98 protein-coding genes, 1 tRNA gene and 2 pseudogenes (2 of these 101 only partly in view) are annotated in these 114,146 nt (G+C 66.8%); 50 read left to right on the top strand and 51 right to left on the bottom strand.

The window, feature by feature from the left end:
* Positions 1-245, bottom strand: partial view of a hypothetical protein gene (locus ACZ1I5_RS01850; RefSeq protein ID WP_465172048.1) — the beginning only. Its footprint begins 967 nt before the window's first position; the window shows 245 of its 1,212 coding nt (coding positions 1-245); it begins with the start codon at positions 243-245; its stop codon lies off the left edge, out of view.
* Positions 246-348: 103 nt separating this feature from the next.
* Here ACZ1I5_RS01850 and ACZ1I5_RS01845 point away from each other — a divergent pair, with 103 nt between their 5' ends.
* Entirely contained in the window at positions 349-939 is a 591-nt protein-coding gene (locus tag ACZ1I5_RS01845) for an aspartyl/asparaginyl beta-hydroxylase domain-containing protein (RefSeq protein ID WP_465172047.1), read from the top strand.
* An 11-nt stretch (positions 940-950) separates the two neighbouring features.
* Here ACZ1I5_RS01845 and ACZ1I5_RS01840 read toward each other — a convergent pair whose 3' ends face one another.
* From ACZ1I5_RS01840 to ACZ1I5_RS01825, 4 genes and pseudogenes are all read right to left on the bottom strand, one after another.
* Complete coding sequence (locus tag ACZ1I5_RS01840) at positions 951-3,008, bottom strand: MGH1-like glycoside hydrolase domain-containing protein (protein WP_465172046.1); 2,058 nt, start codon at positions 3,006-3,008, stop codon at positions 951-953.
* A gap of 5 nt (positions 3,009-3,013) precedes the next feature.
* A pseudogene (locus ACZ1I5_RS01835) lies at positions 3,014-4,042 on the bottom strand (glycoside hydrolase family 43 protein); the annotation flags it as partial.
* Between the two features lie 19 nt (positions 4,043-4,061).
* A complete protein-coding gene (locus ACZ1I5_RS01830) occupies positions 4,062-5,069 on the bottom strand; it encodes an arabinan endo-1,5-alpha-L-arabinosidase (protein ID WP_465172045.1) in 1,008 nt (335 codons plus the stop codon).
* Positions 5,070-5,071: 2 nt separating this feature from the next.
* Positions 5,072-7,600 (bottom strand): TonB-dependent receptor, encoded by a 2,529-nt coding sequence (locus tag ACZ1I5_RS01825; RefSeq protein WP_465172044.1) that lies wholly within the window; start codon positions 7,598-7,600, stop codon positions 5,072-5,074.
* Between ACZ1I5_RS01825 and ACZ1I5_RS01820 the strand changes: the two genes are divergently transcribed.
* Positions 7,587-7,901 carry a hypothetical protein gene (locus tag ACZ1I5_RS01820; RefSeq protein ID WP_465172043.1) on the top strand — a complete coding sequence of 105 codons (315 nt, stop codon included), beginning with the start codon at positions 7,587-7,589 and terminating at the stop codon, positions 7,899-7,901. The two genes, ACZ1I5_RS01825 and ACZ1I5_RS01820, sit on opposite strands and share 14 nt — an antisense overlap.
* Positions 7,902-8,350: 449 nt before the next feature.
* Here ACZ1I5_RS01820 and ACZ1I5_RS01815 read toward each other — a convergent pair.
* Positions 8,351-8,436, bottom strand: a tRNA-Tyr gene (locus tag ACZ1I5_RS01815).
* Between the two features lie 144 nt (positions 8,437-8,580).
* On the opposite strand from ACZ1I5_RS01815, the gene ACZ1I5_RS01810 reads away from it, so the two are divergent.
* The 3 genes from ACZ1I5_RS01810 to ACZ1I5_RS01800 are packed head-to-tail and all read left to right on the top strand — an operon-like array spanning position 8,581 to position 11,746.
* Positions 8,581-10,191 carry a M20/M25/M40 family metallo-hydrolase gene (locus ACZ1I5_RS01810; protein WP_465172042.1) on the top strand — a complete coding sequence of 537 codons (1,611 nt, stop codon included), beginning with the start codon at positions 8,581-8,583 and terminating at the stop codon, positions 10,189-10,191.
* Entirely contained in the window at positions 10,191-10,937 is a 747-nt protein-coding gene (gene rlmB / locus ACZ1I5_RS01805) for a 23S rRNA (guanosine(2251)-2'-O)-methyltransferase RlmB (protein ID WP_465172041.1), read from the top strand. Before ACZ1I5_RS01810 ends, rlmB begins: the two co-directional genes overlap by 1 nt.
* 32 nt (positions 10,938-10,969) lie before the next feature.
* Entirely contained in the window at positions 10,970-11,746 is a 777-nt protein-coding gene (locus tag ACZ1I5_RS01800; RefSeq protein WP_465172040.1) for a hypothetical protein, read from the top strand.
* Between the two features lie 120 nt (positions 11,747-11,866).
* On the opposite strand, the gene ACZ1I5_RS01795 is transcribed toward ACZ1I5_RS01800, so the two are convergent.
* Positions 11,867-12,184, bottom strand: coding sequence for a 2Fe-2S iron-sulfur cluster-binding protein (locus ACZ1I5_RS01795; RefSeq protein ID WP_465172039.1), 318 nt, complete (start codon positions 12,182-12,184; stop codon positions 11,867-11,869).
* A gap of 66 nt (positions 12,185-12,250) precedes the next feature.
* On the opposite strand from ACZ1I5_RS01795, the gene ACZ1I5_RS01790 reads away from it, so the two are divergent.
* Entirely contained in the window at positions 12,251-12,874 is a 624-nt protein-coding gene (locus tag ACZ1I5_RS01790) for a DNA-3-methyladenine glycosylase family protein (RefSeq protein ID WP_465172038.1), read from the top strand.
* A gap of 293 nt (positions 12,875-13,167) precedes the next feature.
* Here the strand turns inward: ACZ1I5_RS01790 and ACZ1I5_RS01785 are convergent, their stop codons facing one another.
* On the bottom strand, positions 13,168-13,584 hold the full coding sequence (locus tag ACZ1I5_RS01785; RefSeq protein WP_465172037.1) for a DUF2147 domain-containing protein: 417 nt from the start codon (positions 13,582-13,584) through the stop codon (positions 13,168-13,170).
* Between the two features lie 131 nt (positions 13,585-13,715).
* On the opposite strand from ACZ1I5_RS01785, the gene ACZ1I5_RS01780 reads away from it, so the two are divergent.
* From ACZ1I5_RS01780 to ACZ1I5_RS01770, 3 genes are read left to right on the top strand one after another with little or no spacing between them, the layout of a single operon-like run.
* Positions 13,716-14,066, top strand: a complete 351-nt coding sequence (locus ACZ1I5_RS01780) for a hypothetical protein (protein WP_465172036.1) — start codon at positions 13,716-13,718, stop codon at positions 14,064-14,066.
* Positions 14,063-14,932, top strand: a complete 870-nt coding sequence (locus ACZ1I5_RS01775) for an S-methyl-5'-thioadenosine phosphorylase (protein ID WP_465172035.1) — start codon at positions 14,063-14,065, stop codon at positions 14,930-14,932. The genes ACZ1I5_RS01780 and ACZ1I5_RS01775 overlap by 4 nt, the downstream gene beginning before the upstream one ends.
* A gap of 60 nt (positions 14,933-14,992) precedes the next feature.
* Complete coding sequence (locus ACZ1I5_RS01770; protein WP_465172034.1) at positions 14,993-16,348, top strand: Nramp family divalent metal transporter; 1,356 nt, start codon at positions 14,993-14,995, stop codon at positions 16,346-16,348.
* A gap of 118 nt (positions 16,349-16,466) precedes the next feature.
* Here ACZ1I5_RS01770 and ACZ1I5_RS01765 read toward each other — a convergent pair whose 3' ends face one another.
* Entirely contained in the window at positions 16,467-17,306 is an 840-nt protein-coding gene (locus ACZ1I5_RS01765; RefSeq protein ID WP_465172033.1) for an HpcH/HpaI aldolase/citrate lyase family protein, read from the bottom strand.
* Positions 17,307-17,445: 139 nt separating this feature from the next.
* Between ACZ1I5_RS01765 and ACZ1I5_RS01760 the strand changes: the two genes are divergently transcribed.
* Positions 17,446-19,140 (top strand): ABC transporter ATP-binding protein, encoded by a 1,695-nt coding sequence (locus ACZ1I5_RS01760; protein ID WP_465172032.1) that lies wholly within the window; start codon positions 17,446-17,448, stop codon positions 19,138-19,140.
* On the opposite strand, the gene ACZ1I5_RS01755 is transcribed toward ACZ1I5_RS01760, so the two are convergent.
* Positions 19,137-19,964 (bottom strand): arylamine N-acetyltransferase family protein, encoded by an 828-nt coding sequence (locus ACZ1I5_RS01755; protein ID WP_465173873.1) that lies wholly within the window; start codon positions 19,962-19,964, stop codon positions 19,137-19,139. The genes ACZ1I5_RS01760 and ACZ1I5_RS01755 overlap by 4 nt on opposite strands.
* Positions 19,965-20,013: 49 nt before the next feature.
* Positions 20,014-22,350: a GH92 family glycosyl hydrolase gene (locus ACZ1I5_RS01750; RefSeq protein WP_465172031.1), complete on the bottom strand. Its 2,337-nt coding sequence runs from the start codon at positions 22,348-22,350 to the stop codon at positions 20,014-20,016.
* Between the two features lie 201 nt (positions 22,351-22,551).
* On the opposite strand from ACZ1I5_RS01750, the gene ACZ1I5_RS01745 reads away from it, so the two are divergent.
* The 4 genes from ACZ1I5_RS01745 (at position 22,552) to ACZ1I5_RS01730 (ending at position 28,982) form a co-directional block, all read left to right on the top strand.
* Positions 22,552-23,574, top strand: a complete 1,023-nt coding sequence (locus ACZ1I5_RS01745) for a LacI family DNA-binding transcriptional regulator (RefSeq protein WP_465172030.1) — start codon at positions 22,552-22,554, stop codon at positions 23,572-23,574.
* A gap of 129 nt (positions 23,575-23,703) precedes the next feature.
* Positions 23,704-26,220 (top strand): glycoside hydrolase family 3 protein, encoded by a 2,517-nt coding sequence (locus ACZ1I5_RS01740; protein ID WP_465172029.1) that lies wholly within the window; start codon positions 23,704-23,706, stop codon positions 26,218-26,220.
* Positions 26,217-27,509 carry an MFS transporter gene (locus ACZ1I5_RS01735; protein ID WP_465172028.1) on the top strand — a complete coding sequence of 431 codons (1,293 nt, stop codon included), beginning with the start codon at positions 26,217-26,219 and terminating at the stop codon, positions 27,507-27,509. Before ACZ1I5_RS01740 ends, ACZ1I5_RS01735 begins: the two co-directional genes overlap by 4 nt.
* Before the next feature lie 63 nt (positions 27,510-27,572).
* Positions 27,573-28,982 carry a pyridoxal phosphate-dependent decarboxylase family protein gene (locus ACZ1I5_RS01730; protein WP_465172027.1) on the top strand — a complete coding sequence of 470 codons (1,410 nt, stop codon included), beginning with the start codon at positions 27,573-27,575 and terminating at the stop codon, positions 28,980-28,982.
* A gap of 133 nt (positions 28,983-29,115) precedes the next feature.
* Here the strand turns inward: ACZ1I5_RS01730 and ACZ1I5_RS01725 are convergent, their stop codons facing one another.
* Positions 29,116-31,305, bottom strand: coding sequence for a penicillin acylase family protein (locus tag ACZ1I5_RS01725; protein WP_465172026.1), 2,190 nt, complete (start codon positions 31,303-31,305; stop codon positions 29,116-29,118).
* A 48-nt stretch (positions 31,306-31,353) separates the two neighbouring features.
* Here ACZ1I5_RS01725 and ACZ1I5_RS01720 point away from each other — a divergent pair, with 48 nt between their 5' ends.
* Positions 31,354-32,610, top strand: coding sequence for a metal-dependent hydrolase family protein (locus ACZ1I5_RS01720; RefSeq protein ID WP_465172025.1), 1,257 nt, complete (start codon positions 31,354-31,356; stop codon positions 32,608-32,610).
* Between the two features lie 509 nt (positions 32,611-33,119).
* Here the strand turns inward: ACZ1I5_RS01720 and ACZ1I5_RS01715 are convergent.
* The 3 genes from ACZ1I5_RS01715 to ACZ1I5_RS01705 all read right to left on the bottom strand — a co-directional run bounded on the left by ACZ1I5_RS01715 (position 33,120) and on the right by ACZ1I5_RS01705 (position 35,264).
* Complete coding sequence (locus ACZ1I5_RS01715; protein WP_465172024.1) at positions 33,120-33,935, bottom strand: alpha/beta hydrolase family protein; 816 nt, start codon at positions 33,933-33,935, stop codon at positions 33,120-33,122.
* A gap of 101 nt (positions 33,936-34,036) precedes the next feature.
* On the bottom strand, positions 34,037-34,465 hold the full coding sequence (locus ACZ1I5_RS01710; protein WP_465172023.1) for a GlcG/HbpS family heme-binding protein: 429 nt from the start codon (positions 34,463-34,465) through the stop codon (positions 34,037-34,039).
* 55 nt (positions 34,466-34,520) lie between these two features.
* Positions 34,521-35,264: a glycine zipper domain-containing protein gene (locus ACZ1I5_RS01705; protein ID WP_465172022.1), complete on the bottom strand. Its 744-nt coding sequence runs from the start codon at positions 35,262-35,264 to the stop codon at positions 34,521-34,523.
* A 337-nt stretch (positions 35,265-35,601) separates the two neighbouring features.
* On the opposite strand from ACZ1I5_RS01705, the gene ACZ1I5_RS01700 reads away from it, so the two are divergent.
* The 5 genes from ACZ1I5_RS01700 to ACZ1I5_RS01680 all read left to right on the top strand — a co-directional run bounded on the left by ACZ1I5_RS01700 (position 35,602) and on the right by ACZ1I5_RS01680 (position 39,668).
* Positions 35,602-36,762 carry a pyridoxal phosphate-dependent aminotransferase gene (locus tag ACZ1I5_RS01700; RefSeq protein ID WP_465172021.1) on the top strand — a complete coding sequence of 387 codons (1,161 nt, stop codon included), beginning with the start codon at positions 35,602-35,604 and terminating at the stop codon, positions 36,760-36,762.
* 5 nt (positions 36,763-36,767) lie between these two features.
* Positions 36,768-36,872: a tail fiber protein gene (locus tag ACZ1I5_RS01695; RefSeq protein ID WP_465172020.1), complete on the top strand. Its 105-nt coding sequence runs from the start codon at positions 36,768-36,770 to the stop codon at positions 36,870-36,872.
* Positions 36,873-36,887: 15 nt separating this feature from the next.
* Positions 36,888-37,289 (top strand): GFA family protein, encoded by a 402-nt coding sequence (locus tag ACZ1I5_RS01690; RefSeq protein ID WP_465172019.1) that lies wholly within the window; start codon positions 36,888-36,890, stop codon positions 37,287-37,289.
* 195 nt (positions 37,290-37,484) lie between these two features.
* A complete protein-coding gene (locus ACZ1I5_RS01685) occupies positions 37,485-37,931 on the top strand; it encodes a hypothetical protein (protein ID WP_465172018.1) in 447 nt (148 codons plus the stop codon).
* A gap of 153 nt (positions 37,932-38,084) precedes the next feature.
* Positions 38,085-39,668, top strand: a complete 1,584-nt coding sequence (locus tag ACZ1I5_RS01680) for an ABC-F family ATP-binding cassette domain-containing protein (protein WP_465172017.1) — start codon at positions 38,085-38,087, stop codon at positions 39,666-39,668.
* A 15-nt stretch (positions 39,669-39,683) separates the two neighbouring features.
* Here the strand turns inward: ACZ1I5_RS01680 and galE are convergent, their stop codons facing one another.
* From galE to ACZ1I5_RS01635, 9 genes are all read right to left on the bottom strand, one after another.
* The gene (gene galE, locus ACZ1I5_RS01675; protein ID WP_465172016.1) at positions 39,684-40,685 is read right to left on the bottom strand and encodes a UDP-glucose 4-epimerase GalE; all 1,002 of its coding nucleotides are present in this window, start codon (positions 40,683-40,685) and stop codon (positions 39,684-39,686) included.
* A 108-nt stretch (positions 40,686-40,793) separates the two neighbouring features.
* A complete protein-coding gene (locus ACZ1I5_RS01670) occupies positions 40,794-41,171 on the bottom strand; it encodes a hypothetical protein (protein WP_465172015.1) in 378 nt (125 codons plus the stop codon).
* A 398-nt stretch (positions 41,172-41,569) separates the two neighbouring features.
* The gene (locus ACZ1I5_RS01665) at positions 41,570-42,811 is read right to left on the bottom strand and encodes an NHL repeat-containing protein (protein WP_465172014.1); all 1,242 of its coding nucleotides are present in this window, start codon (positions 42,809-42,811) and stop codon (positions 41,570-41,572) included.
* 38 nt (positions 42,812-42,849) lie between these two features.
* Positions 42,850-44,031 (bottom strand): YncE family protein, encoded by a 1,182-nt coding sequence (locus ACZ1I5_RS01660; RefSeq protein WP_465172013.1) that lies wholly within the window; start codon positions 44,029-44,031, stop codon positions 42,850-42,852.
* 13 nt (positions 44,032-44,044) lie between these two features.
* The gene (locus ACZ1I5_RS01655) at positions 44,045-44,914 is read right to left on the bottom strand and encodes a cupin domain-containing protein (protein WP_465172012.1); all 870 of its coding nucleotides are present in this window, start codon (positions 44,912-44,914) and stop codon (positions 44,045-44,047) included.
* Positions 44,915-44,980: 66 nt separating this feature from the next.
* Positions 44,981-47,911: a TonB-dependent receptor domain-containing protein gene (locus tag ACZ1I5_RS01650; RefSeq protein ID WP_465172011.1), complete on the bottom strand. Its 2,931-nt coding sequence runs from the start codon at positions 47,909-47,911 to the stop codon at positions 44,981-44,983.
* A gap of 602 nt (positions 47,912-48,513) precedes the next feature.
* Positions 48,514-49,623: a hypothetical protein gene (locus tag ACZ1I5_RS01645; protein WP_465172010.1), complete on the bottom strand. Its 1,110-nt coding sequence runs from the start codon at positions 49,621-49,623 to the stop codon at positions 48,514-48,516.
* An 83-nt stretch (positions 49,624-49,706) separates the two neighbouring features.
* On the bottom strand, positions 49,707-50,885 hold the full coding sequence (locus ACZ1I5_RS01640) for a YncE family protein (RefSeq protein ID WP_465172009.1): 1,179 nt from the start codon (positions 50,883-50,885) through the stop codon (positions 49,707-49,709).
* 36 nt (positions 50,886-50,921) lie between these two features.
* Complete coding sequence (locus tag ACZ1I5_RS01635; protein ID WP_465172008.1) at positions 50,922-53,927, bottom strand: TonB-dependent receptor domain-containing protein; 3,006 nt, start codon at positions 53,925-53,927, stop codon at positions 50,922-50,924.
* An 807-nt stretch (positions 53,928-54,734) separates the two neighbouring features.
* Between ACZ1I5_RS01635 and ACZ1I5_RS01630 the strand changes: the two genes are divergently transcribed.
* Positions 54,735-55,664 (top strand): RraA family protein, encoded by a 930-nt coding sequence (locus ACZ1I5_RS01630; protein WP_465172007.1) that lies wholly within the window; start codon positions 54,735-54,737, stop codon positions 55,662-55,664.
* Between the two features lie 231 nt (positions 55,665-55,895).
* On the opposite strand, the gene ACZ1I5_RS01625 is transcribed toward ACZ1I5_RS01630, so the two are convergent.
* Entirely contained in the window at positions 55,896-56,771 is an 876-nt protein-coding gene (locus tag ACZ1I5_RS01625) for a YncE family protein (protein WP_465172006.1), read from the bottom strand.
* Between the two features lie 325 nt (positions 56,772-57,096).
* On the opposite strand from ACZ1I5_RS01625, the gene ACZ1I5_RS01620 reads away from it, so the two are divergent.
* The 8 genes from ACZ1I5_RS01620 to ACZ1I5_RS01585 all read left to right on the top strand — a co-directional run bounded on the left by ACZ1I5_RS01620 (position 57,097) and on the right by ACZ1I5_RS01585 (position 65,287).
* Positions 57,097-57,867, top strand: coding sequence for a GntR family transcriptional regulator (locus tag ACZ1I5_RS01620; RefSeq protein WP_465172005.1), 771 nt, complete (start codon positions 57,097-57,099; stop codon positions 57,865-57,867).
* Positions 57,868-58,181: 314 nt separating this feature from the next.
* Positions 58,182-59,324, top strand: coding sequence for a fumarylacetoacetate hydrolase family protein (locus ACZ1I5_RS01615; protein WP_465172004.1), 1,143 nt, complete (start codon positions 58,182-58,184; stop codon positions 59,322-59,324).
* Between the two features lie 68 nt (positions 59,325-59,392).
* Positions 59,393-60,778, top strand: a complete 1,386-nt coding sequence (locus tag ACZ1I5_RS01610; RefSeq protein WP_465172003.1) for an amidohydrolase family protein — start codon at positions 59,393-59,395, stop codon at positions 60,776-60,778.
* On the top strand, positions 60,775-62,085 hold the full coding sequence (locus ACZ1I5_RS01605) for an MFS transporter (RefSeq protein ID WP_465172002.1): 1,311 nt from the start codon (positions 60,775-60,777) through the stop codon (positions 62,083-62,085). Before ACZ1I5_RS01610 ends, ACZ1I5_RS01605 begins: the two co-directional genes overlap by 4 nt.
* A 185-nt stretch (positions 62,086-62,270) precedes the next feature.
* Positions 62,271-63,125: a 4Fe-4S dicluster domain-containing protein gene (locus tag ACZ1I5_RS01600; RefSeq protein WP_465172001.1), complete on the top strand. Its 855-nt coding sequence runs from the start codon at positions 62,271-62,273 to the stop codon at positions 63,123-63,125.
* Entirely contained in the window at positions 63,122-63,805 is a 684-nt protein-coding gene (locus ACZ1I5_RS01595; RefSeq protein WP_465172000.1) for a hypothetical protein, read from the top strand. The genes ACZ1I5_RS01600 and ACZ1I5_RS01595 overlap by 4 nt, the downstream gene beginning before the upstream one ends.
* Positions 63,806-63,822: 17 nt before the next feature.
* Positions 63,823-64,095 (top strand): hypothetical protein, encoded by a 273-nt coding sequence (locus ACZ1I5_RS01590; RefSeq protein ID WP_465171999.1) that lies wholly within the window; start codon positions 63,823-63,825, stop codon positions 64,093-64,095.
* A 16-nt stretch (positions 64,096-64,111) separates the two neighbouring features.
* Positions 64,112-65,287 carry a cupin domain-containing protein gene (locus ACZ1I5_RS01585; RefSeq protein WP_465171998.1) on the top strand — a complete coding sequence of 392 codons (1,176 nt, stop codon included), beginning with the start codon at positions 64,112-64,114 and terminating at the stop codon, positions 65,285-65,287.
* A gap of 78 nt (positions 65,288-65,365) precedes the next feature.
* On the opposite strand, the gene ACZ1I5_RS01580 is transcribed toward ACZ1I5_RS01585, so the two are convergent.
* Positions 65,366-66,703, bottom strand: coding sequence for an FG-GAP repeat domain-containing protein (locus tag ACZ1I5_RS01580; RefSeq protein ID WP_465171997.1), 1,338 nt, complete (start codon positions 66,701-66,703; stop codon positions 65,366-65,368).
* 255 nt (positions 66,704-66,958) lie between these two features.
* Here ACZ1I5_RS01580 and ACZ1I5_RS01575 point away from each other — a divergent pair, with 255 nt between their 5' ends.
* The gene (locus ACZ1I5_RS01575; RefSeq protein ID WP_465171996.1) at positions 66,959-67,453 is read left to right on the top strand and encodes a cupin domain-containing protein; all 495 of its coding nucleotides are present in this window, start codon (positions 66,959-66,961) and stop codon (positions 67,451-67,453) included.
* Here ACZ1I5_RS01575 and ACZ1I5_RS01570 read toward each other — a convergent pair.
* Positions 67,447-68,622 carry an acyl-CoA dehydrogenase family protein gene (locus ACZ1I5_RS01570; protein WP_465171995.1) on the bottom strand — a complete coding sequence of 392 codons (1,176 nt, stop codon included), beginning with the start codon at positions 68,620-68,622 and terminating at the stop codon, positions 67,447-67,449. The genes ACZ1I5_RS01575 and ACZ1I5_RS01570 overlap by 7 nt on opposite strands.
* 226 nt (positions 68,623-68,848) lie before the next feature.
* Here ACZ1I5_RS01570 and ACZ1I5_RS01565 point away from each other — a divergent pair, with 226 nt between their 5' ends.
* From ACZ1I5_RS01565 to ACZ1I5_RS01550, 4 genes are all read left to right on the top strand, one after another.
* Complete coding sequence (locus ACZ1I5_RS01565; RefSeq protein ID WP_465171994.1) at positions 68,849-71,047, top strand: M10 family metallopeptidase C-terminal domain-containing protein; 2,199 nt, start codon at positions 68,849-68,851, stop codon at positions 71,045-71,047.
* Between the two features lie 178 nt (positions 71,048-71,225).
* Complete coding sequence (locus tag ACZ1I5_RS01560; RefSeq protein ID WP_465171993.1) at positions 71,226-71,447, top strand: hypothetical protein; 222 nt, start codon at positions 71,226-71,228, stop codon at positions 71,445-71,447.
* Positions 71,448-71,487: 40 nt separating this feature from the next.
* Complete coding sequence (locus tag ACZ1I5_RS01555) at positions 71,488-71,754, top strand: hypothetical protein (RefSeq protein ID WP_465171992.1); 267 nt, start codon at positions 71,488-71,490, stop codon at positions 71,752-71,754.
* 45 nt (positions 71,755-71,799) lie between these two features.
* Positions 71,800-72,051, top strand: a complete 252-nt coding sequence (locus ACZ1I5_RS01550) for a hypothetical protein (protein ID WP_465171991.1) — start codon at positions 71,800-71,802, stop codon at positions 72,049-72,051.
* 18 nt (positions 72,052-72,069) lie between these two features.
* Here the strand turns inward: ACZ1I5_RS01550 and ACZ1I5_RS01545 are convergent, their stop codons facing one another.
* The 3 genes from ACZ1I5_RS01545 to ACZ1I5_RS01535 form a co-directional block, all read right to left on the bottom strand.
* A complete protein-coding gene (locus ACZ1I5_RS01545) occupies positions 72,070-73,227 on the bottom strand; it encodes a tetratricopeptide repeat protein (protein ID WP_465171990.1) in 1,158 nt (385 codons plus the stop codon).
* A gap of 168 nt (positions 73,228-73,395) precedes the next feature.
* Positions 73,396-75,153, bottom strand: a complete 1,758-nt coding sequence (locus ACZ1I5_RS01540; RefSeq protein WP_465171989.1) for a vWA domain-containing protein — start codon at positions 75,151-75,153, stop codon at positions 73,396-73,398.
* Between the two features lie 103 nt (positions 75,154-75,256).
* Positions 75,257-75,802, bottom strand: coding sequence for an RNA polymerase sigma factor (locus ACZ1I5_RS01535; protein ID WP_465171988.1), 546 nt, complete (start codon positions 75,800-75,802; stop codon positions 75,257-75,259).
* A gap of 226 nt (positions 75,803-76,028) precedes the next feature.
* On the opposite strand from ACZ1I5_RS01535, the gene ACZ1I5_RS01530 reads away from it, so the two are divergent.
* Entirely contained in the window at positions 76,029-76,865 is an 837-nt protein-coding gene (locus ACZ1I5_RS01530) for an HpcH/HpaI aldolase/citrate lyase family protein (protein WP_465171987.1), read from the top strand.
* Positions 76,866-76,917: 52 nt separating this feature from the next.
* Here the strand turns inward: ACZ1I5_RS01530 and ACZ1I5_RS01525 are convergent, their stop codons facing one another.
* Positions 76,918-77,313: a DUF3597 domain-containing protein gene (locus tag ACZ1I5_RS01525; RefSeq protein WP_465171986.1), complete on the bottom strand. Its 396-nt coding sequence runs from the start codon at positions 77,311-77,313 to the stop codon at positions 76,918-76,920.
* A gap of 176 nt (positions 77,314-77,489) precedes the next feature.
* Here ACZ1I5_RS01525 and ACZ1I5_RS01520 point away from each other — a divergent pair, with 176 nt between their 5' ends.
* Entirely contained in the window at positions 77,490-78,053 is a 564-nt protein-coding gene (locus ACZ1I5_RS01520) for a DUF4142 domain-containing protein (protein WP_465171985.1), read from the top strand.
* 43 nt (positions 78,054-78,096) lie between these two features.
* On the opposite strand, the gene ACZ1I5_RS01515 is transcribed toward ACZ1I5_RS01520, so the two are convergent.
* Positions 78,097-79,038, bottom strand: a complete 942-nt coding sequence (locus tag ACZ1I5_RS01515; protein WP_465171984.1) for an alpha/beta hydrolase — start codon at positions 79,036-79,038, stop codon at positions 78,097-78,099.
* Between the two features lie 130 nt (positions 79,039-79,168).
* Here ACZ1I5_RS01515 and aac(3) point away from each other — a divergent pair, with 130 nt between their 5' ends.
* The gene (aac(3), locus tag ACZ1I5_RS01510) at positions 79,169-79,981 is read left to right on the top strand and encodes an aminoglycoside 3-N-acetyltransferase (RefSeq protein ID WP_465171983.1); all 813 of its coding nucleotides are present in this window, start codon (positions 79,169-79,171) and stop codon (positions 79,979-79,981) included.
* On the top strand, positions 79,978-80,745 hold the full coding sequence (locus ACZ1I5_RS01505) for a hypothetical protein (RefSeq protein WP_465171982.1): 768 nt from the start codon (positions 79,978-79,980) through the stop codon (positions 80,743-80,745). The genes aac(3) and ACZ1I5_RS01505 overlap by 4 nt, the downstream gene beginning before the upstream one ends.
* Positions 80,746-80,761: 16 nt before the next feature.
* On the opposite strand, the gene ACZ1I5_RS01500 is transcribed toward ACZ1I5_RS01505, so the two are convergent.
* Together ACZ1I5_RS01500 and ACZ1I5_RS01495 are read right to left on the bottom strand one after the other, a co-directional pair.
* Positions 80,762-82,513, bottom strand: coding sequence for a DUF885 domain-containing protein (locus ACZ1I5_RS01500; protein ID WP_465171981.1), 1,752 nt, complete (start codon positions 82,511-82,513; stop codon positions 80,762-80,764).
* A 90-nt stretch (positions 82,514-82,603) separates the two neighbouring features.
* A complete protein-coding gene (locus tag ACZ1I5_RS01495; protein WP_465171980.1) occupies positions 82,604-83,152 on the bottom strand; it encodes a YybH family protein in 549 nt (182 codons plus the stop codon).
* Between the two features lie 74 nt (positions 83,153-83,226).
* Here ACZ1I5_RS01495 and ACZ1I5_RS01490 point away from each other — a divergent pair, with 74 nt between their 5' ends.
* Entirely contained in the window at positions 83,227-84,174 is a 948-nt protein-coding gene (locus ACZ1I5_RS01490; protein ID WP_465171979.1) for a LysR family transcriptional regulator, read from the top strand.
* A gap of 33 nt (positions 84,175-84,207) precedes the next feature.
* On the opposite strand, the gene ACZ1I5_RS01485 is transcribed toward ACZ1I5_RS01490, so the two are convergent.
* Positions 84,208-85,074 (bottom strand): aldo/keto reductase family oxidoreductase, encoded by an 867-nt coding sequence (locus tag ACZ1I5_RS01485; RefSeq protein WP_465171978.1) that lies wholly within the window; start codon positions 85,072-85,074, stop codon positions 84,208-84,210.
* A gap of 96 nt (positions 85,075-85,170) precedes the next feature.
* Here ACZ1I5_RS01485 and ACZ1I5_RS01480 point away from each other — a divergent pair, with 96 nt between their 5' ends.
* From ACZ1I5_RS01480 to ACZ1I5_RS01470, 3 genes and pseudogenes are all read left to right on the top strand, one after another.
* On the top strand, positions 85,171-86,073 hold the full coding sequence (locus ACZ1I5_RS01480; protein WP_465171977.1) for a LysR family transcriptional regulator: 903 nt from the start codon (positions 85,171-85,173) through the stop codon (positions 86,071-86,073).
* 125 nt (positions 86,074-86,198) lie between these two features.
* Positions 86,199-87,620 (top strand): annotated as a pseudogene (gene astD / locus ACZ1I5_RS01475) (succinylglutamate-semialdehyde dehydrogenase); the annotation flags it as partial.
* Positions 87,621-87,635: 15 nt separating this feature from the next.
* On the top strand, positions 87,636-88,736 hold the full coding sequence (locus ACZ1I5_RS01470) for a pyridoxal phosphate-dependent aminotransferase (protein ID WP_465171976.1): 1,101 nt from the start codon (positions 87,636-87,638) through the stop codon (positions 88,734-88,736).
* A gap of 203 nt (positions 88,737-88,939) precedes the next feature.
* Here ACZ1I5_RS01470 and ACZ1I5_RS01465 read toward each other — a convergent pair whose 3' ends face one another.
* A complete protein-coding gene (locus ACZ1I5_RS01465; protein WP_465171975.1) occupies positions 88,940-89,488 on the bottom strand; it encodes a hypothetical protein in 549 nt (182 codons plus the stop codon).
* Between the two features lie 117 nt (positions 89,489-89,605).
* The gene (locus tag ACZ1I5_RS01460; protein ID WP_465171974.1) at positions 89,606-90,907 is read right to left on the bottom strand and encodes an Hsp70 family protein; all 1,302 of its coding nucleotides are present in this window, start codon (positions 90,905-90,907) and stop codon (positions 89,606-89,608) included.
* A gap of 212 nt (positions 90,908-91,119) precedes the next feature.
* On the opposite strand from ACZ1I5_RS01460, the gene ACZ1I5_RS01455 reads away from it, so the two are divergent.
* The 4 genes from ACZ1I5_RS01455 (at position 91,120) to ACZ1I5_RS01440 (ending at position 94,119) form a co-directional block, all read left to right on the top strand.
* On the top strand, positions 91,120-91,755 hold the full coding sequence (locus ACZ1I5_RS01455; RefSeq protein WP_465171973.1) for a PepSY-associated TM helix domain-containing protein: 636 nt from the start codon (positions 91,120-91,122) through the stop codon (positions 91,753-91,755).
* Positions 91,756-91,772: 17 nt separating this feature from the next.
* Complete coding sequence (locus ACZ1I5_RS01450) at positions 91,773-92,291, top strand: DUF2271 domain-containing protein (RefSeq protein WP_465171972.1); 519 nt, start codon at positions 91,773-91,775, stop codon at positions 92,289-92,291.
* Positions 92,292-92,317: 26 nt separating this feature from the next.
* A complete protein-coding gene (locus ACZ1I5_RS01445) occupies positions 92,318-93,130 on the top strand; it encodes a DUF4198 domain-containing protein (protein ID WP_465171971.1) in 813 nt (270 codons plus the stop codon).
* Positions 93,131-93,231: 101 nt separating this feature from the next.
* Positions 93,232-94,119: an FAD:protein FMN transferase gene (locus tag ACZ1I5_RS01440; protein WP_465173872.1), complete on the top strand. Its 888-nt coding sequence runs from the start codon at positions 93,232-93,234 to the stop codon at positions 94,117-94,119.
* A 307-nt stretch (positions 94,120-94,426) separates the two neighbouring features.
* Here the strand turns inward: ACZ1I5_RS01440 and hutU are convergent, their stop codons facing one another.
* The 4 genes from hutU to hutI form a co-directional block, all read right to left on the bottom strand.
* The gene (gene hutU / locus ACZ1I5_RS01435; protein WP_465171970.1) at positions 94,427-96,091 is read right to left on the bottom strand and encodes a urocanate hydratase; all 1,665 of its coding nucleotides are present in this window, start codon (positions 96,089-96,091) and stop codon (positions 94,427-94,429) included.
* Positions 96,092-96,279: 188 nt separating this feature from the next.
* Positions 96,280-97,083, bottom strand: coding sequence for an N-formylglutamate deformylase (hutG, locus tag ACZ1I5_RS01430; protein WP_465171969.1), 804 nt, complete (start codon positions 97,081-97,083; stop codon positions 96,280-96,282).
* A gap of 127 nt (positions 97,084-97,210) precedes the next feature.
* Positions 97,211-98,758, bottom strand: coding sequence for a histidine ammonia-lyase (gene hutH / locus ACZ1I5_RS01425; RefSeq protein ID WP_465171968.1), 1,548 nt, complete (start codon positions 98,756-98,758; stop codon positions 97,211-97,213).
* Entirely contained in the window at positions 98,755-99,966 is a 1,212-nt protein-coding gene (hutI, locus tag ACZ1I5_RS01420) for an imidazolonepropionase (protein ID WP_465171967.1), read from the bottom strand. The genes hutH and hutI overlap by 4 nt, the downstream gene beginning before the upstream one ends.
* A 58-nt stretch (positions 99,967-100,024) precedes the next feature.
* Here hutI and ACZ1I5_RS01415 point away from each other — a divergent pair, with 58 nt between their 5' ends.
* From ACZ1I5_RS01415 to ACZ1I5_RS01405, 3 genes are read left to right on the top strand one after another with little or no spacing between them, the layout of a single operon-like run.
* The gene (locus ACZ1I5_RS01415) at positions 100,025-101,368 is read left to right on the top strand and encodes a formimidoylglutamate deiminase (protein ID WP_465171966.1); all 1,344 of its coding nucleotides are present in this window, start codon (positions 100,025-100,027) and stop codon (positions 101,366-101,368) included.
* Positions 101,365-102,054, top strand: coding sequence for a UTRA domain-containing protein (locus ACZ1I5_RS01410; RefSeq protein WP_465171965.1), 690 nt, complete (start codon positions 101,365-101,367; stop codon positions 102,052-102,054). The genes ACZ1I5_RS01415 and ACZ1I5_RS01410 overlap by 4 nt, the downstream gene beginning before the upstream one ends.
* 31 nt (positions 102,055-102,085) lie before the next feature.
* Positions 102,086-102,559, top strand: coding sequence for a low molecular weight protein-tyrosine-phosphatase (locus ACZ1I5_RS01405; RefSeq protein ID WP_465171964.1), 474 nt, complete (start codon positions 102,086-102,088; stop codon positions 102,557-102,559).
* A gap of 60 nt (positions 102,560-102,619) precedes the next feature.
* Here ACZ1I5_RS01405 and ACZ1I5_RS01400 read toward each other — a convergent pair whose 3' ends face one another.
* Positions 102,620-102,892 (bottom strand): hypothetical protein, encoded by a 273-nt coding sequence (locus tag ACZ1I5_RS01400; protein WP_465171963.1) that lies wholly within the window; start codon positions 102,890-102,892, stop codon positions 102,620-102,622.
* A gap of 87 nt (positions 102,893-102,979) precedes the next feature.
* Complete coding sequence (putA, locus tag ACZ1I5_RS01395; protein WP_465171962.1) at positions 102,980-106,081, bottom strand: bifunctional proline dehydrogenase/L-glutamate gamma-semialdehyde dehydrogenase PutA; 3,102 nt, start codon at positions 106,079-106,081, stop codon at positions 102,980-102,982.
* A gap of 108 nt (positions 106,082-106,189) precedes the next feature.
* On the opposite strand from putA, the gene ACZ1I5_RS01390 reads away from it, so the two are divergent.
* The gene (locus ACZ1I5_RS01390) at positions 106,190-106,669 is read left to right on the top strand and encodes an Lrp/AsnC ligand binding domain-containing protein (protein WP_465171961.1); all 480 of its coding nucleotides are present in this window, start codon (positions 106,190-106,192) and stop codon (positions 106,667-106,669) included.
* A gap of 61 nt (positions 106,670-106,730) precedes the next feature.
* Here the strand turns inward: ACZ1I5_RS01390 and ACZ1I5_RS01385 are convergent, their stop codons facing one another.
* The 8 genes from ACZ1I5_RS01385 to ACZ1I5_RS01350 all read right to left on the bottom strand — a co-directional run.
* Positions 106,731-107,183: a hypothetical protein gene (locus ACZ1I5_RS01385; protein WP_465171960.1), complete on the bottom strand. Its 453-nt coding sequence runs from the start codon at positions 107,181-107,183 to the stop codon at positions 106,731-106,733.
* A 63-nt stretch (positions 107,184-107,246) separates the two neighbouring features.
* Entirely contained in the window at positions 107,247-107,888 is a 642-nt protein-coding gene (locus ACZ1I5_RS01380) for a hypothetical protein (RefSeq protein WP_465171959.1), read from the bottom strand.
* A 7-nt stretch (positions 107,889-107,895) separates the two neighbouring features.
* Positions 107,896-108,096, bottom strand: coding sequence for a hypothetical protein (locus ACZ1I5_RS01375; RefSeq protein WP_465171958.1), 201 nt, complete (start codon positions 108,094-108,096; stop codon positions 107,896-107,898).
* 84 nt (positions 108,097-108,180) lie between these two features.
* Positions 108,181-108,528 (bottom strand): hypothetical protein, encoded by a 348-nt coding sequence (locus tag ACZ1I5_RS01370; RefSeq protein WP_465171957.1) that lies wholly within the window; start codon positions 108,526-108,528, stop codon positions 108,181-108,183.
* A 37-nt stretch (positions 108,529-108,565) separates the two neighbouring features.
* The gene (locus tag ACZ1I5_RS01365) at positions 108,566-108,952 is read right to left on the bottom strand and encodes a GFA family protein (RefSeq protein WP_465171956.1); all 387 of its coding nucleotides are present in this window, start codon (positions 108,950-108,952) and stop codon (positions 108,566-108,568) included.
* 83 nt (positions 108,953-109,035) lie between these two features.
* Positions 109,036-112,113 (bottom strand): efflux RND transporter permease subunit, encoded by a 3,078-nt coding sequence (locus ACZ1I5_RS01360; protein WP_465171955.1) that lies wholly within the window; start codon positions 112,111-112,113, stop codon positions 109,036-109,038.
* A complete protein-coding gene (locus ACZ1I5_RS01355) occupies positions 112,110-113,147 on the bottom strand; it encodes an efflux RND transporter periplasmic adaptor subunit (RefSeq protein WP_465171954.1) in 1,038 nt (345 codons plus the stop codon). Before ACZ1I5_RS01355 ends, ACZ1I5_RS01360 begins: the two co-directional genes overlap by 4 nt.
* Positions 113,144-114,146: the 3' portion of a TolC family protein gene (locus ACZ1I5_RS01350; RefSeq protein WP_465171953.1), read on the bottom strand. The gene runs 344 nt beyond the window's last position; 1,003 of the gene's 1,347 nt are visible here — the last part of the coding sequence; the start codon falls outside the window, past its right edge — the gene reads right to left on this strand; the stop codon is at positions 113,144-113,146. The genes ACZ1I5_RS01355 and ACZ1I5_RS01350 overlap by 4 nt, the downstream gene beginning before the upstream one ends.

Below are 114,146 nucleotides of genomic sequence, written 5' to 3'. Positions count from 1 at the left end.
GTCTGGCTGGTGACCGGCGCGCCGCTGAAGCGCCAGATGCCGAGCGGATCTGGTTTCAGCGCCGCATGGGCCTCGTCCCGTTGGATCGCAATGCCCAGATCCGCAGCGGCGGCGACCAGCGCGTCGACGAACAGATTCTGGTCGCTGATCGCGCTCAGTCGTTGCTGGAGCGCGGGATCGGCCATCAACAGGGCGCGAAAGCGGTCGATCGGTGCGGCCGCGTCGAGAAGGCTGGTGTCTGTCATGAAGGACCGCGAACGACTTCTTTCCAACCGCCCCCGCGGCCGATAGGCTGATCCGGAAACGGGCGTCGCGCCCGCGCTGGATGATTTGCCTATCATGCTAATAATGCAGAGCCAATCGCCCTTGATCTACGCCGATCGGGTGCGCCTGCCCGTCACCTTCGACGGCGATCGGCTGGCCGAGGATTTGCAGCGGATCGCCGGGGCGACCTGGGTCGATCATTTCGTGACGCAGAATTACGAGGGCGACTGGAGCGTGCTGCCGCTGCGCTACTCGGCGAGCGCCACGCATCCGATCCTCCAGGCGTATTCGGACCCCTCCGTCACGGACTATGCCTATAGCCCATTGCTCGATGCGGCACCCGCCATCCGTGCCGCGATCGACTGGTTCCAGTGCGGTCTCCAGACGGTGCGATTGATGCGGCTCACCCCGGGATCGATCATCAAGGAGCATTTCGACTACGACCTGGCCGCCGAATGGGGCACCGCGCGCATCCATGTCCCGATCACCACCAACCCGCAGGTCGAATTCATGGTCAACCGGGTGCCCGTCGTGATGGAGCCGGGCAGCGCCTGGTATCTGCGCCTGTCGGACCCGCACAGCGTCGCCAATCGCGGTACGACCGACCGGGTCCATCTGGTGATCGACTGCATCACCAACGACTGGCTGGAGGAGCAGCTCGGCGCCGGAGCCTGATCCGGGCAGGCCTAGAATATCTTCAGCTCGACCAGCCGCATCGCTTCGTTCCGCGGCACCCGGAAAGAAACCCTGATCCTGTCGGTTGCAACGGACGGCCAGGCGACATGCGTCACGCCGTTCCCGCGCGGCGCCTGCTTGTCTGCGTCCAGGGCCCGCCATCCCGTTCCGGTCCACCGTTCGACGGTGTAATCAAGCGGCGCGACAACGCCATTTCCCGCGGCAAAGGCCAGTTCGGCGCGCGACACCTCCAGCGCCTTCCCGAAGTCGATAGTGAACCACGGCGTTGCGCTGTCTTTCGGCGACGTCCAGCCGTTCGGCATTTCGGGAAAATACCAGATGCGGCCATCGACCGCGTCGTGAAGCGATTCCGCATCCATGTTCCCGGACGCGCCTGGCCTGGGAAACGCACCCCTGACCAGTTGAACCGCCCGGTTGACTGGCCGATCGATCCGCGGCGGCGCCAGCCGCGCCACGGGTAGCGTGATGCGCCCGAGCGTCGGCCGGGCGGCGACCTCCCGGCCGTCGACCGCGACGCGCAAGCCCGGCCCTCTGCCAAAATGCGCGCCGTCCACGTCCCATGTCACCGACACCAGATGGCCATGATAGGGTATCCTCTCCGCGCGAAACCAGTGCAGCGCCTGGGGATCGCCGGTCGCCGGCAGCAGCGGATTGATCTCGAGCATGTCGTCGGCGCGCGGCCTGATGCCCACCACGCCGGTCAGGATCAGATCGTTGAAGCCTGAATGGAAATAATGATGGCTCCGCGCCAGCCCGACGATCGGCTTGCCCGTCGCGGGATCATAATCCTCCTCGAGATCCAGTCTGCCGTCCTGATAGTGAAGCGCGGCATATTGCCTGAGCAGGCGCAGGAAATCGCCCCGCGTCACGACCGACTGGTGATAATGATCGAGCAGATTGATCATGCCCGCGAGCACCTGCGTGGTCTGGAACGGCCAGACCGGCCCGTTCCACTGGCATTCGGGACGCGCGCCCTCGTAGCGATATTGCCGCATATAATAGTCGTAACTGGGTTCTACCGTGCGCAGGCCCGCGGGGCCGCCGAGTTCCTGCGGCGAGAGAAGGTGCCGCCATGCCGCGGCATAAGCGACATCGTCATCGGGCAGGTCGAACGCCCAGGGGACATAGCCGACCAGCTCGCGCCCACGGATGGGCTGCCAATATTTCACATGCTCGTTGTCGACCTTGAAGCGATCGATGAAATGCGTGAGCGCGGGGCTCCACAGATCTTCCTGAACGCGCGTCTTGATCGCCACCGCGCGCGCGGCATAGTCGACCGAGACATCGGGGTCTCCAGCCAGCGCGGTGAGCCGCGAAAGGGCGCGGGCATTGGCGAACATATAGCTGTTGATCGAGGGGCGGAACGCATTGCCCCCGGTAAAGCCGTCCTTGCCGCCTGACGCGTCGATCGAGGCGATGGTGTATTCCGTCGCATCGAGCAGCGGCTCGATCCAGTACAGCCCCTTGCTCCGGTCGAGCCGGTCGCTCCACTGGCCATAGAGCAACCGCATCGCGCCCAGATGGCGGAGTGCCTCGGTCCGATCGCCATCGACGAGATAGCGGCTCCACACGGCGTCCGCCATATAGTCCGAAAAGTGACGGTCGTTGCCGTCCTGATACATGTAATCGATATAGTCCGCGGCAAAGCGCCGGTCGCGCAGCCACCGGCCTTCCGCCAGGTGGAAGCCGGTCGCGTCATTCAGGCTCGCATAGGGCTCGCGCTGCCAGCCGACATCATCCAGGAACTCGGTCGTGATATAGCCCGGTGCGCCGAGATCGCGTTGATGGGCACGAAACACCGACCAGCGATAATAATAGACCGCGTCGAGCATCGGATCGGAGGTTTCGAGAAACGGAATGCGTTCCTCATACCAGGGCGCATCGTTACCGAACCGCTCGACCGCGATGCGGTGCGCGTCAAGGGCCGGGACGGGTCGGGCCGGGGCCTGCATGGGCGCCACGGCGATCGCGACGGCGGCCAGCAGGGCCCATTTCAGGTAGCGGGACGCAACCGGTACGGTTCGGCACCGTGCGGTGCGATCGATCATCGGCGCAACGGCCCGTTCGCGCGCGGCTGGCCGAAATCGGGCGTGCCGTCGGCGCGATAGGCGATCGGCTGGACGCGCGTATGGCGATTGGGGTCGAACAATGGGTCGCCGACGATCTTGTCATAATCGCGCGCATGGTAGACCAGCATGTCGCGCCCCTGCTCATCGACGGTGAAGCTGTTGTGCCCCGGACCGTAAATATGATGTTCGGGCGAGGTGGAGAAGACCGGCACCTGGGATTTGGCCCAGGAGTTTGCGCGCATCAGGTCTGCCCTGGCGTCGGCAGTGAGCATGCCCATGCAATAGCGCGAATCCGTGGCGCTCGCCGAATAGGTCAGGAACACCCGGCCGTTGCGCGCGAGCATCGCCGGCGCTTCATTCACCTTGAACCCCTGGATTTCCCAGTCGAGCGTGGGCACCGACAGCCGCACGGGGGGCGCCGCCAGTGTCAGCGGGGTTTTGAGCGGTGCGAGATAGAGGTTCGAATTGGTCTCGATTCCCGGTTCGCGTTGCGCCCAGCACAGGTAGCGCGTGCCGCGATGGACGAAACTCGTCGAATCGAGATTGAAGCTGTCCCACGGCGTCTGGAGCTGGCCAATCACCGCCCAGCCGCCTGTCATCGGGTCGTTGCCGTCGCAGGCGACCGCATAGGTGCGGATCCGGAACACGTCCTCGCCGCCGCCGCTTGGGCCCGCGGCGAAATACATGATCCATTGCCCCCCGATCAGGTGGAGCTCGGGCGCCCAGATGAAGCCGGACATCGGCCCATTGGCAAGATGCCGCCAGAGCACCCGTTCCGGAGCCGTGGCGAGTCCGGCAAGCGTTCGCGACCGGCGCAGGACGAGGCGGTCATATTCGGGTACGGAGCCGGTCATGTAATAGAAGCCGTCGGTATGGCGGAAAACCTGCGCGTCGGCGCGATTGCGCACCAGCGGGTTGGTGATCACGCTTCGTGCAGGTCGCCGCGCGAACGCTGTACCCGCGATCGGGGCGGCTGCGGCGGCGGCCAGGAGAGTGCGGCGGGTGAGCTTCACGACCGGGTCCTTCCATCAGTCATTGGCGAACGACGGGCCAGCCATCGGCCGTCCAGGCGATCGGCGCGATGCGTAACGTCGGCACGCCCTTCTTCTTCGCATCATAGGCGTGCCATGCGATCAGGTCGCGCCCGCCTTCGCGCAGGATCGAGACGCCACCGGGGCCGCGCCAGCGTTTCGTCGCGTCGAGCTGGCCGTGCAGCACGATCTGCCCGAAGCCCCTGGTCATCGGCTTGCCGTCCGCGTCGAGATAAGGGCCGGTCACGTCCTTCGACCGACCGACAACAGTGTAATAGCTGCTGGCCGCGCCGCGGCAGCAAAAGTCGTAGCTGGCGAAGAGATAATAATAGCCGCCATGGTCGATCAGGAACGGCGCTTCGACCGCACCGGGCGACGGGCGCCGTGCAAGGTCGTGGACGATCCTGTCCTCCGCCGACGGTTTGCCCGTCGCGGAGTCGAGGCGGATCATCTTGAGCCCGGTCCAGAAGCTGCCGAACGCGAGCCACGCCTTGCCGTCGCGATCGACGAACGCGGCGGGATCGATGGCGTTGTAGTCGTCCCGGAGAGTCGAGACGAGCACCGCGCCGCGATCCTTCCAGCCATAGCCCGGCCTGGCCGGATCGAGCGTCGGGCTCGTCGCGAGACCGATCGCCGAATGATTCTCGCCAAAGGACGAGATCGCATAATAGAGCCGGTATTCGCCGTTCGCGAACCGCACGTCGGGCGCCCACACGCCCCTGGCCTTGGGCACCTCTCGCTTCGCCCAGTCCGGGATCGCATCGAACACCGCGCCCGCGCGAGTCCAGGTGACGAGATCCTTCGAGGTGCGGATATGGATCAGCCCGGGCGGCTCGCCTTCCTGGCTGGTGCTGAACACATAGAAGCTGTCCCCGTCGCTGATGATCGCGGGATCGTGGACCGGGGCAAGGTCGCCCTGCATCCGGTCCGCGAACAATGCCGGTTGATGCGCCTGCCCGGCGGCGGACATCAATGCCGCCGCGAGTAGCGACAGGAGCAGGTTGCGCACGATCAGAACTTGAAGCGGACGCCGCCGCCGAAGGTGCGATCATATTGGCGCGTATCGCGCGGTTCGTATGCCGTGGTGCCGAAATTGTCGCGATAGGTGGCGTTGGTCAGGTTGGTGGCGTCCAGGGTCAGCGTTATCGCATCGTTCACGGCATAGCTTGCCGACAGATCGAGGAAGCCGATCGGCTTCACCCTGATCTTGCCGCCCGCGAGAACCTGCGAATAGCTGTCGGTATAGCTGCTGCGCCAATTATAGGCGAGGCGCACCGAAAGCCCGTATTTCTCGTAGATGCCGATCAGATTGTAGGAATATTTGGAAACCGGCGTGATGTCCTGCTTTTGCCCGGGGTTGAACGGATCGTCGACCTTCCCTTCCGACAGGGTCCCGCTGACCTGCGCACCAAAGCCCGACAGCGCGCCCGGCAGGAAATCGGCAAAGGCGGTGGCCGCGACCTCGACCCCCTTCAGATCGCCGTTCGAGGTATTGCGCGGGCGGGTGACGAGGAAATTCTGCAGCGTGCCGTTCGCCGCGGTGAGTTGCTCGATCCCGGCATAGGTCTGAATATAGCCCTCGAGCTTCTTGTAGAAACCCGAGACGGTGATCGATCCGGTGTTGGCGAAATACCATTCGGCGGTCGCGTCGAAATTCCAGGCCCGCACATTCTCCAGATCGGCATTGCCGCCCGATCCCGTTCCGAACGTACTGGAGCCCCCGGTCTGCCCGCTCTGCGTGAGGCTGATCGCGGGATTCAGCGCGGAGAATTGCGGGCGCAGGATTGCGCGGCCCGCGACCAGACGCAGCACGACATCGTCCCTCGGCCGGAATTTCAGCGACAGACTGGGCAGCAAATCGACGACGTTGCGTTTGCCGACGATCGGCGAAAGCACGGTGCCGGTCGGGGTGTTGGTCACCTGAACCGCATTCAGGTCGGTCACGGTGTTGACGATCCGCATGCCGATCAAGCCATCGAACGGCAGCCCGCCGTCGGACCCGAAGGCGACCTGGCCATAGGTGGCATAGACCGCTTCCCTGAGCCGGAAGACCTGCGCCGGATCGAACGCCGGCACGCCTGCCGGACGTCCGGCGAGCCCACGCAGCACATCGATATTGTCGCGGAGCCAGCCGGTGTCGGTAAGCGCGAAATTGTCGACGCCGAGCGCGCCGTCGATGATGCCGTCAGGCGCATTGGTGCCGGCACCCGCATAGCCGTTGATCGACACGAACGGGATCGGATAGCCCTGCGGATTGGTGGCAGCCGATGACCCGGTCCGCCGGGCGTACCGCGCACCGACCTTGAAGTTCTTCAGGAAGCCGCCGTCGAACGTATAAAGAAGGTCGCCATGCGCGGCATATTGGCGGCTCTTCTGGACATTGTAATTGTCGAACAGGGTCAGGAAATTGAGGTTGCTCTGCTTGGTGAAGTCAAACCCGTTGAAGTTCAGATTCGGCGTGCCGCCCTTGTCGAAATCATAATCGATGCGCGGCACGACGAATGCGGTATCGACGACATATTGCCGATTGGTCACGGTGCTGTCGTTGTAGGTGAATTCGCCTGACAAAAGCGCGCGGCCCGCAGTGTAGCGCCCACCGAAATTGGCCTGATAGCCATCGGTCTTCTGGTGAAAGGTCTGCTTGCTGGTGATGGTGAAATTGTCGCGAGTGGTGATCGTCTTGGCGACCGGGCGGTTTCCGGTTTCGGACGACTGGGCGGAGCCCGGCTGTACCGACGTGACCGTTACCGCCCCCGCCTTGGGCAGGCCGACAAAGAAATCGACGTCATAATCCTGGCGATAGCCGGTGAAGATGCCGTCCGCGTAAAACTCGAGATCGGGTGTCGGCTTCCACTGCAGCGAGACGTTGAAGGCCGGGCGGCTGCGGTCGCCATCGGTGACGAGCCCGCCGACCGTGTCCGGGATCTGGGTCGGATCGGTGGCCGATAGCGAATTGAACCCGAAATTGAACGCGGTCTGGTCCTGATATTTGCGCTTGTTGTAGGAGGCGCCGACCAGCAGGCCGATTTCACCAATCCCCGTTTCCCAGCGATTGGTGATCAGGCCGCTGGCGATGTAGCTCGCCTTGTCGCGCTGTTCGGAATAGATGCCCCGCGCACTGCCGGCGATCTGGAAACCGGCGAAATCGAACGGCCGGCGCAAGCGAATGTCGATCGTGCCGGAAACGCTGCCTTCGATCTGTTCGGGCAGGTTGGTCTTGTAGACGTCGACGCCCGCGACGAGCTCGGCCGGGATATCCTGCAGGGCGACACCACGGCCAGTGCCGGTGAACACCTCGCGACCGTTGATCAGCGTCTCGATATCGGGAAGGCCGCGCACCAGCACGGTGCCGACCTCGCCCGCCGAGCGCGACACCTGGATGCCGGTCACGCGCTGCAGCGCGTCGGATACCGTATTGTCGGGAAGCTTGCCGATATCCTCGGCCACGATCGAGTCGACGACCGCGGTGGCGTTGCGCTTGATCGATTGCGCACCCTGGATGCTGGCGCGGACGCCGGTAACGACGATGTCGTCGCTCACCGTCGCGTCGTCCGGTGTGGTCGTCTGGGCCTGCATGCCTTCATCGGTGACGGCCGCTTCAGCCGGCATGGGGACTGGTGCCCGCGGCGCCCCGCGCGCGATCGACGGTGAAGCAAATGAGATGGCCAGAACGCCGGCCGACATCATCAAAGAAGAACGCGCGATTCGCTGGCTCATGGCCCTCTCCCCTTCAAACATGGCCGCACCCATGGTGTCGGCCTTTTGTCGGAGTTATCTATATGTCGGAGTTATTCCGGTGAAAAGAGGTATTTTGACTGTTGCAACCGATTTTGATCGATGAACCCGCATGGCGATGCCGACGTTCGCGTTCCCGTCTCGACGGGTCGCCAGCAACGGCGGCAGATGCGTGATTCAATCTGCCGCCGGATGAGCACACAGATGCGGCGGCTTCCTCCGGTTGTGGCCCGCTCTTTCCTGGCTCCGATAAGGGGAAGGAATTGATGCCCGCCCAGCCTGTGTCTCAGGCTTGCCGCCCGATAACGCCAGCAACGTTCCGGGACAGCATATCCCTTGTCGTCGCACGAAGAGCGAGCGCCATGCCCGCTCCTATGCCGTAAGTGACGACACTCTATTTTCTTTTGTCCTACTTAAAATACCAGGGACATACCCTTTTGGTGCGGCGAATGGCCATGTCTTTCGGCACGCGCAACGCGCCCGGGAAGGCGCAGTGTCTGCGGGATCGGACTCGATTCCGACAATCGACGGTTGGCGGAAACCCCGGGCGGGGAGTGGTGGACAGGGCTGGATTCGAACCAGCGTACGCTTGCACGGGCAGATTTACAGTCTGCTGCCTTTAACCACTCGGCCACCTGTCCACTGGGCCGCTCAAAAGCGAGGCGGTCCCATGCCGACCCAAACCCATGCTGTCAACGCCCGAAAGACCTTTGGGCGGGGCCTTGCGCGGGGCGGCGGCGGCGAATACGCCTCGCAACAATCTTTCAACGTCTCTGGGGGTTCCAATGCGTCGTTCGCTCCTGCTCGCCACCGCCATGCTCGCCATCGCCTCCCCTGCCTTTCCCCAGGCGGTCGATCGTACCCAGGTCAATCGCATCGTCGACGAAGGCACGACTCGCAGCCAGGTGATGCTGACCGCCGAACATCTGTCGGACGTGATCGGCGCGCGCCTGACCAATTCGCCGTCGATGCGCCAGGCCGAGGCCTGGACTCAGGCGAAGTTCAGCGAATGGGGCCTGAAGAACGTCCACAAGGAAGGCTATGAGTTCGGCCGCGGCTGGTGGATCAACAGCTCGAGCGTGCGCATGGTCACGCCGCGCCCGATCGTGCTGACCGCGATCCCGATCGCCTGGACGCCCTCGACCAACGGCACGATCAGCGCGCCGGTATTCGTCGCGCCGATGTCGAAGGAGCGCGATTTCGACAAATGGCGCGGCAAGCTGAAGGGCAAGATCGTCATGGTCACCCTGCCCAACACCGGCAGCGAACCGAGCGAGCCGGCGTTCAAGCGCTACACCGCCGAGGAACTGGCCAAGCTCGATCAATATCAGCAGCCGACCTATGACCCCGATACCGCCGACCGCCGGCTCAAGCGGCTCGATTATGCCAAGAAGCTCGACGCCTTTCTGAAGGCCGAGGGCGCCGTCGCCTATGCCACCATGTCGCGGCTCGACTACAAGCTGGTGCACGGCGAAGGCTATCTGTTCGGCGTCGGCGAGACCCAGGCGGTGCCGGGCGTCGAAATCGCCGCCGAGGATTATCGCCGCCTCGCCCGCCTCGCGAAGCTCGGCACCGCGCCCACCGTCGAGATCAACAGCGATGTCCGCTTCGACGACAGCGACAGCAAGGCCTACAACATCATCGCCGAAATCCCCGGCACTGACCCCAAGGCGGGCTATGTGATGGCCGGCGCGCATCTCGATTCCTGGGTCGCGGGCGACGGCGCCGCCGACAATGGCGCGGGCACGGCGATGATCATGGAGGCCGCGCGCATCCTCTCCGCCAGCGGAATCCGGCCGAAACGCACGATCCGCTTCGCGCTGTGGACGGGCGAGGAGCAGGGCCTGCTGGGCAGCCTTGCCTATATCGAGCAGCACCTCGTCACGCGCGGCAAGCCGAGCGATCCGGTCCAGACGGGCCTTGCCCGCTATTATGGCTGGGACCGCCGCTGGCCGATCACGCCAAAGCCCGGCTGGGGCGATCTCGCCGCCTATTTCAACCTCGACAATGGCTCGGGCAAGGTCCGCGGCATCTATGTCGAGAACAACCAGGCGGTCGCGCCGATCTTCCGGGACTGGCTCGCGCCTTTCTCGGGCATGGGCGCGAAGGACGTGGTGATCCGCAAGACCGGCGGCACCGATCACGTGTTCATGCAAGCGGTCGGCCTGCCCGGCTTCCAGTTCATCCAGGACCCGCTCGATTATGGCAGCCGCGTGCACCACACCAGCATCGACACCTTCGATCATCTGAAGGGCGACGATATGCGCCAGGGCTCGATCGTCCTCGCCTCCTTCCTCGCCAACGCCGCCAATGCCGACAAGGCATTGCCGCGGCCGCCGCTGCCGACCGAACCGGTCGTCACCGATCCCTTCGCTTACACCGTGGACGACGACTGATGGCCCGCAAAGGACACCGCCCCTCCCAGGCCCCTGCCGGCCGCCCCCGTTTCTGGGGGCGGCATGCGGTGACCGCCGCGCTCGCCAATCCCGAGCGGACCGTGCGCAAGCTATGGGCGACGCGCGAGGCGCTCGCCTCGCTCGACATCCCGCCGGTGATCCCGATCGTCTTCGCCGACGTCGCCGATCTGGCGCGGCTGGTGCCGGGCGACGCGCCCCACCAGGGCCTGGTCGCGGAAGTCGATCCGCTGGAGGATATCTGGCTGGGCGACCTGCTTCAGCAGGGTGCCGACGACAAACGGCCTTTGGTCGTGCTCGACCAGGTGACCGATCCGCACAATGTCGGCGCGATCCTGCGCTCGGCGGCGGCGTTCGATGCGCTCGGCATCGTCACGCCCGACCGCCACGCCCCGCCCGAATCGGGGACGATCGCGCGCTCGGCCTCGGGCGCGCTGGAGATCGTGCCCTGGGTGCGCGTGGTGAATCTCGCCCGCGCGCTGGAGGAGATCGCCGAGGCCGGTTTCTGGCGCGTCGGCCTGACCGGCGAAGCGACCCAGACGCTGGCCGAGGCAATGGGCGAAACCCGCGTCGCGCTGGTGCTCGGCGCCGAGGGCGAAGGCATGCGCCAGAACACCGCGGCGCATTGCGACGAGCTTGCGCGCCTGCCGATCTCGCCTAAGGTCGAAAGCCTGAACGTGTCCAACGCCGCGGCGATCGCCCTTTACGCGGTGACGACACGGGGCTGACGTCAGCAGACCAAACCGGGGACGATATCATGATGGCTCGACTTTCACGGCTGATGCTCGTGTTGCTGATGCCCTTCGCGCTGGCGAGCTGCGTGCTGACGCCGGGCAAATTCGTCTCGACCCTGCGCATCGACACCGACCGGCATTTCACCTTCACCTATGTCGGCGAAGTGCTCGCGCTCGATATCGGCGAGGATATGATGAAGGGCCTGGGTGACGGTTCGTCGGAGACGTCGACCGACCCGACCGCCGGAGACGGCGAGGCGGTGCTGCAGAAACTCGCCTTCCAGGACAAGGGCAAGGACGGGGACAAGGACGGGGACGCAAAGGACTCAGCCGCCAAGAAAGCCGCGGCCGACGCCAAGAACCGGACGATCGCGGAGACGCTGTCGAAGGAGGCCGGATACCGCAAGGTGACCTATCTCGGTAACGGCAAGTTCAGCATCGACTATGCCATCTCGGGCACGCTCGATCACGCCTTCATGTGGCCGTACAATGTCGACGCGGAGGTGATGTTCCCCTTCATCGCGATCGAACTGCGCGCCAACGGCACGGTGCGGATGAAAGCGCCCGCCTTCGCCAATGACAGCAGCAAGGCCACCAGCAGCATGGGCGTGCCGGGCATGGACAAGACGTCGAGCCAGCTCGACGGCGTCTTCACGCTCGACACCAATGCCGAGATAGTCAGCCAGAACAACGAGGAAGGCGCCGTCCCGGCCGCGGGCGGGCGCAAGACGGTGACGTGGAAGGCGACCCCGCTGACCAAGGACGCGCCGAGCGCCGTGCTGCGGCTGGCGGCGGCGAAATGACCTTCAATCCCCCTCCCGCTTGCGGGAGGGGTTAGGGGAGGGCCTGTACTGGCCATTTTCGGGACGCTCGGGGAGGACAGGCCCTCCCCCGACCCCTCCCGCAAGCGGGAGGGGAGATACTCAATCCTCCGCCGCGATCGTCACCTTCAGGCCACCCAGCGCATCGGTCAGCTCGATCTGGCACGACAGGCGCGAATTCGCGTCGCGATCCGAGGTGGAATCGAGCAGGTCGTCCTCGTCGGGGCTCATCTTCGGCAGTTTGGCAGCAAATTCCGGGTCGACATGGACATGGCAGGTGGCGCAGCTGCAGCAGCCGCCGCACAGCGCCAGGATCTCGTCGATCCCGGCGTCGCGAATCGCCTCCATCACCGAAAGCCCGGTTTCGCCCATGATCTCGCGTTCTTCCCCCTCACGGGTCACGACGATAAGCTTGGGCATCCATTCCTCCTCAGGGGTTCGGCGCCGCCATGCCGCCCCCGGCGCTGCTAATCAAGGGACGAGACCATGGGCCTGAGCGCCGAACAGCTGCGCGCCGCGCTCGATATCCTGGCCGCGAGCGAGCCCGGCTTCGCCGCCGCGATCGACCGTGCCGGCTATCCCCAACCGCGAATCCGCGCGCGCGGCTATGCCACCTTGCTGCGCACGATCATCGGACAGCAGGTCAGCACCAAGGCGGCCGAATCGGTCTGGCGCAAGCTGGAGGGGATCGTCGGCAGCCTGGACGATCCGGGCAATATCGTGCGCGCGAGCGACGAGCAGCTGCGTGAGGCCGGGCTGTCGCGGCAAAAGGCGAGCTATGCGCGCAGCCTGGCCGACGAAGTGACGAGCGGCCGGCTCGATCTCGACAACCTCCCCGCCGACGATGAGGAAGCGGTCGCCGCGCTCGTCAGCATCAAGGGCATCGGCCGCTGGTCGGCCGAAGTCTATCTGTTGTTCGCCGAAGGGCGTCCCGACATCTGGCCTGCCGGCGACCTGGCGGTGCAGATCGAGATCGGCCGAATCCTCGGCCATGCCGAACGGCCAAGCGAGAAGCTGACCCGTGACGTGGCGGAGGTCTGGCGCCCGCATCGCGGTGCCGCGGCGATCTTCGCCTGGCACCATTATGCCGCCGGCATGAAGGTGATCTGAGCGGTCGATTCAACGAAAGATACAGTTGCGGCACTATGCCGGGGCTTGTGTTCCGCGCTCTTTCTCATGACCGAAGATGATGACGACCGGGTCGCTTGCCTGGCCCTGCCGGTCGCTGTTACGGGGCAGGTCGTTCCCTGTTATGCGATGACCGGTCCCTGTTATTCGATAACAGGGAAACCAGCTTTAACATTCTGATATTGAGCGACGATTCCGAGATAAACGACCCCGAAATCGTCAAAATAAAAAATTTTCCCTGTTTTTCGCTGTTATGGCGCGGGGAACAGCGAAAATCAGTTCGCCGCGGGCCATTTCACGGTGCGGCAGATCACCAGCCAGCAGCCCTGGACCTTCAGGCTCCGGTCGGTATCGCGGCTGATGTACGCGCGGTAGGTCTTGCCCTGGAACGGGTAATAGATCCTGCCCTGCCACTTCCCGTCGCTCTGCGCGGTGAAGTCGAACAGCACCTTCACGCCGACCAGCGAGCGCGTGCGCAGCGCCGGATCGGGATTGTTGCTGTCCGTCGTCGGGCCTTCGACCCGCGCCTTTTCGGTCAGACGGCTGATATGGCCGCACAGCGCCTTGCCGCACGGCGCGATGGTGACGACGCCCTTGCCGTCCTGCGACACCCAGTCGCCCGTGATCTGGTCGGCGGCCTGAGCGGTCGCAGGAAACGCAAAGGCAAGCAGAAGGACTAAGACAAAACGCATGTACGGCTCCCGGGCGGGAACCAATGTCCCACATCGCATCGATAAGGCGTGCATTCCGAAGGGCAAGATGATTCAGCCCGGCGCCCTCTGCGCGGTTGACGCACGCCCGATCCTATCTAGGGGAAGTCGCGATGGCCAAAGCCGACCGCCTTGCCCGCCTCGATGAGCGGCGCACCGAGACCGAAGCGGCGTATCGCGCGGCGCTGATTGCGGCCTTGCGGCTGACCGCCGGCGGGCGCTGGGGGCTGTTCGGCCACACCCAGGACAAGGCGGCCCGCGCCAGGGCAGCGCCGGTGATCGACGAGCTTGTCGAACTGGGCGACGAGATCGACGACCTGCGCGCGCAATTGTCGATCGAGCCCTTCGCCCTCCATCAGGAATTCCTTGGCGCGTGCGGCCCGGTAAAGGCGCATGCGGTCGGCGAACCGAAACAGGCCCAGGCATGGCTCGACCGCCTGGAAAAAGAGGGAAGTACCGCATGAGCGGCAAGTGGAAGATCGGGATCATCGGCGGCTCCGGCCTCTACGCGATCGACGCGCTGCAGAATCCGGAATGGGGCCGGGTCTCCACGCCCTGGGGCGACCCGTCGGACGATCTGCTGTTCGGCACGATCGGCGATGTCGAGCTGGTCTTCCTGCCGCGCCACGGCCGCGGCCACCGCATCCCGCCGTCCGAGCTCAACTTCCGCGCCAACGTGGACGCGCTGAAGCGCTGCGGCTGCACCGACATCCTCGCCATCTCCTCGATCGGGTCGTTGCGCGAGGAATTGCCGCCGGGGCATTTCGTGGTGGTCGACCAGTTCATCGACCGCACCGTCGCGCGCATCTCGAGCTTCTTCGGCACCGGCATGGTCGCCCATGTCTCGATGGCCGAGCCGGTCTGCCCGCGCCTTTCAGCTTTCGCCGCCGAAGCCGTCCATGCGGCCGGCGGATCGATCGCCAAGGGCGCGACCTATCTCGCGATGGAGGGGCCGCAATTCTCCAGCCGCGCCGAAAGCCTGCTCTACCGCCAATGGGGTGCCGACGTGATCGGCATGACCGCGATGCCCGAGGCCAAGCTCGCCCGCGAGGCGGAGCTGCCCTATGCGCTGATCGGCATGGTCACCGATTATGATTGCTGGCGCGAGGAAGCCGCGTTCGTCGAGGTGAGCGAAGTCATCAGGCAGATGTCGGCCAACGGCACGATCGCGCGCAAGGCCGTGCTGGAATTCGTCGCCGCGCTGCCGGCCGAGCGTACGCCCTCCCCGCTCGATACGGTGCTCGACCATGCGCTGATCACGTCGCCCGAAGCGCGCGACCCGGCGATGCTGGCGAAACTCGATGCTGTCGCGGGCCGAGTCCTCCGCTAAGGCTCGATCGAATGCGGCTCCGGCAATTGACGGCATGGCGCGCACAGGAGAGGATATCGCATGTCGCCGCCGCCTTCAGCCACCACTGCGTCCGGATATGACGGCATGAACGACATGCGGCCGCAGCGCCCGTCGCTCTCCGAAAGCTACCGCACCATCGCGGTGCCGCTGGGCAAGGGCGGTTTCTGGCGCAAGACCGCGGCGTTCGCCGGGCCGGGCTATATGGTCGCGGTCGGCTATATGGATCCGGGCAATTGGGCGACCGACCTCGCGGGCGGATCGGCCTTCGGCTATACCCTGCTCTCGGTCATCCTCCTGTCGAACATCATGGCGATGGTGCTCCAGTCGCTGTCGGCCAAGCTCGGCATCGTCACCGGGCATGATCTCGCCCAGGCGTGCCGCGCCAATTACAACCCCGTGGTCAATGTCGGCCTGTGGGTGCTGTGCGAGCTGGCGATCATCGCCTGCGATCTGGCCGAAGTGCTCGGCACCGCCATCGCGCTGCAATTGCTGTTCGGCCTGCCGCTGGTCGCGGGCGTATGCCTGACCGCGTTCGACGTGCTGCTGATCCTGGCGCTGCAGCGCTTCGGCTTCCGCAAGCTCGAGGCGTTCATCGTCGCGCTGCTGGTCGTGATCGCGGGCTGCTTCGCCTATGAGCTGGCAGTGGCGCAGCCGAGCGTCGCGGCGATCATGGGCGGGCTGATCCCTTCGACCCAGATCGTCACCAACCCGGCGATGCTCTATATCGCGATCGGCATCCTCGGCGCGACGGTGATGCCGCACAATCTCTACCTGCACAGCTCGATCGTGCAGACTCGCCGCTTCGGGCAGGACGAAGCCGGCAAGCGCGACGCGGTGAAGCATGCGACGATCGACAGCACGGTCGCGCTGACGCTTGCGCTGTTCATTAACGCCTCGATCCTGATCCTCGCCGCCGCGGCCTTCCACACCGCCGGACGCACTGACGTGGCCGAGATCGGCGAGGCCTATAAGCTGCTCTCACCGATGCTCGGGGCGGGCGCGGCGAGCGTGCTGTTCGCGGTGGCGCTGCTTGCCTCGGGGCAGAATTCGACGGTGACGGGCACGCTTGCCGGGCAGATCGTCGCGGAGGGGTTTCTCGACCTCAAGCTCCCGATCTGGCTGCGGCGCATGGTGACGCGGCTGCTGGCGATCGTGCCGGCGGTGATCGTGGTCGGCATCGCCGGCGATTCGGGCGCGACCAAGCTGCTGGTGCTGAGCCAGGTGGTGCTGAGCCTGCAGCTTCCCTTCGCCATCGTGCCGCTGGTCGCCTTCACCAGCGACAAGCGCCAGATGGGCGCGCTGGCCAATCCGCTCTGGCTGAAGATCGCCGCCTGGGTGATCGCCGCGACGGTGATCGGCCTCAACGTGAAACTGCTGAGCAGCTTTTTCTTTTAACCCCACCGTTCGCCCTGAGCTTGTCGAAGGGCTGCTCTTCTACCTGGGAAGAAAAGAACAAGGCTTCGACAAGCTCAGCCCGAACGGGATGGGGTGATTCCAGCCAATCGAGGTTGCTCTAGCGTCCGGCCATCGCCGCGATGCGCTGCGCCTGTTCGAGGTGCAGCAGCTCGACCATTGCGCCATCGACGCGGATGACGCCCTTGCCGGCATTCTCGGGCAGCGCGAAGGCAGCGATGATGCGATCGGCCCATGTGATAGCCTCCGCCGTCGGGCCATAGGCGCGGTTGGCGGCGGCGATCTGGGCGGGGTGGATCAGCGACTTGCCGTCGAAGCCGAACATCGCCCCCTGCGCGCACTCAGCGGCGAGCACCGGGCCGTCCTCGATCACGTTGCACACCCCGTCCAGCGCGACGAGGCCCGCGGCCCGCGCGGCGGTGACGATCATCGCGAGATGGCCGAGCAGCGGGGTGCGCTCGGGCCCGGGGGTGCAGCGCATCTCCTTGGCGAGATCGTTGGTGCCGACGAGCAGGCCCTCCAGCTTCGTGGCCGATGCCGACGCCACGATCGCATTTAGGTCGAGTATGCCGGCGCAGGTTTCGATCATCGCCCACAGCGGCAGCCCGTCGAGCAGCGCGCTGGCGGCTTCGAGATCGGCCGGACTCGAAACCTTGGGCAGCACCACCGCCTCGAACCCGGCTCCCACCACCGCGCGGCAATCGTCGGCGCCCCAGGGGGTATCGAGCGCATTGACGCGGACGAACAGCGACCGGTCGCCGAACCCGCCCGCCGCCGCCGCGGCAATCGCCTGATTGCGCGCCGCCGCCTTCAGCTCGGGCGCGACCGAATCCTCGAGGTCGAGGATCACCACGTCGCAATCGAGGCTGCGCGCCTTTTCCACCGCGCGCGCATTGGAGGCGGGCATGAACAAGGCGCTGCGGCGCGGGCGGACGATCATTGGCGGCTCCTGCGAACGGGTCGTCCGCTTACAGGAAGTTCGTGCGCGGCGCGCAAGCCCTAACCGCCCGCCAAATGCACGCGCCTTCTCGACGGCGGCGCGCGCGCGTGGGAAAGGGGCCGCGATGACAGTCGCATCAATGACATCCCTCTGGCGGCAGGCCGGCCTTTTCCTCGGCGCCTTTGCGCGTTTCGCCGGCATGCGTGGCTGGATCGCCGCCGGGCTGGTCGGCTTGTCCGCGATCCTCGACGGCATGGGGCTGGTGCTGCTGATCCCGATCGTCGAAGCGGTGGTCAGCCCGGGCGGCGGCTATATGCCGACGCGCGCCGTCTTCGAGACGCTGGGCGTGCAAAGCCCGTTGGGCAGGCTCGCGGTGCTGATCGCGGCCTTTGTCGCGCTGTCCCTGCTGCGCGCGCTGGTGCTCTACGCGCGCGACATGCAGCTCGGTCGGCTGCAGGGCGATTTCGCCCAGCACGAGCGCAATCGCATCATCCGTTCGCTCGCCGCCGCGCCGTGGAGCCGCATCGCGGCGCTCAGCCATGCCCGCGTCACCAGCCTGGTCAGCGTCGAGGTCAACCGGATCGGGGCAGGCGCGCAGTTCCTGATCCAGGGCGGTATCGCAATGGTGATGCTGGTGGTGCAGGGCGCGCTAGCCTTCGCGCTGGCGCCGGGACTCGCGCTTACCATCGGTGCGATCTTTCTGGTCGGCGGCGGTGTGGTCCTGCTGGCGCAGGAGAATATCCGCACGCTGGGGACCGGGCTGGTCGATGCCAATCACCGGATGATGGGCAGCGCGGCGGGTTTTCTCGGCGGGCTCAAGGCAGCGACCGCGCAGAATGCACAGCATGGTTTCGCCGAGGAGTTCGCGACGCTCCAGCACGCGGTCCGGGCGCGGCAACTGGAATTCATCCAGCGCCAGGCGCGCAGCCGCCAGCTCTTTGCGATCGGCTCCGCCCTGATGGGCGCGGTGGTCGTGCTGACCGGCTATGCCGCCGCCATTCCCCCCGCCATCCTGATTACGCTGGTGCTGATCTTCGCGCGGATGAGCGCCCCGGCGATGGTGATCCAGCAATCGGTGCAGAATTTCTTCTTCGGCCTCCCCGCCTTCGAGGCGATCCGCAAGCTCGAGCAGGAACTCGACGCGAGCGTGGCCCCCACGCCTATTCCGGTCATGCCGCCGCCGGGCGCGATCGAGCTTCGGGGCGTCTCCTTCCTCCATCCGGGCGGCGGCGGGCTCCATCCGGCCGACCTCAGGATCGAGCATGGATCGTTCGTCGGGATCAGTGGGCCATCGGGCGCGGGCAAGACCACCCTGGTCGAGCTGCTCACTACCTTGCAGCAACCGCAAACCGGCCAGATGCTGATTGGCGGCGAGCCGCTCGACGCGGCGCGGCAGGCGGGATGGCGCGAGAGCCTTGCCTATGTTCCGCAGGAAGGTTTCCTGTTCAACGACACCGTGCGCCGCAACCTCACCTGGGGCGCGGCGGGGATCGACGATGCCCGGCTATGGGACGCGTTGCGCCTTGCCGGTGCTGCGGAGATCGTCGCGCGGCTGCCGGACGGCCTCGAGTCGATGGTCGGCGAGCGCGGCATCGCGCTGTCGGGCGGCGAGCGCCAGCGGCTGGCGATCGCCCGCGCCCTGTTGCGCGAGCCGCGCCTGCTGGTGCTCGACGAAGCCGCGAACGCGATCGATGCCGCGAGCGAGGCAGCGTTGCTGGAGCGGCTCGCCGCGCTCGATCCACGGCCGACCATCGTGATGATCTCGCATCGCGCCGAGAGCCTGGTGCGATGCGATCGGGTGCTCACGGTCGAGCTGGGGCAGATCTCGGGCTAGGCTGCGCCGAACAGGCCCAGCGCGGCGACTTCCTGCGCCGTGAACTCGATCCCGAACATCAGGCTCAGCCTCGTGCGATAGACGCGCGGATCGACGATTTCCTCGATCGTCTCCTCGTCGCCGGCGCGGCGCCGGTACATACGGTCGGTGAGGCCAGCGAGACCGCGCGGCAGCACGATGCTGACGACGCGGACCTGCATGAAGCGGCTCTCCGGCGCGGCCGAGGTCCAGCGGTTGCTGAGTTCCAGATCGGCATCCCAGACCTGGCCGAGGGTGAAGCTGTATTGCGGCTGGAACCCCTCGCCGGTGCCGCGCCCGTCGGTGCTGCCGGGATGGCCGTCGCGCAGCAGCATCCAGCCGTGGAGCGCGTCGCGTTCGAGCCGGAAGCGTGCGCCGTCCGGGGCATCCGCCGTCGCGCCTTCGACCAGCGGCATGATCGGGGTATAGCTGCCGCCGAAACCGGGATCGGCGATCCAGTCCTGATCGTCGATCGTCACCAGGCTGAAGGTGTGGGTGAGCGGCGGCGTATCGGTCGCGGCGAGCCAGACCCGCGCGAGCAACGGCCGCGCCGCGAAACCAAGCGCTGTCAGCGCGTCGAGGAACAGCCGGTTATGCTCGAAGCAATAGCCGCCGCGCCGGGCGGTCACCAGCTTGGCGAAGACCGACGCGCTGTCGATGCGGATGCCCCGGCCGAGGATGACGTCGAGATTCTCGAACGGAATGGCGAGACGGTGCGCGCGCTGGAGCGCAGCCAGGCCCTGGGCGTCGGCGAGCGGCGCTTCCTTCAGGGCGATGCGGGCGAGATAGGCGTCGAGATCGAACATGGCGCGCCGCTTACTCATTTTCTCCCCTCCCTGAAAGGAGGGGAGAGCGTCACTTCGAATAGCCCGTCATCGAATAGGGCCGGTCCTTTTCCGCTATCGCCCAGGTGGCGTTGGGCGTCGCCTGCATCACGAAATGGAGATCGCCGCCGGCGATGATCTCGCTGTGGCGGATGAAGCCGCGGGGCAGCGCTTTGCCATTGAGCAGGACCTGGCCGACATAGCGGTTCGTATCCGACAATCCGTCGGCGCGGATGGTGAAGCGTTTGCCATTGGGCAGGTTGAGCATCGCGCGGTCCACGAAAGGCCGGCCGATGACATATTCGCCCGTGCCCGGCGCGACCGGATAGAAACCGAGCGACGTGAAGACGAGCCAGGCCGACATCTGGCCGAGATCGTCATTGCCCGACAGTCCGTCCGGGGTCGGCTTGTACTGGCTGTCGACGATCTGCTTCAGCCGCTCCTGGGTGCGCCATGGGCTGCCGGCATAGCTGTAGAGATAGGCGACGTGATGGCTCGGCTCATTGCCATGGATATATTGGCCGATCAGCCCGGCAATGTCCTCGGCATGGCTGTAATCGACCTTCGAATTGTCGAAGTCGAACATCGCGTCGAGCTTCTTCACGGTCGCCGCATCGCCGCCGAGCATGCGGATCAGGCCGCCCTGGTCCTGCGGCGCGAACCATGAATATTGCCAGGCATTCCCTTCGGTATAATCGCTGCCATAGTTGATCGCGGTCGGGTCGAACGGCTCGCGGTAGCTGCCATCGGCCTTGCGGGCACGCAGGAAGCCGGTCTTCGCATCGAAGCTGTTGCGCCAGTTGAGCGCGCGCTTGTCGAAGCGGTCGGCCAGGTCCTTGCGCCCCATCGCCCGCGCCATCCGGGCGATCGTCCAGTCGTCATAGGCATATTCGACCGTCTTGGAGGCGGCCTCGGGCTCGCGATCGATCGGCACGTAACCGAGCTTCATATAGTCGCCGAGGCCGCCATAGGGCGCATAGTCCGCGCTTGCGACCATCGCATCGAGCGCGGCCTTCGCATCGAAACCCCTGATGCCCTTCAGATAGGCATCGGCGATGACCGGCACCGCGTGATAGCCGATCATCGTCCAGGTCTCGCGCCCGTTGAACTGCCAGACGGGGAGGATGCCGAACGGGCTGTCCTGCCGGCTGGCGATCAGCGAATTGACGAAGTCGGCGTTGCGCTTCTCCGGCTGGATCAGCGTCAGCAGCGGATGCTCGGCGCGGAACGTGTCCCAGAGCGAGAAGGTCGAATGATAGGTGAAGCCGGTCGCCTGATGGACCTGATCGTCGGGCCCGCGATAGCGGCCGTCGGCATCGCCATAGACGCTGGGCGCGACCAGCGTGTGGTAGAGTGCGGTGTAGACCGTCTTCCTCATCGGCGCCGGTGCGTCGATGACCACGGCACCGAGCGCCTTTTCCCACGCGACGCGAGTCTGCGCGCGGATCGTATCGAAGCTGCCGGGCTCGCTGGCGAGATTGGCGAGCGCGCCGGCTTCGTCGACGCCGGAGATGGCGACATGGACTTCGAGCGGCCTGGTCAGCGCCCCGAAATCGAGCCGGGCAACGAGCGCGCGTCCAGCCAGTTGCTCGACGGAATCGTCACCGCGACCAGGGCCCTGGAAGCCCTTGTACGGCACCTCCTCCTCGCGGTTGACGAACGCATGCCCGGTCAGCGGCGCGGAGAAGCGCATGGCGAAGAACAGCTTGCGCGCCGGCGCCCAGCCGCGCGTCTCGCGCATGCCGGTGATCGTGCCGTCGGGCCGCACGCGCACCGACGACCAGAGGATCTTGCCGGGATAATTATAGATGCTCGACCGCAGGTCGACGACCAGATGCGCGGGCTTGCCGGCGGGAAAGCCGTAGCGATGCACGCCGACCCTGGTACCGGCGGTCAGTTCGGCGCGGACGCCGGGATCGTCGAGCGTCACCGCATAATAGCCGGGCGTCGCTATCTCGCTCGCATGGCTGAAGCGCGAGCGGTAGCCGGAGCCTGGTTTCGCCGGGTCACCGGGTTCCAGCGACACCGTGTCGCCGACGACTGGGCTGACCAGGATATCGCCGAGATCGCTGTGCCCCGCCCCGGAAAAATGCGTGTGCGAGAAGCCGAGGATCGACGAGTCCTCATGACGATAGCCCGCCGCCCATTTGTAGCTCTGCTTGAACGGCCTGATCTCCGTATCCGGGCTGAGCTGGACCATGCCGAACGGCGCCACCGCACCGGGGAAGGTATGCCCCTCCCCACCGGTCCCGATAAAGGGATCGACCGAATCGACCGGCGCGGGGGACGAAACCGGCGGCGTTTGCGCGGTGGCGAGGCTGGCTGCGGTGCCGAGGCACAGGGCGGCGATGACCGTGAGGCGATTCATCGGGCCGTTAGACCACAGGAGACGGGACCGGTGAAGCATGCCCGGCGCCGGAAATTGATACTAACGTTGTCATAGTTGCTGCATCTCGCAGAAAAACCCTTGTTTCGTTGCCGTTTCGGAAGGCAGTATCACGCCCGCCCGCTGTACTGCGCCTGTGGCGCAGGCTACCGCGGCCGTCATTCCCATGCTAGCGGGGCAGATATGGACCTGGGGCGTCGCGCAACCATTATCGATGTAGCCCGCGAGGCGGACGTATCGATCAAGACCGTTTCGCGCGTGTTCAACGATGCGCCCAATGTGACGCCCAAGACCCGCGACCGCGTGATGAAGGTCGCGACCGCGCTGCATTACCACCCCAATGTCGTCGCCCAGGGCCTGGTCGGACGGCGATCCTATCTGCTCGGCCTGCTCTACGAGAACCCCAGCCCCAACTATGTCGTCGAGCTGCAGCAGGGCGCGCTCGACCGGTTGCAGGGCGAGAAATACCGGCTGGTCGTGCTGCCGGTGGGCACGGTCTCGGCCATTGCCGACAAGATCGTCTCGCTCGTGCGGTCGGCCGCGCTCGACGGCGTCGTGCTGACGCCGCCCGCCTCCGACCATCCCGTGGTGCTGGAGCAACTCAAGGCGGCGCGCTTCCCGTTCGTCCGCATCGCGCCGACCCGCTCGCCCGAGCTCGGTCCCCGCACCCTGACCGACGATGTCGGCGCGGCGCGGATGATGACCGAATATCTCATCTCGCTCGGCCACAAGCGGATCGGCATGATCAAGGGCGACCCGAGCCATCCGGCAAGCGAGGCCCGCCTGCTGGGCTATTCCAATGCGCTCGCCGCAGCCGGACTGAAGATGCGGCTCGACGATATCGAGCAGGGCATGTTCAACTTCGAATCCGGGCTCCAGGCCGGCGCGCGCCTGCTCGGCCGCCGCGACCGACCGACCGCGATCTTCGCGCAGAATGACGACATGGCCGCCGGGGCGATCATGGCGGCGCACGATCTCGGCATCGACGTGCCGCGCGACCTGTCGGTTGCGGGGTTCGACGACAGCGCGATCGCGCAGATCGTCTGGCCGCGCCTGACCACCATTCACCAGCCGGTGTTCGACATGGCGCGCGACGCCACGACGATGCTCGTCGCGATGCTCGAGAAGAAGCCGCATGAGGACCTGATCGAGCATCCGGTCGCTTTGGTTCACCGTCAATCCACCGGGCCAGCGCCGGGCGCCTGACCCGATCCCGGACGATCGCGCTACAATCGCGGCCGATTGGAATTGACAACGTAGGTCATGAAATGATGTAACGGCGTTCATGACCCGATTGATCGGGCGTGTGAACCGATCGGTGGGGAGAGTGGTGTAATGCTCGGCAGGCGCAGGCTGAAGATGGCGTTCGGGGTCGCAAGCCTCGTGGCCATCGCGACAGCAACGGGAATCGGCGCGGCGCAGACGCCGACTGCCGCCTGGCCGCATGTCGGGTCGCCCTTGCCGGCCGATCCCGCGATGGAAAAGCGGATCGATTCGCTGCTCGCCAGAATGAGCGTCGAGGACAAGGTGGCGCAGGTCGTGCAGCCCGACATCGGCAGCCTGACGATGGACGAAATCCGCCAGTATAAATTCGGATCGATCCTGGCCGGCGGCAGTTCCGGCCCGAATCTCGACGACAAGGCTCCCGCCCCTGCCTGGCTGGCTTATGCCGATGCGGCGTGGGAGGCCGTGACCAGGCGCGACGACGGCCGCCCGGTGATCCCGCCGATCTGGGGCATCGACGCGGTGCATGGCCATGCCAACATCATCGGCGCGACGATCTTCCCGCAGAATATCGGCCTGGGCGCGATGCGCGACCGCGACCTGATCCGGAAGATCGGCGAAGTGACCGCAAAGGAGATGGCGGTCACCGGGATCGACTGGGATTTCTCGCCGACGCTGGCGGTGGTGCGCGACGACCGCTGGGGCCGCAGCTATGAGGGCTTTTCCGAAGATCCGTCGGTGGTGCGCGACTATGCCGGCGCGATGATCGAGGGGCTGCAGGGCAAGGCGGGCTCGAAGGAATTTCTGCGCGACGGCAAGGTGATCGCGACCGCCAAGCATTTCGTCGGCGACGGCGGCACCGCCAATGGCATCGACCAGGGCGACAATCCTGGAACCCCCGAGCAGATCCGCGACATCCACGGCGCCGGTTATCCCCCGGCGATTGCGGCGGGCGTGCAGGCGGTGATGGCGAGCTTCTCCAGCGTGCGCGGCACCAAGCTGAGCGCGGACAAGGACTTGCTGACCGGCGCGCTGCGCGACCAGATGGGTTTTGACGGGCTGACCGTCGGCGACTGGAATGCGCATGGCCAGGTGCCGGGCTGCACCAACACGTCCTGCGCCGCCGCGATCAACGCCGGCATGGACATGGTGATGGCGCCGGACAGCTGGAAAGGCTTTTACGCCAGCACGCTCGCGCAGGTGAAATCGGGCGAGATATCGAAGGCGCGGCTCGACGAAGCGGTGCGGCGAATCCTGCGGGTGAAGATCCGCGCCGGCATGTTCGAGAAGGGCAAGCCTTCGTCGCGTCCGTTCGCCGGCAAGTTCGAGCTGCTCGGATCGCCGGAGCATCGCGCTGTCGCGCGGCAGGCGGTGCGGGAGTCGCTCGTGCTGCTCAAGAACCAGGGCCATGTGCTGCCCTTGTCGCCCAGGCTCGACCTGCTGGTGGCGGGCGACGGTGCCGACAATATCCCCAAGCAGAGCGGCGGCTGGACGATCAGCTGGCAGGGCACCGGCATGACCAATGCCGACTTCCCGCATGCCCAGTCGATCTATGCCGGTATCGCCGAGGCAGCCAGGGCGGCAGGCGGCAGCGCGACGTTGAGCGTCGACGGCAGCTTCACCAAGAAGCCGGGCGCGGCGATCGTGGTGTTCGGCGAGGATCCTTACGCCGAGTTCGCGGGCGACCGGCCGACGGTGGAATATCGCCCCGGCGAGAGCCGCGACCTCGACCTGCTGAAGAAGCTGAAGGCGCAAGGCATTCCCGTGGTCGCGGTATTCCTGTCGGGCCGGCCGCTCTGGGTGAACCCGGAGCTCAACGCGGCCGACGCGTTCGTCGCGGCCTTCCTGCCCGGCGGCGAAGGTGGCGGCGTGGCCGATGTGCTGCTGGCGGGTGCGGACGGCAAACCGCGCCACGATTTCCGCGGCACGCTGTCCTTCTCCTGGCCGAAGCGCATCGACCAGACGCCGCTCAACAAGGGCGACGCCGTGTACGACCCGCTCTTCGCGTTCGGCTATGGGCTGACCTACAAGGATAAGGGCGACCTCCCGGCACTGTCCGAGGATCGGCCGGCAGCCGCCACGCGGCCCGACGGCACCGTGTTCGCGCGCGGCACCCTGCCGCCCGGCTGGCGCTTCGATCTGGCCGAGCCAGGTGGGGTCGCCGAGCCGGTGTCCGGCAATGCCGGCGCGACAGGGGCCGGCGGGGTTCGCCTGTCGAGCGTCGACCGGCGCGCGCAGGAGGATGCGCGCAGGATCGTCTGGGGAACCGCCGGGGGTACCGCGCGGATCGCCGCCGACAAGCCGATCGACATCGGCCGAGAATCCAATGCGCAATATAATATGGTCATCGAATATCGCGTGGATGCTGCGCCGACCGGCACCGTCAGGTTGGGCATGCAGTGCGGCGCCAATTGCGCGGGCGCGGTGCCGATCACCGGGGTGCTGCGCGCCGCGCCGGTCGGACAATGGACCACCCTCACCCTGCCGCTCAACTGCTTCGCCACCGCCGGGCTCGACCCGCGGCGAGTGAGCGCGCCGTTGATCCTGGCGAGCGCCGGGGCCGCGACGCTGTCGATCTCCGACATCCGCTTCGTCAGCGCGAACGGTGTCGCCGGGTGCCCGCAATGACCGCAACCGAGGGCGGCAAGGCCGCTGCCGGTGCCGGGGCCGCCTTTGCGGTGGTGACGTGCCTGTTCTTCGCCTGGGGCTTCGTCACGTCGAACACCGATCCGCTGATCGCAGCGATGCGCGGCATCTACACGCTCAACGTGGCGGAAGGCATGCTGACTCAGTTCGCCTTCTTCCTCGCCTATTTCGTGGTGTCGCTGCCGGCTGCCGCCTTGCTCGCGCGGCTCGGGCACAGCCGGACGATCATCACGGCACTGATGGTGATGATCGGCGCGTGCGGGCTGATGCTCGTCGCCTCGCACATGCAGGCCTACACCATGGTGCTGGTCGCATTGTTCGTGATGGCGGGCGGCATCACCGTGCTGCAGGTCGCGGCCAACCCCCTGGCGGCGTCGCTCGGCGCGCCCGAGCGGAGCCATTTCCGCCTCACCTTCGCCCAGGCGTTCAACTCGCTCGGCGTGGTGCTGGGCGTCAGCATCGGATCGAAGCTGATGCTGCGGCCCGACGTATTCGGGAAGGGCGGGCATATCCTGCCGCACATCCCGCGCAGCACGGCGCTGGGCGCGATCGACCATGCCTTTGTGCTGATCGCCATCGCGGTCGCGGCGCTCGCGCTGCTGATCTTCGTCTTCCGCAAGCGCATCAATGCATCGGCTGCCGACATCACCATCCAGGGCGCTTCGCCGCTCAAGGCGCTGCGCTCCGGCTGGGCAGTGTTCGGCGCAATCGCGATCTTCCTCTATGTCGGCGCGGAGGTGACCATCGCCAGCGTGATGATCAACTTCCTCAACCGGCCCGACGTACTCGGCCTGACGCTCGAAGCGGCGGGCGGGGTGCTGGCTTATTATTACTGGGGCGGTGCGCTGGCCGGACGGTTCGTCGGCAGCGTGGTGCTGACCAGGGTACGGGCGAGCTGGTTGCTCACCGGCGCCGCCGCGATCGCGGCGTGCCTGACCGCGGCGGCATTCGTGTTGCACGGCCCCGCGGCGGCGTATGCGGCACTGGGCGTGGGCTTCTTCAATTCGATCATGTTCCCGACGATCTTCAGCATCACCATGGAACGGTCCAGGACGTCGAGCGCCTCGGTGTCGGGCCTGCTCTGCATGGCGATCGTGGGCGGGGCGTTGCTGCCCTTGTTCTCCGGCTGGATCGCGGACGCGACGTCGATCGGCATGACCTTCGTGCTGCCCGCCATCGCCTATGTGGTGATCGCGCTGTTCGGCGGGCTGGGCCCCAAATCTCGGCTTTCCGGCGAGGACGCGGTGGAGGCGGCGCCCGCTTTCCACTGAGGCGACACTTTGAAGGCCAGAAGCGGATGGCGCGTGCCCTGCCCGTTGTGACATGGTCGCGCGATGGAACCGGACGATATCGATAACGGCCATGCCGCCATGGCCGACGCCGCGAAGCACGCCATCGCCTATCGGCGCGACGTCGCGACGGCGGAGAATACGCCTGTCGCGAGCTATGCCGAGATGCTCGCCGCCTTCGCCGCGCCGACGCCCGAACGAGGTGCCGACCCACGGGCGATCATCGAGGAACTCGCGACCCTGGCCACGCCGGGCATCCGCGCCTCGACGGGCCCGCGCTTCTTCGGCTGGGTGATCGGCAATTCGCATCCGACGGGTGTCGCGGCGGATTGGCTGGCTGCCGCCTGGGGGCAGAATGCCGCCAACCTCCATGCCGCGCCCGCTGCCTCGGCGATCGAGGCCGTTACGGCAGGCTGGCTGCTCGATCTGCTTGGGCTGCCGGCGGGCGCTTCGGTCGGTTTCGTCACGGGCGCGACGGTCGCCAATTTCGTGTGTCTCGCCGCCGCGCGGAGCGAGGTGCTGCGGCGCGTCGGCTGGGATGTCGAGGCCGACGGGCTGTGCGGCGCGCCGCCGATCACCGTGCTGATCGGCGACGATGCGCATGCGACGGTCTATTCTGGAATCAAGTATCTCGGACTCGGCGCCCAGCGGGTGCGGCGGATCGCTTGCGATGCGAGCGGGCGGATGCTGGCCGACGAGTTCGCGCGAGCGTTGGGCGAGACCACCGGGCCAGTGATCGCGATCGCTCAGGCGGGGCAGATCAACACCGGCGCGTGCGACCCGTTCGCCGAGATCGCGCCGATGGCGCGGGAGGCCGATGCCTGGCTGCATGTCGATGGCGCGTTCGGGTTGTGGGCGCAGGCGAGCCCGGACCAGGCGCACCTGGCCGCCGGGGTCGAGCTGGCCGACAGCTGGGCGACCGACGGGCACAAATGGCTGCAGACGCCCTATGACAGCGGCTTTGCGATCGTGCGCGATGCGGAGGCGCATCGGCGGGCGATGGCGATCACCGCGAGCTATCTGCCGCCGGCCGAAGGCGCCGAGCGCGACCCTTCCGCCTATGTTCCCGAGCTGTCGCGGCGCGCGCGGGGCTTCGCCGCCTGGGCGATGATCCGGCAGCTCGGGCGCGAGGGGATCGCGGCGATGGTCGCGGAACATTGCGCCATCGCGACGCACATGGCGGAGCGGCTGGCGGCGTTGCCGGGGGTCGATCTGGTCTGCCCGGTCGAGCTCAACCAGTTCATGGTGCGCTTCGGGGGCGATGATGCGCTGACGCTCGCGACCGTCCGGCAGGTGCAGGAGGATGCGGTGGCGTTCATCGGATCGGCGCTGTGGCGCGGGCACTGGGTGATGCGGGTTTCGGTCTCCTCGGTGGCGACGACGATGGCGGAGGCGGATGTCACGGTTGATGCGGTGGTGGATGCGTGGGAGCAGACCAGAGCGGGCGAGGCCTGAAAGGGTCTTCCCCGGCGAAGGCCGGGGTCCAGTTGGAGAGGTTGTAGTAACGAAGGGCACCTTCTCCAATCCAAGTCCCCCAACTGGACCCCGGTCTTCGCCGGGGAAGGAACATAATTGCTGACACCGCGCCTTACTCCCCCGGTTGGTATTTCCGCTCCACATGGCCGGTGAGGTCCTGAGGGTAGAAATAGACCGGTCGGAGATTGCCGTCGGCGTAGCGCTGGGCCTGGTCGTTGAAATGGGGTGAGGCGGGGTTGCCGCTTTCGCCGCCCGCGGTGACCGCCCAGGCCTTGAGACGCGGGCCGAACTCCACGACGGCGACGAAGCTGTTGCCGCTGGTGCCGTAATAATTCTTCGTGTTCGGATACGCCTTCGCCCCATAGCTCGCCAGCGACCCCCATTGGCCGGAGACGAATGGCACGGCGATGCTGGGTTTTGAATCATCGAACCGGGCGTCGATCGAGTCGTCGAGGCGCTGGAAGCGGTTGATCCGGCCCCAGGCCACGCGCCAGTCGCCAAAGTCGCGGGTCAGGCGATCGACCGCCTGGACGAGCGCGTCGAGCTTCGCCTCGGGCGTCACTTTCGCGGCGATATAGTCGGGCACGTTCATGCGCTCGGCGCGGGCAAAGCCGCCGACATCCTTCCACAGCGCATCGCCCCAGAAGATGGCGAGCGAGGTCGGTTCGGACGCGGCGCTCCAGCGATAATCCCAGCCCTTGAGCGCGGCGATCGGCGCGGCAAGCGTCGCGCGGCGGGCGTCGCCTGCGGGAAGCGCCTGCCAGGCGGACACGAGTTGCGGGATCAGCTTGGCGAAGGCCGGGAGATAGGAGTCATAGGCCACCGCGCGCAGGCCTTCGGGGGTGAAGCCGGTCTTGCCGGTCAGCAGCAGATCGGAATGGGTGCCGCGCGCATTCGCCCCGGCCTGATCCATATATTTGGGATAGTCGGCCGCCTTCGGGCTGTCGGGGCCGGCCGACTGCCAGGGCCAGTCGTTCGAGTTCTTTGCCCAGCCGACCGGCGGGTTGATCGCGTTGGGCAAGGTCGCAATCGCGTGCAGCCCCTTCCAGTCGGTCGCGGGATCCGATCCGTCGACCGCGCGGGTATAATCGAAGCTATCGTTGCGGATCGGCACGAATTGCGGGTGGAGATAGGCGATCTCGCCCTTGCTGTCCGCGAACAGCGTGTCGTTCGAACTGTTCGCCTGGCGCTCTGCCACGGCCATGTACGAGGCGAGGTCGGTCGTCTTGGTGCGCAACCAGCTTTGTTCGAGCGCGGGGATCGGTTTCCACATCAACGACATGGCGATCCATTTGCCGTCGCGCTTGGCGACGATCGGGCCATGATGCGTGCGCTGCACGGTGAAGGTGCGGGTGCCCATGGTGCCGTCGGGCTGGCGATAGGAAATCGAGATGCGGCGGCGCTCGACCGGGCGCAGCTTGTCGCCGTAGCGATAGGAGAGCTTGCCCGACTGGAACACGAAGGTCTCGGCGAACTCGTCGACATTGTCGACGCCCGAGGAGGTGTGCATCCACCCGGCGTTCGCGTTGAAGCCCTGATAGATGAAGAACTGCCCCCAGGTGGAGGCGCCATAGGCGTTGAGCCCCTCCCCGCTGGTCATCTGCAGTTCGGAACGGAAATAGAAGCTGGTGTGCGGGTTGATCAGCAGCAGGGCATGGCCGTCGGCGGTGTTCTTCGGCGCGATGGCGATGCCGTTGGAACCGCGCGGCTCGCGGGGGATGCGGCCCAGCTCCTCGTCGGTCATCGCGACCTGGCGCGTGCCGTAGAGGCTCTCCAGTTCCGACAGCGAGATACGCTCGATATCGCCGCCGATGCTGCCTTCGGTGAAGGAGAGCGCCATCCACGGCTCGAAGCGCGTCAGCACCTTGGGGTGGGTGTCAGGGTGCGTGGCGAGATAATAGTTCAAGCCATCGGCCCAGGCCCGCATCAGGGTGCGCAGCCAGGCCGGACTTGCCTTGTACTGCTTCTGGAGGTCGACCGGATCGACATAGAGGCGCTGGCGCAGATCGGCCCAGATCGCCTTCTCACCCTGTGCCTCGGCGGTGCGGCCGAGCGCAGTGAGGTAATTGGCCTCGACCCGGCTGAAATCGTCCTCCGCCTGCGCATAGATCGCGCCGAACACGGCATCGGCGTCGCTCTTGCCGACGACATGGGCGATGCCCCAATCGTCGCGCGTGATGGTGACGCGGGCGGCCTGGGCCTTCCAGCCGGCCTTCTCGTCCGGCGCCGCATGGGCGATGCCGGGGACGAGCAGGACAAGCGCGAGGAGCGGGTTGCGAAGGCGGCGGCTGAGTCTATCCATGCGACAAGGGCTATCCGGCGCATCGTGGCGCGGCAAGGAGAACGGGCGATGAAGTGGTTGCTGGCGCTGACCTTGTCGATCGCCGGGCCCGTGGCGGCGGCCGAGCCACCCATCCTGCTCCGCCCGGCACAGGTTTTCGACGGCGTCGATCCGAAGCCGCATGTCGGCTGGGAAGTGCTGATCGAGGGCGGCAAGATCGTCTCGGTCGGGCCGAAACTGACCGCGCCCGCCGGCGCGCGCACGATCGACCTGCCGGGCCAGACCCTGATGCCGGGCATGATCGAGGGCCACGGTCATCTGTTCCTGCATCCCTATAACGAGACGAGCTGGGACGATCAGGTGCTGCACGAGCCGCTGGCGCTGCGCACCGCGCGGGCGGTGGCGCAGGCGCGCGCGACCCTGATGGCGGGCTTCACCAGCGAGCGCGATCTCGGCACCGAGGGGGCGGGCTATGCCGATGTCGGGCTGCGCCAGGCGATCGACCAGGGTGTGGTGCCGGGGCCGCGCCTGACGGTGGCGACGCGGGCGATCGTCGCGCTGGGGGCTTATGGCCCCAAGGGGTTCGAGCCCGGCGTCGCCATTCCGCAGGGCGCCGAGGAAGTGAGCGGCGTCGACGGCATGGTCCGCGCGGTGCGCAGCCAGATCGCGGCGGGCGCGGATGTGGTGAAGCTGTACGCCGATTACCGCTGGGGGCCGGGCGAGCCGAGCCGCGCTACCCTGTCCCAGGCCGAGATCACCGCCGCGACCGAGGCGGCACATGATGCGGGCCGCACCGTCGCCGTCCATGCGTCGACCGCCGAGGGCATGCGCCGGGCGATCGCGGCAGGGGCCGACACGATCGAGCATGGCTATGGCGGCACGGCGGAGATCTTCAAGGCGATGGCGGCGAAGGGGATCGCGCTGTGCCCGACGCTGGCTGCGTCGGATGCGGTGGCGCGCTATCGCGGGTGGAATGGTGCCGATCCTGCTCCCGCGGGTGTGACGGAGAGTCGCAAGTCCTTCGCGCTTGCCCGAGCGGCTGGCGTGGCGATGTGCATGGGCGGCGATGTCGGCGTGTTCACGCATGGCGAGAATGCGCGCGAGATGGAGCTGATGGCCGCGGGCGGCATGCCGGCGGCGCAGGTGATGATCGCGGCGACTTCGGGCAATGCGCGGGCCTTCCATCTCGACGGCAAGGTCGGTGCGGTGAAGCCGGGCTTGCTCGCCGACCTGATCGCGGTGAGCGGCGACCCGACCCGCGACATAGCGGCGGTGCGCGACGTGCGGCTGGTGATCAAGGGCGGCGTGGTGGTGAAGGGGCCCTGACGCGCGGCGTGGAGGCTTCAAGTAGTGGTGTTGGAGTCGGATCGAAACTGGCCAGTATTCGTCGAATTTTGCGACCCACCTGGGAAGGGGGCGAATCGCGGCGCTATTGCGCGCCTGTAGCGGGTTTAGTTGGAGCGGATGAAACGGTGTTGGAAGCGCAAGAAACGCGTCGCGAAAAATCGCGCGAGCCGCATTTGACGAATAGTTGCCGAATTCCGCGAGGGGTATCGGGAGTTGTTCGCGCTCTTCTTGGGGATAGTTGGGGTCTGGAATCTCTACTGCCACAGGTTGCGTCTCTCTCGGGCTTCGGCGTGGAGCGCCGGGCGTGAGACGATAGCGGGCGGTGCGAGAGATTGAATCGGGGCGCTAGGCGCCCTCACCCTCTTCCCTTCCCCGGCGAAGGCCGGGGCCCAGTTGGGGGACGCACATGGCTGGCGCTGCGCATAGTTACATCAGCCTTCCCGACTGGGCCCCGGCCTCCGCCGGGGAAGAAGATAGGGGGAGTCCCCCTACTGGCCGAACGGGTACAGATGCACGGTTTCCGGCAACGTCACCTTCACCGTCGCGCCATCCCCGTCGAGCTTCGCCACGATCGCCCGGAGGATCATCGCCACAACAGCGCCATCGGGCGCATGGCCCGCATCCTTGATGACGAAGGCAGCGCCGGGCTTGTGCGCCGCGCCGGCCGCCTTGGCGAGTTGTTCCCCCATCTGCCACGGCACGGTGTCGTCGGCGGTGCCCTGGATGAGGTAGAGCGGCTCGTCGAGCTTCGGGATCGCGGCCACATTGTCATACTCTTTGGGCACGGCGGCGCGGAGGAGTTTCGACACCATGTCGCGCAGGCGGGTGAAGGCGCCGATGGTGACCAGCGCATCGACATGCTGGCGCGTGGCGAGCCCGAAGGCGACACCGCCGCCCAGGCTGTGGCCGACAATGATCAGCTTGCCGCTGCCCGCCAGGCTACGGGCGCGGGCGTAAAAGGCATCGGCGTCGGCGGCGAGGCCGGCTTCGCTCGCCTTGCCCGGGTTGCCGCTATATTCGCGGTACTCCGCGGCGACGATGCCATAGCCTTCGGCGATCAGCGGGGCATACCATTCCACCGACCGCATCGCGCTCGAGCCGTTGCCGTGGAAAGCGAGCAGGGTCGGCTTGCCGTCACGCGGGGCGATCTCGATGCCCTTGAGCGACAGGCCATCGGCGGTTTGCACCGTATCGATCGTCGCGGTGGCAGGCAGGCCGGCGGTGCTCAGCGGCGCCTTGGGGGCGGGATAGATGCGGCCATGGACCTGCGCTGTCGCCGGGGTGGCGATGAGAAGGGCGGACAAGATTGCGGGAATCAGCGCGAAAAACAGCCTTTGGCCAGCGAGACGGGTCACTACTAATCCTCCCCAACTGGACCCCGGCCTTCGCCGGGGAAGCAGACTGATTATGATTGCGCGGTCAGCCCCGCGGCGGCGATGCCGGCCAGGGCGCAGGCCTCGTCATTGTCCGAACTGTCGCCCGTGATCCCGACCGCGCCGATCGGCAGGCCTTCCCCGTCCACCACGATCACCCCGCCCGCCGCGGGAATGATGCCGTGCGTCGCCAGCGCGCCGAGCGACGCGACGAAGCTCGGCCGGTCCGCTGCCATCTCGCCGATCTTGCGGCTCGAGACGCCGAGGGCGAGCGCGCCGGCCGCCTTGCCCGAGGCGACCCGCTCGCGCAGGCTCGACGCCCGGTCCTGGCGCTGAAAGGCGATCATGTGGCCGCCCGCATCGAGCACCGACACGCTCAGCGGCTTGAGGCCGAGTTCGGCACCCCGGGCCAACGCCGCCTCGATGATCCTGTTGGCCTGTTGCAGGGTGATCCGGGACATGGGCGTTCCTATTCATTGGCGTTGGGCACGCCTTTAGAGGGGACGGCCCCGGCCGTCACCAGCGGCGATGGCGATAATAGCCCCGGCCATAGCCGCGATACTGATAGGGCCGGGCATAGCCGTAGTGGCGGTAATACCAGGCGTGATAGGGATAGGGCCGATAGCTCCAGCGGCCTTCATAATAGACCCAGGGCCGGTACCAGCCCGGCGCGGCGTAAGTATAAGGGCCGTCATAATAAAAGGCCGGCGCATCGTTGCGCACGACGAATCCCGGCGGGCAGCCGGGGCTGGTGTCGTAGCGGCTCTGGTCGCCGAGCGCGGCACCGCCGGCGGCACCCGCGACGCCGCCGATGATGGCGCCCGCGCCGCGATCGTGCCGGCCGGCGATGCTCGACCCGAGCAGCGCGCCGAACACGCCGCCGATCACTGCGCCGGCAGTGGAGTTGCTGCGGGCCTGGATGCAGTTCCGCGCCGACCAGTCCTCGGCATAGGCCTCGTAGCGGCGGTCCTGGTCGTACTGCGCCGCGTCGGCCTGATCCGCCACATAGCCGGGCGGCGGCGGGGGCGGTTCGGACCCGTCATAGCCGGGCGGCGGCGCGTCATCCTGCTCGTCATAGCCCTGTTCGGGCGGCGGCGGCGGATCCCGATAACCTTGCTGCTGTGGCGGCGGGTCGCGATAGCTCGTCTGGGGCGGTGGCGGCGGATAATCCTGGGCGGAGGCCATCGAGGCCGAGATCGGGGAGATCGCCGTCACCAGAGCGACCAGGGCACAGGCAGTTCGCCGAATCGACCGGGACATCCAACCACATCCTTTTTACCACAGCGCCAGCGCCGATGCGCCTTTTCGGGTGAATGATTGCTGACCGGATGCCCGCATGGCGAGGTTCGGGACGATTGTGCATTTCGCCCTTCTCCCCTCCCGCTTGCGGGAGGGGTCGGGGGAGGGCCTGTAAGAAGGAATGCACCGTTTGCGGACACGCCCTCCCCTAACCCAGCGGGCGGTCTGACGAGGTCAATCATGCCCCCAGCATGATTGGGGATTGCCGGGGGCAATCCCGGCCTCGCCGGACCGCCAGCTCGCAAGCGGGAGGGGAATTGTAGATTGTGCCCGCCCGCCCAGGCGCTAAGCGGGCAGCATGTCAGCCGAGATCGATCCCTTCCACGCCATCGCCGTCAGCCGGCTGGCGCACCGCATGTCGGCCGAGGGCCGGTCGGTGATCCATATGGAGTTCGGCCAGCCCTCGACCGGCGCGCCGGCCGCGGCGATCGCGACGGCGCACCACGTGCTCGCGACCGACGGGATGGGCTATTGGGAGAGCATGCCGCTCAAGGCGCGGATCGCGCGCCATTATGACGAGGCCTATGGCGTCGCCATCGACCCCGAACAGGTGGTGCTGACCTGCGGGGCCTCGCCGGCCTTTGTGCTGGCGCTGTCCTGCCTGTTCGCGCCGGGCGACCGGGTGGCCTTCGCGCGGCCGGGTTATGTCGCCTATCGCAACACGGTGAAGGCACTTCACCTCGTGCCGGTCGAGATCGGCTGCGGCGCGGCGGAACGGTTCCAGATCACCGCGGCGGCGATCGAGCGGCTCGAGCCGGCGCCGCAGGGGCTGATCCTCGCCAGCCCGGCCAACCCGACCGGGACGATCATCGCCGCCGACGAGTTGGCGGCGATCGTCGCGGTGTGCCGCAGGCGGGGCATCCGCATCGTCTCGGACGAGATCTATCACGGGCTGAGCTATGTCGGCCCGGCGCGGTCGGTGCTGCAGGAGGATTCCGACGCGCTGATCGTCAACAGCTTCTCCAAATATTTCAGCATGGCCGGTTGGCGGCTCGGCTGGCTGGTGGTGCCGCCGGCGCTGATCGATGCGGCGCGGGCGCGGATGGGCAATCTGTTCCTGACGCCGCCGTCGCTGGCGCAGCATGCCGGCCTGGTCGCGTTCGATTGCCGCGACGAACTGGAGGGCCATGTCGAGACCTATGCGCGCAACCGCGACCTGCTGCTCGCCGCGTTACCCGCGCTCGGGCTGAAGCGGATCGCGCCGCCGGACGGGGCCTTTTATATCTGGGCCGATATCGGCCACCTGACCGATGACAGCATGGACTTCTGCATGCGCCTGCTGGCCGAGACCGGGGTTGCGACGGCGCCGGGGATCGATTTCGATCCGGTGGAGGGGCGGCGGTTCATGCGGTTCAGCTTCGCGGTGTCGACCGACCGGGTCGAGGAGGCGCTGCGGCGGATCGAGCCGTGGTTCGCGGCGCAGGTGGGCGCCAGCGCTGGTGTGGCCAGCCTGAGCTAACCTATATGGAGTTGTTCGCGATGATCGGGAACGATTATGGCGGAGACGGTGAATCGACCTTCGCCGCGCCCGATCTGCGCGGCAAGGTGATCGTCGGCCCGGCCGGCTGACCATAGGAGCAGAGCATGACCGACGAGAGGATCGCCCAGTGCATGTGCGGTGCCCTGAGCGCGACCTGCCGCGGGGAGCCGGTGCGCGTTTCCATCTGCCATTGCCTTGACTGCAAGCGGCGGAGCGGCAGCGCGTTCGCATATACCGCGACCTATGACGCAGCCCAGGTCTCGACGCGTGGAGAGCATGGCACCTATCGCCGGATCGGCGACGAGGGCCGCTGGGCGGATTTCCATTTCTGCCGCGGGTGCGGGACATCGGTATTCTACGAGATCGAGGTGCGGCCGGGCATGATCTCCGTACCGGCGGGCGGCTTTGCCGACCGGGATTTTCCCGAGCCGTTCGTCGAGGTTTTCGCAGAGCGGCGGCCGGATTGGTGCGTCATCCGCCCGACGGGGTCGCTGGCGGAAGAGTGACCATACCCGAGGGAGCGAAGTGCTGAAATTCGCGGGTCGCCTGGCGATCGACGGGCATGGGAGCTATGCGGAGGGTGTCGCCAATCCTACCGGGGCCCGCGGCGGATAGCGTGCCGCTTCCGCCCTTCCTGCCGGATGCTGTCGCATGGTAGGGAAATCCGCTACCGCGTCGGAACGGAACAGGACCGATCACCGATGCTGAGCCAGCCCGAACAGGCCATACAGAATCTGGAAGAGGCGCGCGGCCTGCGCGCCGCCGGTACGCCTTATCGCGAGATCCGTCGCCGGCTCGGACTCAGCGCCGGCCAGCTCGGCCATATTCGCCGGGCGCTGAAGCGCGAAAAGGGCGCGCGCACCCGGCTGCGTTCGACCAGCCCGGAGTCGACCGACCGCGACCTGCCGGTCAGCCAATCCGTCCTGCCTCCCGGCTTGCGGCAAAGGCTGACCGCATCGGGATACCGAACGCTCGGCGACCTAGCGGACAGGCTGGCCGATCCCGACTTTCCCGGCCTGGAGACGATGCCCGGCATCGGCCCGCACCGGGCGCGGTTGGTGAAGGGGCTGCTGGATCATTTCGGCCTGCTCCCTGGCCCGAGTGACTTAAAGGCCGACATCGAGCGGCTTTTCCCGGAGTTCCGATAGGGCGACCGATACAAGGGGGCTTCTTGCAACGCGCCGCCACCGCCTTTACCTCAAGCCTATCAGGCCGCTGACACCGGCCCTCCGACCGGATGTGCGCCACGACCTTGTCCCCGACCGCAACGCCAGTTCGCCTTGCCCTCGGGGACCTTCATCATGCCTGCCATATCCATTTCCAATCTTTCCTGGTCGACGCCTGACAATCGTCCGGTCCTGACCGATCTCGACCTGAGCTTCGGTGCCGAGCGCGCCGGGCTGGTCGGGCGCAACGGCGTGGGCAAGTCCACGCTGCTCAGGCTGATCGCCGGGCAAATACCGGTCCAGTCGGGCCGCATCTCGGTCAGCGGCACGATCGGTGTGCTGCGCCAGACCGTGCAGCTCTCCGGCGAGACGGTCGCGGACCTGTTCGGTGCGACCGAAGCGCTCGCGCTGCTACGCCGTGCTGAACAGGGAATCGCCCGCATCGACGAACTGGGCGAGGCCGACTGGACGCTGGAGGATCGCATCGCCGCGGCACTCGGCCGGGTCGGACTCGATACCGGGCCGGATACGGCGCTGACCGCGCTGTCCGGCGGGCAGCGCACGCGCGCGAGTCTGGCCGGCGCGATCTTCTCGGAACCGGATTTCCTGCTGCTCGACGAGCCGACCAACAATCTCGACCGGGAGGGGCGCGACGCGGTGATCGGCCTGCTCGCCGGGTGGCGGGCGGGGGCGATCGTCGTCAGCCATGACCGCGCGCTGCTCGAAACGATGGACGCGATCGTCGAGATGACCGGCCTGGGCGCGACGCGCTATGGCGGCAACTGGAGCCGCTATCGCGAACGCAAGGCGATCGAGCTGGCGGCGGCGGAACGCGACCTGGCCGAGGCCGAGCGCCACGTGACCGAAGTGGCGCGGGGCGCGCAGGAGACGGCCGAGCGCAAGGCACGCAAGGACGGTGCGGGCAAACGCAAGGGCGCGAAGGGCGACATGCCGCGCATCCTGATCGGCGCGCGCAAGGACCGGGCCGAGGATAGCGGCGGCGAGAACCGGCGGCTGGCGGCGCGGCAAAGGACCCAGGCCGCCGAGGCCGCGACGGCGGCGCGCGAGCGGGTGGAGGTGCTGCAGCCCTTTTTGGTCACGCTCGCCCCGACCGGGCTGCCGGCGAACCGGATCGTGCTGGAAATCGATCGCGTGACGGCGGGATATGCGCCGGGCAACCCGGTACTGCGCGACCAGTCGCTGACGATCAGCGGGCCGGAGCGGGTCGCGCTGACCGGGCCGAACGGATCGGGCAAGACGACCCTGCTCGCGCTGATCACCGGCACGCTGCAGCCGTGGCGCGGGACGGTGCGGGTGCCGGTCGATCTGGCGATGCTCGACCAGCGGGTGAGCCTGCTCGATCCGGACAGGTCGATCCGCGACAATTATGCGCGGATCAACCGATCGACCGACGAGAATGCGTGCCGGGCGGCGCTTGCCCGGTTCATGTTCCGGGCGGAGGCGGCGTTGCAGATCGTCTCGACGCTCAGCGGCGGACAGATGCTGCGCGCCGGGCTCGCCTGTGTGCTGGGCGGTCCGAAGCCCCCTTCCCTGCTGATCCTGGACGAACCGACCAACCATCTCGACCTGGAGTCGATCGAGGCGGTGGAGGCCGGATTACGCGCTTATGACGGCGCGCTGCTGGTGGTGAGCCATGACGACGCCTTTCTCGAGGCGATCGGCATCACGCGGTGGGTCGAACCGGGCGGACCGTCCTGACGCGCGGCGGCGGCGCTATTGCTGGCCGCGCTGTTCCAGCAAGCGCTCCCAGGCGAGCGCATCCTTCACGATCGTGTCGAGATCGTCGAGCGCCGGCTTCCAGTCGAGCGTGGCGAGGATCGCGCGGTTGTCGGCGACCAGTTCCGCCGGGTCGCCGGGGCGGCGGCCTTCGAGGCGGCGCTCGATCTTCATGTTGGTGACGCGGTCGACCGCATCGAGCACCTGCTGCACCGAGAAGCCGCGGCCATAGCCGGCGTTGAGGAAATGATTGCGCCCCGGCTCGGCGATAAGCAGGTCGAGCGCGGCGACATGCGCCGCCGCAAGATCGCTGACATGGATATAGTCGCGCACGCCAGTCCCATCGGGCGTCGCGAAATCGGTGCCGAAGACCGAGACCCCGTCGCGCTTGCCGGTCGCCGCCTCGACCGCGACCTTGATGAGATGGGTGGCGCCCGCGGTCGACTGGCCGCTGCGGCCCTTCGGGTCCGCGCCGGCGACGTTGAAATAGCGCAGCGCCGCGAAATTGATCGGGTGCGCGGCGGCGACGTCGCGCAACATCGCCTCGGTCATCAGCTTCGACATGCCATAGGGATTGATCGGCGATTGCGGATCGCCCTCGGCGATCGGCACTTTTTCGGGTGTGCCATAGGTCGCTGCGGTCGAGGAGAAGATGAAGTGGCGCACGCCGCACACCACTGCGCTCTCGAGCAGCGCGCGACTGGCCGCGGTGTTGTTGCGGTAATATTTGAGCGGATCGTTGACCGATTCCGGCACCACGACCGAGCCGGCGAAATGCATCACGGCGCGCACGTCATGCGCGCGCATCGCCGCGCGGACCGGGCCGTCCTCCTCGATACCGGCCCGGACCAGCGTGGCGCGGGGATCGACCGCCCAGTCGAAACCGGTGACGAGATTGTCGACGACCACCACGCGGTGTCCGGCGTCGAGCAGGGCGAGGACCGCGTGGCTCCCGATATAGCCTGCTCCACCCGTTACCAGCACCGCACCGTTCAGCATCATGATCTCCCGCAAGGACGGAAAATCGTTAGGGCCTGCCTCCGACCTCCGCAACATCAGGAGGCTGGAGGCAGGCCCTTGGTGCGACCCGACTTTGTTAGTGCGCGCTCAGCAGCGGGCGAGGAAATCCTCCATCGCCTCATAGGCGGTGGTGGTCAGGCGGAGATAGGAGCGTCGGCCGTCATAAGGATCGGCCTCCCGGACGACCAGCGAGCGCTCGATCAGCAGCTTGACCCAGCGCAGGCCGGTCGACATCGGCTTGCCCGAGCCGATCGCGGCGCTCGTCACCGAGACGCGCTTGCCGCTGGCCTGGGCGATGTAGAGATCGAGCATCAGGTCCCAGCCCGGATCGCCGAACAGCTCGTTGCCGAGCACTTCGTCGCGCAGACGGCGCTGGTTGTGAATGTGGCGCGCCTTTTCGATCAGACCGAATTCGGTACGCAGGCCGACCCGCATATGAGCGATCGGCAATTCCTGGATCAGCATATTGTTTTTCCCCGCTCCCCGGCGACCCGTCAACTATAAGGAACAATGCGGGAATACACGTTATGCCAAAGCCGGAACACCGTGTTCCACGGGGACATGTCATTCCCCTGGCGTGCGCCGGGCGTGAGGACGGGAAATCGGGCGCGGAAATAACGAAAATTGGCGGTAATAATCGGTGGAATTCCGCCATTTATTCAATATTGGCGCGGTAAATGCCGATACCGGGATGCGCCATCCCCGATGGTCGGGTGCGGTGGAACACCCAGGATGGAACACCTTCCGGGCAATGTGGAACACCGCGGGAGGCTGTTTGGAACACCTTCCGGCCGGGTGTTCCACGGGCCGGCGGCCTTGCCGGTCCGCCCGCGCCGGGTGCGGACGGACCGGTCCAGCCGCTTTTACTTCGCGATGCGGGTCACGCGGCCGACGCTGGTGTCGCCCGCCCACATGTTGTTCTGCTTGTCGAACACCCAATAGCTCGCCTCGATGAACTGGCCCTTGCCGATGCCCATGCCGTTGCCGGTGGCGCCGACGACCTTGCCGGTCTTGCGATCGAGCTTGAGGAACTGGCCGTCCTGGCCGCTCGCCATCCAGGGTTCGCCATTATGGTCGAACTGGATCGCGCAGACCAGATTCTCGGTCGCGATCTGGCGGAGATACTCGCCTTTGCTATTGAAGATGATGATGCGGTAATCCTCGCGGTCGCCGACCCAGACATCGCCGGTTTTTGGATCGACCCCAAGGCCATGCGCGTTCTGGAACTTGCCGCGGCCGGTGTTGTGGCCGAACCACTGGCCGATATAATTGCCGGCCTTGTCGAGGTGAAGGACGCGGGCCGCGCCGATATTGTTGGTGGGATCGTCCGAATCCACCACGTTCGGGCTTTCGTTGCCATGGCCCTGCGCGATGTACATGTCGCCATTGGGGCCGAAGGCGATCATCACCGGCTCCCACAGCAGCCGCTGGCCCTTGCCTTCGTCCCAGTCACCCGGATGGCCGGAGGTCCCGATCGTCTGGAGCAGCTTGCCGTCCGGGCTGACCTTCTTGACCGTCGCATTGGCGGTATCGATGACATAGACATTGTCCTCGGCATCGATCGCCATGCCATGCGCCTTGTCGGCATGGCCGATCACGTCGTCACCGACCGTCATGGTCAGCTTGCCGGCGGGCGAATAGCGCATCAGCTGCGGGCTGCCGGCGGGCTTGCGCTGGAACACCCAGAGATTGTTCTTCGAATCGAGCGCGACCGCCGGTACGCCGCCAATGCCCGGCGGCAGCTGGATCGGATAGCTGAACTTGTAACCGAGCTTCTGTTCCCACTGGACACGCTGCAGCTGGCCGCGCTGCGGGCCGTTGCGGTTCTGGCACGCGGTCGAGTGCCGGCAGCCCTGGATCGTGTTGGGCCGCGCACCCGCCGCGAAGGGCGCCCCCTCCGGCCGCGGCAGCACCGTCACCACGCCGTTCGCGTCGACCGAGGTGCGGCCGCCCGGATCGGGGGCGGACCCTTGCAGGAACCAGGCCGGCGTCGCGCCGTCGGCCGGGCCCCGGGTCGGCGGCACGGTCTGCGCAAACGCACCCGTGACGAGCAGGATGGCGCCAAGCGTCGCGCTGGCGATCACGGGCAGGGTAGGTCGGATCATGTCACTCTCCTGGGTAGAAACGGGTGTTGACGAAAGATTTAGCGCCTTTGCGCGGTGCTGATCGCGCCGGGGCGGGTATCGAACTTCAGGGTGGCTCCCATATCCCGCTTCAGCGACGTGCCGTCGAAGCGATACACCTCGATCTCGCGTGCGACGGCGCCCTGCAATAGGATTGTTCGGCTATCCTTGCTCCAGGTCGCGCCCTGCCCCCATTGGCCGGTCTGCGCCTGGGCGACGAGCGTCAGCATGGGGCCGTTCAGGCGATAGACCTGCAACAGGCCGAACGGGCTGAACTGCGCCGAGGTCGGGTTGGCGGAGGAGCCGTTGACCACCGTCACCTCGAGATAGCGCCCGTCAGGCGAGATCGCGACATGCTCGGGGGTCGGGCCGACCTCGACCCGGTTGACGACCTTGTCGGTCTTGAGGTCGATCACGCTGACCGTGCCGATCCGCGGTCCGCGCTGCGGCGGCGTGCCCTCGGGCGGGAGCGTGCCGAGCAGGTTGGTGTTATAGGCGTAGCGCCCGTCGCGGCTGAACACCGATGCGTAGGGGTTGCCGCCGGTCGCATACATCGTGCCGGTGTCGGTGACCTTGGTGCCGTCGATCGCGAGGCGCCAGATGCCGTTGCCGCGCCGCTGCGTGACGAGCGCGGTCTTGCCGTCGGGCGAGATCGCGACGTCGACCGGCCCGGCCCTGGCGTCGAGCTGAAGCTTGCCGACGAGCGTCAGCGTCTTGTTCGCGATCGAATAGACCGAGATCGTCCCCTCCCCCGTCGCCGCGACCAGCGCGAGCGTGCCCGCGCGGTTGATCGCCACGCCCGAGGCGCCGTCGCCGGCCTTGATCGTCTGGATCACCCTGGGATTGGTCGGGTCCTTCAGGTCGATGACCGAGACGGTGTCGTCGAGGACAAACTTCGAATTGTCGGCCGGATCGAACTTCTGGCCGTTGGTGACGATCGCGAAGCTCGCATCGCGGGCGACGCCGACGATGGTCGGCGGGCCGATCATGCTCACCGGCACCTCGACCTTGCCGATCACCCTGGGCGGATAGCTGTTCAGGTCGATGACGGTGACATTGTCGGGCTTCACGTCGCCCGGCTTCTGGCCGAGGCGGGGCTGCTTGCCGTCATTGGCGGAGATCGCGAGCTGCGCGCGCGCGCCGCTCGCACCAAGGCCGAGCGCGAGCCCGGCCAGAGTCAGTGCGATGGAAGGTCGTTTCATCATTTCGGCTCCATCACTTGGGCGGGGGCATGTTGGAGCGCACGGCGAGGATGCGCGCCGGTTTCGGGCTGGGCGCCTTGTCGTTGTAGAAACCGACCGTCGTATTCGCCCGGTAGTAATAAGCGTCGCCGGGTTTCGCCGGGAACTTGCCCTCGATCCCGTCCATCCCGCTGCCCGCGACCATCTGCCCCTTGCCGTCGAGCATGAGGTAGATCTCCTCCTGCGTCTCGTGATGGTGCGGGAAGTTGGTGGCGCCGGGCGCGAACTCCATGACGAACAGGCTGATCATGACATGCCCGGTCGAGAGCTTGTCGCGCGTGCTCTTGGTGTCGCCCATCATCAGCCGGTAGAGCGTGTCGAGCGGATGGCCGCCGACATTGACCAGGGGCACATCGGCGATGTTCGCGATCTTCAGCGTGTCGGGGATGGTCAGCGGCATCGCCTCGGGGATCCTGAAGCCCATGAAGGCGGCCTTCACGCCCTTTGGCCCGCCGTTCAGGCCGAACGCGACGGTCGGCGGCAGATAGAGGAAATCCTCCTTCTTCACCGGGAAGGTCTTGCCGCCGTACGAGATGGTGCCCTCGCCATCGAGGATCACGAACATATGCTCCTCGCGCGGATAGCGGACGAGGCTGCTCCTGCCGTTCGGATCGACGCTGAGCTCGCCGAAGCGGCTCATCGCGCGGAGCAGCTTGGCGTTGGCATCGCCCTCCCCGAACAGCGCCTTATAATGCGCGGTGGGGCTGCTGATCGGCACCTGCACCGGCTTCACGTCAGGCACGAAGCGGTGGAGGAAGGTCGGATCGACGGTGCGATGAGGATCGGTCTGCGAGACCGCCGGCGTCGTGCACAACAGCAATAGTGGAACCCAGAGTTTCTTCATGACTGCTTCCCGAGAATTCGGAGAAAACCGGCGCCCTCCCGCGAAGGAGGGCGCCGCGGAGGGGGCTCAATACTTCATGCGAAGGCCGATGCTGATGACCCGGCCGAGCGGGTTGGACCCGAACGGATCATAGCCATTGGCGGTGTTCGTGAAGGGCGGCGCCTTGTCGAAGATGTTGTTGACGTCGACATAGATCTCGCTGTCGCCGAGCATGCCGCCCTTCGAGAATTTATAACCGGCGTGGCCATCGAAGGTGGTCCAGGACTTCACGATATCGCCGCCGCCCGCGACGTTGCCGGCGGCGTCGAGGACCAGCGGGTTGACCGTGCCGCTTGCCCAGTTCTTGTAGGATCCGACATGGTTGGCGAAGAATTCGAGCGACGCGCCCTCATAGTTCCAGCCCATATTGAACCGCGCCTGGCGTGCGATCGACGGGAAGGTCGAATTGACGCCCACGGTGTTCAGGATGTCGAACTTCGCCCCGCCGACATAGCCCTGCTTGAACTTCAGGAACTCGGTCCACGAACCGCCGAGGTCGAACTTGCCGATCCCGGTATTGAACGCGTAGCTCGCCGAGATATCGAGGCCGGTGAGATCGAGATCGAGCGCATTCGATTGCGGACGGCGGAAGACATAATAGGTCGTACTTGGCAGCGCGGTGGTGATCGGCACGTTGTTGAACTGCGCGGCGAGCTGCGCCGGTGTGGCGCCGGTCGGATAGATCGTCAGCAGATAGTTCAGCGCGCCATTGTTCAGGATGCAGCCCGGCGCGCAGGGTGAGGTGATGCCGCCGCGCAACTGGTTGTTGAACAGGGTGACCGACGCCCGGAAGCCAGGCAGGAAGGTCGGTGCGAGATCGATACCGTACGACCAGGTCGTGCCTTTTTGCGGGCCGACATTCGGGTTGCCGGTATCGACCACCACGCCCTGGATGTTGCTGCCGCCGATCGTGCAGAAGCCGTTCGAGCAGGGGATGCCCGGGATATTGGCAATCGTCGGGAAACGGGCGACCGACACCTGGGCGGTCGCGTTGGTCAGCGATACGGTCGAGTTGCTGTAGGTGCCGAACTGGTCGCCGACCGAGCGCATCGACGGCGCCACGAACGAACGGGCCCAGTTGGCGCGCAGCTTGATGCCCTGGACGATCTCCACATTGGCCGCGAATTTCGGGTTAAAGGTGCCACCGAAATCGCTGTAATGATCGTACCGGCCCGATGCGCTGAGGTCGATCCGGTAGACGAAACTGTCCATGTCCGGCGAGACGACCGGGACCAGAAGCTCGCCATAAACCGACTGCACCTGACGATCGAGCGGGAAATAGCGCTGAGTCGATCCCAGGCTGGCCGGTCCCGAATTGAGCGGCCGGACGACGGTCGTGTTCAGCACCCAGTTCTGCAACTCGCCGCCGACCGCGATCTTCACCGCACCGGCGGGCAGATTGAACAGTGACCCATCGATGCCGGCGCGGAATTGCCTGATCGTGCTGACATGGCTGGTCGAGCTGCGGCTGTCGGTAAGCAGGGCGCGCACCGCCGCCGATGTGCGGTTGGTCGCCGCGGGGTTCCACACGTCCAGCGCATTGGCCGTGGTGAGCGGCAGGTTCAGCGGGATCAAATTGGTGCCCGCAACCGGCGTCGTCATGCTGCCGTTGGTCTGCACCGTGCCGTTGAGGGCGAGCGTCGCGCAGCTCGTGCACAGGCTGCCGTCCTGCACCTGCGCCGTGCGATCCTCGCCGAACAGCGCCATGGCGGTGAAGCGGAAATTCTCGGTGAAATTCCATTCCGCATTGGCCGTCGCGATATAGGTCTTGGCGCTGTTGTCGGTATAGGCGCCCGGCCCGAGCAGATCGTCGGCATTCCAGCGGATCGTCTGGGTCGTAGCGGCGCCGGTATAGCCCGTCTGGGGGACGTAGAAGGGATTGGCCTGCGGACCCGTGCTGAACACCGTGGCCTGGATGCCGCCGCGGGCATTGTTGGTGAAAGTATCGCGATCCGAATAGACGAAGTCCCCGGACAGGGTCAGCGTGTCGGTGATGTCCTGCGACACCTTGATCATCGCATTATAGCGCCGTTCCCGGCCAAGGCGGTCGCCATAAGGCTGATTGTCGCACGGCGCATTGGCGGTCGTGTTGGCGACCGACGTCGCCGAGCCCGGCGCGAGGTAGATATTGCCGCTGCCGCCCGGCTGGATGGTCGCGGGCGAGCAGTTGTAGCTCTGAAAATTGGTACCACCCTCATCGATGTGGTTGGGCTGCAGATAGGGGCGGTTGTTATAGTCGTACGGCACCGCGCTCGAGCGCGAGAAGCCGAGCCCCAGCGTGATATATCCGCTGTCCCAGCTCTTCCCGCCCAGCAGGCCGAGGGCCACGGTGCGGTAACTATGGCCGAAGCCGACCTGCGCCGTGCCCATCACGCCGTCATAGCGTTTGCGGGTGATGAAGTTGACCACGCCGGCGACCGCGTCCGACCCGTAGGTCGCGGACGAGCCCTCGGCGAGGACCTCGACGCGTTCGATCATGATCGGCGGGACGATCGACGGATCGGGCAGCGCCAGCGAGGTATGGCCGAGCGGGATGCGATGGCCGTCGATCAGCACCAGCGTCGAGTTCGATGCCGAGGAACCGAGGCTGTGGATGGTCGGCGCATAATAGGAATTGCCGGCATTCTGGCCGACGCCGCCGCTGCCGATGCCGGTGATCGCGGGCACGGTCTTGAGGATCTGCTGCACGTTGATCGCGCCGGTCTGATCGATCGCCTCGCGACCGACCGAGACCAGATTGCCGCCGACCGGGGGCGCGCCGCGGATACTGGTGCCGGTGACGATGATGTCTTCCGGGTTCGAATCCGATGTGGATGGGTCTGCCGCCTGCTCGGTCTGGATGGTTTCCGGCGTGGTCGCCGGTGTCACCTGCGCCCAGGCCGTGGCGGACCACGACGTCGCTGTCAGAAGGATGAGTTTGGATGCGCCAAACAACAGGCCGCTATAGGTTTTCGCCATTTTCAGTCTCCCCTTTTAGATTTTTCCGGGCCATTTTTAGCCTCGGATTCGGTGGTAAATTCTCCGTGTTATCCGCGCCCTACCGTCGCGTATGGATGAATTCTGCCGGCCCTCATCGGCAGCTCTGTCATAATGCATACAGATTGAGTTGCGTGCATGCATCTTCCCATTCGCCAAAGCTGTCAATGGGATTCCTGGGCCCGTTACGAGGTGGGAAGGGGGCGGCTCTCACCATCGGAGCGACGCGCGCTTTGGCGCCGGTAAAAGGCGTTTGTTCGATGTACGGATGCGCCCCTCAGCCTCGGATAACCGCCCTTGCCGCGCTGCCTCCCGGCCCGACGCGTCCCCACAATAATTAGAACTGACCGCCGATCGCGGCGTCATTGTTCCGGCGGTCGCTCCATTTTCGCGAGCCGGGCTTTGGCGTCGGGGTTGGCCGGGTTCAGACGGAGCGCATGGCGATACATTTTGCTGGCAGGTCTGAACACTCATCCGAACGCGCGGGGATTCGGCGCCGGCCGCCCGCGTTCGAATCGATGCAGCCCAAAAAATAGGGCCGCCCGTTACGGGCGGCCCCTTCAGGCACGTTCGAGGCCGATCGCTCAGACCGGCATTTTGCGCTTGGTGAATTCGCGGCCCATGATCGCGACGTCCTCTCCGCCCTGACCCGCCGCCACGACCATGCAGCCGTCCTTGATCTGCTGGATCACATTGTTGTGGCCCGGCTCGGTCTCGGCGGCGTTGAGGAACATGACCTTGTTCTTCTTGCACTCGGCCAGCACCTTGGCGCGGACCGCCTCCATATTGGGGAGCGCCGAGACGTCCTCGACTACCTTGCCGGCGGCGTCGCGGACCACCGGATGGCCCGACAGGCCGCCATCCTCGACACCGTGATAGCCGTTCAGCCAGAGATTATGGTCGCCCGGGCCCCATTCGGCCATCGCCATGCCGGGGATCGCGAGGGTCTGCGCGACGGTCTCGTCGGCATAGGTATCCTCGATCTTCACCCCGAACATGATCTCGCCGCGCGGGTTAAGCGGCCAGAGATCGGCGATATGCTGGTAGGTGCCGCCCGACACGCCCCATATATCCGCGGCATAGCTGGCGCTGTTGCCGCGCAGGCCCCGCATCTTCACCTTGGGTGTGTTGGGAAAATCGGGGAAAGGATAGCGCGCGCCCATATGCATATAGGTCTCGATCGCCTTGGGGTCGCGCGCATGGCAGATGTGGATGCCCATCACGCCGCAGCACAGCAGCTGCTCGATCACCCAAGTGTTGGCGCGGGCATAGGGCTCGTCGAGGCCGATGATCGGCGGCGAGACGAAGACGGTGGGGAGGCGATGGCCGGATTTGGTGCCGCCGCCGTCCTTCAGCCCGCGCATGAATTCGCGCAGTTCCTTCAGGTCGAAACAGCCATGCTCCATCTCATAGCTGATCGCGTCCGCCCAGGTCTTGCACATCTTCTTGCCCTGTTCGTACGGATCGACGTTCGGGCCGACGCCTGAGCCGGTGTAATAGATGGGCTGGCCGTCTTCCCACAGCTCGATGCATTTGTTCAGCCGGCGCGGCTTGTAGTTCATGTCGACCGAGGAGGGCTGCTTGCCGGTGTTGATCGGGCGGGCGGCGCGCGTCTGCGCCACGGCCTGAGTGGCGGCGATGCCGACGCCGACGGCGGCACCGGCCATCAGGAGTTCGCGCTTGTTGATATCCATGAGCTTCCCCTTTGTTGCTGGAGGTGGATCGGAAAGGGCGTGTCCAGCGGCGCCGCCCCCCCGAATCTTCAGTGCATCTCTGGTCAGCGGCTGGTCGCGACCGCGATCGCGCCTGGCCGGGCATCGAACTTCAGGGTCGCGGCGGCATCCTGAGTCAGGCCGGCCTTGCCGTCGAAGCGATAGACCTCGATCGCCCGGGTCATCGCGCATTGCAGCAGCACGGTGCGGTTGTTCGCGCTGAACACCGCGCCCTGGCACCAGGCGCCGCTATGCGCCTCGGCGACCCGGGTCAGGCTGGTGCCCCGCACGCTGTAGATCTGGAGCAGGCCGTAGGGATGATAGCCCGGTGCGGTCGCCTGCGCCGCCGAACCGTTGGCCACGACGACCGCGAGATATTGGCCGTCGGCCGACAGCGCGACATGTTCGGGCGTCTGGCCGACATCGACATTGACGACCGTGCCGGTCTTCAGGTCGACCGCCGCGACGGTGCCAATCCGGGGTGATCCGTCGCGCGCGGGCGGCGCGGCGCCGGGCGCGAGCGGCCGCCCGCCGAGATTGGTGTTGTAGGTGTAACGGCCATCGGGGCTGTAAACGACGCCGTAGGGCTGTTGCCCCGCGTCGATCGTCGCGCCGGCCAGCCCGACCTTTTTGCCGAGGACCGAAAGCAGGATCAGCTTGTTCGCCCCCTGGCCGACGACCATCGCGGTCTTGCCGTCGGGTGCGAAAGCGACATCGGTGGGCCGGGTCTTGGCCTCGAGCTGGAGCTTGCCTTCCGGCGTCAGCCGATTGCCGGCGATCGAGTAGATCGAGATGGTGTCGTCGCCGGTGCTCGCGACCAAAGCGAGCGTGCCGGCATGGTTGATCGCCACCCCGCTCGCGCCCGGCCCCGCCTGCACGGTCTGCACCACGCGCGGCGAGGCCGGTCTGGCGAGATCGATCACCGATACCTGATCGTTCAGCTCGATATCGGCCGCCGCGTTCAGCCGCTGCGCCGCCGTCACCAGCGCGAAGCGGCCACTCCGGGCGACCGCCACCGCCGCCGGCGGGCCGATCATGCTCGCCGGCACGGGGATGGTCGCCAACGTCTTCGGCGCCGCCCCGCGCAGATCGATGATCGACACCGTATCGGGCGTGCGCGTTTCCTTGCCCTCGTTCGGACGGAGTTGCTTGCCGTCATTGGCGGAGACGGCGATCTGGGCGTGAAGTGGAGGGGCGCCCGCCAGCAACAGTGCGGCGACGATCAGGCTGGATGCGGACTTCATTGGCTCCCCTCTTCCTTTCATGACGTGGATGCGTGCTTAGAAGTTCGCGCGGAACCCGACCGAGACGAGGCGGCCGAGCAGGTTCGAGGTGAAGCCGTTGAAGCCCCACGCGCCGACGCCGCCGGCGCCGGTGGTGTTGCCGTTGTAGAAGGGCGGATTCCGGTCGAAGAGGTTCTTCACATCGACATAGATCTGGCTGCCGTTCAGGAAGCTGCCGTTGAAATTATAGGCAGCGTGCAGATCGACCGTGAAGTCGGGCTTCACCCGGTCGCCACCGCCGGTCGGGTTGCCGTTGGAGCCGAGCGTCACCGGCTTGACCGAGGTCTGGATCCAGTTGCGATAGGCGCCGGTGTAATTGCCGAACAGATCGAGCGAGAAAGCGCCCATCTCCCAGCCGAGCTGGCCGCGTCCCTTGGTCTGGATAGACGGGAACTGGGAATTATAGCCCGAGGTATTCAGGATGCTGAACGGCTGATCGCCGAAATCCTGCATGAAGCGGGTGAAATAGGTGATCGACCCGCCGATGCTGAAGGTGCCGGCGCCCGCTGTCGGCAGGCGATAGTTGAACTGCGCGTCGATGCCCTGGACGTTGAGGTTGAGCACGTTGCCGACGTCGCGGTTGATTAGGAAATAGACCGTCGACGGCAAGGTCGCCGCGGTGGTCGCGCCGTTCGCCACATTGGTGAAGGTGCGGATCTGGTCGGCGGTGCAGCTGGTCGGGCAGATCGTCAGCCGGTCGTGCAGCGCAGCCGAGTTGATGATCAGCGGCTGGGCCGGGGATGCGACGCCGCCCTTGAACACGTTCGCCCAATAGGTGACGTTCGCGGTGAAGCCGGGGATGAAATCCGGATTCAGGTCGACGCCCACCGACCAGCTGCTGCCGGTCTGCGGCACGACCCCGGCGAAGCCCGCGCCGAGCGAACGATCGAGACCCTCGCGACCCGTATTGGCGCCGACCCGGCAGGTGACCGTCGCGGTCTCGCAACCCGGCAGCTGCTTGACCTCGGGATAGGCCGCGACGGGCACGTCGAGCACGGCACTGGCGCCGGTGCCGGTCGCCCCGCGCAGATAGCCCTGGCGCGCGTCGCCGATCTGGTTGAGCGGGGGCGCGACGAAGGATTCCGCCCAGTTGCCGCGGATCTTGATCCAGTCGTTGATCTGCCAGTTGGCCGCGACCTTCGGGTTGGTGGTCGATCCGAAATCGCTGTAATGGTCGATACGGCCGGAGATGCTGAGGTCGAACTTCTTGACCAGCGGGACGTCCATGTCCTCGCCGACCAGGGGCACGTACAGCTCGATATAGCCCGACTTCACGTTGCGCGGGCCGAGGTTCATGATGAAATTGGTGTAGCCCGTGCCCGTGCTGTTCGGGTTGAGGCCGTACACGTCCTGCGTGACGTGCATGAATTCGCCGCCGGCCGCCATGCGCAGCGCGCCGCCGGGCAGATCGAACAGCTCACCCTGCGCCTCCAGCTTGAGCTGGTACATGTTGTTCTGGTGTTCGTTGTTGGTGTTGTTCGTATAGAGATATTGCCACACCGCCGCCGAGGTGCGGTTGTTGCCGAGCCCGTTCCAGACGTCGAGCGCGTTGGCGGTGGTCAGCGCCTGGCTGACCGTGGCGGCCTGGCCCGGCTGCGGCAGGACGCTCGATATCGTGCCGTTCAGCGCCGGCGATCCGTTGAGCGCCAGGGTGGCGCAGGTGCTGCAGAAGGTGTTCTTGCCGCGCTGATAGCTGTTGGACCGCGCGAGCGCGCCGCTGGCCGTGATCGACCATTTGTCGGTGACCTTATAATCGACCACGCCCGTCGTGTAGAAAGTGGTGTTCTGGTAATTGTTGGTGCCGTAATTCCCGTCGGGCGTGAGGGCGAGCCAGTTGACCAGTTCCTGGGTGAAGCCCGATCCGGCCGGCGCGCGGAAGAACGGGTTGATCTGCGTGCCCTTGCCCGACCCCGCGCCGAAGGTCTGCGCGTTCGACAGCGTGCCGGGCGTGCCGGTCGAGAAATGCTGCAGATGGTTGAACACGAACTTGCCGGTAAAGGTGATCCGGTCGCCCAGTTCCTGGTTGACCACGACGAGCACGCCCTCGCGCTGCACGCCCGGCACCGCGCTGCCATAGATCGAGGTATTGCACATGCCGTTCGCCGCCTGGTTGTTCGGCAAGGTCGTGGTGGCATCGGCGCTGGGATAGATGACGGTCGCGGCGGAGCTGCCACGGATCGTGGCGGGCGAGCAGTTATAGGTGTTGGTGTTGCTGCCGCCGATGTCGCGATAATCGCCGCGGCTTAGGAACGAGCGTTTGTCGTTGGTGATCTCCTGCTGCTTCAGGAACTGCCCGGCGATATAGACGCCGCCGGTATCCCATTTGGTGCCCCAGATGCCGTTGAGGTCATAGCTGCGATATTCATCCGCGAAGCCGACGCGGCCATTGACCTGAAGGCCCTCGAACGTCTTGCGAGTGATGAAGTTGACCACGCCGGCGACCGCGTCCGAGCCATAGATCGACGACGCACCGTCGGCCAGGACCTCGACCCGCTGCAGCGCCGGAGTCGGGATGATGTTCGGATCGGTCTGGGCATATTGCAGGCCGCCGCCGGGCATGCGCAGCCCGTCGATCAGCGCAAGCGTGGTGTTGCTGCCGGAGCCCGCGAGGCTGTGGATCTGCGGCGCGTAATAGGAATAGGAGCTCTGCGCCTGCGGCGTCGAGCCGGCGGTGGTGATCGCTGGGACCGTGTTGACCAGTTCGGTGGTCGAGGTTGCCGCGGTCTTGGCGAGCGCCTCCTGCCCGACCGAGACGAGGTTCGAGCCGACCGGCGCGACGCCGCGGATCGCCGAGCCGGTGACCACGATGTCGGCGGCCGGATCGGCGGCATCCTCGTCAGGCGTCTCCTGGCCCGAACCGGCCGAGGGCGGCACCGGTGAGTTCTGCGCCACTGCCGCCGCCGAGGCCTGTTCCTGCGCTTCGGCCACCGGACCGAACATGAACATGGCTGCAAGGGCGATCGTCGAACCGCTCAGCTTGAGCGTGGGCAACAATTTGGTCACTGTCTCTTCTCCCCGGTTAATTCTTGTGGGTCGCGATCAGGACGCTCCGGCACAGCGCGGCGCGGCAATGAGGGCGGCATGGGAGGTGTCGTGGCTGAACGGCGCAGCGTCGCGGCCTTCGGATTCCCGGCAAGCGGGCACGAGGCTCCGGCAACGGGTCGCGATGCGACTCCCGGTCAAGGCATTCTCCCCTTTTATGTCGCCGCGGCTTTTGCCGTTGACGTCGCTGGCACGGTCGTCCCGTTACCCGCCTGCCTCCCGAGTCCGGGCGGCAGTACACTTGGATACAATTCTGATCGTTGAATACAAGATGATATTTTGTGCTGCGTTGCGACACGAAAAATACGATTTATTTGGCGGCTATTGGTCTCGGCTAGTTCGACTGCGGTCCATTGCAGCTAGAGGCGCGTGAGCGATCCGACGGCATTCGCGATTTTCGCTTTAACCTTGCGCAACTTACTGGATCAGGTCTTGAGCGCTTCAATCCGCGGGCGCCGCTCGTCGGTGGCGTAGGCGACAGCCCAAATAGCCGATTCATGCGGTGATCGTTCACGCAATAAAGTACAACCGGATTCAACGGCTTATTTCAATCGACATGCTGAGCCTGAACTCGGCCTGATCGCTCACCAAATGTATTGAACTCCTGATAATTGTATGCAAATTTTGCCGGGTGCCCGAGCTGGTACGACCATCGCTCCGGGCCGAGGCAAAGGGGGAATCGAAGCAGCGGAACATGCGTGCCCCGCCGAGCACGGACGAGCACAGCTCCGGCGAATGCGACAATCACAAGAACAAGGGAGAGATGCAGTGAGAAAGCTATTACTGGCCCTCGCGATGGGCGCGTCCGCGCTTGCGATGGCGATGCCGGCCCAGGCCCAGACCCAGGCGACGAAGGAAGAAATCCTGTTCTACACCTCGGACTGGACCGGGGAGCGTTTCCCGGACGGCCGGCCCAGGGTATCCGACGCCATCCTCAAGCGCCTGCTCGACGTGAACACGGAGGAAGCCTGGGGCATCCTGCGCCAGGCCGGGTACAACAACCAGTTCGAGGGCGGCTTCCAGATGGTGCATAACGACCGGCCGTTCGTCGGCCGGGCGCTGACCGTCCAGTATCTGCCGATGCGCCCCGACATGAACAAGGCGATCAGCGCGCTCGGCGTGAAGGAGAAGCGTTCCGGCGGCCATAACAGCTGGCCGATCGACATGCTCCAGGTCGGCGACGTCTATGTCGGTGACGGCTATGGCAAGATCGTCGACGGGACGCTGATCGGCGACAATCTGGGCAATTCGATCTACGCCAAGTCGAAGACCGGCGTAGTGTTCGATGCGGGCGTGCGGGACGTGGCCGGGCTCGCCGCGATCGACGGGTTCAACGCCTTTACCCGCGGCTACGACCCCTCGGCGATCCGCGAGATGGAGATGGTCCGGATCAACGGCCCGATCCGCATCGGCCGCGCCACCGTCCTTCCGGGCGACCTGATCCTCGCCAAGCGCGAAGGCGTGGTGTTCATCCCCGCGATCATGGCCGAGAAGGTCGTGAAGGGCGCCGAATATATCGCGATGCGCGACGGCTTCGGTCACCAGATGTTGCGCGAGCAGCGTTTCACCCCGGGGGAGATCGACCAGAAATGGACGCCGGCGATCAATGCCGCCTTCCTCAAATGGGTCGACGAGCATCCCGACCAGATGAAGATGACCAAGGCCGAACTCGCCGAGATGATGAAGGGGCGCGAATAGCCCGAACGGCATTCTGCGAAAGAAAAGGGGCGGCCTCGCGGCCGCCCCTTTTTCGTTACACTGCCGTTCGTCCTGAGTAGCCGCTGAGCTTGTCGAAGCGGCGTATCGAAGGACACGCGCGCCCGCATTCCAACATGCTTCGATACGGGCCTTCGATACGGCTTCGCCTACTCAGTCCCTACTCAGCACGAACGGACGGGTGTCGGTCCGCCCGACACCCCGCTTGGCGCCTCAGATAAACTCAACCCGGAAGATCTTCCCGCTCGATCTGCTCGCCCGGTCCGGCCAGCCGGGATGGATGCCGGCGTCGCAGCCATACATCACCCCGTCCTTGAAGGTCAGGCCGTGCGGATCGGCGCTGCCGGGCACGAACTCGGCGGTCTCGAGCAGCCGCCCGGTGGCGAGCTCATATTTGGCGAGGCCCGGCTTGAAGTTGGGATCGGTGTTCGAATCGCCGGTGACGATCCAGATCGCGTCGCCGTTCACCGCGAGCCCATGCAGGCGCGGTGCCTGGCAGGGGATGAACAGCTCGGGCGCCCAGCTCTTCGGGTCGACCCTGAGGATGCCGCGCATGCGCAGCGCGGTGATGTAGAGCTTGCCGCCGGCATAAGCGACGCCGTGGCAGCCCCCGCCATTGTCGGCCGGCCCCAGCGGGATCTGGCGATGACTGACGGTGCGCCCGTCCAGATCGGTTTCGTAGATGCCGTTGGGCGCGGCGTTGGCGCCCATCCAGAGATGCCCGCCGCCGAACGCCATGCCGCTGGTGTTCTTTGACTCGGTCTTCACCTTGCGCAGTATCTTGCCGTTCCAGTCGACCAGATAGCAGTCGTTCGACACGCCGACGCCCTCGGCGGTCAGCTGTTCGGCGACCCATAGCCCCTCGGGCTGCGAATCGATCGCATTGGGATAGCCTTCCGGGCTGGAGAACAGGTCGGTGGTGCGGACCTTGCGGTGGGGCACGGTGGGCGCCGGGCGCGTCTCGCGCGCGATGCGGGCGGCGTCCCGTTCCTTCCTCGCCTGATCATTGTCCTGTGCCGAGGCGATCCGGCCCAGCCCCAGGCCGAGCCCGACACCCAGGCCCGCCCGCAGGAATGCGCGTTTGTCCATCAATCCTCTCCCCTTTTTTCGTGTACGCACGGTGCGTACCGATCGTTCACCCCCGACTTTAGTCGTGTCTTTTTTTATCGAATTTGCATGTAAAATATAGCGTTACATACAACTTGCATGCAAGTTGCGTTAGAGCGCTGATCGGGTTAGGTTATTTGTACAACCAGAAAAAGACGAGGGGGAAGGATGACGGGATCGTCCGCAAAATCCGATCGGGAAACCGGGTCCAGGGCCGGGCACATCAGCTTGATAAGTCCGATTCCGGCCTTTAGGTAAACGCTGTCTCACGACGTTACCCCCCAAAAAATCACAATTAGGCGCTGAGATGATGAGCCGACCTGTAAAAACTGGCCCCAAGACCAAAGCCGTTCGAGCCAAGGCTCCGGCAAAGAACGCCGCCAGTGCTGGACCCCGCAAGGGCAGGCTTCGTCTTGATGCGGTGAAGACAATTCGGAAAATGATTCTGCTCGGCGAATTGCCGCCGGGCGAACGCCTGCGCGAAGTCGCGTTGAGCGAGGCGCTGGGCATGTCGCGCACCCCGATCCGTGAGGCATTCCGTACGCTCGCCGCCGAGGGGCTGATCGATCTGCTGCCCAACCGCAGCGTGGTGGTCAGCGTGCCGGACAAGTCGGAAGCCGCCGATGTGTTCACCGTGCTCGGCGTGCTCGAAGGCCTGGCCGGGCAGCTCGCCTGCCGCCGCATGACGCCCGAGCAGATCGAGATCCTCGACGAGCTTCAGGCCGATCTCGCCGCCTATTTCGAGAAGTCGGACCGGCTGAGCTATCTTGAGGCGAATCGCCTGATCCACGAACATATCGTCCAGGCGGCGGAGAGCCCGTCGCTGATGCTCGCCTGGCGCCTGCTGCTGCCCCGCGCGGAGCGCGCGCGCCACGTCACCACGCTCGACCATGACCGCTGGGCCGAGGCGTTCGCCGAGCACCAGGAAATCAACGCGGCGATCCAGGCACGCGACGAGAAGCTGCTCAAGCAGCTGCTCGAAAGCCATTTCGCCAAGGGCGTCGAGAGCATGAAGAAGAACGAGGCCCGCGAACGCGCCAGCCGCCGCGCCGAGATCTATGCGGGCGTGACGAGCTAGGCGGGTCAGGCATCGAACCACCTCCGTTCGTCCTGAGTAGCCATTGAGCCTGTCGAAATGGCGTATCGAAGGACAGGCGTCACGCGCTCCAACTGTCCTTCGATACGGGTCTTCGACAAGCTCAGCCCCTACTCAGGACGAACGGATGGGCAGGCCTCCTCAAGCCATGAGCGGCCTGACACTGGTCGGCTCGCACCGCGAACCCCGACATGCGTATAAAATCCCGCGATACCCGGTTGTCTGTATGCAAGACGCTTGATATGCATACAGGAAATCGGGCGCATTCACGCGATCCGGAGTCGGGAGAATGACGAGTGCGCGACCTGCTTCCAACAGACAGCCAGGACGCGATACTGGTCGGACGATTGGCGACCGATCAGGGCCCGATTCCCATCTCCGTCATCGACGGCCATGTCTTCGACCTGTCGGCTGACGCGAGTACCGTCTCGGGGTTGCTCGAGTCGATCGCGCCCGGCGGCGCACTGCCCGCGGGCCGCGACATGGGCCCGATCGAGGCGCTCGACCTGACAGCGGCCTGGGAAGGCGGCCCCGGCCGCCTGCTCGCACCGATCGACCTGCACTGCGTCAAGGCATCGGGCGTCACCTTCGCCGTCTCCGCGCTGGAGCGGGTGATCGAGGAGCGCGCACGCGGCGACTCGGCCGGCGCGGCGCAGTTCCGCGCGGAGATCCAGGAAAAGATCGGCGGCGACATCCAGTCGGTCCGTCCCGGCTCGCCCGAGGCGATGAACCTCAAGGAAATGCTGATCGCGAGCGGCGCCTGGTCGCAATATCTCGAGGTCGCGATCGGCCCCGATGCGGAGATCTTCACCAAGGCGCCGGTGCTCTCCGCGGTCGGATCGGGCGCCTGGGTCGGCATCCGCAGCGATTCGCACTGGAACAATCCCGAACCCGAAGTGGTGATCATCGTCGATTCGGCCGGCAATGCGCGCGGCGCGGCACTGGGCAACGACGTCAATCTGCGTGACATCGAGGGGCGCAGCGCGCTGCTGCTGGGCAAGGCCAAGGACAATAACGCGTCCTGCGCGCTGGGGCCGTTCATCCGCCTGTTCGACGACAAGTTCACCATGGACGACATCCGCGACGCCGAAGTCTCGCTGCTGATCGAGGGCGAGGACAATTACCGGCTCGAAGGGCGGTCCAATATGCGGCTGATCAGCCGCGATCCGCTCGATCTGGTCGGCCAGACGGTCAACAAGAGCCACCAATATCCCGACGGCTTCGCGCTGTTCCTCGGCACGATGTTCGCGCCGGGCGACGATCGCGGCGAGCCGGGCCGGGGTTTCACCCACAAGATCGGCGATACCGTGAAGGTGTCGACGCCGAAGCTCGGTACGCTGACCAACAAGGTGTGCCACTGCGAGGATGCACCGCCCTGGACCTATGGCATTTCGTCGCTGATGCGCGATCTTGCCCGCCGCGGCGCGATCCGCGCCTGATCGATCGAAGACTGACCGTCAGCACGACGCGCCCGCTTCAGACGGGACGGTCCAACAGGAGAGTGACTATGGGGAACGCCTTCTCGCCGAAAACCGACACCGCCACGCGACGCGGCCGCAAGGCGCGGCTGACCGGCCGCCTGATGGCCGCGACCGCCGGCGCGATCGGCCTGTTCGCCGCCCTGCCCGCCCTGGCCGAAACGCTGGTGGTGAAGAACTTCACCCTGATCGACGGCCGCGGCGGCGGCGCCGAGCCGAATTCCGCGATGGTGGTCGAGGATGGCCGCATCGTCTGGGTCGGCCCGTCCGCCCAGGCGCCCGCCGCCGCCGACGCGGTCGACCTGACCGGCAAATATGTCATCCCCGGCCTGATCGACACCCATATCCATATGGGCAACGTCCACGACCTGACTCAGGACGAGCGTTTCTACACGACCGAGAATGTCGAGGCCGACCTGAAGACCTATGCGTCCTACGGCTTCACCACCGTCGCGGTGATGGGCACCGACAAGGATTCGGTCTTCGCCGTGCGCAATGCCGAGCGGGCCGGGCGCCCGACCATGACCCGGCTGTTCACCGCCGGCCAGGGCATCGTGTTCCGCGGCGGCTATGGCGGCGTACCGGGCATCAATCGCCCCGTCACCAATGCCAAGGAAGCGGCGATCGAGGTCGATGCGCAGGCCGCCAAGGGCGCCGATTACATCAAATTCTGGCTCGACGACGAGCTGGGCACCATGCCCAAGATGCCCCCCGAGATCAGCAAGGCCGTGATCGACGCGGCGCACCGCAACGGGCTGAAGGTCTTTGCCCATATCTTCTATCTCGAGGACGCCAAGCGGCTTGCCGCTCAGGGCGTCGACGGGTTCGTGCACAGCGTGCGCGACCAGCCGATCGACAAGGCCCTGACCGATGCCATGAAGGAAAAAGGCATCGTGCAGGTCGCGGCGACGCTGAGCCGCGAGGCAGCGATGTTCGCGTATGGCAAGCCCGCGCCGCAGCTGGGCGATCCCTTCTTCCAGCAATCCCTGTCGCCCGAGGCGCTCAGGCTGCTGGCCAGCCCGGAGCGGCAGAAGACCGTCGCGTCCGCGCCCGCCTTTCCCAAGCTGCCGAGCTTCTTCGAAACCGCGATGGTCAACCTCAAGCGCGAATCGGCCGCGGGCGTGCATTACGGGCTCGGCACCGATTCGGGCCCTCCGGGGCGTGTCGCCGGCTATTCGGGCCATTGGGAAATGGAGCTGATGGTCAAGGACGGCTTCACCCCCGGCCAGGCGATCCAGGCCGCGACCGAATATGGCGCCGAAGTTCTCGGCGCGAAGGACCTGGGCACGCTGGAGCGGGCCAAATGGGCCGATTTCGTCGTGCTTGACGCCAACCCGCTTCAGGACATCAAGAACACCCGCAAGATCAATTCGGTCTATATCGCGGGCCGCAAGGTGCGCTCGGTCGCGCAATGACCATGGACGCGAACGACACGATACCGGCGCGGCGGCGGCCGACCCACGTCCGCCACGCCGTGCTGTGGCTGACGGTGCTCGCCTATATGATCACCTATATGGACCGGGTGGTGATCTCGACCGCGGCGCCGTCGATCCAGCAGGAGTTCGGCTTTTCCGCGATCACCATGGGCTGGATCTTCAGCACCTTCCAGATCACCTATGCGATCTTCCAGATCCCGGGCGGCTGGCTCGGCGACCGGTTCGGGCCACGCCGCGCGCTGACCTGGATCGTGGTGTGGTGGTCGAGCTTTACCGCCTTGACCGCGATGACCTGGTCGGCCGGATCGATGCTGGTGTGCCGCGCCCTGTTCGGCGCGGGCGAGGCCGGCGCCTTTCCGATCGCGACCCGGTCGCTGTCGCGCTGGATGCTGCCTGCGGAGCGCGGCTTCGCCCAGGGCGTCACCCATGCCGGCGCGCGGCTCGGCGGGGCGGTCACGCCGGTGTTCGTCGTGCTGCTGATCGCCGATTTCGGCTGGCGCGCGCCCTTTTTCGTGTTCGCCTGTGTCGGCCTGCTCTGGGCGGGGTTCTGGTTCTTCTTCTACCGCGATCTGCCGAGCGAGCATACAAGCGTGAACGCCGCCGAACTGGCGCTGATCACCGACGCGCTCGGCTCCGCACCGAAGCCGAGCCGCGCGGTCAAGGTGCCGTGGTCGAAGCTGCTCGGCAACCGCCAGATCTGGACGCTGTCGGCGATGTATTTCTGCTACGCCTACAGCATCGGCATCTTCCTCACCTGGTTCCCGACCTATCTGAAGGAAGCGCACGAATTCAACCTGACCAAGATGGGTCTCTATGCCAGCCTGCCGCTGATGGCAGGCGTGGCGGGCGACATCGCCGGCGGCTGGATCTCGGACCGGATGGCGCACAAGTCGGGCAACCTCACCATGTCGCGGCGGGTCGTCGCGATGACGGGCTTCCTGATCGCCGCGGCGACCATCCCGATGGCGGTGCTGTCGGCCGATCCGATGACCAGCGTCGCCTGGTTCTGCCTCGCCGTGTTCGGGCTGGAGCTGACGGTCGGCGTGTCCTGGGCGGTGACGCTCGACATTGGCGGCAATTATGCCGGGTCGGTCTCGGCGGTGATGAACAGTTGCGGCAATATCGGCGGCGCGATCGCGTCGTTCGCGACGGGCTATATCGTCACCTATGCCGGCTGGAACCCGGCCTTTTTCGTGCTGGCGGTGCTGTGCTTCGCGGCGGCGCTGCTGTTCCTCGGGATCGACGCGTCCAAACCGCTGTACCGGGGCGATCCGGTGCCGGCGTGACGACGCGGTTTCGTCTCCCAATTTGAGAGCTTTGGTCGGAATTGGAACATGAAGACCTTGACACATTCGGCCAATGGCTTGATGCATACAAACGAGTATTTTAGTATGCAACATGCAGCGAGAGCGGTGGGCAAAACATCGGGGGAAGCAATTTCACCCGGGTGTCTGGGGAGGTCAGGCAGGGCATGAAAATCAGTGAGGAAAAATGCGTCGGGTGCGGCAATTGCACCTACGCCTGCACGATGGGGGCGATCTATATCGACCCGAAGACGCGCAAGGCGACCGTCAACAGCGACGAATGCGTGGAATGCTATGCCTGCTATAACGGGCTGAGCAAGGAGCATCTGCCGCCCAAGACCGTGCGCTTCACGCGGCGCATGATGTCCAAGCTGTGGCTCCGGTTCGAGCCAGATCCCGATATCTGCCCGACCGATGCGCTCGTACCCGACGAACTGAGCTGGCCGCGCGTCGTGCGCCGCGCCTTCTCCGATCCGCGCGTGCCGCACGAATCGACCGGCGTCACCGGCCGCGGCACCGAGGAAGTGAAGACCAACGAAATCTCCAACCGCATCGCGGTCGGCATGGTCGGCTTCACCATCGAATTCGGCCGGCCGGGCGTTGGCGTGCGTTTCCACCAGATCCAGGAAATGAGCATGGCGCTCTCCGCCCTGGGCGTGAAGATCCAGCCCAAGAACCCGGTCACCGCGATGATGAGCGATGTCGAGACCGGCAAGATCCGCGACGACATCCTGAACGAGAAAGTGCTCTCCGCGATCCTCGAGATCACTGTGCCGGTGGAGCGGACCGAGGAAATCATCCGCACCGTCTGGGCGGTCGAGAAGAAGATCGACACCATCGTCGTGCTCGGCGTCGGCACGCGCTGCGACGAGGATGGCGAGGAACGCGTCGTCGCCCCAATCCTGGAAAGCCTCGGCTACACGCTGAAGCGCGCCAAGACCAATCTCGGCCTGGGCAAGCTGCAGATTCGAGAACTCTCCCATGAACCCGCAGCGTCGACCAAGGAGGCGGTGACAGCATGACCAACACCCTTCATCGCTACGGCACCGCCGAGAGCTTCAAGGACGATTATGTGATCTTCGCGCTGCCGGCCAAGGGCGGCGCGCAAAAGGGCGATCCGAAGCCGGCGCTCAAGCGCTTCCTCGAGATCGCGATGGAATATAATCCGGTGAACATCGGCGATGCGATGCATGGCGGCGCCACCCGCCCGACCGAGCACACCCATGCGCTCGAGCATTTCGCCAAGCGCCCGACCAAGCCCGATTTCCAGCAGGTGATCGACGGCGCGGGCGATCCGACAACCTTCTCCGCCGTGTTCGCCACGCGCGAGGATGCCGAGGCGTTCGTCACGCGCATCGTCGAGGAGGATCTGGGCCTCAGCATCAACATCTCCTCCTCGATCGGCAATGCGCTGAACTGCTGCAAGGCGGCCGGCATCACCCGGCACAGCGTCGGCTATTCGCTGGGGTTCGAGGGCATCCAGGACAATGCGCCCAACCGGCACGTCCTGTCGCTGTCGACCATGTGCGGGCACGGCATGATCAGCCAGTCGCTCGCCAAGAAGATGATCGACATGGTCAAGGAGAACCGCCTCTCGCCCGACAAGGCGACGGCATCGCTCAGCCGCTTCTGTTCATGCGGCATCTTCAACCCCGTACGCGCCAAGCGGATCATCGAGGAAGCGCGCGGGAAGATCTTCTAGCCCCACGGAGCAAATTTGTGAGCATCTCAGCAATGGACCGCCGGCCCGACACCAAATCCCCGCTCGGAGAAGGCATGATCCCCGCCGGCCGCTCGGGCCGGGCGCAGCTTTGCTACGTCCATCCCGACCTGGTCCGCAACGCCCGCGACCGGCTGCGCGCGCAGACCGCGGACTGCGTGATGGAGACCTTCGGCATCAGCGTGAACACCTGGGTCAAGATGCGCGACGGCAAGCCGATCCGCATGTCGGTCGCCGAGCGCTTCGTGCAGCGCGTGGGCACCGCACGCTGACCAGCCTGGTCCCGGCATGACCTTCGACGACGTCATCGCCCCGCTGACACGACAGGCATTCCTGTCCGACCATTGGGGCAAGGGCTTCACGCATATGAAGGGCAAAGCCGGGCGCTTCACCGGCCTGCTGACCTGGGACGACCTCAACGCGATCCTCGAACGGCACCGGCTCTCGCCGCCCCGCTTCAAGCTTGCGCAGGACGGCCGCCCGCTCGACCCGAACCGCTATCTTTCGCCCGGCCTGGGCGGCACGCCGCGGCTCGATTCGGGCAAGTTCGCGGCCTGCCTGGCCGGCGGCGCGACCTTGATCCTCGACGCGGTGGAAGAGCTCGCGCCGCGCGTGCGCGACCTGTCGGACTCCTTCCGCGAGGCGCTGCGATCGGGCAATTACGTCAATCTCTATGCCGGGTGGCACAGCCAGAACGGCTTCGACCTGCACTGGGACAGCCAGGATACGGTGATCCTGCAATTGTCGGGCAGGAAGCGCTGGCAGGTCTACCGGCCGACCCGGCTCCATCCGCTGCAGGAGGATATCGAGGCGCCGCCCCGCCCCACCGGCCCGCCGGTGTGGGACGGCCTGCTGGAGGATGGCGACGCCATCTATATCCCGCGCGGCTGGTGGCACATGGCCTATCCGGTCAACGAACCGAGCCTGCACCTGACCGTCGCAACCATCCCGCCCAACGGCATGGACCTGCTGCGCTGGATGATCGCCAAGCTCCCGCGGCACGAGGCGGTGCGCCAGGACTTGCCCGCGCTCGACGATGAAGCCGGCCAGAAGGCCCATCTCGAGACGCTGCGCGCCTTGCTCGCCGACGCCATGGACGAGGACCTGATCGCTGCCTTCCGGCGCGAATGGGAGGGCGACAGCTTCCCCCGCCCGCACATCAACCTGCCAGGCGCGCCCTATGCGCAATTGGGGCCGATCACTGATAACAGCGTGATCCGGCTGACCGCCGGCCACCGGCTGGCCTTCATCGCCGCCGGCACCAATGTGGAATTCAAGGCGAACGGCAAGCTCTACGTCCTGCCCGCCGATCTGGTGCCCGCGCTGGAATTGCTGCGCGACACGCAAGCGGTGCCGGTATCCGAACTGACCGCGCGCCTGACCGGCGATACCGCCATCGCCAATCTCAGGAAGAGCCTCGCGGTGCTGGCGAAGGCCGGCATCCTGCTGGTGGAGAAGGGCTAACGCCCTGGAACTGACGGTCGCTTGATCAATATTTGAATGCCGTCAGATTTGTAAAGGAACCAAGGTCCGGCCGCACCGTCATTTACCGACATATTCATACCAGGTCAGGTTGTTCGGCGCCGTTCCGCTCAGGCAGATCACGTCGCGCTTCCTGCCGTCGCCCTTCAGGTCGGCGGTGACGCAGTCCTGCACCGCCATGCTGGTGTCCATCAGCATCTTGCTCCAGGTCCGGCCGCTCGCATCGGTCGCCTTGTACAGGAAGGTGTTGGCCAGGCTGCTGCCGCCGCCCGCGACGATCTCGGTCACGCCGTCACCATCGACGTCGACCATGGTGATGCCGTGGCCGCGCTTCAGCTCGTTGTCGATCACGTTGCGCTGGTATCTGCCCTGCGCATCCCGCGTATAGACCACGACGAGATTGCCGTGGAACGGTTCGATCGCGGCGAAATAGGGCCTGGCGCCGAGCTTGCCGAAACCGACATCACTCGCCCCGTTATCGGGCCAGGGCGCCGGATTGCCCCTGGCGATCAGGAAGCGTTTCCACGTCCCGTCCTTGCCATAGCTGTGGCCGTAAATGCCGCTCTGCCCGCCAGTAACGGCTTCCTGCCGGCCGTCGCCATCCCAGTCGAACGGGCGCAGCGCATGCACCTCGCCCACATTTTCCGCGCTGACCAGCTCCCGCCTCCAGTCGGGCGCGTGATAGGCATAGAGCGGTGTCGGCAGACGATCGGGATCGTTGCTCGGCACCGGTTGTGCTTTGGCGTTGAGGATCGGCGCGACCAACAGCGCCAGCTTCCCGCTCCCGTCGAGATCGGCGAAACGCACGCGGTGCGGCGCCGGCACTTGATCCACGATTTTCATCGTCCAGGGCGCGGTCGCGTCGCCGCCGCTATTGTGCAGGATGGCAATGTTGCCGATGCTGAGCTTCGGGTCGGCGTTGAACGCATAGGTCACGGCGATCTCCGGGATGCCGTCGCCGTCCATATCCGCCGCATCCATATTGACCATCTGCCCCAACGGAACGGGCGTGCGGATCTCGTGCGGCGTCCAATAGGGGTTTTCGTACCAGACCAGATACTCCTCGCGCTGGCCGAGCGCGATGACGTCGGTCTTGCCGTCCCTGTTCATGTCGGCCGCGAGGACGACATACGCGCCGCGGATATTCTGCGCGATGATGTGCCGCGCAAAGGGCGCGGTGATCTGTGGCGGCGCCGGCGCGGGCGGCGCTGGAGCGGCCGGCGTCGCGCTGGGCGTTGGCGTCACCGAGGGCGGCGCGAAGCCGACATAGCTGGCGGGGTCGGTGATCGGCGGCAAATCCCGCGGCGCGACCTGCGCCGGTAACGACGCCGCCAGCGCAAAGGCCGCCGCCATGGCGGACACGGTGGCGCACAGCACGGTGCGCGATGCACTTCGCATGATCATCCTCCCCCGGCCTTCCCGACGGACGATGTCAGCGAGGAAAGCGGCCTATCACTCGGCCTCACCATCGTTCCGCGCCCGAACGGGTACCGGTCCCACGCGGGTTATGCTGGTCGGATACACCAGCCGCCGGCCCGCCACAACAAATTGTATACATCTTGGCCGTTTGTGTGCAATCAATGGCGTGGCACCAAGGCACTGGTCCGGCTGCGTCGATCTCCCGGTAACCGGCGCCAGGCCAGGGGAGGATCCATGAACCGTCATTTCTGCGCGGGCATCGCACTGCTCACGCTCGCCGCACCCGCCTTCGCGCAAACCGCGCCCGCGCCGGACAAGACCTATGTGCCCGCCGCCGAGATCGCGGCGATGATCGCCAGGGCCGAAAGCGACCCGCGCGCCGCGACCACCGTCATCACGCAGCCATTGCTGCAGCTTGCGCCCTATCGCCCGATCATCCACCGGCGCATGGCCCCGGCGGGTGCCGACATCCATGAGAAGCAGGCCGAGTTCTTCTTCGTGATCCGGGGCAGCGGCACCCTGACCACCGGCGGCAGGATGGTCCGGCCTGCCGCCGCACCCGGTGCACCGCCGCCGCCCGCGACGATCGAGGGCGGCACCGAACAGAAGGTCGCGAAAGGCGATTTCTTCGTCGTGCCCGAGAACACGCCGCACCAGTTCACGGCGATCGACGGCGAACTCGTCTTGATCTCGATGCACGTTCCCCGCGCGCCGACGCCCGCTCAATAGGAGCGCGGCATCCCGAGCACATGTTCGGCGAGATAGGACAGGATCATGTTCGTCGAGACCGGCGCGACCTGATACAGCCGCGTCTCGCGGAACTTGCGTTCCACGTCATATTCCTCGGCAAAGGCAAAGCCGCCGAATGTCTGCACACAGGCTTCGGCCGCGGCCCAGCTCGCCTCGGCGGCGAGCAGCTTGGCCATGTTCGCCTCGGCCCCGGCATTGGCGCCCGACTGGTGGAGCGCGGCGGCCTCATGCACCATCAGCTCGGCCGCGCGCATCTGGGCATAAGCGCGTGCGATCGGGAATTGCACGCCCTGATTCTGTCCGATCGGCCGGCCGAACACTTCACGCTCGCCGGCATAGGCCACCGCCTTTTCGATGAACCACTTGGCGTCGCCGACGCATTCGGCACCGATCAGGATGCGTTCGGCATTCATGCCCGACAGGATGTAGCGGAACCCCTGCCCTTCCTCGCCGATCAGACTCGAGGCGGGAATGGCGAGCCGGTCGAAGAAGATCTCGGTCGTGCCATGGTTCATCATCGTGCGGATCGGACGGATCGTCATGCCGTTGCCCAGCGCCTCGCGCATATCGACCAGGAAGACCGACAGCCCTTCGGTCTTCTTCGTCACCTCGTCACGCGGCGTGGTGCGGGCGAGCAGCAGCATCAGGTCGGAATGCTCCGCGCGCGACGTCCAGATCTTCTGTCCGTCGACAATGTAGCGGTCGCCCTCGCGCACCGCCTTGGTGCGCAGCGCCAGCGTGTCGGTGCCCGACTCCGGCTCGGTCACGGCGAACGCCTGAAGACGGAGGTCGCCCGTCGCGATCCCGGGCAGATACGCCGTCTTCTGCGCCGCGCTGCCATGGCGCAAGATCATGCTCATCACATAGATCTGCGCGTGGCAGGCCGAACCATTGCAGCCCGAAGCCTGGATTTCCTCCAGGATCACCGCCGCGTCAGCGAGCGTCAGCCCCGAGCCCCCGAACTCTTCGGGAATCAGCGCGGCGAGGAATCCGGCCCGGGTGAGCGCCGCGACGAACTCGGTCGGGTAGGCCCGGTCGCGGTCCCTGGCGCGCCAATAGTCGCCGGGGAATCCGGCGCAGAGCCTGCGCACCGCGCGGCGGATTTCGCTCTGCTCGCGCGAATCGCGCGCGCCCCGTTCGAACAGCATCCGTCTCTCCGTTTTCCCGGTCATAGCACTGGAAGCGGCGCGGGCGATCGCCGGGCGGGATCGGTTCCGCCAGGGAATCGAAAGAACCGCCGATTCCGCACCGCAAAAAAGGCGATCTACTGATTTACAACAAGGTGCGAATCATTATCACTCGCTATAATGCTGCGGCGCACATGACATAGTCGATCGGACCATGGGGGGCCGGTTGAACCGGGGGGACATTAGCATGGCCAACACGGGTCCGACACTCGACCTCAACGGCGCCGAGAGCGGCGCGAATATCACCACTTATTATGCGGCGGGCTATGCGCCGACGGTGATCGTGCCGGCCGGGCTCGTGACCGATCCGGACTCGGCCGATTTCGACACCGGAAGGTTGACGATTCAGCCCCTGAGCGGACAGACCAGCGACCAATACGGCATCCTCAACCAGGGCAATGGCCTCGGCCAGATCGGCGTGTCGGGCAACGCGGTCAGCTATGGCGGCGTCCAGATCGGCACCTTCAGCGGCGGCACCGGGCCGAGTGCGTTCATCGTCACGTTCAACGCCAGCGCGACGCCCGTCGCGGTCCAGGCGCTGTTGCACGCGATCACCTTCTTCAATCCCAACGCCGCCCCGGCGACCGTGACTCGTATTTCCCAGTGGACGCTCACCGATGGCGACGGCGGGAGCAGCGCCACGCCCAACATGACCTTGACGCTCGATCACGCGGCAGTGGCCGATCTCAATAGCGGCACGGCGGGAACGGGCGACTCGCTCTTTTTTACCGAAGGTCAGGCCTCGATCCCGATCGGCACCGCGATCACGATCACGGACAGCGATGCGGGCGACAGCGTCCATGGCGCCCGGATTACCATCACGGACGCGGCGGCAGGCGATGCGCTGCTGGCGACCCTGCCCTTGCCGCCCGGCATCACCATCGACCCGGCGAGCACGGCAACGACGATCATCCTGACCGGTACCGCCAGCGCGGCGAATTATGCCGCGGCCCTCGCCCTGATCGGCTTCACCAACAGCGGCGACAATCCGACCGAGTTCGACACGCATCTCACGCGCACGGTCACGGTCACCGTCAATGACGGCCATGTCGACGGCCCCCTGGCGACGGCGACGATCCAGATTTCGGCTGACGACGATCCGTCGTCGAACGTCGTGCCCGTGTCGGTCTCGGGCACGGAGGACACCGCGCTGGTGTTCGCCGGCGCCACCAGGATCTCGGTCCATAATGACGATCCGGGCGCGGTATCGATGACGCTGGACGTCTCGCACGGCACCTTGACGCTGTCCGGCGTCACCGGGCTCACCGTCACCGGCAATGGCACGGCGAACGTCACGCTGGCCGGCTCCCTGACGGACATCAACGCCGCGCTCGACGGGCTCACCTATCTCGGCGATCCCAATTATCACGGCACCGACGAGCTCTATGTCCACCATCAAAGCGGCGTGACCGCCGATACCGACGTCATCCCGATCACGCTCGCCGCCGATGGCCATGTCGATGGCCGCGCCGGCGACGACATACTGACCGGCACCGGCGGGGCCGACATGATCCTGGTCAGCCAGGGCGGGGCCGACCATGTCACCGCGGGCAATGGCAACGACTTCATCTTCTACGGCGACGCGTTCGACGGCAACGACACCAATGACGGCGGCGCGGGCACCGACACGGTCGGGCTTCTGGGAAATTACGACCTGACCTTCGGTGCCGACAGCATGGTCGGCATCGAGCGGCTGGCGCTCTATGCCGGCAATTACAACGATCCCGCCGGGGGCCTGGTCAATTACCGGATCACCACCATCGACGCGACCGTGGAAGGCACGGACCTGCTGGCGGTGAACGCCAGATCGCTGCGCGCGGGCGAGACATTGACCTTTATCGGAGTCGCGGAGACCACCGGGTCCTTCCATGTCGAAGGCGGCGCGGGCGACGACATCATCGCGGGCGGCGCAGGCAACGACATGCTGATCGGCGGAGCGGGCAATGACGCCCTGTACGGTCAGGGCGGCCGGGACATTCTGAACGGCGGGCTCGGGGCTGACCAGTTGCGCGGCGGCGCGGGTATCGATCAGTTCTTCTACGCGTCGGCCGCCGACTCCACCTCGTTCAACTATGATACGATCGCCGTGTTCGACGCGCGCGAGGACAAGATCGACCTTGCCGAAACCGTCAACGGGTGGAGCGGTACCATCACGCATGGCGCGCTCTCGACCGCCAGTTTCGATATCGACATGGCCAGCGCCGTCGACGCGACGTTGCAGGCGCACTCCGCGGTCTTGTTCACCGCCGATTCCGGCACGCTGGCCGGCACGACCTTCGCCATCGTCGATGCCGATGGCGACGGCGCCTATACGGCGGGCAACGACTATGTCTTCGCGATGAGCGGGCTGTTCATCGCACCGACCGGATACGACATCTTCGTCTGAGGTGACCTGCGGGCAGCGATCATGGCGGCATCGCAACTGGTAAAGCGGCGACGGGCACCCCATATCCTGTCCATCGCCCCGCTTCATCACGAGCACGGACGCGACTGAGAGATGCTTCATGCTCCCGCTCTGACCGGGAGCCCGCGTCGGTGGCGCGGCCCGTAGTGGAGAGCACATCATGTCTCGCGCCATCAATGTCGACGCAACGCACGACGAAGTCGTGGCCATGGCCGCCAAGCACGGTGCCGTCATCAGCGCGATCGAAAAGCTGCAACCGAGCGGGACTCGCGTCGTGTTCATGAACGCGGACGGAAGCGCCCTGATCGCAAAGGCGTTTGGATCGCGGGTGATCAAGGGCCCGGTGACCCGCACACCCTGGGGCAGCGCCTCGTCGCGCTGAGCCGCGCCGGTACGCGACAAGCTCTCTGAAAGGACGATATATGCAGCCCACCGCCCTGTTCTGCCGGACCCAGGAAGCGCAGCAGCATTCGCGCGCGGCCGAGGCCCGTCTCGACAATGTTCGGCATATCGCCACCAGCGCCGCGAACGCATGGGGCAAGGAAGCAGCCCTGGCCGAGCGTCGCGAGGCGCGACAGCTTGCGGGAACAGTCCCCGCCATCGACCCGGATATCGGGTCCCTTTCCGCGGATCGAACGTTGAGCGAAAACCCGGACCGGGGATTTGCGGGGCAGCCCGGTCGCGCATGATCGGTTGGTCCGCGGTGGAACTGCCGGTTGAACAGGGAGAGCGCCATGGATCGAAGCGTACCATCGGACACCGTGGAGCAATGGATGACTCATCTCCGCCTGCAGCGCACCCGCGCGCGTGACATGGTGTGGCTGATCGAGGGCGGCGCCACCTTGCATGACGGGCGTGAAGGCGATCCGATGACTGACGCCACCCAGCGGTGGCTGGCCGAGCAGAAGGAGGTCATCACTGAAACCGACCGCCTTCTCGCGCTCTATGAGAGCATCAATCTCCGCGATCATATTATCGGCCGATAGCGCCCGGCCATCCGCTGCCTATTCGATCACCGCCTCATAGCGCGCGTCCAGATCGAGCGCGCGCTCCGCATCGGCATCGGCACGGCGGGCATCGCCGCGCTGTCGAAACAACAGGCTGCGATGGTAATAAACCCGCGCCGTGCCCGGCGCATAGCGCACTGCCTTGTCGAGATCGGCCATGGCATGCGGAAGGTCACCCTTGCGCTCATGGGCAAGGCCCCGGTTGAGCCACGCGATGGCGAGTTTCGGCGCGATCCCGATCGCCTGATCGAACGCCGCGATCGCGCCGTCCGTGTCGCCCCGCCAGGCCAGGGACAGACCGTCGGCGACATGCGCTGACGCGCGCCCGGTAGAGCCCGGCGCAGCGGGATCGACCAGCTTCCGGCAGGCAGCGAGGTCGCGGCCGGGGTCGTTGATGGTGCAGGCGTTCCAGTCGCCCCGTCCGCTCGCGTTGCGCGCACGTCGCAAGGCCGCGGGCGAGCGCATTGCCGTGCCCGTCACGACGATGTCGTCGCGGGCGGACGCGCGCTGCTCCGCCATTGCCGCGGGCGGGGCCATCATGGGCACCGGCTCAGGCGGCGGCGGAGGTGGTGGTGGCGGCGGTGCTGGCGCCTCGGCGCGATCGAACGATGCGACCCGGCCGGCCACGCTCCCCATCTGCTTCATCTGTATCGCCTGAGGCGACGCATCGTTCTGCGTCGATTCCGCTGCACGAGACGCCGCGATCTCTTCCGTCCGGCCATCGGCCTTGTCGGCATTGCTCCTCGCAGCCGTGGCGGTCGCGGGGAGAGGCGCAGTCCCCGGCGTCGGCGCGACCGGCGGCAGCGATGCCGAACGCGGAGTCGCCGCCGGCTGCGGCAAGCTCGGCTGACCGGCCACCGGTCCGGGCGTCGCGGGGGCCGGCGCCTGCCGTTCGGGCGCGGCGAGACGGTCGCTGGTGGCCATCCAGACCGGCAGGCCGATCGCCGCGACCAAGGCCGCGGTGACCAGCGCGCCCATCTGCGGACGGCCGATCCGCCACGGGGCCGCCCTGGCCGCGCGAGGCCGCTCGGCGCCCGCCGGGTCGGCCGCGCCGTCGAAGCGCCGCATCGCCGCCTCGATCGCTGCCTCGCGCCGGTCGGGCCGGGGCGGCGGCGGATCGGGCAGCGATACCGAGAGGTCGCTATCGCTGGCCATTCACGGCGCCCCGTCGGCGGAGCGGATCACGCGGCAATCCGGCAGGAGCCTGAAGCAAGGGGACGAGGGGAACATCTGCCAGCCTTATAGCCTCAATTGCGGGCTGGTCGAATGCACGATCGCCCACGGCCTGGCGGGTGCGGCGGGCGTCGCCGCACCCGCCGGGTCCTAGCGGTCGAGCCGGGCGAGCGCCCCGGCCGACTTCGCCGTGCGGACCATCTGGACGAACTCGGCGCGATAGCCGAAATCATCCTCGCCGCGCGTCGCGGTGACGATGCGCAGCACATCGTCATAGGTCATCGACCCATTATTCTTGCCGCCGCGCAGCAGCTCGGCAAAGGCGGCAACGCCGGTCGCGAAGCGCGCATCGCGCGGCGCGTCCTCGAACCGCAATGCCTCGGTCGTGCGGTCGATCGGCGTCGAGATCAGCCGGCTCGTGTCCGACTTGGGCAGCTTGTAGCGGATCTTGACGAAGCCATATTCGCTGCCCCGCGACGGCGCCGCCACCGGCGCGGGACGGGCATAGCGCAGGTCGCCGACGCTGCGCGGGCCGCCGACCGGCACGATCTCGTAGATCGCGGTCACCGTCTGGCCCGATCCGACATCGCCCGCATCGACCTTGTCATTGTCGAAATCCTCGCGGGCGAGCATGCGCGTCTCGTATCCGATCAGGCGATATTCGGCGACGGTCGCCGGATTGAACTCGACCTGGATCTTCACATCCTTGGCGATCGGGAACAGCGTCGAGCTCGCTTCGTCGACCAAAGTCTTCCGCGCTTCGCTGACCGTGTCGATATAGGCGGCGGCGCCATTGCCGTTCTGCGCCAGCGCCTGCATCAGCGCGTCGTTGTAATTGCCCATGCCGAAGCCGAGCACGGACAGGAACACGCCCTTGCCGCGCTCCCGCTCGATATAGCCCTTCAGCTCGTCCTGGTTGGTGATGCCGACATTGAAATCGCCGTCGGTCGCCAGGATGACGCGGTTGACGCCCCTGGGATCGAGATTGGCCTCGGCCAGCGCATAGGCCTGGCGGATGCCTTCCGCCCCCGCGGTGCTGCCGCCCGCGCCGAGCCGCTCGATCACCGCCAGGATCCGGCCCTTCTCGCTTGCCGGGGTCGGCTCCAGCGCGGTACCGGCCGAGCCGGCATAAGTGACGATCGAGACCTTGTCGTTGGCGTCGAGTTGTTCCAGCAACATGGCCAGCGACTGCTTGACCAGCGGCAATTTATTGGGGGCGTTCATCGATCCCGAGGTGTCGATCAGGAAGACGAGATTGGCGCGCGGCCGGTTCGCCCGCTGGATCTCATAGCCGCGGATGCCGATCCGGACGAGCTTGCGACCCTCCGTCCACGGGCTCGGGAAAACGGCGACATTGGTGCTGAACGGCTGGTCCGCGGAGCGCGCGCTCGCATAGCTATAGGGGAAATAATTGACCATCTCCTCGGTCCGCACCGCCGCCGGCTGGGGCAGGACGTTGCGATTGAGCGACGCGCGGACGAAGGAATAGGACGCGGTGTCGACGTCGATCGAGAAGGTCGAGACCGGCTCCTCGCGCACGACCTTGAAGGGATTCTCCGTCCTCGCGGTGAATTTGTCGCGGCCGACATCCTGATAATAGGAAGGCATGCGAACACGCTCCTCCGCCATCGGGGCATAAGCGCGCGCGGCCATCATCTTGCCCGCCATGAACGGCACCGGCTCGGGAGGCGGCGGCGGCGGGGCCGGCGGTGCATTCACCATGGACCGATCGGCCATCATGACCGGGCCCTGCTGGGCGAGCGAGGGGGCGTCGGAGCGCGTGCCGGTGACGACGATATCATTGGGCGGCGGCGGAGGCGGCGCTGCCGTCTCGATGCCTGACCTGGCACAAGACGCGAGGAGCATGGCGGTCAGGCCGATGGTGGCGGCCGGGTGAAGGCGGGGCATGGAGACTCTCCCTGATGACAGCGGCGCACGATCGTCCGCATGTCCCTTCGACGCCGGTCGCCGGGATATCCTTGGGAGCCGCTGAAAATATTTCTCGAGGGGGTCAGCCGCCTTCCGCGCCATCGGACGCGAGCAGCCGGCGGACTTCATGCATCCGCCAGGAAATGGTCGATTCCGCCACGCCCAATATCTCGGCCGCCTCGGCATGGCTGAGCTGCTGGCCGGCGACCAGCACCACGGCATCGCGGTACGCCGGTTTCAAGCGCGCGACCGCGCTCTTCACCCACATCGCATCGTGAAGATCGCGTCCGTCCGGGCCGCGCGTCAGCCCGGTCAGCACGCCGAGCCGTTCGGTGAAACCCAGGAACGACCGCCGCCGCCGCTTCTGGTCGCGACAGGCATTGACCACGATGCCGCACAGCCAGGTGGTGAACTTCGCCTCGCCCCGGAAGCCGCCGATCTTCTCGACCAGGGTGCAGCACACATCCTGCGCGATGTCGTCGGCATCGGCGCGCGATCCGGTCAGCTGCCAGGCGAGGCCATGGATTCTGTCATAGTGGCGACGGAGCAAGGTGCCGAACGCGTCGCGGTCGCCGGTCATGGCGGCGGCGACCAGCTCATTGTCCGGATCATCCGCGATATCCGCCACGGATCAGCGCCGACCGCAGCGGGAGCGGACGCGACCGCGCGTCGCCCCTGGCCAGACTGTCGCCCTGTCTCCCACAGCGGCTATGTGCATCATTCATGCTGCGGATGCCATCGCGGAGCGGGCCGAAGCGTACCGCAATCGACCGTTTCGTGACTCAAGCCGCGGTGGACGGGATCGTCACGCCTGTGCCAGAGCGTCAGCGAGGATGTGTCGGGAAGGTGAGACAATGAAGCTCCGGTCGCTGCTGTTCGTCCCCGGTGACCGCCCCGACCGCTTCGCCAAGGCGGCGGCAAGCGGGGCCGACGCGCTGATCCTCGATCTCGAGGATTCGGTCGCGGTCGAGAAGAAGCCCGAGGCGCGAACGGCGATCGCCGCCTGGCTGAAGGACGGGCGCACCCTGCCCTGCTTCGTGCGGGTCAATCCGCTCGGTGGCAACGAGGTCCGCGCCGATCTCGACACGATCCTGCCCGCCGGACCCGACGGGATCGTGCTGCCAAAAGCCGAAGGCGCCGCTTCGGTCCGTGCGCTGATCGAGCTGGCCGGCGGCTCGATTCCGCCGATCCTGCCGATCGCCAGCGAAACCCCCGCCGCGGTGTTTCAGCTCTCCGCCTATGGTGAGGTCGCGGGTCATCTGGCCGGACTGACCTGGGGCGCGGAAGACCTGCCCGCCGCGATCGGCGCGACCAGTTCGCGCAACGAGGACGGCAGTTACACGGCGCCGTACGAGATGGTCCGCGCGCTGACCCTGTTCGGCGCGCACGCCGCCGCCGTGCCGGCGATCGAGACGGTCTATCCCGACATCGCCGATACCGCTGGCCTGGCCGCCTATGTCGCGCGGGGGCGTCGCGACGGCTTCACCGGCATGATGGCGATCCACCCCGCTCAAATCACGACGATCAACACTGGCTTCAGCCCGAGTGAGGCGGAGATCGCCCATGCCCGCGCGGTAGTAGAGGCATTTGCCGCGACCCCGGGAGCGGGCGCGCTGAAGCTCGACGGCAGGATGATCGACCGCCCGCATCTCGCTCAGGCACGCAGGCTGCTTTTGCTGGCGGAGGGCTGACTCCGTCGGGACGATCGCCGGCGGCGATCCCGCCGCCGGCCATCATTTTGGCTTAGTTGCGCAGGCTGTCCGGCACGACACCGCCATTTTCGGCGAGCTTGGCCATCACTGCCTTGTGAAGCGCGATATTCTTCTCGGCGCTGCCATCCTCGCCGCTCACGCCGAGTTCCGTCGCCAGTTCCTTTCTGGCGGCAAGGCTCGAATCGAGATCGAGCAGCTTCAGCAGGTCGACGATCGATGTCTGGTAGTTGCCGCCGCCGCCCTTCATCGACGCCATCTCCGAAAGCACGGCGCCCACATCGACACTCTGCGGCGCGGCAGCGGCCGGCACGGCCGGAGCCTGGGCCGGAGCGGCGGCGGGCGCTGCGGCGGACGCGGCAGTCGCAGCCGGCGCGGCGGCCGGCTTGTGATGAAAGATCTTGTCCATGATGCTGCCGAAAATGCCCATAGCTCTTCTCCTGGTTGCTGTGTTTCGCCCGGCCGGATGGACGTGTCGGTAGAACGGCAGGCGGCCCGAAAAGGTCCGCCACGGTCCGTCCGATAATCGACATGGCGCGGAACGTTCGGCCTCTGCCGGCAGTTTGTGCGCGGGGCGCCTTCTGGCGCGATCAACAGGAGAGGTTTATGCGCTACACACTCATCGCGCTGCTGTCGGGAAGCGCGCTCGCGCTCGCGGCATGCGGGCCGAAGACCGAAACCACCACTACGACCAACAGCGTCACGACCGAGGAAAGCTCCACCAACGTGATCGTGCCGGCGCTGAGCCCGGGCCAGGCCTTCGCCAACGCCGCCGCATCCAGCGATGCGTTCGAGATCGCGGAATCGCAGCTCGCCCAGACCGTCTCGAAATCCGCGGCGATCAAGGCGTTCGCGCAGAAGATGATCGACGCGCATACCGGATCGACGACCAAGCTGAAGGCCGCGGCCGCCAGCGCCACGCCGGCGATCACGCCCGATGCGACCCTGACGGCCGAACAGCAGCAGAAGCTCGACGCGCTCAAGCTGAAGACGGGCGCCGATTTCGACACCGGCTATGCGGCTGACCAGGTCGCGGCGCACCAGGCGACGCTGGATGCGCTGAAAAGCTATTCGGTGGCGGGCGACGTGCCCGAGCTGAAGACCTTCGCGACCGGGCTGATCCCGACCGTGACGGCCCATCTCAACATGGCCAAGGGCCTGAAGCCCTGACCGGATAGCGGGGCGGCACCGCCGCCCCGTTTTTCCGCGCCGATCAGTCGATCCACTGCCTGATCGCCCGCGCCACGTCCGCGACCGCATCCCGCGCGATCGCCACGTCGCGTGTCATCTGCAGGAAGCCGTGCACTGCCCCGGGCCACAGCGTGAGCGTCGCCGGCACTCCAGCCTGCTCCAGCCGCTCCAGCAGCAACCGGCTGTCGTCCGCCACCGGATCGGCCTCCGCGACGCCCAGGAATATCGGCCCCAGCCCCGCCAGATCGGCATGGAGCGGGGCTGCCTCCGCCGGCGGCGGGTCCCCCGCCGCGCCGAGATATTTTTCCCAATACCAGGCCATGCGCTCGCTCGTCAGTCCCTGCGGCCCAGCGCCAAAGACCCGCGCGCTTTCGGTATCGAGCCCCGGCGCAAAACAGCCATAGATCAGGGCACATCCGGCCGGCAGCACGCGCCCCGCATCGCGTAGCCGGATCGCCAGCGCCAGCGCCAGGTTCGCCCCGGCGCTGTCCCCGGCAAAAGCGAAACGGGCGGGATTGAGCGCGTATCGGCTGGCGCGGCGCTCGATCCAGTCCCATGCCGCGAGGCAATCGTCGAGCGCCGCGGGATAAGGATGCTCCGGCGCCAGGCGATAATCGACGCCGAACAACACCGCGCCGCTCTGCTCCGCCAGCAGCCGCAACAGGCGATCATGCGTATCGACATTGCCGGCGAACCAGCCGCCGCCGTGCAGATAAAGGATCGCGCCCCGCGCCGTCGCAGCGATCGGCGTATGGATGCGCAGCCGGATCAGGCCGTCCGCGCTCTGGATCCGGCAATCCTCCACCCCGCCCATCTCGGGCAGGCCATCGTTGAGCCAGACCGACGCGGCGTCCATCCGCGCCCGCGCCTCGGCTGGCGGCAATGCGGTGAGGTCGAACGCCGGGAAGCGCGCGGCCTGGACCGCACGGGTGACGAGGATTTCCGGGTCGATGGGTGCCGCCATGGCGCGCGACTATCATGTGGCGCGTTCTTCGCAACAAGAACGAACTGCCCTGTGTCCCCAAACGTGGCACCAACAGTTTTTGGGCCGGGCAGGCGTTGACCGTGCATCGTCGAAACGCGACGATGGCCGAATGGACGAACCGCCGGCGTTCCTGACCCGCGCGCATCTGCGCGACGATCTCAAGCGTCTCGGCCTTCGTGCCGGCGACACCGTGATGGTGCACGCCGCGATGAGCAGGGTCGGGCCGTTGCTGAACGGACCGGATGCGCTGATCCAGGCGCTGACCGATGCGCTCGGCCCGGACGGTACCCTGCTGGTCTATACGAGCTGGGACAGCCGCCACGACGACCTGCTCGACGCGCATGGCCGCGTTCTGCCCGAATGGCGCGATCATGTGCCGGGGTTCGACGCGGCCCGATCGCGGGCGGTCAGGATGAATGGCATCATCGCCGAGTTCGTCCGCACCACCCCGGGCGCCCGGCGCAGCGCCAATCCCGGCGCGTCGGTCGCCGCGCTCGGCAGGCTGGCCGACTGGATCACCGCCGACCATCTGCAGGATTATGGCTATGGCGAGAATTCGCCGCTGGCCAGGCTGGTCGAGGTCGGCGGGCGGGTCCTGATGGTCGGCGCACCCTGGGACACGATGACGCTGCTGCACCTTGCCGATCATCGCGCGCGCCTGCCGGGCAAGCGCGTCCTCCGTTATGAGGTGCCGTTCGCGACGCGCGGCGCGACCGAATGGCGGTTCATCGAGGAGTTCGATACCAGCGAGCCGGTTCTCGACGCGATCCCGGACAATTACATCGAACGGATCGTGGGGGATTTCGTCGCGGCCGGCGGCGGGCGACAGGGATTGGTGGGCCGGGCGCCGTCGTTGCTGGTCGATGCCGGCCCCGTCCTCACCCATGGCATCGCATGGCTCGAGCGGGGCGGCTGGACATGACGTCGCCCCTGCCGAGGGACGATCGACCAACGCTCTGGTCGATCGGCGCGGCGGTCGCGATGGTCGCGTCGCTTGCCCATGAAGTGTTGGGGCATGGGCTCGGCTGCCTCGCCGATGGCGGCTCGATCACGCTGGTGACGTTTCTCGTCTTTCGCTGCGCCGGGGCGGGCGTGCTGGGCGACGGCGCCGGGCCCTTTGGTGCGTTGCTGATCGCTGTGGTCGCGCTGGCGCTGTTCCGGCTCTCCCGGCCGAAGGTCTCGGCGTGGCGGCTGTTCCTGCTGACCCTAGGAATCCTCATCCTGTTCTGGGTCTGCGCGCAGATGGTGCGCGAGGCGCTGGACCAGAGTGACGACTGGGGACATGTCGCGCGCGATCTCGCCTGGCCGCCGCTGTGGCGCCCGGTCATCGGTGCGATCGGCATCGCCGGCTATATAATTGCCTTCCGCATCGCCGCGCGCCTGACCCGGGGCTTTGCCGATGCGAACCCGGCGCGGCTGGCGATCCCCTGGCTCGCCTGCACCGTCTCGGCGGTCTTTCTCGGCGCCCTGTGGCACGGCGACCGGGCCGGATCGGCGCTGGACGCGTTCATGACCTTCGGCCTCGCACCCCTGGGCTATCTTCCGGTCATTCTCGCGCTCGGTCGTCAGCCACCGTCACGGGACCAGGAATGGATCAAACGGAGCCCCGCCTGGCTGGCCGTCACGATCGCGTTGTTCGTCCTTTTCGCCATCACCATTGCGCCCGGTATTGGTCCGCTGGCCTGACGGTTTCGGCTTCTCGTCACTTCGCCAGTTGCGCCGGCACGAACTGCTCCGCCACGGCCTTGGCCAGCAGGTCCGGCGGCAACAGGCCCTGATCGAGCAGGAAATTGTTGAACGCCAGCCGGTCGAACTTCGCGCCCAGCGCCAGCTCGGTGTCCATGCGGATGCGCAGGATGCGGGTGTAACCGTAGAAATAACTGCCCGCCTGGCCCGGCGCGCGCGAGGTGTAGCGTTCGATCTCCTGCTTCGCCATCGCGGGCGAGGAGACGATCTGTTCGAGCAGGATGCGCCGCGCGTCCTCCTTCGAGATCAGGCCGAGGTTGAGCATCGGATCGAGCATCGCCCGCCCTGCCCGCAGCAGCCGCGCCTGCAATGCCATCAACTGCCCGTCGAGCGGGTGATAGGGCAGCGCCTCCGCCTCGGCATAGAGCGCCCAGCCCTCCACATTGACGCTGTTGAACGCGAAATAGATGCGCGCCTGCGACACGCCGCGCTCGACCAGCGCGGTGAATTGCAGCTCATGCCCCGGCCGTCCCTCATGTGCGGCGACGGTCCACTGCGCCGAGGGGAAGTTGAAATCGTCATAGGCCGAGTCCGGCCCGGAACTCGCCACGCTCAGCGGCAACACGAAGGTGCCGCGCTCGCCCTTGTTGCCGATCAGCGGCGGCGGCTCCATGTGCGGCGCGGGCGAGGCAGCGGACTCGGCCTCGCTCGCCAGCCGCATCTGCATTGGCCGGTCGGGCAGGTCGACGATATGCTCGCGCTTGATCGCCGCTTCGTTGGCGCGGATCACCGCGGCATAGCTCGCCTCGAGCTTGTCGTTGGGGATCGTCGCCTGCTTGAGCTGGCGGATGACATCGGCATAGCTGCCGCCCTTCAGCCCCTTTTCCTTCGCGACCAGAGGCGCCAGCGCGGTCATTGCCGCGCGCGTCTCGGCGAATTCGATCTGGGCCTGCTGGATCAGCAGGCGCGGGTCGATATCGATGCCGAACTGCTTCAACCGGTACGCATAGACTTCGGGCGGCAGGCGGAAATCGGTGCGGACCAGCGGCAGCACGTCCGCGCGTTCCCACGCCGTATAATCCGCGATCTGCTTGTCGAGCTTCGCCAAGGCCGCGTCGGCGCCGGTGATCTTGTATTTGGCGAACAGCTTGCGGATGCCCTCGGCATAGGTCCCGGCATTGCTCAGCGCATTGTCAAGCGCGACCTTGTCCGGACCAAGCAGCCCGGCCTTGCGCGTCTCGGCAAAGCGCGCCCGGGCGAGATCGGTCAGCGGCGTGGTGCCGGGATAATCCCCGACATAGCGGCGCAGCAACTCGACTGCCTTTTGCCGCCGCTCCGGCACGACCTGGTCGTCGAGCAATCCCTTGATCCCGCCGAACATCGCGCGCGGCGCATCGCTCCAGGACAGGAAATATTTACGGCGCAGGCGCGTCCCCTCGAGATCGGACTCGATCGACCGGATCAGTATCTCCAGGTCCTGCCGGACATTGGCGTCCTTCTCCGCCGCCAGCCGTCCACGGAGATCGACAAGAACCTTGCCCATCGCCTCGGCGGTTCGCTCGTCGAGCCTGGGCCCGAGATCGGTCGCCAGCCCGTCATAGGCGGTCATGCCGTTCTGCGAGGCCGATTCCGGATCGAATTTCGCCTGCGCCTCGGCCACCAGCTTCGCATTCCGGTCGCTGACCGCGACCCAGCTCCTGTCGGGCATGGCGGCCGACAAGGGCATGGCGGCGAACAACAGCAGGAACGAAATAGCGAAGCGGCGCATGAGGAATCTTTCCGGAGATGGCGCCGCCGCAAGAATTTCCGGGCGGCCCACCCTTTCTTGGCCCAGCAAGGCGCCGACGGCAAGAATTGCCTAACCCCGCGCCAGCGCCGCCGTGCGCTCGAGCCCGATGTTCCTGACGAGCGGGTCCGCGTGACGATGCACATATTCCCACGCATCGCCGCGTCGGCGATAGACCTGAGTCACGCGAAGCGACCAGTCCTGGTCCGGCAGGCCGCCGACTTCGCCACGCTGCCGCTCTATCAGGACGAGGACGATCACGTCCTCCGAACCATAGGTCCGAACCAGTTCCTGGGTGGTCACGCCGTTCCTGAAATAACGAGCGAGATCGGCGAGATGCGCACTACTCGAATCGAAACCATGACTGGCCGGGCCCCCAAATGGCTGCATCAGGGTAAAGTCCGGCGCGATCGGACCGATCAGATCGCGCCAGCTCTCCATGTCCCCGCGCATAAACGCAGCGTTGGCCAGCGCGGCGCGGTCAATCAACCGTGCAGCGGCGGCATCCGGGCCCGCGGTGGCGCGCGCAGCCAGCGGCATCGTCAAGCCAGCTGCCAGGGCACAGCGACGCGACAGCATTGACGACCCGGCCGGCCCTGCAGCGCAATTCTTGTCGGGCATTGAAATCTCCTCACCATGTCCTCCCTCACTCGGTGATTTCCACGTGCTGAATCCAGTGATATGATTTCAGCGATATGCTGCATGAAATCGATCTGAGCCGTACCGATCTGAATCTATTCGTGCTGTTCGAGGCAGTGATGGAAACGCGCCATGTCGGCCGTGCCTCCGCCCGGCTGAACCTGTCGCCCTCGGCCGTAAGCCATGGTCTTGGTCGGTTGCGCGCCATGCTCGATGATCCCCTTTTCCTCAGGACGCCGAAGGGCGTCACCCCCACCGCGCGCGCCGTGGAACTGGCGCCCTCGATCGCCGATCTCCTGGCTAGGGTCAGGGGCGTGGTCGCCAGCGCGAGCCCGTTCGATCCGGCGACATCGGCGCGTCGCTTCACCGTCGGCGCGCCGGACGGCGTGTCGGCGGTCATTCTCCAGCCGCTGCTGAACGCGTTGCGGAGCAACGCACCCGGAATCGACCTGGCAATCCGTCAGGTGCTTCCGAAATCCGGCGAGCCCTCCCTCGACCTTGCCTGGCGCGATGCCCTTGCCTCGGTCGAGGTCCGCGCGATGGATATGGCCATCCTGCCCTGGTCGGCCGTCCCGACGCGATTCATCACCCGGACGCTGTACGAGGAGGATTTCGTCATCGCGGCGCGGACCGGACACCCCTTCCTCGACGACTCCAGCCTCGAGGCTTATTGCGCCGCGCAGCACCTGGTGGTGTCGGATACGGGCGATCCGACCGGATTTGTCGACACCCTGCTTGCCGCGCGCAACCTTTCGCGGCGCGTCGCGCTGACGACGCCCAACTTCATGTTCGGGCTTTCGGTCCTCGCGGATACCGACCTGATCTCGGCACTGCCGCGCCGGTTCGTCGCGCTGTACGGGCCGCGCTTCGGGGTGGTCGGTCACGACTCACCCCTCGCGCTGCCCGGTTTCACCCTGAGCCTGGTGATGCCCAAGGTGGCGTTGAAGGACGCCGGCCTCGCATGGCTCGCGGGGATCATCGAACGATCCGCTCGCACCCCGTAGCGCCGCCGAGCGTCGCACGGGTGGCGCGCCTCGCTATGCGGTGGCGGTGCCGATCCGATTCAGCTCGGCAATCACCTCATCCGACAGCACCAGGTCAGCTGCGGCAAGGTTTTCGCGCAGATGCCCGGTCGAGGAAGTGCCCGGGATCAGCAGGATGTTGGGCGCCCGCTGCAGCAGCCAGGCCAGCGCCACCTGCATCGGCGTCGCGCCCAGTCGCGCCGCGACATCCGACAGCGAGGAGGATTGCAGCGGCGAGAAGCCGCCCAGCGGGAAGAAAGGCACATAGGCGATGCCCTTGGCCGCCAGCTCGTCGACCAGCGCATCGTCCTCGCGGTGGACCAGGTTATACTGGTTCTGAACGCACACCACCGGCGCGATCGCCTGCGCTTCGGCAAGCTGGGCCGATGTCACGTTGCTCAGGCCGAGATGCCGGATCAGCCCCTGGCGCCGCAGCTCGGCCAGCGTGCTGAACTGCTCGGCGATCGAGCCTTCGCTCGGCCCATGGATCGCCCCCATCGCGCGCAGATTGACGACATCGATCGCCTCGACGCCAAGGTTGCGCAGATTGTCGTGCACGCCCTGAGTCAGCTCGGCTGGCGACATCGCGGGCAGCCATGAGCCATCCGCGCCGCGCACCGCGCCGACCTTGGTCACGATCGTCAGCCCCTCGGGATAGGGATGCAGCGCCTCGCGGATGATCTGGTTGGTGACGTGCGGGCCGTAGAAATCGCTGGTGTCGATATGGTTCACGCCGCGCGCAATGGCTTCGCGCAGCACGGCAAGCGCTGCGTCATGGTCCCTGGGCGGGCCGAACACGCCCGGGCCGGCGAGCTGCATCGCGCCATAGCCCATGCGGTTCACGCTGCGGTCGCCGAGGTGGAAGGTCGTGGGAATCGGCATGTCGGGTCTCCGGGGTTTCAGTGCGCAGGATATGCGTCCGCCGGCATCGCGCGATAAGATATGGCAATCGGCACAGGTCGTGCGTTATTATGCACAATGGCCACGGAACTCGACGATCTCGCGACCTTCGCCGCCGTGGTCCGCGCAGGCGGCTTTCGCGACGCGGCGCGCGCGGGCAATGCCTCGGCCTCGGGCCTGAGCGAAGCGGTGCGCCGGCTCGAAACGCGTCTCGGCGTCCGCCTGCTCAACCGCACCACGCGCAGCGTCACCCCCACCGAAGCCGGCGCGCGCCTGTTCGAACGCCTCGGCCCGGCGCTGGGTGAGGTCGAGGCGGCGGTGGATGTGGTCAACGCCTTTCGCGACCGGCCCGCCGGCACCTTGCGCCTCAACGTGCCCGCCAATGTCTCGCGCGCGGTGCTGCGGCCGATCGTCGTGCCCTTTCTGAAGGCCTATCCCGATATCCGCCTCGAAGTAACCGTCGAGGACGGTTTCGTCGACGTGCTGGCGGCGGGCTTCGATGCCGGCATCCGCTATGACGAACGGCTCGAGCAGGACATGATCGCGGTGCCGATCGGCCCGCGCACCCAGTGCCTCGCGACCGGCGCCTCGCCCGCCTATCTCGCCGCTTATGGCCGGCCGGAACATCCGCGCGACCTGCTCGACCATGCCTGTCTGCGTGGCCGCTTTTCGAGCGGCAGGACTCCGATCTGGGAGTTCGAGCGCGACGATGAGATCATCCGCATCGATCCGGCCGGCCCGCTGCTGATCCAGCCGGGCGCCGCGTTCGACCTGGCGGTGGACGCCGCTGTCGACGGGCTCGGCATCATCCATCTGTTCGAGGACTGGCTGAAGCCGCATTTCGACAGCGGCGCGCTGGTGCCGGTGCTCGAACCCTGGTGGCAGCGTTTCTCGGGGCCGTTCCTCTATTATGCCGGCCGCCGCTATCTCCCCGCGCCGCTGCGGGCGTTCATCGATTTCATCAGGAGTCAGCCGGGATGATGTCGCGGTGGCGGCGATGGCCACATCGGGCTATTGCCCATATTCAACCTGCCGCGCGGAAGCGGACATCGCGCGGGAGCGCATGAACGAGACCCGCAACGCGATGCTGAGCGAAATGGCGACCTGACATGACCACCCAGTTCCACTCCCAGGATCCCGCCACCGGTGAGGTGATATGGTCCGGCCCCGAGGCAACGGCGGAGGACTGCGCCGCCGCGGTCGCCACGGCGCGCGCCGCCTTCGACACCTGGTCGGCGACGACGGAGGAAGAGCGTATCGCCTTCGTCCACCGCTACCGCGACGCGCTGAAGCAGGATGCCGAGGCCATCGCGACGGCGATCTCGCGCGAGACCGGCAAGCCCTTCTGGGAGACGAAGACCGAGCTCGCCTCGATGGTCGGCAAGGTCGACCTCTCGATCGCGGCGCATGCCGAACGCACCGGCAGCCGCGAGCAGGAGGCCCCGTTCGGCCGCGCCGTGCTGCGCCACCGTCCGCACGGCGTGATGGTCGTGCTCGGCCCGTATAATTTCCCGGGTCACCTGCCCAACGGGCACATCGTCCCCGCGCTGCTCGCGGGCAACACGGTCCTGTTCAAGCCGTCCGAGGAAACGCCTCTGGTCGGCGAGCTGATCGGCGCGGCGATGCGCAAGGCAGGCCTGCCCGAGGGCGTGTTCACGGTCGTCCAGGGCGGCCGCGACACCGGCGCGGCCTTGCTTGCCGAGGATATCGACGGCCTGTTGTTTACCGGCTCCGCCGGCGCCGGCGCGCATTTCACGCGCATCTTCGCCGAGCGCCCCAAGGTGATCCTCGCGCTCGAGCTGGGCGGCAACAACCCGCTCGTCGCGTGGGACGGCGATCCGCACGCGATCGCCTCGATCGTGGTCGGCTCGGCCTTCATCACCACCGGCCAGCGCTGCTCCTGCGCGCGCCGCCTGATCGTGCCCCGGGGCGCGAAGGGCGACGCGATCGTCGCCGCCGTCGCCGCCCTGTCCGACCGGATCACCATCGGCGCGTGGAACGACTCGCCCGAACCGTTCATGGGTCCTTTGATCTCCCCCGCCGCGGCGGCGCGCGTGTCGCTCCAAGCCGAGGAGCTGATGACGCTCGGCGCCCAGGCGATCCGCCGGTTCGAGGCACGTCCCGGCTCTTCGACCGCGTTCGTCGGCCCGACCATCCTCGACGTGACCGGCCTCGCCGCGCCCGACCAGGAGATTTTCGGCCCCGTGCTCCAGGTGACCCGCGTCGCCGATATCGACGCCGCCATCGCCGCCGCCAACAACACGCGCTTCGGCCTGTCGGCCGGGCTGATCAGCAACGATGACGCGCTGTGGGAGCAGTTCCAGCGCCGCATCCGCGCCGGCGTGGTCAACCGCAACCGCCCGACCACCGGCGCTGCCGGCTCGATGCCGTTCGGTGGTCTCGGCGCCTCGGGCAATCACCGCCCCAGCGCTTATTATGCCGCCGATTATTGCGCCTATCCGGTCGCCAGCTTCGAGGCCGACCGGGTCGCCGACCAGCTGCACGACCTGCGGGGTATCCGCGCCTGATCCAGGGAGAACCCGATGCGCTATGTCCGGATGCCGATCGAAGTCGAGTCGCCCGAGGAATTCGGCTATGGCCGCATCCGCTATAATCTTTCCGAAAGCTCGGTTGCCGACCGCAGTATCGCCGGCCTCGGCCTGACGATCCCCGATCTCACCCTGCTTTATGGCGAGCATCGCGGCGGCGCCGGGCTGCGCCGCCTGATCGCCGAGGCGAGCGGCGGCGTCGAGGCGGACGACGTGCTCGTCACCGTCGGCGCGGCCGGCGCGCTGTTCATCATCGCCACCACGCTGCTCGGCGCCGACGACCATCTCGTCGTGGTCCGCCCCAATTACGCGACCAATCTGGAGACGCCGCGCGCGATCGGCTGCGCGGTCACTCATATCGAGCTGGATTTCGAAAGCGGCTTCCGCATCGATCCCGCCGCCATCGCCGCCGCGGTTACGCCGCGGACCCGGCTCATCAGCATCACCACGCCGCACAACCCGACGGGCACGATGCTGGCCGAGGCGGAACTGCGCGCTCTGGTCGATCTCGCGAAGCAGCGCGGCTGCGTGCTGCTGGTCGACGAGACCTATCGCGACCTGTCGCTTAACGGCACGCTGCCGCTCGCCGCGTCGCTCGGCGAGCATGTCATCAGTGTCGCCTCCCTGTCCAAGGCGTACGGCGTGCCCGGCATCCGCATCGGCTGGATCATCAGCAGGGACCCGGCGCTGCAGGAGCGCTTCCTCGCCGCCAAGGAGCAGATCAGCATCTGCGGCAGCGTGATCGACGAATGGGTCGGCGAGCAGATCCTGTCACGCCGCGACGAGATCCTCCAGCCCGTCCTGGACGAGATGCGCCGCCGCCGCGCCCGGATCACGGCCTGGATGGCGGGCGAGGAGCTACTCGAATGGGTGGCCCCGATGGGCGGCGTCGTGTGCTTCCCCCGCATGCGCCGGGAACCGCCGGGCGGTACCCACGCCTTCTACAAGCGCCTGCTCGAGGACCATGGCTGCTATGTCGGGCCTGGCCACTGGTTCGAGCTGCCCGACAGCTATTTCCGCCTCGGCTATGGCTGGCCCACCACCGAGGAACTCGAGGGTGGGCTCAAGGCTATTTCGGCGGCACTGCGCGGTTAAAGCGTTTTTGAGCTGGATTGATATCCCCCGTTCGGCCCCGGACTTGATCCGGGGTTGTCGAAGCCCTGCCCTTCTCTTCCTCGGAAGAAAGAACAGCCCTTCGACAAGCTCAGGGCGAACGGGGAGAGGTAATTTCAGCCAACTAAGCTTCGCCCGGCACCTCCCCGCGCCTTGGCGGCGAGGACGACCGCCAGGCCGGCCAGTCACGCGTCGGCCAGCTCCCGCACGGCGGGGATTTCGGGAAACGCGACGACATGGTCGGCCGAATCGCCCGCGTCGAACCGATGACCGCTCGGGTCAAGCGTCAGCCTGGCTAGGCTGGCCAGCCGGGTTCCGCCAGCGTCCGTGTCCGCATCGGCTTCGACCGATGCGATCGACGGCAACCAGTCGATGCCGGTATCGTCGCCGAGGCGATCATGAACCTGATGGACATGGCCCTGCGCGACGAAGCGCAGATCATGACCATCGAACAACGCCTCGAGCGCGCGCCGCGTATCGCGGGATACCGCGCTGTCGGTCGCCTTGAACCAGGGCTTGTGCAGGAACAGGCCAACCGGGCCCGTGCAGCCGTCGAGCATGTCGCGCAGCCAGGCGACCTGCGGGCCGTCCGGATCGGTGTCGAACCACGCCGGGTTCACGCCGATCAGCGTCCAGCCGCTGGTGCGATGCGCCCAATGGTCCTGCCCGAAGGTGGCATGGAACCGGGTCAGCATGTGAGTCCGGTCAGCCGTCATTTCGCCGAGGTGAATCATGCGCTCGCTCCCGTACAGGTGATCGCGGCTTCGCACCTGACGAAGCGCTTGCGATCGACCCGGCGAGCGTACCGGCGGTCGGTGCAGCTTTGATGACGCTGATGTTGCGGTTCGGTGTCAGGCCGACCAGGCGGCGATATCGTCCTGCTGCCCGATCAGCGCGAGGCCGTGCGCGATCGAGGTGAGCTCGCCGCCCGAGCTGATCGCCGCCTCGCCGAAGCGGCGCGAGAAGAGCGCGCGCACCGCGGGGATCAGCGAGGAGCCGCCGGTCAGGAACACCCGGTCGATCCCGTCCGGCCCGAGCCCCGCGACCGACAGCGCGCGATCGACCGTCGCGTCGATCCGGCGCAGATCGTCGGCGATCCAGGTCTCGAACGCGCTCCGGGCAACCCCCGCCTCGATCTCGAGCCCCGCGCCCGAGAACTGGAAAGGCGCCTGCTCCCCGCTCGACAGCGCCCGCTTCAGGCGCCCGACCGCATCATAGAGCGGGAACCCAAGCTCATTCTCGATCAGCGCGATCATCCGCCCGATCGCGACGGGGTCGATCGCCGAGCGCTGCAGCCGGTGCAGCTCCTCCAGCGTCCGGCGATTGCGCATCAGCGCCAGTCGCGACCAGTCGGCGAAATCGGCGAAATAGCCGCCGGGAATATCGAGGATCTTGTCGAACGAGCGATAGCTGCCGCCCTTGCCGAGCATCGGCAGCACCAGTCGGTCGACGATGCGCTGGTCGAAACGATCCCCGGCAATGCCGATACCGGCATGGCCAAGCGGCACGCAGCGCTTCGCCGCACCCGGTTCGGCGACACGCACCACCGAGAAGTCGCTGGTGCCGCCGCCGAAGTCGGCGACCAGGATGGTGGCGGGCTCTTCCAGCCGCGTCGCATAGCTGAACGCGGCGCCCAGCGGCTCATAGACATAATGGATCTCGGCGCCGAAGCCGGCGAACATCGCGTCGTAGCGCTGGCGCGCCAAAGCGGCGTCAGGCCGTGCGCCGGCATATTCGACCGGCCGCCCGACGACGACCCGCTTCGGCCGCGTCTTCAGGCCATCCCCGGCATGGGCCGAGAGCTTGTCGAGGAACAGCCGGCCGAGATCCTCGAAGCGGTAGCGCTTCTCGAACACCGAGGCATGCTCGAATACCGGGCTGGCCGCGACTGACTTGAACGACTGGATGAACCGCGTGTCCTGCGGATAATCGAGATATTCGGCGATCGCCCAGGGCCCCGCCTCGACCGCCATGCCGCCGCGCACATCCTCGTCGTGCCAGAAGCACAGCGCCGATCGGAACACCGCGCCGCGCTCCTCCGGCCCGTCGAACTCGACCAGGGTCGCGCCGCCGTCCGCACCGGTGCGCGCAAGGACGCTGTTGGTGGTGCCGAAGTCGAGGCCGATCGCGGTGCCTGCGGCAACATCTTCCATTGCCGACCTCCGACGCAGCTCAAGGGCGCGCGCTATGCCGCCTCGCGCCGCATCAGCGCAAGCCCTGTTCTCCGGGTTCTCCGGCGACTTGGTTCGGTGGAGCCATGACTTCCGCGCCGACACCGGCTGATCACTCGTTCATCGCGTTGCAATTGCGAATCGTTTGCGTTATCGCGAATCATTCTCACTTCTACCAGGGCCTTCCGCCAGCGATGACTAACCAGGCCGCGCGGCAAAAGCCTCGGCGCAAGACCTTCTGGCTCAAGCAGCTCCATACCTGGCACTGGATAAGCTCAGCGGTGAGCCTTGTCGGGCTGGTGCTGTTCGCCGTCACCGGCTTCACCCTGAACCATGCCGCCGACATCGAAGCCAAGCCCGCCGTCACGTCGAAAGCGGCGACGCTTCCCGCACCCCTGCTGAAGACGGTCGCGCCCGACGAGGCACCCGATACCAAGAAGCCCCTGCCGCCGCGGATCGCGACCTGGGTCGAGGCCAATTTCCCCGCCAGCGCGCGCGGCGATGCCGAATGGTCCGCCGACGAGATCTATCTGCCCCTGCCCCGTCCCGGCGGCGACGGCTGGGTGTCGATCGATCGCGCCTCGGGGGCGGTCACCTCGGAATTCACCGATCGCGGCTGGATCTCCTACCTCAACGATCTCCACAAGGGCCGCAATTCGGGCGCCGTGTGGAAATGGTTCATCGACGTCTTCGCCTTTGCCTGCCTCGTCTTCGCGCTGACCGGACTGTTCCTGCTCTGGCTCCATTCGGCCAAGCGCCCGACCACCTGGCCCATCGTCGCCCTCGGCCTCGCCATCCCGGCGGGGCTCGCCATCTTCTTCATCCATTGATCCACCGGGAGCCTGACATGCAGCTCAATCACCGCCTGATCCTCACTGGCCTGCCCATCGCCGGCCTGGCCGCGGGCACGCCCGCCTTTGCCCAGACGATGGACGTCGCGGTCACCGTGCCGCGCCTGTCGGTCGCCGAATATCACCGGCCCTATGTCGCGATCTTCGTCGAGGGCAATGGCGCGCCGGCCAGGACGCTGTCGGTCTGGTACGATGTGAAAAAGGCCAAGAACGAAGGCCGCAAATGGCTGAACGAAGTGCGGTCCTGGTGGCGCGCCTCGGGCCGGACCAATGCCTTTGTCGCCGACGGCACCTCGGGCGCGACGCGTGCGCCTGGCGTCCAGTCGCTGAGCTTCAGCAGCGCGAAGCTCGGGCTCAAGCCCGGCCAATATACGCTGGTCGTCGAGGCCGCGCGCGAGACCGGCGGGCGCGAAGTGCTCCGCGTGCCCTTCACCTGGCCGGCCAAGCCGGGCCAGAGCGCCCGAGCCGCCGGCAAGACCGAGCTCGGCGCGGTCGTCGTCACCTTCAAGCCCTGATCAATTTGCGCGAGAGGATCCGCCCCATGAAGACCCTTCACAAGCTGCTCGCCGCCGCGGTCTGCACCGCCGCCATCGCCGCTCCGCTCCAGGCGCACCGACTGTGGATGCTGCCCTCGACCACCATCGTGTCGGGCGATGACGACTGGATCACTTTCGACGCCGCCGCGTCGAACGACCTGTTCTTCCCCGACCACCAGCCGCTGCGCGCCGAGCCCGCCGTGGTCCAGCCCGACGGCACGCCGGGCAAGGTCGAGCATATGAACATCGGCCAGTACCGGGCAAACTTCGACCTGCACATGACGCAGAAGGGCACCTACAAGATCGTCATCCGCAATGGCGGCGTGATGGGCAGCTTCAAGGTGGGCGGCGTCGAGCAGCGCCTGCCGCGCGGCACCACCGCGGACAAGCTGGCGACCGCGATCCCCGCCGGCGCCACCGATGTGAAGCTGGGCGAGATGCTCAACCGCAACGAAGTGTTCGTCACCTCCGGTGCGCCGACCGACACGGTGTTCAAGCCGACCGGCGAGGGCCTGGAGCTGGTGCCGGTCACCCACCCGAACGATCTCGTCGCGGGCGAAGCCGCGACCTTCAAGCTGATCGCCGACGGCAAGCCCGCCGCCAATATCGAGGTCACCGTGATCCCGGGCGGCAGCCGCTACCGGACCTCGGTCAACGAGATCAGCCTGAAGACCGATGCCCAGGGCCAGGTCTCGATCACCTGGCCAGGCGCCGGCATGTACTGGATGTCGGCCACGACCAGCGCGCCGAGCACGACCATCCCCAATGCCGAGAAGCGGATGAGCTACACCACCGTGCTGGAAGTCCTGCAGCCCTGATGCCCGGGGCGCCTCGCGTCGCGGTGCCGCTGCACGTCTCGGTGGAATCGTTCCGGCGGCGGGACGCCGGGGCGACCGTCGAGCTGTTCGGCGGCGAGACGATGGGCACGAGCTGGTCGGCGCGGATCGTCTCCGCCCGGCCGGCGGCTGAGGTGCGCGCGGCGATCAGGCGCGCGCTCGACGGCGTGATCGCCGAGATGAGCAACTGGGAGGCGGAATCCGATCTCTCCCGGTTCAATCGCGCCCCGCTTGGCGCGTGGCAGGACCTGCCCGCCGATCTTGCGCAGGTGCTGGACGCCGGGCTGGGTGTCGCGCGCGCCAGCGGTGGCGCGTTCGATCCGACGGCGGGCTCGCTGGTCGATCTCTGGGGCTTCGGCCCTTCCGGCCGCGGCGACCTGCCGGCTGAAGCCGATCTGACTGCCGCACCGGTTGGATGGGCGAAGATCGAACGGTCCGGAACGCGCGCGCGCCGCACCGCCGATGTGCGGCTCGACCTGTCGGGTATCGCCAAGGGCTTCGGCGTCGACGCGGTGGCCCGCGCGCTGCGCGGCCTTGGCATCGACGACTTTCTCTCCGAAATCGGCGGCGAGCTGGTCGGCTCCGGGGTCAAGCCCGGCGGCGAACCCTGGTGGGTCGAGCTGGAGCCGCCGCCCGGCGCCCGGATCGCGCCGTTGCGGGTCGCCTTGCACGACCTCGCCGTCGCGACCTCGGGCGACTATCGCCGCTTCTTCGAAACGGGCGGTCGTCGCTACGCCCATACCATCGATCCGCGGACGCGCCGGCCCGTGGCCAACGGCATCGCCGCCGTCACCGTGCTGCATCCGAGCTGCATGCTGGCCGACGCCTGGGCGACCGCGCTGACCGTGCTCGGGCCGGAAGAAGGTCTGGCGCTCGCCGCCGATAAAGGCCTTGCCGCGCGCTTGGTCGTGCGCGACCGGTTCGGCTATCGCGAGATCCTGTCCCCCGCGCTGACCGGGATGCTCGGCTAGGATTCTTTTCCAGCCGGAACGTGCCGCCTTCGATTCAACAAAACGTCGAAACGCCTTAGGTCGCCCGGCGCGGAATCAGTGACGCTGTTTGACATTGTCGAGGATCGGTTCGCCCGGACAATTCCCTGTTCCGTCGGAAAACTTCGCTGTTATCGAAGAACAGGGAAACGCCATTAACAAATTGATATTAAACGATTAATTCAAGAACTCGAGGCAATTCGGGCTCAATAAAAAATATCTTCCCTGTTCTTCCCTCTTATCGCGACGGAACAGCGAAAAGCGCGACCGCTCATGGCCATCCTCTCCGTCACCGAAGCGATGGCAGATCGAGCCCCTTCTCGCGCGCGCAGTCGACCGCGATGTCATAGCCCGCATCGGCGTGGCGCATCACGCCGGTCGCCGGATCGTTCCACAGCACGCGTTCCAGCCGCCGCGCCGCCTCGTCGGTGCCGTCGGCGACGATCACCATGCCGGCATGCTGCGAATAGCCCATGCCCACCCCCCCGCCATGGTGCAGCGACACCCAGGTCGCGCCCGACGCGGTGTTGAGCAGGGCGTTGAGCAGCGGCCAGTCGGATACCGCATCCGACCCGTCCCGCATCGCTTCGGTCTCGCGGTTTGGGCTGGCCACCGAGCCGGAATCGAGATGGTCGCGGCCGATGACGATCGGCGCCTTGAGCTCGCCGCTCGCCACCATTTCGTTGAACGCCATGCCGAGCCGGTGGCGGTCGCCGAGCCCGACCCAGCAGATCCGCGCGGGCAGGCCCTGGAAGTGGATTCGCTCGCGCGCCATGTCGAGCCAGGTGTGGAGCGCCTTGTTGTCGGGCAGCAGCTCCTTCACCTTGACGTCGGTCCTGTAGATGTCCTCCGGATCGCCCGACAAAGCGACCCAGCGGAACGGGCCGATGCCGCGGCAGAAAAGCGGGCGGATATAGGCCGGGACGAAGCCGGGGAAATCGAACGCGTTGGCCACGCCTTCGTCCTTGGCGACCTGGCGGATATTGTTGCCGTAATCGACCGTCGGCACGCCCGCGGCCTGGAAATCGAGCATCGATCGCACATGCACCGCCATCGACGCTTTGGCCGCATCGATCACGGCCTGCGGATCGCGCTCGCGGCCCTGCGCCCACTCCTCCAGCGACCAGCCTTTGGGGAGGTATCCGTTGAGCGGGTCGTGCGCCGAGGTCTGGTCGGTGAGCAGATCGGGGCGCACGCCGCGCGCGAACAGCTCCGGCAGGATGTCGGCTGCGTTGCCGAGCAGGCCGACCGAGACCGGCTTTCCGTCGGCCTTGGCCTGATCGATGATCGCCAGAGCTTCGTCGATCGTCTCCGCGGATCGATCCAGATAACCGGTGCGCAGCCGCATCTCGATCCGGCTCGGCTGGCATTCGATCGCGAGGCAGGAGGCGCCCGCCATGACCGCGGCGAGCGGCTGCGCGCCGCCCATGCCGCCGAGCCCGGCGGTCAGCAGCCAGCGGCCTTTCAGGTCGCCGCCATAATGCTGGCGGCCCATTTCGACGAAGGTCTCGTAGGTGCCCTGAACGATGCCCTGGGTGCCGATATAGATCCACGAACCGGCGGTCATCTGGCCGTACATCGCCAGGCCCTTGCGATCGAGCTCGTTGAAATGCTCCCAGGTCGCCCAGTGCGGCACGAGGTTGGAATTGGCGAGCAGCACGCGCGGCGCATCGCGGTGCGTGCGGAATATGCCGACCGGCTTGCCCGACTGGATCAGCAAAGTCTCGTCATCCTCCAGCCGGGTCAGGGCGGCGACGATGCGGTCATAGCTTTCCCAGTCGCGCGCGGCGCGGCCGATGCCGCCATAGACGACCAGCTCCTCGGGCCGCTCGGCGACGTCGGGATGGAGGTTGTTCATCAGCATGCGCAGCGGCGCTTCGGTCAGCCAGCTCTTCGCAGTGAGCGTCGTGCCGGTGGCGGGGCGGATGATGCGGCTGTTGTCGAGGCGAGTCATGAGTTGCGTCCTTGAGGGTGCGGTCGAGGATCCACCCTCCTTCCGTCGTCATGCTGAACTTGTTTCAGCATCCATGCGCGGTCGTCTGACTCAGGAGCGCGGCTCCTGCGGGTCCTGACCGCGCATGGACCCTGAAACGAGTTCAGGGTGACGGATTGGGAAGGGTGGCGTTACAAATCTCCAATCGTTCAGGTTGATTCGGCGAAGGCGAGGCACGCCTTCAGGATGCGAGCGAGCGGCACGCGGAGCGGCGCGGCGCGGTCGAGCGCGGTGGGCCAGTTGTCGGGCGTCGGTGCCTCGGGCTCGGCCATGTAACCACGCATCGCCAGTTCCATCTGGATCGCATGCACGCCGCCCGATGGGCGGCCATAATGGCGCGTGGTCCAGCCGCCCTTGAAGCGGCCGTCGCGGACATGGCTCAGGCCGGAGGCGGCGCACTCCGCCTCGACCGCGTCGGCTAGCGCGGGGTCGCAGCTCGCGCCGGAGAAGGTACCGATGTTGAACTGCGGCAGCTCGCCCTCGAACAATCGGGGGATGCTGCTGCGGATCGAATGCGCGTCGTAGAGCACGGCCCTGGGATGCGCGGCACGCAGGCGTTTCAGCTCCGCCGCAAGCGCCTGATGATAGGGATCGAACCAGAGCGAGCGGCGGCGGGCGATCTCCTCGCCATCGGGTTCCTGGCCCGCTTGGTACAGCGGCTCGCCGTCGAAAGTCGTGGTCGGGCACAGCTCGGTCGTCGCCTGCCCAGGATAGAGCGACGCACCCGAAGGGTCGCGGTTCACATCGATCGCACTGCGCGAGATGGTGGTGCGGACGGTGGTCGCGCCGAGATCGGTCGCGAAGTCGTAGAGCCGGTCGATCCACCAATCGGCATCGCGGCGCGCCAGCCAGGGGGAGACGAAGCCGGGTTCGATCTCGGCGGGGATGTCAGTGCCGGTATGGGGGAAACTCACCACCAACGGTGCGGTACCGCGCCGGACTTCTACGCTCATGCGCGCCCTCTCCATCCGTCATGCCGGACTTGTTCCGGCATCCATCGTGCGGCAGGCGACGACAGCGCATGTGGAGAAATGGACCCCGGAACAAGTCCGGGGTGACGGCAGGTGGTGGGCGCGGCACTCATGTCGCGACGCCTGGAAGAGCGACGTTCACAGCCTCGACCAAAGCCCCCGAACGGATGATCGCGTTCGCCGCCTCCATATCGGGATGCATATGGCGGTCATGGTCCAGCCACGGCACCTCCTGCCGCAACCGCGCGCGCGCCGCCTCCAGCGCATCGGACGACACCAGCGGCGCGTGGAAGTCGCAGCCCTGCACCGCGGCGAGCAGTTCGATGCCGATCACCGCGCCGAGATTCTCCGCCATGTCGAGCAGGCGGCGGGCGCCATGCGCGGCCATCGAGACATGGTCCTCCTGATTGGCCGAGGTGGGGATCGAATCCACGCTCGCGGGATAAGCGCGCTGCTTGTTCTCCGAGACGAGCGCGGCCGCCGTCACCTGCGGGATCATGAAGCCGGAATTGAGCCCGGGCTGCGGGGTCAGGAAGGCCGGCAGCCCGGACAGCGCGGGATCGACCAGCATCGCGATGCGGCGCTCGGCGATCGAGCCGATCTCGCACAGGGCGAGCGCGATCATGTCGGCGGCGAAGGCAACGGGCTCGGCGTGGAAATTCCCGCCCGACAGCGCCTCGTCGGTTTCCGGGAAGATCAGCGGATTGTCGGAGACGCCGTTCGCTTCGTCCTCCAGCGTTACGGCGGCCTGGCGCAGCAGGTCGAGCACCGCGCCCATCACCTGGGGCTGGCAGCGCAGGCAATAGGGATCCTGCACGCGTTCGTCGCCCGTCGCGTGCGAGGCGCGGATCGCCGAGCCCGCCATCAGATTACGGAGCGCCGCCGCCGTCTCGATCTGACCGGCATGGCGGCGAAGCGCATGGATGCGCGGATCGAACGGCGTATCCGAACCCTTGGCCGCCTCGGTCGACAGCGCGCCGGTGACAAGGGCCGACTGGTGCAGCCGCTCCGCCTCGAACAGCCCGGCCAGGGCGTTGGCGGTGGAGAATTGCGTGCCGTTGAGCAGCGCCAGGCCCTCCTTCGGCCCGAGCGTCAGCGGGACGAGGCCGGCTACGGCGAGCGCGTCGGCCGCGGGCAAGCGCCGGCCATCGACGAGCATGTCGCCGACACCGATCATCGTCGCGGCCATGTGCGCGAGCGGGGCGAGATCGCCCGAGGCGCCGACCGAGCCTTGTCCAGGGATCACTGGCGTGAGCCCCTTCACCAGCATGGCCTCGAGCAGGGCGACCGTTTCCGGCCGCACGCCCGAGGCGCCCTGGGCGAGGCTGGCGAGCTTCAGCGCCAGCATCAGCCGGACGACCGGCACTGGCGACGGCCCGCCCGTCCCGGCCGAATGGCTCAGCACGATGTTGCGCTGGAGCGTCGCCAGATCGCATGCCTCGATCCGCACGCTGGCGAGCTTTCCGAAGCCGGTGTTGATGCCATAGACCGGCTCGCCCCGGGCGAGGATGCGCTCGACCGCGGCGGCGCTGGCGGCGATCGCGCCGGCCGATGCAGGATCGAGCCGAACGTCCGCGCCGCGATAGATGGCGCGCCACTCTGCCAGCGGCACGGCCCCAGGTTTCAAGGGGCCGGGTTTCAGGATGATCGCGCTCATTGGCCGCTCCAGATACGGGCATGGAGCGGGTTGAAGCCCATGCGATAGACGAGTTCGGAGGGGTGCCCCACATCCCAGATGGCGAGGTCGCAGGCCTTGCCCGCCTCGAGCGTGCCGATCTCGTCCTGCAGGCCGAGCGCGCGGGCGGCGTTGATCGTGACGCCGCGCAGGCATTCCGTGGCGGTGAGCCGGAACAGCGTCGCGCCCATGTTCATGACCAGCAGCAGCGACGTGAGCGGCGAGGTGCCGGGGTTGCAGTCGGTCGCCAGCGCGATCGGCACGCCGGCGGCACGGAGCGCCGCGATCGGCGGCAGCTTCGTCTCCCGCACGAAGTAGAAGGCGCCGGGCAACAGGGTGGCGACAGTGCCGCTCTGCGCCATCGCGGCGATGCCGGCTTCGTCGAGATATTCGAGATGATCCGCCGACAGCGCGCCGTAGCGCGCGGCGAGTGCGGCGCCGTGGAGATTAGACAATTGCTCGGCGTGGAGCTTGACCGGCAGGCCGTGCGCGGCTGCGGCGGCGAAGACGCGTTCAGTCTGCGTGGCGGTGAAACCGATGCCTTCGCAGAACGCGTCGACCGCATCAGCGATGCCGGCGATAGCGGGGATCATCGAGTCGCAGACCAGGTCGATATAGCTCTCGGGGTCGTCGGCATATTCGGGCGGAAGCGCGTGGGCGCCGAGGAAGGTGGTGCGGATGCGGACCCGGCGGGCCTCGCCCAAGGCCTTTGCCGCACGCAGCATCTTCAGTTCGTCGTCGAGCGTGAGGCCGTAGCCCGACTTGACCTCGACCGTCGTGGCACCCTCCGCGATCAGCGCATCGAGACGGGGCAGCGCGGTCGCGACCAGGTCGGCCTCGCTCGCGGCGCGGGTCGCCGCCATGGTCGATCGGATACCGCCACCGGCCCGGGCGATCTCCTCATAGGTCGCGCCGTCGAGCCGCATCTCGAATTCGCGCGCGCGGTCGCCGGCATGGACCAGATGGGTGTGGCAATCGATCAGGCCCGGGGTGATCCAACGACCCGCGCAGTCGTCCGTCTCGGCCGCGTCGAAGGCCAAGGCTCCGCTGGCGGGCCCGGCATAGGTGATCCGACCATCGCGCGCCGCGACCACGCCGTCCTCAACGATGCCGAGGCCCCGGTCGGCGCACGTCATCAGTCGGGCATTGTGCCACAGCCGGTCGCAGCGGGGAGGGTCCGGAGTCGTCATGCGATACAGACTTGGCCAAAGCGGTGAATATGTCTAGACATATTCGCAGGAGGTGCCGATGTCCGCTTTGTGGTTCGAGACCGCGCTGGTCGGCACCGACTGGGCCGATCATGTCCGGCTGGAGATAGTCGACGGGCTGGTCTCCGCCATCGCGACCGACGTCGACCCCGCGTCGGGCGACGAGCGCCACCGGATCGGCCTGCCCGGCCTGCCCAATCTCCACAGCCACGCGTTCCAGCGCGGCATGGCCGGCCTGGCGGAACAGCGCGGCACGACCGGCGACGATTTCTGGTCATGGCGCGACCTGATGTACCGCTTCCTCGACCGGCTCGGCCCGGAGGATGTCGAGGCGATCGCGGCGCTCGCTTATGTCGAGATGCTCGAGGCCGGGTTCACGCGCGTCGGCGAGTTCCACTATCTCCATCATGATGTCGACGGCCGGCCCTATGCCGACCCCGCCGAGATGGCGGCACGGATCGCCGCGGCGGCCGAGACGAGCGGGATCGCCCTCACGCTGTTACCGGTCTTCTATGCCCATGGCGGTTTTGGCGGAGCGGTGCCCGGCGCGGCACAGCGGCGTTTCCTGAGCGACCCCGACAGTTTCGCGCGGCTGGTCGAGGGCGCGCGCCGCGTTGCTGGTCCGGACGCGGTGGTCGGCATCGCGCCGCACAGTCTGCGCGCGGCGATGCCCGAGGAGATCGCGGCGATCCTGCCGCTGGCGGCGGGCGGCCCGGTCCACATCCATATCGCCGAGCAGCTCAAGGAGGTGGCCGATTGTCTCGCCTGGAGCGGCAAGCGCCCGGTCGACTTGCTGTTCGACGCAATGCCGGTCGATGAACGCTGGTGCCTGGTCCATGCGACTCATGTCACCGATGCCGAACGCGCGGCCATCGCCGGGAGCGGCGCGGTCGCTGGCCTGTGCCCGATCACCGAGGCCAATCTCGGCGACGGGATCTTCCCGGCCGCCGCCTATCTTGCCGAAGGTGGCGCGTTCGGGATCGGCAGCGATTCCAATGTGCTGATCTCGGCGACCGAGGAACTGCGCCTGCTCGAATATGGCCAGCGGCTGACGCGGCGCGAACGCTGCGTGCTGGCGGGTGCGCGGGCGTCGATCGGCGCGACGCTGTTCAACGGAGCATTGGCGGGCGGATCGCGCGCGCTGGGCGTCGAAGGCGGGATCGCGATCGGCCGGTCCGCGGACCTGGTGTCGCTCGACGCGAACGATCCCGCCTTTGCCGCGCGATCGGGCGACCGGCTGCTCGACAGCTGGATCTTTGCGGCGCGAGACGGGATAGACTGTGTCTGGCGCCGGGGTATCCGGCTGGTGGAGGGCGGCAGGCATGTGCGGGGCGATGAGATCAGACGGCGCTATACGGCCGTGCTCGCCCGCCTGATCGGATGACGATCGAGGCGCGCATCCGGCGCGAGATCGAGGAGCGCATCCGCTCCGGCGAATGGGCGCCCGGCACGCGCATCCCGTTCGAGCATGAGCTGGTCGTGACCTATGGCTGCGCCCGCGCGACCGCGAACAAGGCACTGAGCCACCTCGCGCGCGAAGGCCTGATCGAGCGGCGGCGACGCGCCGGATCGTTCGTCGCGCATCCGCGCATCCGCTCCGCCGTGGTCGGCGTGCCCGATATCGGCGCGCTGATCGCGGCGCGCGGCGAAGCCTATCGCTGGGCGCTGGCGTCGCGCAGCATCGACACCAGCCCGCCGGACGAGGTCGAGACGCGCACCGCCGGGCGATGGCTACGGCTGGGCGGCGTGCATCATGCCGGCGCGGATCCCTTTGGCTGGGAGGAGCGCTGGCTCGACCTCGGCACCGTACCCGAAGCGGAGGAGGTGGATTTCAGTGCGGTGGCGCCGGGCACCTGGCTGCTCGGCCATGTGCCCTGGACCGACGCGCGCCACCGGATCAGTGCGGTCGCCGCTGCCCCCGCCGTCGCGCGGCAACTCCACATCGCGACGCAGGCGCCGTGCCTGCAGATCGAGCGCTGGACCTGGCGCAACGGCCCGCCCGTGACCTTTGCGCGGCAGGTCTTCCCCGGCGACCGCTACGACCTGGTCGAGGATTTCACGCCGCGGTGACAAAGCCGGCGCCGCGCCCTATCCCGGCACGATGACCGACCGCCCCACGCCGCCAGCCATCCTGTTCGTCTGTCTCGGCAATATCTGCCGTTCCCCTCTCGCCGAAGCCGCGTTTCGTGCGGAAGCCGAGCGTACAGGGCTCGATGCGGCGGCGGATTCGGCCGGAACCGGCGACTGGCATATCGGCCATGCCCCGGACCGGCGCGCGCTGGCCACGGCGAAGCGCCACGGCATCGACATTTCCGGCTATCGCGGGCGGCAGGTGGAGGCGGAAGACTTTCGCCGGTTCAGCCATATCTTCGCGCTCGACGCCCAGAACCTCCGGGATTTGCGCGCGATCGCCCCGCATGATGCGACCGCCGAGCTCGACCTGTTGCTGAACCTGGTGAGCGGGCGCGAGGGCGAGGCGGTACAGGATCCTTATTACGGGACGGACGAGGGGTTCGAGACGACCTGGGCTGACGTTACCGCCGCGGCGCGTGCGCTGGTGGAGCGGCTGCGGTAGAGTCGAGACTCCCGCTTTCGCGGGAGCACAAGGAAGCGCGAGGCGAGGCCGAGAGCGCCCCTATTCCAGGTCGTTCTCGCTGATCACGATCAGGTCCTGGTCGCTGTTGCGCGCGAGCGCGACCAGGCCCGCCTCGGCGATCGTGTCGCTGAAGCGGTTGAACATGTCGATCGCGTCGTCGTCCGGCGCATCGCCGCTCAGCGCTTCGAGCACCGCATATTGCACCGCGAATTCGTAATCGTCGCCGTCCACTTCGCCGGTGAACTCGACCTGCTGCTCGTGTTCATTGTCGAGAAGCGTCGACAGGTCGATGTCCATCTTGTCAGCCGCCACGTCGTTTCCTTCTTTGCCGTTACGCGCCATCGGACGCCTCAGCGCCCGTCTATCCGTAACGCGCCGACCGCGGTCAAGCTCCGATGGTCACAGGTTGAGCAACGCGGGGTCGCCGCCCTGCGCCGTGATGTTGACCGAGACCGCCCGTTCCAGCGCATAACGCAGCAGCGCGTGCGGGCCGCCGGCCTTGGGGCCGGTGCCCGACAGGCCCTCTCCGCCGAACGGCTGGACGCCGACCACCGCGCCGATGATCGAGCGGTTTACGTACACGTTCCCGGCGGGCACTGCCGCGCGCACTTCCTCGGCGAAGAGGTCGATCCGGCTGTGCACGCCGAGCGTGAGGCCATAGCCGCGCGCCGCCAGCTTGCCCGCGACGGCCTCAAGATCATTCGGATCGTAACGATAGATGTGGAGGATCGGGCCGAACACCTCGCGTTCGAGGAAATCGGGGGTCGGCACCTCGGCGATGACCGGGCCGAAAAAGCTGCCGCTTCTGCCGCGTGCGCCCGGATCGAGCCTGGCAAGGATGCGCGCTTCCTTCTCCAGCCGGACGACGTGCTTGTCGAGCGCGCTACGCGCTTCTTCGTCGATCACCGGGCCGATGTCGGTGGCGGGGTCGCTGGGGTTGGCGAGGACCTGTGCCTCCAGCGCGCCGATCAGGGTGGCGATCGTCTCCTCGGCGGTGTCGTTAGGGAGATAGAGCAGGCGCAGCGCCGAACAACGCTGCCCGGCCGAGCCGAAGGCGGAGAGGATGACATCGTCGACCACCTGCTCGCGCAGCGCGGTCGAATCGACAAACATGCCGTTGAGCCCGCCGGTCTCGGCGATGAAGGGTACGATCGGGCCGGGGCGGGCCGCGAGCGTGCGGTTGATCGATCCCGCCGTGTCGGTGCCGCCGGTGAAGGCGACCCCGTCGATGCCCGGATGCGCGACCAGCGCCGCGCCGACCACGGCGCCGTCACCCGGCACCAGAGCAAGCAACGCCGGATCGAGCCCGGCCTTGTGATAGATCCGCACGGCCTCGGCCGCGATCAGCGGGGTTTGCTCGGCGGGCTTGGCCAGCACGGCATTGCCGGCGGCGAGCGCGGCGGCGATCTGGCCGGTGAAGATCGCCAGCGGGAAATTCCACGGCGAGATGCAGGCGAACACGCCGCGGCCATGAAGCTCCAGGCTGTTCACTTCGCCGACCGGGCCGTCGAGGATCACCGCCGCGCCGAACTGGCGTTCCGCGAGCATCGCATAATAGCGGCAGAAATCGACGGCCTCGCGCACTTCGGCGACGCCGTCGTTGAGCGTCTTGCCCGCTTCGAGCGAGAGCAGGGCGACGAGCCGGTCCTCTTCCGCCTCCAGCGCATCGGCCATGGCGCGCAGCACGACAGCGCGGCCCGTGCCGGTCAGCGCATTCCAGCCTGGCTGGGCTTTGCGCGCAAGCTTGATCGCCGCATCGATATCGGCGGGTACCGCGCTGCCGACCTGGCCGATCGTCATGCTGCGGTCGGCGGGGTTGGTGACGGGTTCGACGGGGCGCTTGACCAGCTTGCCGCCGATCATCGGGCCGGCGCTGACCTTCTCGGCGCGGACCATGGCGAGCGCCTTGTTCGCGGTGTCGCGCGCGGCGGCCAGCGAGAAGTCGCGCCCCTGCGAGTTGCGCCGGGCAGCGCCGTAGAGTCGCGGCGGCACCGGGATCTTGGCATGCGCATTAGGGTGCGCCTCGACGATCGCGATCGGATCGCGGACGACGTCGGCCGCCGGGATTTCCTCATCGAGCAGGGCATGAACGAAGCTGGTGTTCGCGCCATTTTCGAGCAGGCGACGGACGAGATAGGGCAAAAGCTCCTCATGCCCGCCGACGGGCGCATAGGCGCGCAGGATGATGCCGCCATAACGCTGGTCGGCGCCGGCATAGAGCGCCTCGCCCATGCCGTGCAGCCGCTGATGCTCGATGCGGACGCCCGCCGCATCGGCCATGTGGCGCACTGCGGCGAGGGTATGCGCATTGTGCGACGCGAATTGAGGGTACAGCGCGGGCGACGCATCGATCAGTGCTTTGGCGCAGACGAGGTAGCTGAGATCGGTCGCGGCCTTGGTGGTGTAGACGGGGTAATCGGGGCGGCCGGCGACCTGAGCGCGCTTGATCTCGCTGTCCCAATAGGCGCCCTTGACCAGGCGGATCATGATCCGGCGCCCGCTGTCCTTCGCCAGATCGGCGAGCGCGGCGATCACCAGTGGCGCGCGCTTCTGATAGGCCTGGACCACGACGCCGAGCCCCTTCCAGTCGCCGAGCTCGGGTTCGCGCACCAGCCGGTCGACCAGTTTGAGCGAGAGGACGAGGCGATCGGCTTCCTCGGCGTCGATCGCGAAATTGAGGTCATGGCGCGCGGCGATCAGCGCGAGGCGCTTCACGCGCGGATACAGCTCGTCCCACACGCGGGCTTCCTGCACGGCTTCGTAGCGCGGGTGGAGCGCGGAGAGCTTGACCGAGACGCCATGGCCAAGCTCCGGTCCGGCACCGGCGGCGGCCTTGCCGACGGTCTCGATCGCCTCGGCATAGATCTGCTCGAAGCGTGCGGCATCGACTTCGGTCCGGGCGCCCTCGCCGAGCATGTCGAAGGAGCAGAGCGTGTCTTCCTTCTTCGCCCGCGCGAGCGCTGCCTCGATCGTGCGGCCGAGCACGAACTGCTCGCCCATGATGCGCACGGCGGCGGCCACGGCCTGGCGGATCACCGGCTCGCCGATGCGCGCGGCGATGCGCTTGATATAGCCGCCGATGTCCTTCTTCGCCGTCTCATCCGCCTCGACCAGCTTGCCGGTGAGCAGCAGGCCCCAGGTCGAGGCGTTGACGAACAGGCTGTCGGACTTGCCGACATGGCTGGCCCAGTCGGCCGAGCCGATCTTCTCCGCGATCAGCCGGTCGCGCGTCTCGGCGTCGGGCACGCGCAGCAACGCCTCGGCGAGGCACATCAGCGCAAGCCCCTCGCGCGTGCCGAGCGAGAATTGCTGGAGGAAATCCTCGACCACGCCCTGTTTCTTCGCCGCCGACCGCGCCGATTCCACCAGCGCGATCGCCTCGGCCACGACGGCCTTGCGCTCGGGGAAGGACAAGGGCTGGTGCGCGAGCAGATCGGCGATGGTCTCCGCCTCGTCGCGATATTTGGCGTCGTCGATCATGTCCCAGGGCGAGCGTGGCATCGGGTTTCCTTGGCGGGTTGGCGGAGAGGAGTGGACATCTTCGTCATACCGCTTTCGTCACTGAACGTGCTTCGTTATATCGGCATCGATGCCGAAGAAATCTTACACATGAGCGTCCGTGTCGTGGAATCTTCGGCCGATGCCGTCGACCTGCGAATCCTGCGCATCCTGCAGGAGGACGGCCGCATCACCAACCAGGAGCTGGCGAGCCGGGCGGGCCTGTCCCCGGCGGCCTGTTTCGACCGGGTGAAGCGCTTGCGGGCGAGCGGCGTGATCGCGGGCTACACCGCGTTGCTCGACCCCGCGAAGCTGGGCCAGGCGCTGCTGATCTTCGTCGAGGTGGTGCTCGACCGTACCACCGACGACGTGTTCACGGCCTTTGCGGCGCAGGTCGGCGACATCCCCGAAGTGCTCGAATGCCATATGGTCGCGGGCGGGTTCGACTATCTGCTCAAGGTGCGGGTGGCGGACATGGCGGCCTATCGCCGCTTCCTGGGGGAGATCCTGACCAGCATCCCGGGCGTGCGCGAGACGCGAACCTATGCAGTGCTGGAAGAAGTGAAGGCGACGACACGGCTGCCGATCTGAGGGGGCTATTCGGTTCGGGCTGCATCAGATCACGAATGCCTGTTGGTGCCAGCTAACGGACCTACCGATATCGTGCCCGCATGATCGCAGCTTCTTCCGGACCCAACTCGCCAATCCCTGGCGCGTTGGTAGAAATGATATCGAAGCAATGCCTCTCGGCATTCAAGAACCAATGGGTCAGAGGGCCGGGATATTCATCATCGGCAAATGTTGAAGCGGCAACATAGGCTCGAAAATGCGAGTGAGCCTTTATCCCGAGGCCATATCCGATGGGCGCCCCCTCTTCCGGGAGGGCGAAGCTCTCGTTTCTCACCGCGAATGCAACATAATCGCTCCACGTCACCGTGAATACCGCACTGCTGTCGTCCGGGTAGATCGGATGCGCTGGACCAACTTCAGTGTGCACGAGCTCGGAGGAGACTTTGGCCTCGATGAGGATGATCGTCAGCTCATTTTCGTCGGTCTCGCCATATTCGACGACCCATAGCGCGTGCTCGGTTGGAAGGTGAAGCATGGCGCCACGAGTGCCAGTGATGGAAAGACGCCGCAATGCCCGCAAAATGGGCCAGCAGCGAATCTAGGCCCTCCCCCGCGAAAGAAACGTCGACAATTCCCTCAAACCGGCGGGCGCATCCTTCCAGAACCCCGATAGCTGGCCTGGAACCCGCTCCCTCAAATCTGCCAGGACTGGCGCCGCGAAGGGCTCTTGCAAACGGACGAGCCATCGATCGAGGGAAAAGCCTGCTCGTGCAGCTCCGCAGAGCACGCTTTCAACCTCACCACCGATCCAATAGTCGTCACCGCCCGCCAGATCCTGCGACAGCGCCCGTTCGAACCATGCGTCAACGAGCCCTTCGATCGCCCGCCGCTCGCGGGAGGACCATGTCTGCCAGTTTGCCAGTCCCAGCTTTCCCAGCACGATCTCGGGGCCGTTGGCGTTTCCCGGATCGTTGACCGATATGTCCAGAATACGCGGCAGGAAATACCGGAAATCCTGCACGCTACCTACCGTGTAGAACACGCCTGAGACGTACCGCCAAAGCGCCTGGCCGGTAAGGTCACGCAACGGCGTCGTCAGCAAAATATCGACGCCGCGTGTAGCGATGCAGCAGGGGCACCCTTCGATCGTTGACGGCACCGGAACCTCGAAAGCGTGGTAGACGGCCTCAAGCGCGTTGACGATGCTCACGTCGGTGGGGGCTGGTGACGCGTCGACCATCTTACACTCAGCGCTGAAGCCCGCCTTCGTCCCCGCCCCGCTTCAGGCGCGGCAGCACCGGCCGCCGCGCTTCCCGGATCGCGACCCCGGTGACCACCGCGCCAGCCAGGACGATGGCGGCGATCGACAGCAGGCCGACGGGCGAGATCTGCACCCGCAACTCCACCACCGCATTCCGGTTCAGGACGGGACCGACTTCGTTCGACATTGCCCACTCCCCAAAACGCCCGCAATGGCCGGATGCTGCCGGGACGAAAGGCGGCTGGCAAGGCGTCGCAGCGCCTGGCCGCCATCAGCGGCAAATATAACCGCGCCCGCCGTCGCCGCACACCATGTAGGTACCGTCATCATCGCGGCGAAGATGGAAGCGCAGTTCGCTGTCTTCCGGCAAATTGGTGTGCGCGATATAGCGGATCATCAGAGCCGGCGACGAGACGTGTCCGCGAACCACGCGCGTTACGCGAAGACGGGCTGTCATCCGGCCATTGAGGCCGAACTCGTCGAGCGCCTGATAGTCCAGGTTTTCCAGCTTGCCGAACAGGACAAGGTCACCCGTCTTGCCGCCGTCGCGCCGCGCGCTCGCGGCAGGGGCAAGCCCCAGGGCGAGGATCAGTGCCAGCAAGCCCAGCATGGGTCTCATGCCACCGATTCATAACCTCAAGCCGGCGGCCCGCAACCTATGCCTCGAACCGCCCCACGCCTCGATCACGCTCATATCCCCTTAGCGGAAAGGCCGGCAGCCAAGCCTCGCGGCGGACAGTCCAGAGTTCATAGCTCGGCATCAGCTGGTCGGGCGCGTCCAGCGCGCCCAGATTCACCCCGATCTCGTCCTCGCTCCGCGCGAAGACGGGAGAGCCGCAGCGGGGGCAGAAGCATCGCCCGCCATAGTCGCGCGTCTCGCCTTCGATCGTCACCGCGTCCTCGGGAAATATCGCGGATGCGTGGAACAGGGCGCCGTGATGTTTGCGGCAGTCGAGACAATGACAAAGCCCGACCCGATAGGGTCGCCCCGACGCCTCGATCCGAACATCGCCACACAGGCATCCGCCAGTATATCGGTCCATGCGGCATCTCCTCCAGCGTCAGGTGACCTGCACTGCGCGATGTGCAGGGTCGGAGCGCAGATGTCACGATCCATCGGCCGCCTTCAGGCAGGCGCCAGGACCGGGCCGTCATCGGGCGCCTCCTTCCGCCGCCGACGCTTCGTCAGCACCAGCACCAGGGTCGGCAGGATCGTCAGGACCAAAGGCGCGCCGATGGCGAGACCGAAGATGATCGCGGTCGCCAGCGGTTTCTGCAGGCCCGATCCCCGGCCGATGCCGAGCGCCAGCGGGAGCAGCGTCAGGATTGCGATCAGCGCCGACATCACGATTGGGCGAAGCCGCGCCTTGCCCGCTTCGAGCAGGCTTGCCGCGTCGACCGGCGCATCGGGCACCAGCTCGGCCAGGTAGAAGATCGCCAGCTCGGTGATCATGCCGATCACCATGGTCAGTCCCATCAGCGCGGAGATGTCGAGCTCGGTCCCGGTCAGCCACAGGCCGAAAAACACCGCCGTGGTCGACAACAGCACCGTCCCGATCACCGCCCCGGTAAAGGCCCATTGCTCGTAGAGCAGGGTCAGCAGCAGCGCGGAGAGCAGCAGGTCGGCGACGAACACCGTGGTCAGATCGCTGAACGACTGTTTCTGCTGGGCGTAGAGGCCGCCATAATCGACCCGGATGGTCGAGGGCAGGTGAAGCGCGGCGACCGCCGCCTGCACTTCCTTGATCCCCGATCCGAGATCCTTGCCTTCGAGCCGCGCGGTGACGGGAATGAAGGGGGCGAGATCCTCGCGGGTGATCTGGCGCTGGCCGGCGGCGATGCTGACCTGCGCGATGGCCCGCAGCGCCACCGCCCGGCCGTCGGCGGCGCGTACCGTCAGCGCATTCAGCGCATCGGCGCGCTGGCGCAGTTCCTGCGGCAGGCGGACACGCACGTCGATGACCTGCTCGCCCGACAGGATCTGAGTGGCGACGGTGCCGCCGATCTGAGTCTCGATCTGCTTCGCCACCGCATCGGGATCCAGCCCCGCCAGCGCCGCCGCGGCCCGGTCGACCTTGATGATGATCGCGTCGCCGGCGACGCGCAGGCCGTCCTGCACCTCGACCACGCCGCTGATCTTGCCGATCGTCTCGGCGACCTTGCCCGCTGCGTCCGCGAGCTGAGTCTGGTCGTCGCCGAACAGCTTGACCTCGATCGGCTGGGGCACGGCGGTGAGATCGCCGATCAGATCCTCCATCAACTGCACCGTCTCGATCTGGAGCCCCGGCACGCTTGCCTGCGCCTTGTCGCGGATCTCGGTCATCACTTCGTCGATCGGCCGGCGCGATCCGGATTTCAGGCGGATGAAGAAATCGCCCTCATCGGCCTCGGTCAGGCCGCCGCCGAGCTGTACGCCGGTCCGCCTGGAATAGCCGGTAACCTCGGGTGTCTCGCGGATGATCTTTTCGAGCTGGCGGAGCAGCCGGTCGGTGTCGGACAGCGCCGCGCCCGACTTCGCCTTGTAGTCGAGCACGAAGCCGCCTTCATCCATCACTGGCATGAAGCCCGATTGCAGGTGAGTCCAGGCGAAGGCGCCGATCACGATCAGCGCGGCGACGCCGATCCCGGTGAACAGGCCGGGGCGGGCAAAGGCGCGGGTCGCGACCTTCTCGTACCGGCTGCCGAGCGCGCCGGTGAAGCGATCCGCCTTCTCGGCCGCCTCGGCATCCTTTTCGGTGAGCCAGCGATCGGCGATGATCGGCAGCACGAACCGGGCATAGAGCAGCGACACGACCAGCGCCGCGGTCATCGTCACCGCCAGCGCCTTGAAGAAGCCGCCGGTGACGCCCGAGATGAAGGCGAGCGGCAGGAACACGACGATCGTCGCCGCGGTCGAGCCGAACAGCGGCTTGGCCATTTCACGCGCCGCCGCCAGCATCGACGGGCGCTCGTCCCTGTTCTCCGCCTCCTGCAGGCGCCGCATGAGATGCTCGAGCATCACCACTGCGTCGTCGACCACCAGGCCGACCGCCGCGGCCATGCCGCCGAGCGTCATCATGTTGAAGCTCATGTGCAGCGCGTAGAGCGCAAGGCAGGTCGCCGCGAGCACCGCCGGCAGCAACGCGGCGGTGATGACCATCAGGCGCCAACTGCGCAGGAACAGGAACAGCACCACGCCGGCCAGGACCGCGCCGAGCAGGATGGCGTCGCGCACGGCATTGGCCGCGCCCGTCACCAGCTCCGACTGGTCGTAGAAGACGCTGACCTTCACATCGGCGGGCAGCGACGCGCCCTTCAGCCGTTCATCGACCTGTTGCACCAGCTTCACCGCGTCGGCGGTGGGCGTCTGGCGGATATTGACCAGCACGGCGTCAGTGCCGTTCGAGGTGACCTTGGTCCAGGCGGGCGCGGGCGCGCGGCGGATCGTCGCGATCTGACCGAGCGTGGCGACGCCCGCGCCGGGGGTCGTGCCGGCCTTGACCGGGATCGCGGCGATATCGGCTTCGTTGACCAGCCGGTCCTCGACCAGAGCGAGGTAGAGCCGGTGGCGATCCTCGATCTTGCCGACCGCGGCCACGCTGTTCGCGCTGCCAAGCGCGGTGGTGACGTCGGTTATGGTCAGGCCGAGCGTCTGGAGCCGCGCCGGATCGACCTCGACCTCGACCTCGGGGGTCGAGCCGCCCAGCACGTCCACGCCCGCCACGCCGGGCACGGTCGAGAGGATGGGCCGAAGCTTCAGCTGGGCGAGCTGCTCGAGCGACACGCCGTCGCGCTTGCTCGACGTCAGCGAGATGCCGAGCACGGGAAAGATCGTGGGGTCCGATCGGCGCACGCTGAAGCGCGTGCCCGCCGGCAGATCGGGCGCGATCGTCGCGAGCGCACCCTGCGTGGCGAGCGTCGCCGCGACCATGTCGTCGCCCCAGCCGAAGCTGATCGCGACCTCGGCCGAGCCGCGGCTGGTGGTCGATCGGATCTGGGTGACGCCGGGGATCGCGCGCAGCGCGATCTCGGCAGGACGGGTGATGTCGGCCGCCATCTGCGCCGCGTCGCGCTCGCCGGCATCGATCGAGACGACGACGCGCGGATAATCGATATGCGGGAACAGGGTGACGGGCAGCCGCGTCGCCGCGACCAGGCCGGCAAGCGTGACCAGGAAGACGCAGAGCCAGATCGACCGGCGATGGCGGTTCAGGACCTCTCTCACTTTGCCGCTCCGCCCTGTTCGGTGACTTTCATGCCGTCCTCGAGCGCGGTGCCGCCCTCGGTCACGACCTTCTCGCCGGGCTGAAGGCCCTTCAGGATCTGGATGCGATCGCCCGCCGAATTGCCGGGCGAAACGTCGCGGCTCTTCGCCACGCCGTTCTTCACGACGAACACATAGCTGCGGCCGCCGTCATCGAGCAGCGCCGCATAGGGGATGGTGATGCCGGTGCTGCTTGCACCGACCTGAAGCGTCGCGCGGAGCGGCTCGCCCGCGCCGAGATGCAGCGCGGCGGGAATGCGGACATAGACCGAGGCGAGTCGGGTGGTCGGATCGATTTGCGGATCGACGCCGACCACGGCCACCCTGGCGGGTGCGCTGCCGTTGATCGTATCGATGCTGATCGGCTGCCCGGGATGGACGCGCTGGGCAAGCACCGGATCCATGCCGAAACGCGCGCGCAGATCACCCTGCGCGGCGACGGTTGCGAGCGTCGCGCCTGCCGCGAGCTGGTCGCCCGGCCTGGCGGTCAGGTTGCGCACGGTGCCGGCGATCGGCGCGCGCAGCGCCAGTGCGCCGCCCTTGATGCCCAGATTGGCGCGCGTCGCATTGGCGGTCGCGGCTGCCGCGCGGGCGGTCTCGACATCGGCGTCGCTGACCAGGCCGTCGGCGCGCAGCCGCCGTGCACGGGCATAGGCAGCCCCGGCCGCCGCCGCGTCGCTGCTTGCCTTGGCGATGTCGAGCCGGGTGGTCGGGCTCGGCCGCAGCAGCGCGATGGTCTGCCCGGCGCCTACCGCCGTGCCGGTCGGCGCGACGATCGAGGCGATGATCGCCTCGGCCGGTACCACGACCGACTGTTCGCCGCCGGGGCCGGCCTCGGTCGCGCCATAGACGCCGACGGTGTCGCTCGACGCGCCGGACTCGGCAATGCCGGTGCGGACCTGGGCGACGGCGTCGGGCGCGGCCGCTTCGGGCGCGGCGCCCCCGCCGCACCCGGCGAGCAGGATCAGGGGAATGAGCGGTGCGTAGAACTTCATTTGGTCCATCCTTCGGCGGGGCCGCCCGAGAGCAATTCGAGCGCGATGGTCTGCTCGGCGATCTGCTGGTCGAGCTGGCGGAGGGTGAGGCGACGGTCGCGCAGGGCCTGCGCGGCGGTATCGGCGGTGGCGGGGGCAAGGTCACCGCGTTTCGCGGCACGCTCGGTGCTGGCGGCGAAGCGTTCCAGCGCGGGCATCTGCGCGATCAGTTCGGCCTTTTGCCGGCGCACGGTGACGAGCGCGCTGATCGCCGCGTCGATCTCGGCGCGAGTCTGGAACAGCCGCGCATCATATTCGGCGTGGAGCTGCTCGCGAGTCGCCTTGGCGATGGCGATGCCGCCGCGATTGCGGTTCCACAACGGCAGGGTGAAGCCCACCGCCGGGCCGACGGTATAATTGTCGGCCGTGTCGCGCGCGCCCGCCACGGTGAGCGAGAGGTTGGGGAACTGGTCGAGTACGGCCTTGTGCAGATCGGCCTCGGCCACACCATAGCCGGCGCGCAGGGCCTGGAGATCGAGCCGGCGCCCGATCGCCTGGGCGACGAGCGTGGCGCTGTCGGGCGGCGCGACTGGATCGGCGGGGGCGGCGAGGCGCAGCTCGGTCTCGGGTGGCAGGCCGAGCATCCTGTTGAGATCGCCCTTCGCCGCGGCGAGATCGCGCTCGGCGACGCGCAGCTTGTCGGTCATATCGAGCAATGCCTGGCGGCGGCTGTCCAGGTCGCTCGCGGCGATATCGCCGCGGCCGGTGGCGCGCTGAGTCGCCTGGAACAGCTTCTCCGCCGCGGCGGCGCTGGTCCGGGCGATGGCGAGCTGGTCGGTCAGCGCAAGCACGCGCACGCCCTGCAATCGCGCCTGCCCCGCCGTCTGCCATTCGGCCCAGGCGAGATCGAGCCGCACCTGGCGCTTGCTCGCCTCACCCGCTTCGCGCGTGACCCGCGCCGTGCGGAGCTGGCCAATGTCGAGCGCGAGCTGCCCGCCGAACGCGTTGAACACGTCCGGC

It is taken from the genome of Sphingomonas sp. BL-S-30, from assembly GCF_055521475.1.
This window is presented reverse-complemented; position numbering and strand designations above follow the sequence as displayed.

Bases quoted from the DNA above. Each gene is read 5' to 3' on its own strand.
- ACZ1I5_RS01575 (WP_465171996.1), top strand. From the start codon at position 66,959: ATGAACCGTCATTTCTGCGCGGGCATCGCACTGCTCACGCTCGCCGCA.
- ACZ1I5_RS01800 (WP_465172040.1), top strand. From the start codon at position 10,970: ATGGCTCGACTTTCACGGCTGATGCTCGTGTTGCTGATGCCCTTCGCG.
- ACZ1I5_RS01415 (WP_465171966.1), top strand. From the start codon at position 100,025: ATGTCCGCTTTGTGGTTCGAGACCGCGCTGGTCGGCACCGACTGGGCC.
- ACZ1I5_RS01450 (WP_465171972.1), top strand. From the start codon at position 91,773: ATGCAGCTCAATCACCGCCTGATCCTCACTGGCCTGCCCATCGCCGGC.
- ACZ1I5_RS01705 (WP_465172022.1), bottom strand. From the start codon at position 35,264: ATGTCCCGGTCGATTCGGCGAACTGCCTGTGCCCTGGTCGCTCTGGTG.
- ACZ1I5_RS01720 (WP_465172025.1), top strand. From the start codon at position 31,354: ATGAAGTGGTTGCTGGCGCTGACCTTGTCGATCGCCGGGCCCGTGGCG.
- ACZ1I5_RS01750 (WP_465172031.1), bottom strand. From the start codon at position 22,350: ATGAATCGCCTCACGGTCATCGCCGCCCTGTGCCTCGGCACCGCAGCC.
- ACZ1I5_RS01495 (WP_465171980.1), bottom strand. From the start codon at position 83,152: ATGCCCGACAAGAATTGCGCTGCAGGGCCGGCCGGGTCGTCAATGCTG.
- ACZ1I5_RS01530 (WP_465171987.1), top strand. From the start codon at position 76,029: ATGAAGCTCCGGTCGCTGCTGTTCGTCCCCGGTGACCGCCCCGACCGC.
- ACZ1I5_RS01650 (WP_465172011.1), bottom strand. From the start codon at position 47,911: ATGGCGAAAACCTATAGCGGCCTGTTGTTTGGCGCATCCAAACTCATC.
- ACZ1I5_RS01765 (WP_465172033.1), bottom strand. From the start codon at position 17,306: ATGATCGTCCGCCCGCGCCGCAGCGCCTTGTTCATGCCCGCCTCCAAT.
- ACZ1I5_RS01820 (WP_465172043.1), top strand. From the start codon at position 7,587: ATGTCGTCGCTCACCGTCGCGTCGTCCGGTGTGGTCGTCTGGGCCTGC.
- ACZ1I5_RS01565 (WP_465171994.1), top strand. From the start codon at position 68,849: ATGGCCAACACGGGTCCGACACTCGACCTCAACGGCGCCGAGAGCGGC.
- ACZ1I5_RS01355 (WP_465171954.1), bottom strand. From the start codon at position 113,147: ATGAAGTTCTACGCACCGCTCATTCCCCTGATCCTGCTCGCCGGGTGC.
- hutU (WP_465171970.1), bottom strand. From the start codon at position 96,091: ATGACTCGCCTCGACAACAGCCGCATCATCCGCCCCGCCACCGGCACG.
- ACZ1I5_RS01595 (WP_465172000.1), top strand. From the start codon at position 63,122: ATGACCAACACCCTTCATCGCTACGGCACCGCCGAGAGCTTCAAGGAC.
- hutI (WP_465171967.1), bottom strand. From the start codon at position 99,966: ATGACGACTCCGGACCCTCCCCGCTGCGACCGGCTGTGGCACAATGCC.
- ACZ1I5_RS01485 (WP_465171978.1), bottom strand. From the start codon at position 85,074: ATGCCGATTCCCACGACCTTCCACCTCGGCGACCGCAGCGTGAACCGC.
- ACZ1I5_RS01480 (WP_465171977.1), top strand. From the start codon at position 85,171: ATGGCCACGGAACTCGACGATCTCGCGACCTTCGCCGCCGTGGTCCGC.
- ACZ1I5_RS01470 (WP_465171976.1), top strand. From the start codon at position 87,636: ATGCGCTATGTCCGGATGCCGATCGAAGTCGAGTCGCCCGAGGAATTC.
- ACZ1I5_RS01845 (WP_465172047.1), top strand. From the start codon at position 349: ATGCAGAGCCAATCGCCCTTGATCTACGCCGATCGGGTGCGCCTGCCC.
- ACZ1I5_RS01775 (WP_465172035.1), top strand. From the start codon at position 14,063: ATGAGCGGCAAGTGGAAGATCGGGATCATCGGCGGCTCCGGCCTCTAC.
- ACZ1I5_RS01545 (WP_465171990.1), bottom strand. From the start codon at position 73,227: ATGGCCAGCGATAGCGACCTCTCGGTATCGCTGCCCGATCCGCCGCCG.
- ACZ1I5_RS01710 (WP_465172023.1), bottom strand. From the start codon at position 34,465: ATGTCCCGGATCACCCTGCAACAGGCCAACAGGATCATCGAGGCGGCG.
- ACZ1I5_RS01515 (WP_465171984.1), bottom strand. From the start codon at position 79,038: ATGGCGGCACCCATCGACCCGGAAATCCTCGTCACCCGTGCGGTCCAG.
- ACZ1I5_RS01365 (WP_465171956.1), bottom strand. From the start codon at position 108,952: ATGGACCGATATACTGGCGGATGCCTGTGTGGCGATGTTCGGATCGAG.
- ACZ1I5_RS01790 (WP_465172038.1), top strand. From the start codon at position 12,251: ATGGGCCTGAGCGCCGAACAGCTGCGCGCCGCGCTCGATATCCTGGCC.
- ACZ1I5_RS01620 (WP_465172005.1), top strand. From the start codon at position 57,097: ATGATGAGCCGACCTGTAAAAACTGGCCCCAAGACCAAAGCCGTTCGA.
- ACZ1I5_RS01690 (WP_465172019.1), top strand. From the start codon at position 36,888: ATGACCGACGAGAGGATCGCCCAGTGCATGTGCGGTGCCCTGAGCGCG.
- ACZ1I5_RS01500 (WP_465171981.1), bottom strand. From the start codon at position 82,513: ATGCGCCGCTTCGCTATTTCGTTCCTGCTGTTGTTCGCCGCCATGCCC.
- putA (WP_465171962.1), bottom strand. From the start codon at position 106,081: ATGCCACGCTCGCCCTGGGACATGATCGACGACGCCAAATATCGCGAC.
- galE (WP_465172016.1), bottom strand. From the start codon at position 40,685: ATGCTGAACGGTGCGGTGCTGGTAACGGGTGGAGCAGGCTATATCGGG.
- ACZ1I5_RS01375 (WP_465171958.1), bottom strand. From the start codon at position 108,096: ATGTCGAACGAAGTCGGTCCCGTCCTGAACCGGAATGCGGTGGTGGAG.
- ACZ1I5_RS01570 (WP_465171995.1), bottom strand. From the start codon at position 68,622: ATGCTGTTCGAACGGGGCGCGCGCGATTCGCGCGAGCAGAGCGAAATC.
- ACZ1I5_RS01770 (WP_465172034.1), top strand. From the start codon at position 14,993: ATGTCGCCGCCGCCTTCAGCCACCACTGCGTCCGGATATGACGGCATG.
- ACZ1I5_RS01585 (WP_465171998.1), top strand. From the start codon at position 64,112: ATGACCTTCGACGACGTCATCGCCCCGCTGACACGACAGGCATTCCTG.
- ACZ1I5_RS01670 (WP_465172015.1), bottom strand. From the start codon at position 41,171: ATGCTGATCCAGGAATTGCCGATCGCTCATATGCGGGTCGGCCTGCGT.
- ACZ1I5_RS01685 (WP_465172018.1), top strand. From the start codon at position 37,485: ATGCTGAGCCAGCCCGAACAGGCCATACAGAATCTGGAAGAGGCGCGC.
- ACZ1I5_RS01465 (WP_465171975.1), bottom strand. From the start codon at position 89,488: ATGATTCACCTCGGCGAAATGACGGCTGACCGGACTCACATGCTGACC.
- ACZ1I5_RS01645 (WP_465172010.1), bottom strand. From the start codon at position 49,623: ATGGATATCAACAAGCGCGAACTCCTGATGGCCGGTGCCGCCGTCGGC.
- ACZ1I5_RS01540 (WP_465171989.1), bottom strand. From the start codon at position 75,153: ATGCCCCGCCTTCACCCGGCCGCCACCATCGGCCTGACCGCCATGCTC.
- ACZ1I5_RS01370 (WP_465171957.1), bottom strand. From the start codon at position 108,528: ATGAGACCCATGCTGGGCTTGCTGGCACTGATCCTCGCCCTGGGGCTT.
- ACZ1I5_RS01405 (WP_465171964.1), top strand. From the start codon at position 102,086: ATGACCGACCGCCCCACGCCGCCAGCCATCCTGTTCGTCTGTCTCGGC.
- ACZ1I5_RS01505 (WP_465171982.1), top strand. From the start codon at position 79,978: ATGACGTCGCCCCTGCCGAGGGACGATCGACCAACGCTCTGGTCGATC.
- ACZ1I5_RS01695 (WP_465172020.1), top strand. From the start codon at position 36,768: ATGGAGTTGTTCGCGATGATCGGGAACGATTATGGCGGAGACGGTGAA.
- ACZ1I5_RS01460 (WP_465171974.1), bottom strand. From the start codon at position 90,907: ATGGAAGATGTTGCCGCAGGCACCGCGATCGGCCTCGACTTCGGCACC.
- ACZ1I5_RS01735 (WP_465172028.1), top strand. From the start codon at position 26,217: ATGACCGCAACCGAGGGCGGCAAGGCCGCTGCCGGTGCCGGGGCCGCC.
- ACZ1I5_RS01380 (WP_465171959.1), bottom strand. From the start codon at position 107,888: ATGGTCGACGCGTCACCAGCCCCCACCGACGTGAGCATCGTCAACGCG.
- ACZ1I5_RS01605 (WP_465172002.1), top strand. From the start codon at position 60,775: ATGACCATGGACGCGAACGACACGATACCGGCGCGGCGGCGGCCGACC.
- ACZ1I5_RS01390 (WP_465171961.1), top strand. From the start codon at position 106,190: ATGAGCGTCCGTGTCGTGGAATCTTCGGCCGATGCCGTCGACCTGCGA.
- ACZ1I5_RS01555 (WP_465171992.1), top strand. From the start codon at position 71,488: ATGCAGCCCACCGCCCTGTTCTGCCGGACCCAGGAAGCGCAGCAGCAT.
- ACZ1I5_RS01610 (WP_465172003.1), top strand. From the start codon at position 59,393: ATGGGGAACGCCTTCTCGCCGAAAACCGACACCGCCACGCGACGCGGC.
- ACZ1I5_RS01810 (WP_465172042.1), top strand. From the start codon at position 8,581: ATGCGTCGTTCGCTCCTGCTCGCCACCGCCATGCTCGCCATCGCCTCC.
- ACZ1I5_RS01560 (WP_465171993.1), top strand. From the start codon at position 71,226: ATGTCTCGCGCCATCAATGTCGACGCAACGCACGACGAAGTCGTGGCC.
- ACZ1I5_RS01520 (WP_465171985.1), top strand. From the start codon at position 77,490: ATGCGCTACACACTCATCGCGCTGCTGTCGGGAAGCGCGCTCGCGCTC.
- ACZ1I5_RS01445 (WP_465171971.1), top strand. From the start codon at position 92,318: ATGAAGACCCTTCACAAGCTGCTCGCCGCCGCGGTCTGCACCGCCGCC.
- ACZ1I5_RS01665 (WP_465172014.1), bottom strand. From the start codon at position 42,811: ATGATCCGACCTACCCTGCCCGTGATCGCCAGCGCGACGCTTGGCGCC.
- rlmB (WP_465172041.1), top strand. From the start codon at position 10,191: ATGGCCCGCAAAGGACACCGCCCCTCCCAGGCCCCTGCCGGCCGCCCC.
- ACZ1I5_RS01550 (WP_465171991.1), top strand. From the start codon at position 71,800: ATGGATCGAAGCGTACCATCGGACACCGTGGAGCAATGGATGACTCAT.
- ACZ1I5_RS01640 (WP_465172009.1), bottom strand. From the start codon at position 50,885: ATGAAGTCCGCATCCAGCCTGATCGTCGCCGCACTGTTGCTGGCGGGC.
- ACZ1I5_RS01625 (WP_465172006.1), bottom strand. From the start codon at position 56,771: ATGGACAAACGCGCATTCCTGCGGGCGGGCCTGGGTGTCGGGCTCGGC.
- ACZ1I5_RS01410 (WP_465171965.1), top strand. From the start codon at position 101,365: ATGACGATCGAGGCGCGCATCCGGCGCGAGATCGAGGAGCGCATCCGC.
- ACZ1I5_RS01600 (WP_465172001.1), top strand. From the start codon at position 62,271: ATGAAAATCAGTGAGGAAAAATGCGTCGGGTGCGGCAATTGCACCTAC.
- ACZ1I5_RS01660 (WP_465172013.1), bottom strand. From the start codon at position 44,031: ATGAAACGACCTTCCATCGCACTGACTCTGGCCGGGCTCGCGCTCGGC.
- ACZ1I5_RS01440 (WP_465173872.1), top strand. From the start codon at position 93,232: ATGGGCACGAGCTGGTCGGCGCGGATCGTCTCCGCCCGGCCGGCGGCT.
- ACZ1I5_RS01755 (WP_465173873.1), bottom strand. From the start codon at position 19,964: ATGTTCGATCTCGACGCCTATCTCGCCCGCATCGCCCTGAAGGAAGCG.
- ACZ1I5_RS01490 (WP_465171979.1), top strand. From the start codon at position 83,227: ATGCTGCATGAAATCGATCTGAGCCGTACCGATCTGAATCTATTCGTG.
- ACZ1I5_RS01730 (WP_465172027.1), top strand. From the start codon at position 27,573: ATGGAACCGGACGATATCGATAACGGCCATGCCGCCATGGCCGACGCC.
- ACZ1I5_RS01385 (WP_465171960.1), bottom strand. From the start codon at position 107,183: ATGCTTCACCTTCCAACCGAGCACGCGCTATGGGTCGTCGAATATGGC.
- ACZ1I5_RS01700 (WP_465172021.1), top strand. From the start codon at position 35,602: ATGTCAGCCGAGATCGATCCCTTCCACGCCATCGCCGTCAGCCGGCTG.
- hutG (WP_465171969.1), bottom strand. From the start codon at position 97,083: ATGAGCGTAGAAGTCCGGCGCGGTACCGCACCGTTGGTGGTGAGTTTC.
- ACZ1I5_RS01680 (WP_465172017.1), top strand. From the start codon at position 38,085: ATGCCTGCCATATCCATTTCCAATCTTTCCTGGTCGACGCCTGACAAT.
- ACZ1I5_RS01740 (WP_465172029.1), top strand. From the start codon at position 23,704: ATGCTCGGCAGGCGCAGGCTGAAGATGGCGTTCGGGGTCGCAAGCCTC.
- ACZ1I5_RS01580 (WP_465171997.1), bottom strand. From the start codon at position 66,703: ATGCGAAGTGCATCGCGCACCGTGCTGTGCGCCACCGTGTCCGCCATG.
- ACZ1I5_RS01785 (WP_465172037.1), bottom strand. From the start codon at position 13,584: ATGCGTTTTGTCTTAGTCCTTCTGCTTGCCTTTGCGTTTCCTGCGACC.
- hutH (WP_465171968.1), bottom strand. From the start codon at position 98,758: ATGAGCGCGATCATCCTGAAACCCGGCCCCTTGAAACCTGGGGCCGTG.
- ACZ1I5_RS01745 (WP_465172030.1), top strand. From the start codon at position 22,552: ATGGACCTGGGGCGTCGCGCAACCATTATCGATGTAGCCCGCGAGGCG.
- ACZ1I5_RS01725 (WP_465172026.1), bottom strand. From the start codon at position 31,305: ATGGATAGACTCAGCCGCCGCCTTCGCAACCCGCTCCTCGCGCTTGTC.
- ACZ1I5_RS01795 (WP_465172039.1), bottom strand. From the start codon at position 12,184: ATGCCCAAGCTTATCGTCGTGACCCGTGAGGGGGAAGAACGCGAGATC.
- ACZ1I5_RS01780 (WP_465172036.1), top strand. From the start codon at position 13,716: ATGGCCAAAGCCGACCGCCTTGCCCGCCTCGATGAGCGGCGCACCGAG.
- ACZ1I5_RS01760 (WP_465172032.1), top strand. From the start codon at position 17,446: ATGACATCCCTCTGGCGGCAGGCCGGCCTTTTCCTCGGCGCCTTTGCG.
- ACZ1I5_RS01455 (WP_465171973.1), top strand. From the start codon at position 91,120: ATGACTAACCAGGCCGCGCGGCAAAAGCCTCGGCGCAAGACCTTCTGG.
- ACZ1I5_RS01655 (WP_465172012.1), bottom strand. From the start codon at position 44,914: ATGAAGAAACTCTGGGTTCCACTATTGCTGTTGTGCACGACGCCGGCG.
- ACZ1I5_RS01525 (WP_465171986.1), bottom strand. From the start codon at position 77,313: ATGGGCATTTTCGGCAGCATCATGGACAAGATCTTTCATCACAAGCCG.
- ACZ1I5_RS01840 (WP_465172046.1), bottom strand. From the start codon at position 3,008: ATGATCGATCGCACCGCACGGTGCCGAACCGTACCGGTTGCGTCCCGC.